Origin of the sequence: Rothia nasisuis (assembly GCF_928381405.1) — a bacterium.
GTDB lineage: Bacteria > Actinomycetota > Actinomycetes > Actinomycetales > Micrococcaceae > Rothia > Rothia nasisuis.
The window spans coordinates 57672-148642 of sequence record NZ_CAKMSB010000007.1 but is presented as its reverse complement, the minus strand read 5'-3'; the positions used below and the strand labels follow the sequence as shown (position 1 = coordinate 148642).

Here is a 90971-nt window from a genome sequence, read left to right as displayed (position 1 = left end):
AGCAAGCGCGCCCTGATTAGCCTCACGATAAGCAGCCAAATCAGCATCCGTAGCAGGCCGCAACCCCCACGGATCACTCATCATCACCGGGTTATTCCCAGCAAACGAATACGGATTAGAACCCCAAATGGCACCAACCACCAAGACTAGAGAGGGGATAATTCCTAGCTAGGCCTCAGAACCGAAAGGCCGCCAACAGCTACAGACCAACCACAGCTAAACTTTACAACGCCAAACTAACAAAACACGCAGGCACACTATCGACCAACCACACCTTCGAACTACTAGGAAAAAAGCTAACACCCGCCTGGCTAGCTGCAGCCGCATCAATTTTCAATAAAACCACTTCAGAACTATGCCTACGACCTACAGCTATCGCATCAGCTTTATTTTCTGTGAGGTGGACAGACTGCCGACTCATTGGCTTCAGTCCTTCTTGCCGGATGCACTCCCAATTAGCTTTACTGGTACCGTGATACAAGGTCACAGGGGGAGTCCCTGGGGCTCGCTCAATCATCTTTATCGATTCTGCGGAGTGCCCGTAGAAAGCCCGAATTTTCTGGCCTTGAATCTGGTGCCGTTTTTTTGTGGGCAGTTTCCACCATTTGATGGAGATCCTCAATAGTGACATTGGAGTAATCTGCCGAATAATTTTTTATGCCCCTTACAAGGTCATCTAGGTCTAACCATCCCTGGGAGTCAGGCGTTAGATTGAACTCTTCAGGGCGATGACGTAATGCGTATGAGACAAGCTTGCTGAGGTTATTAGTAATCATCAGCTTCTTCATCACCCCATAATAAGAAGTCTTCAAAAGCATCTCTGAGCCACTGATGAAAAGTAGAGTAGGTTTTCTTATTGTGTTGCTCCCATCCAGCTGAAGCGTAATCATGAATGATACAAATTATGTTGTCGGCATTGAGATCAAAGCAGGCTACGTCATCATAATCTTGCCGCGCAGCGATAGGAACTAAAGAGCGGTGCGGATACCTGTTTTTTAGTCCTTGATATTTTTCACGAAGTCTCTCCCCGGTGAGAATCGTCCAAGGCTGAAATTCTAAAGCTTCTATTTCCGCTAATCGCTTGAGCTGCCCTGGGTAGCTAAACCCCTGTGGGAGCTCATCACTGGTTAACAGTCTGTGTTGCATGAGCGTTGGTCTTTCAGTTTTATGAATAAGCCTTATTATAAATTTAAAATTTAAAGCGAAGCTTCAACATATTCTACGCACAGTCGGTGCAACTCACTTCTCAAATTATCTAGGTCTAAATTTTCCTGCCTGTAGAAGTTGCCTGGGGATGATAGAACCAAATCATTGAAACTGCCAGCCCCTCGGTAAATTTTTAGAATACTCTCAACTATCGAATTCATATCCTCTCCATTATTAATTCTCTGGAGGATAGATTCGAAGTATGATGAATGGGGCTCATAAGCTAAAGGTTTTAGAATGCCCCCTATCTCTTCGACACACTTAGTGATTCGATGTTTTAATGAAGATTCCAATGGCCAACCTCTTTCACGCCTTCAATATTCCATGGTTTTTCAATCAATATTTGTTGTGTTCCACCCATGTATAAACCTCCCTGGTTAGCAACCTCACCAACATGGACTGTGGTACCGGGCGGAAATTGTATAGCCCACCCAGTTGTCAATGGAGCTGGGGTTCCATCAGACCATACTGGAGGTATTGCTTTATCAATTCTAGTCTGGACTACTCCTACAGGGCGCGCTGCTGAAAAGAACTGTCCCAGTGGCCGTTCCTCTGTCCCAGCTCTGTAAAAAGTGGATGTTTCTTGTAGAACATGAGTATCATACTTACGCCCACTGAAAGTTTCAGCCAGATTAGGAGCAAGTGGGCCATGCAGTGTGGTGGGGCTAGGGCTAGGAGACAGGTTCTGTAATTTCTGCCCAGCAGGCATCAACTCCGGCAAAGTCCCATACACCCCAGGCCCAATCGCCCGCTGACCCACCGAAACAACAGCACCAGAAGGCGGTAGAACCTCACCTTCCAAAACCCTGCCATTCAGAGCCCGAGTAGCACTCCTACCCCCGGAATCAGCAGCTGCATCAGCAATACCACCCACCACACGCCGACCACCACACGCCGACCACCACCCGACGGCCCCGGTCATCATAGGCATGAACAGTCACAGACCCATCACGCTCGGTGACTGAGACCAGGTTGCCGTGCTGGTCATAGGCCATAGACTGACGCTGATTATGAGCATCAATCACCCCAATCAATCGGCCTCGCTAAAACACCCGGGATCTTTGGTCATCGACGGGACTCTGATACCTGCCTGGAACTGGCGCTCACTAGGTAAAACAAACTTTTCTGGCAAGCACAAGAAAGCTGGTTTTAATCACCAGGTCATGTGCACCTTGGATGGGAAACTGCTAGTCATCACTAACCCGGTACCTGGTGCTAGGCATGATGCCTATGCTTTCAAGCATCATGGATTAGATTAACTGCTGGATTCATCCACCTTGGCTGATAAGGGCTATGTAGGGCTGGGACTGGCCACCCCAGTACGGCGCAACAAAGCCCGCAAGACACCTAGGGATGTGATGGTGGTGAACAGGTTCATTAATTCACGCAGGGCTGTGGTGGAGCGGGTGATTGCTGGTGTGAAGAGGTGGCGGGTTTTGCATTCTGGGTTTCGACGGCCGCTTGGGGTTGTATTCGAGGGTGTTTGCGGTGGTTCGGGGGTTGGTGTTTTATGCTGCTGGTGGGACTTTTGAATAAGCCTCAAGGTGGCTTACTCAAAAGTACAGGGCGAAGCAGGCATGTAGCGCAACTGCTGGCTTGGCGGCTGGCGTGAATCGGCTTGTGAGCATTAGCGAACCAGAGGAGAGGGTGGCACAAGCGCGGGTCTACGCAACCCCTTGTGAATAAGCCTCAAGATCGCACTGGTGAAGGCTGGCTGTATTTGTGTGTAGTCCGTGATAGCCGTTCCCGCCGGGTTATGGGCTGGGCTATGAATATCCATCAAGACCTCTCAGCACGGGACGCAGCAGAGGGCGGGCCCACTGGCAGCTACCAGATTCAAGACCGGGCTCCCTCCGGTAAACCTCCGGTAGAGTGGGTTCCCATGAAGCTCAACTTCTCCCTGGCCCATAAAATCGCAGGCACCCTGGCCCCAGCAGGCCCTCACGCCGAGGTAGCCACCAAACGCAAAGCGGTTGAAGAGATGCGCTACGCCGCCACGGCCGCTGTTGATCACGTGCACACCATCACCCGCCTAGACGCAGCCGAAAACCTACACGACTCCGAACTGCTCATCGTCGATCGTGCCACCTGGGTCAAAGCCAACACCCAGTCCTTTGACGTGATGCTCGGGCCCATCGCCGAGCAGGTGCTGGGTGACCGCCTAGCTAAACTATCTGACACCGAAAAAGCGGTCACCGAGGCTGGCGGAGCCGCAGAAATCGGCGCCGTACTCGCCTTTCTCTCTACCCGCGTCCTCGGTCAATACGACCCCTACGCCGCACTGGCAGGCCACGGGGCACCCGGCGGCCGCCTCCTCATCGTGGCCCCCAACCTGCTCAAGCTCGAAAAAGAACTTACCCTAGATCCGGCTGACTTCCGCCTCTGGGTGGCCCTGCACGAGCAGACCCACCGGGTACAGTTCGCTGCCGCGCCCTGGTTACGCGACTACCTGCTAGACCTCATGCACGAGCTGGGCAAAGAACTGGGAGAGACCACCGATAACCTGCCCGAACGCATCGCCTCGGCAGCTACCGGCGCGATTAAAGCCATGAAAAAGCAAGAAGCCCCCGGCGAAAGAGCCGAAGGCAGCACCAGCTTACCCAGCCCCACCGGAGCTACTTTACTGCTGACCGACCGTGGCCGGGAGCTCATGGACGCCGTCACCGGTGTAATGAGCCTGCTTGAAGGCCATGCCAACGTGGTCATGGATGCCGTGGACTCATCCATCGTGCCCTCTGTGAAAACCATCCGCCGCCGCTTTGACCGACGCTCCCGTACCCAAGGCTTCTTCCCCCGCTTCATGAGTAAGTTGCTGGGCATGGAGGCCAAAATGGCCCAGTACAAGAACGGCCAGGTTTTTGTGCAGACCATTGTTGATGAGGTAGGCATGGAACGCTTCAACCGCATCTGGGAGGCCCCGGAGAACCTGCCCTCCACCGTTGAAATTTACGAGCCGCACCGCTGGATTGAGCGTGTACTGGGTGCGAGTGCACTAACCGAAGAGGGCCCAAAGAATGCAGAACCAGCGTAAGAGCCGCCTCAACCCCGTGGTGGGGGCAGCCCGGCGGGCTGTTGCTGACGTGCTCAATCAGGGTTTTGGGGTTGGAACGGTCGCACCCACTGGCAGACGGGTCAGAGAACAGGCGGCAGCTGATAGGCAAGGACGGCCCGGTGCAGCCGCCCCCGGTGCCGCGGGTGAGACGCCGGGGGAGAGGCCCCTGCTGCTAGCGGCTGTCTCTGGCGGGCCGGACTCGCTGGCCCTAGCGTCCTTGCTGGCTCACTTTAACCGGCGCGGGGACCTGCGCGTGGGGGCGGTGGTGGTGGATCACCAGCTTCAGAAAGAATCAGCTCGGGTTGCCAAGACAACCGCACAGACACTGAGAGAGCTGGGCCTTGCCCCCGTCCTGGTTAAGAAGGTGACCGTCAGCGCGGGCACAGAGGGCCCCGAAATGGCCGCCCGCACCGCCCGCTACGGGGCCTTTGCACGGGCAGCCGCAGAGACCGGGGCTGCCGCTATCGCCCTGGGGCACACCCTCGATGACCAGGCAGAAACAGTGCTCCTGGGTCTGGCCCGTGGCTCGGGCACCCGTTCGCTGGCCGGTATGCCGGTTGACCGCACTGAGAACCACCCGGCAGGCCCGGTGCGAGTCATCCGCCCCCTGCTCACCCTGCGCCGGTCAGACATCGAAGACATCTGTGCCGATGCAGGCCTTACCCCCTGGCAGGACCCCACTAACACCGATCAGGCCCTCATGCGCGCTAGGGTGCGCCACAGCGTCCTGCCCCACCTCGAAGAGAACCTGGGTGGGGGAGTCGCCGTCTCTCTGGCCCGCACCGCAACCATCGCGGGCGCGGACGCCGACTACCTTGACACGGAAGCTCGAACGGCCCTGGGCACAGTCCTGGTAGGTGCGGACGAGCTGGGGCCCGATACCGGTGGCCTGGTAGCTCTCCTGGAGGCAGCGCCCTCTAAGAGCATGGTTCTACTCAACCGCGCCACCCTCACCGGCCTGCACCCGGCCCTGCGCACCCGCGTCCTTGCCCTTGCCCTGGAACGGGTAGGCGGCATCGCCCCCGGCTTCGAACGACTGGCTGCCCTTGATGCCTTTGTCAGTGAACACTCCGTTGCTGGCCCCCTGCAACTACCCGGTCACATCTCGGCCTACCGCCGCCGCCCCGGGGTCACGCTCACCAGCGAGGGGCAGAGTACAAACCTTAAGAAAACCGGCCTCATCGTTTTACTCAAGACCGCCCCATCAACCATACTTAACAGTGAGCAGGCGCTGTGACCCCCGCCCGGTCAGGGCGCTCACCCCTTGTCAACCAGTAGAAAGCAATCAGCCGTGGACGCACTCGACGTACAGAACGACATCAAGCACGTTCTCTTCAGCAAAGAAGAGATTGACGCTAAAATCAAGGAACTAGCAGCCCAAATCGACCGGGACTACAAAGGCCGCGACGTGTTGCTGGTCGGCGTGCTCAAGGGCGCCATCATGGTCGTCGCTGATCTCTCCCGCGCGCTTAAGGCCCACTACACCATGGACTGGATGGCGGTCTCTTCCTATGGCTCCGGCACCAAGTCATCGGGCGTCGTCCGCATTCTTAAAGATCTAGACACCGACCTGACCGGCCGCGATGTTCTCATTGTGGAAGACATTATCGACTCCGGGCTGACCCTCAAATGGCTCCAGCAGAACCTGGTCTCCCGGGGCGCGGCCTCCGTAGAAATCTGCACCCTGCTCCGCAAGCCCAAGAGCGTCAAAACCGATGTGGACGTTAAATACGTTGGCTGGGACATCGACCCTGAATTCGTGGTCGGGTACGGCCTAGACTTCGCCGAACGCTACCGCAACCTGGACTGCATCGTCACCTTGGCCCCGCACGTCTACTCCTAAGAGAGTTAGCCCTGAGGTGAAAACTCCAGGCCATGGAGCAAGCACCCAGAATCTTTAGGTACATTAGATAGGTCTAGGCCCGGTTGCACCCGTTTTAGGGTGCTGGGGCTCTACCTGTATGCGGGGCGCACCCGGCGCCCCGCCCCGTTATTTTTGTGGAAGGCGCGGCTGTGCAGAAAACGGACAACACCCCTGACCCCAAACAGAAGGGGTTCTTCGGCAAGCTCATTTCAGGGCCCTGGTTCTGGGTCCTGCTGGCTGTTCTGATTGCCGTGCCCATGCTCTTTGCCAACTCCCTGGCGGCTTCAACCCGAGTTGACACCAACGTGGGCATCAGCCTGCTCAACGACGAAAAGGTTGTGAGCGCCAAAATCTATGATGGTGACCAGCGCGTTGACCTAGAACTCAAAGAAGACTACGTCAACTCTGCAGGCGACAACCAGGGCAAGAGCGTCAGCTTCTACTACGTAGCCCCCCGCGCCACCGACGTCGTTGCCGCCATGGACGGCGCCAACCTGGAGTCTTACACCGATCAGCCGGTGCAGACCAACTGGTTTACCTCCATGCTGTCCTTCCTGCTACCTTTCGTGATTCTCGTGGCCCTCTTCTGGTTCTTGATGAGTCGTATGGGTGGTGGCAGTTCACAGATTATGAACTTCTCCAAGTCACGCGCTAAGAAGTTTAACAAGGACAACCCCACCGTGCGTTTCGCCGACGTAGCCGGTGTTGATGAGGCCTTAGCAGAGCTCGAAGAGGTTCGCGAGTTCCTGGCTGAACCCGAGAAGTTCACCCGTCTGGGCGCTAAGATCCCCAAGGGTGTACTGCTTTACGGCCCTCCCGGTACCGGTAAGACCCTGCTGGCTAAGGCAGTTGCAGGTGAGGCGGGCGTACCCTTCTATTCCATCTCCGGCTCTGACTTCGTTGAGATGTTTGTGGGCGTGGGGGCCTCCCGCGTGCGAGACCTCTTCAAGGAGGCTAAATCCAACAAGGCCGCCATTATCTTTGTGGACGAGATTGACGCGGTCGGCCGCCAGCGCGGCATCGGTATGGGCGGCGGTAACGACGAACGCGAACAGACCCTCAACCAGCTACTGGTTGAGATGGACGGGTTCGACGGCACCTCCAACATCATTGTCATCGCGGCAACCAACCGCCCCGACGTGCTCGACCCAGCCCTGCTACGCCCTGGCCGCTTTGACCGCCAGGTCGGTGTGGACGCCCCCGACCTCAAGGGCCGTCAGCGCATTCTGGAGGTGCACGCAGCCGGTAAGCCCATTGACCGCCGTGTTGACCTGGCCTCCGTCGCCAAGCGTACCCCTGGCTTCACCGGTGCTGATTTGGCCAACGTCATGAACGAGGCGGCCCTGCTGACCGCCCGTGACGGCGGCAACGTCATCGACGAGCGCGCTATTGACGAGGCTATTGACCGAGTGATGGCTGGCCCCCAGCGTTCCTCCCGCATCATGAACGAGCACGAGCGCACCGTCACCGCCTACCACGAGGGCGGCCACGCCCTGGTTGCGGCCGCCCTGCGCAACTCCGCCCCGGTCACCAAGATTACGATTCTTCCGCGCGGCCGCGCCCTGGGTTACACCATGGTGATGCCGCAGGACGACAAGTATTCCACTACTCGCCACGAGCTACTTGACCAGATGGCCTACGCCATGGGTGGCCGTGCAGCCGAGGAGCTTATCTTCCACGACCCCTCTACCGGGGCGTCCAACGATATTCAGAAGGCCACCGACACCGCCCGCAAGATGGTCACCGAGTACGGTATGAGCTCCAAGGTGGGCTCTGTGCGCCTGGCAGCCAAGGAGTCTGACCCCTTCTTGGGCGGTGGCGCCGGTAGCAGCAACAACTACTCGGATGAGATGGCCTATCTGGTTGACCAAGAAGTCGCTGCCCTGCTGGAGCAGGCCCACGACGAGGCCTACGAGATTCTGCGCGATAACCGCGACGTTCTCGATACCCTCTCGCTGGCTCTCCTGGAGAAAGAAACCCTGCTCGAGAGCGAGCTGGCCGAGATTTTTGCCAATGTACGTAAGCGCCCAGAGCGCGGCTACTGGTACTCCAAGTCCAACCGTGAACCCTCTACTGTGCCCCCGGTGAAGGTGAGGCAGGCGGGCGCAGAAGAAGCTCCTGCCACCGAGGAGCCCACCACCGACGAAGTCATTGTTCAGCAACCAACCATTGATCCCATGGATTCGGGTGACCCGCACCCGGGCGCGGCGGGTCCGGGCGGCAACCCTGATGTTGATCCCCTGGGCGGGCAGCGGTAGTGGCTGTTGATCAGCCCCGCATTGAGGCGGCTGTGCGTGAGATTCTGCTGGCTATCGGTGAAGACCCCGACCGTGACGGCCTACTTGATACTCCGGCCCGTGTAGCCCGTGCCTACGATGAAATGTTTGCCGGTCTGCACCAGAGTGCCGGCGATATTCTGGGTACCACCTTCGACATCGACCACTCCGAGCTGGTTCTGGTCAAGGACATCCCCTTCTACTCGACCTGTGAGCACCACCTGGTGCCCTTCTACGGGCACGCCCACATTGGCTATATTCCCGGTGGTGAGGGTAGGGTGACGGGGCTGTCAAAGCTGGCTCGCCTGGTGGATGTCTACGCTAAGCGCCCCCAGGTGCAGGAGCGTCTGACCACCCAGGTGATTGAGGCTCTCGAAGAGCACTTGCAGCCCACAGGTGCGATTGTGGTGATTCAGGCTGAGCACATGTGCATGTCCATGCGCGGGGTCCGGAAGCCCGGAACTAAGACGGTGACCAGCGCCGTCCGCGGGGCCCTGCGCGATCCTGCCACCCGTGCCGAGGCAATGAGCCTGATTAACGCGTCCTAGCCCCCTTTCCGCTCTAGCCCCGCCCCAGTAGGTACCATCTAAGTCAGAAAAACCCACGAACTATGTGGGTTTTTCTGACTTAGATGGTACCTTTCGATGTATGACCCTTCCTCATGCTCACGGCTCCTTTACAAATCTGCCCACCGGCCGCACCCTGATTATGGGGATTCTGAACGTCACCCCCGACTCCTTCTCCGACGGTGGCTTGCACGCGGACGCCGCCACGGCAGTTGCACACGCCAAGGCCCTGGTTGCCCAGGGGGCAGACATCATCGACGTGGGCGGTGAATCAACCCGCCCCGGCGCCACCCGCGTGGACCTGGTCGAGGAACAGCGCCGCGTCCTGCCCGTAATCGAAGCTTTAGCAGCTGAAAAGATCGTCATGTCGGTTGATACCCTCAACCCCGAAACCGCCCGAGCCGCCGTGGCGGCTGGCGCCCACATCATCAACGATGTTGCCGGTATGAGCCTGCGCGATGACATGATTGAGGCCGTCGCTGAGCTGGGCGTGCCCTACATTCTCATGCACTCGCGCGGCACCTCCATCACCATGGACTCCCAAGCCGTCTACACCGATGTTGCCGGGGAGGTCTTCAGCGAGCTCTTTACCCTGCGCGAGCGACTGCTCGCCGGGGGAGTGGCACCCGAGCAGATTATTCTTGACCCCGGCCCCGGCTTTGCCAAGCAGGGGGAGCAGAACTGGCAGATCCTAGCGGGCTTGCAAGCCCTGGTGGCTGAGGGGCACCGGGTGCTGGTGGCAGGTTCCCGCAAGCGCTTTATCGCGCGACTTTTGCAGGAGCAGGACGCCGTAGCCTCCGGCCTGCCCGCAGAACAGGTCGCAGAGCGAGCGGCAACCGAGCGGGACGTCGCCAGCGCGGCTCTTTCTGTCATGGCAGCTGAGGCGGGAGCCTGGGCCGTGCGCGTCCATAATGTGCAGGCGACCGCTGATGCCCTGGCTGTCCGCGCGGCCTGGCGGGCGGCAACCGTCCGCAACTCCTAGCACCTAAGGGCCTATTCCGCGCTCACCCGTAGTCTTGAGCGAAATAGAAGCGTCATAAAGGAAAGTGTCTCTGTGACTTTAAGCGCTTTGGGGGCGGGCCAGCCCACCGGGTATCACAGTCTAAAACCCTGTAAAAGAGCGGTTAAGCATAGCTTTAGGCATGTCTAAGGGCACACCTAAAGGTCACTAAATATTTGAACTGGAACGTGGATAATTACAACCAAGGTACCGGAGCTCACCCGCCCGGCGCACAAAATCGGTGAAAGGTGTCCATGAACGCTCCTAGCTCCTCACAGGCGCGGGCGGCTCGCGACTACTCCCGTGCTGACCGCATAACGCTCACGGGTGTGGGCAGTGTGGGCTACCACGGTGTGCTTGATTCTGAGAAGCAGACCGGTCAGCCTTTCTTCGTGGACATCGTCATGTTCACCGATTTCGCCCGAGCAACTACCACCGACGAGGTGGCGCACACCGTTGACTATGCCGAGGTAGCTGAGGTTATCCGCGAAATAATTACCGGTGAATCTTTCGACCTGATTGAAACTCTAGCCGAGCGTATCGCCGCAGCGGTGCTCACCAACTTTCCACTACTGGCTGTAGAACTGACCGTCCACAAGCCCAAGGCACCTATCGAAGTGACTTTCGCTGATGTGTCAGTAACGATATTTAGGGAGAACCATGCCGGTTAAAGCCATTCTCGCTCTGGGATCTAACCTGGGCAACAGCCAAGACACTCTGATTAAGGCAATCGGTGATATCTGCTCGCACGAGAAGATTGAGGTCACCAAGATTTCTCCTATCGCAATTACCGCTCCGGTGGGGGGCCCCGCGAATCAGCCTGATTATGCCAATATGGTGGTCGAAATTGAGACCTCACTACGGCCTTTCATGCTGCTGGAGTATACCCAGCAGATAGAGCACAAGCACCACCGTACCCGTGATGTGCGCTGGGGCCCGCGTACTCTTGATATTGACATTATTGATATCGCCTCTCTTGAGATGGACGACCCTGATCTTACTCTGCCGCATCCGCGCGCAGCCGAACGGGCTTTTGTGCTTGAGCCATGGGCCAGAATGGACCCCTCGGCTCTGCTGTTGGGTTCCTCGGTGCGTCAGCTGGCCGATGACGCTGCAGACGCAGAAGGAATCCGCGAGTTTCACCCCGCCCCGGTGGTCTGCGCGTGAAACTACGCAACCGGGCTCTGGCTTTTCTGGCAGGTGCCGGCGTGGCTGCCGGCGCTGTGCTGAACCTGCTGAGTGTACAGGGCGGTGGGCCCGAGCTTTCTCTGCCTGCGCTGACTCTGTTGGCCGCGCTGATTCTGGGCGGCGTAGCTCTCTTCTACGCCCGTCAGGTACTCAAATATAGCCGGGTTGAGACCCGCAAAGATGCCGGTTCTATGAATCCTCTTCTGGCTGCCCGTGTGGCGGTTTTTGCTCAGGCTCTAGCTCTTACCGGTGCTCTGGTGGGAGGGTGGCAGGTAGCGATTGTGGTCTATCAGCTGGGCCTGGCAGGTAGCCGCTCCTCGGCCCTACTCCTGGTGGAAAGCTTGGCTGCGCTGACTGCTGGCCTGGTCATGCTCGTGTGCGGCCTGGTTGCCGAGAGCTGGTGCAAGGTCCCTCCGGGAGATGAGGACGCTGATGGTGGGGTTGGCGAGGTCAGCCCGCAGACAGGTCCTCTGGCTAGGAATAAGCCGGACGCTTCCTCCTAGTGGGTAACGTTCCTAGCGGTGGGCTGGATTCGATGAGTGTGCTGCGCCTTCGTTTCGCTTAAGATGATTTGCAACAGTTTCTTTTGTTTATGAGCGGGAACTGTTGCCCATCTGTTTACTGCTCCGAGTCAGTAGCTTCGCTACCAGCCCGGGGCACTTCTACCCTTATGAATAAGCCTTATACGTAATGAGAAGACACTATGAACGAGCCGCAGCGCGCACCATCTGTTCCTCCGCACAACTTTTCTGCCGGACTCGCGCAGCAAGCCGCGCCCTGGCGTCCTAGTACCGCTGAGGGCTCACCAGAATCTGTAGCTCACGCACCCCGCTTTACCCCCGCCCTGCCCCCACTCGACCTTGATGGCCTGGGCAAACAAACAGTTGACCTGCCTGAGGTGGAGTGGAAGCGGGTTTCGCCCAAGTATGTGCGGGTCAAGCTCATTACTTCTCTCATCTGGTCTTTCATTCTGCTGGGGCTTGCCTCCCTGCCCCTGATCATGACCCTCCTGGTCAAGAGCTGGAACTGGGCCCCGTGGGCCTACTGGTGCCTGTGTGGTCTGGTGCTTATCTGGCGGCTGTGGGCCCTGGTGCTGGTCAAGCGCCGGGTGCAGGCAATTGGTTACAGCGAACGCGCCGACCACCTGCTCAAGCGCTCTGGCCTGCTCTTCCGCTCGGTCACCGCCGTACCCTATGGTCGTATCCAGTATGTTGATGTTTCCTCCGGCCCCCTCGAAAACGCGCTCTCACTGGCCAGCGTCGAGGTGAAAACCGCGGCTAACAGCATCACCATTCCCGGCCTGACCAAGGGCGATGCCGACCAGCTGCGTGAGGTACTGACCGACCTGTCAGATGCAAGGTTGGCGGGCCTCTAAATGAGCGAGCAGGTACCCACTTCAGAGACACCTGCGGTCTCCACTGCCATCACCGCTCGCGAAGAAGCTGCCCTGACCTGGCGCCGGGCTCACCCGCTCTCGCCTCTGGTGCGGGCCTGGCTGATTATCGTCGTTTTTATGTACACCATAGCGAACAACCTGGTCAACGATCTCTTCACCGGCGAAGAGCCCTTTGACCTGCGCGAACTTGGCCAGAGCGGCCCGCCCGATACCGTCTTTCTCTCCTGGACCGGTATTTTTGGTGGCTTCTGGTTCCTGGGTGTGCTGGCGGTATTCTTCCTGCTCCTTTTGCTCCCCTTTCTCTCCACCTGGTTCTTCTACCGCTTTGCCGTGGACGACCGCAACGTCTACGTCAAGAGCGGTATGCTCTTCAAGACCGAGCGCAAAGCCCGGCTGGATCGTGTGCAGTCTATCGACGTGAACCGCCCGCTCATGGCTCGCCTACTGGGTTTGGCCGAGCTTAAATTCGATGTGGCAGATGGTGATTCGTCTGCCTTGCGCGTGCAGTTTCTGGGCTACCGCGCTGCCCGCGAGCTCCGTGAACAGTTGCTGATCCGGGTGCGTACCCTCAAGGCTGAAAAAGTGGAGGCCTCACCCGGGCAGAAAGCTACCCACGGTGCCGTTGCCGGGGCGGGGGAGCGAGAGCTGGCGTCTGCCTCTGTGCGTGAAGAGCGCCGAGACCTCACCGACCGCCTGGCTGACCACATCAGCGAGAACTTCTTGGGGGTTAAGGACGCCGGTGAGCGGCTCATCGTCAAGGTGCCGGTTGCGCGGCTGTTAGGGTCGATGGTGCTGAGCCTGGGCTGGGTCGTGGGTCTTCTCCTCCTGCTGAGCTTGGGCGGCCTTATGCTCTGGGCAGAGATGTCCCTGGGCGCTATATTTGCCTCGAATGCAGCGGTTATTCTGGCTATCGTGTCTAGCACCTGGAAGCGCTTTAACACCGGCTTCAACTTCTCGCTCTCTACCAGCCCGGACGGCCTGAAAACCCGGTTTGGTTTTACCGATACCACCACTCAGACCCTGCCAGAGGGGCGCGTTCAGCGTATCTCGGTGGAGCAGCCCCTACTCTGGCGTATAACCGGCTGGTACAGGGTCAAGGTGACCCTGTTGGGCAAGACCGGCGACCAGGGTGAGTTCGCCGGGGAGCTGCTACCGGTGGGCACCCTTGCTGACGTGATGCGGGTGCTCCCCCTGGTGGTTCCGGCTCAGCAGGACGGCGGTGTTTCGCCTGCCCAGCTCATGGCCGGTTTGGCAGGTAACGGGGCAGAGCAGGACTTTACGGTCTCCCCGGTATCCGCCCGCTGGTTTGACCCGCTGACCTACCGCCGCAACGGCTTTGCGGTAACGCCCCTGCTCCTGCTGGTGAGGTCTGGCCGTTGGGTGCGTCGCCTTTCCTTGGTTCCGTACAGCAAGGTGCAGAGCTTTGAACTGAGCCAGGGGCCCCTGCAGAAGCGGGCCGGGCTGGCCCACCTATCGCTGCGAATCGCCGGGGGAACCCTGTCTACAGCGGTTCATAACGCGGACGCCGAGGTCGCCCGCGCCCTGACCATCCGCCTGGCTCAGCTGGGGGTTGCACCTGCGCCGGTGCCGACATCTGCGGATGCCGGGAAAGCCTCCGATAGGTCTTCGCAGCTCCCGCCCTATGAGCTACTACCTCTGCCCGGTACTGAGATAGGAAACTGATGGGTTTACCTACAAAGGTTCCTGCACTTCAACTAAATCAGGGGGCCAAAGCCTTTGACGAGAATGTTATTTTCTCTGGTGCTTCTGTCACGCTGGAGCCAGGAGTGTATTACACTTTGACTGGCCCTAACGGTTCCGGTAAGTCGACCCTCATGAGCTGTCTTCTTTTGCATCAGGATTTAACCGAAGGGCAGGTGCTCATTGATGGGGCACCGGTGACCTCTGCGTCTGAGGCCTTCCGTTTACAGGTTTTTGGGCTCAACGACGCTCTGGGGTGGCTTCCCGGCCTAACCGTAGGGCAGCATCTTGAAATACTGGCCGATGAAGGCCCTAAAATCGCTCAAAAGCTGGGAATGGCTTCTTCTCAGCGTATGAGCGTGCGTCAGGCGCTAGAAGAACTTGGAGTACCCCAGGCTTATGACAGAGAACCACACACCCTGAGCTCTGGCCAGGAGCAACGCTCCCGCCTTGCGTCCTTGTTGCTCCGTCCTGCCCGTTACTACTTTTTGGACGAGCCAGAAAAGCGTCTTGATACTGCTGGAGTGCAGTGGATTGCTCAGTGGGCGGAGTCTACAGTCTCTGCTGGGGCAGCGGTTTGTATAGCCACACATGACCCGGAGCTTAACGCGTTGCCAAGAACTAAAAATTTGGTGTTTCCGTTGGAGACTGATGGGCTGGGTCTGGGGGCCGAGAACGCATGGTAGCGCTCAGGACGCTGGGGTATCGGCTCGGTGCGGTCTATAAGGTATTTTTCTACCTGGTTTTCTGGCTTGCTCTTGCAGGGTCATTCAGCGTCTCCCTGCGTCAGGTTCGAGGGTCCTACCTATATTTCACATTAGAAGATTTCCAAGCGCCCGGTTTCTTTATGGGCGGTCTGCTGATTGCAGGAGCTGGGCTAGTCTGGCTCTTTTATCAGTTGGGACCGCTGGCTTACTCGCCGGCTGAACTCTTTTGGCGTTACTCTGGACTTTCATATCCCAGCCGTAATCCCTGGCATTTTCGGGCTATATGGGTTGCTTTAGGCACGTGGGCCCTGCTCTCCGTAATGCTAGCGACTATTTTTGCGCCCCTCTCGGTGACTTGGTTGGTGGGAACGGCACTGGGCGCTGTCGCGTTTGGGGTGCTTATGCTGCACAGTATGGCTGCGGCGCAGCTACTGGGACGGCTAAAGTTTCTTTTGGCTTGGGCAGGTCTGGCAGCGGTTACGGGTCTTCTATTGCTCATCGCTACGACCACCGATTCAGTCATAAGCGCAAACGTTGCTTTAATCTACTGTCTTGGAGTGCTTGTTCTGTTCCTCGGAATACTTGGAACGCTTGTGCTCGTTATTTCAGCTCAGAATAGTCCTCTGGAACGGGTTGCTGCTACTCAGGGGTTTGGGAGAAGTACGCTACTTCTATACGCCGTCCGTAATCTCAGCGGAGCACAGGGTTACCGCTACTATGGTGGGCAGAGAGGTACCTTCCGCAGAAAACTTGTGAACTCCCGTTCTTACCTTCTATCGATGGCCGCTTTAGCTGATAGCCTGGCCCCGCTCGTTCTTATTACCTTACTGAGTATCCCCCTGGGGATCTTTGTGGGGGTCGGGTTCGGAGCGTCTGGCATCGGTATCGTAACGATTGTAGGTGTCTGGTTGATTGCCTTCTTCTACCGTTGGCTACCTCGGGAATGGTCAGCCCAGCTGCCTCTTCGGCAGTGGCTTACAGCTCCTTATTTTTCAACCTTGTTGGGGTTTATCGTGGGCGCTGGCGTTGCTACGGTAATCTATGCCGTGGCAATGACCATCATCTTTCAGCTTCCGGGCATTATTACGGGCGCTGCTCTCTTTTTCGGGATTGCCGTGGCGCTAGGAGAGACTGACCCTCTACAGGAATACGACTACAGCCTTGTCGTTGCCCTGCCGTCGGGATTAGTGGTTCCGGTTCAGCCTCTGGTAGCTGCGAGTACCGTTGCTTTTCAGATTGGGGTGGTTGCGCTGGCCGTTTTTAGTGGCACTATTCAAGGGCTACTTATTCCCCTAGCCTTCTGCCTGTGGCGTCTTGGGCAGCACTACAGTAAAGGCCGTACCCGGTAAGAGACTGCCCCCGGTAAACTAAGCAGGCAGGACGCAGACAGAAAGGGCCCCATGCAGAGCACCAACCACCTTAAGCCCGCCCGTCTGGGCATCGGCGTGATATCAGCAGGCAAGGTGGGGGCCGTGCTCGGCGCAGCCCTACGCGCCGCTGGGCACCTGATCACCGGCGTCCATGCCGTCTCAGAGGCCTCCCGCACCCGGGCCGAGGCCCTGCTTCCCGGCGTCCCCATCTCCACCATCCCAGAGATTATTACCACCAGTGAAGTGGTAGTCCTTGCCGTACCCGATGACGCCCTGCCCGACCTGGTCAAAGGCATCGCCGAAACCGACGGCTGGCGCCCCGGGCAAATCCTCATCCATACCTCAGGACGGCACGGCGTTGGTGTACTAGCCCCCGCCACCGCCCAGGGAGCCATCGGCCTAGCCATCCACCCGGCCATGACCTTCACCGGCCTCTCTCTCGACCTGCCCCGCCTAGCCAACACCAGCTTCGGCGTCACCGGTCCAGCCCCCTTCACCCCCATCGCTCAGGCCCTGGTCGTTGAAATGGGGGGAGAGCCCGTCCTCATCGCCGAAGGCGACCGCCCCCTCTACCACGCCGCCCTTGCCCACGGCTCCAACCACCTGGTCACCATCACCGGCCAGGCCCTGCAAATTCTGGCCTCCATCGGCATCGAGAACCCAGCCCGCTACATCGCACCCCTCCTCAGAGCCTCCCTCGACAATGCCCTGGCCAACGGCGATAGCGCCCTCACCGGCCCTGTCGCCCGAGGGGACGCCCACACCGTTGCCGCTCACGCCCAAACCCTGGCCAGCTACGCACTCGAAGAAAACGCCGACGACGTCAACGCCGCCTACCTGGCCCTGGCCCGCGCCACCGCCGAACGGGCTCACAGCCGCGGCGCCCTCACCGATGAGAGCTACCAGGCTGTGCTTAAAGCGCTCGCCGGGTAAACTAGGAGGGCGCAAAACACGAAAGGACCTCCCACCACCGTGACGAGCCAAATCCCCACAGCACACACCATCACTGAGCTAGGTAAAGAAATACTGCTGGCCCTCTCAAACGTTGACCACAGCACCGATATAAAAACCTCCGATACAGACCCCAAGCCCCTCACCGTCGGCTACGTAGCCACCATGGGTGCCCTCCACAACGGGCACGCCACCCTGATTCGCCGTGCCCGCGAACAGAACGACGTGGTCGTACTCTCTATCTTTGTTAACCCGCTCCAGTTTGGCCCCAACGAAGACTTCGACCGTTACCCCCGCACCCTTGAGGCGGACGCGGAGCTGGCGGCAGAAGCGGGCGTAGATGTTATCTTTGCCCCGACCGTCGAAGATATGTACCCCGGCGGCGACCCTAAAATTACCGTTGTCTCAGGTAAGCTGGGCACCCTCTTTGAGGGCAAGACTCGCCCCGGCCATTTCGACGGTGTGCTCACGGTGGTCAACAAGTTCTTCAACATTCTCAAACCCCTGATTGGTGAGGCGACCCTCAACGCCTACTTCGGCCAAAAGGACGCCCAGCAGCTGGCCCTGGTTCAGCGCATGGTCAAGGACTTCAATCACGACGTCACCATTAAGCCCGTGCCCATCGTGCGCGACGACGACGGCCTAGCGCTCTCCTCCCGCAACCACTACCTGAGCGCTGAAGAACGTGAGGCGGCCCTGGTGCTCTCCCGCACCCTGGCCACTCTGCGCGAAAAGTACATCACCGGTAGCTTCAACAAGGACGACGTGCAGGCGGCCCGTGAGGCGATTGAAGCGACCGAAGGCGTGCGACTGGACTATCTTGAAGTGGTAGACGCTGATACCTTCGAACCCCCTACGAGTGAGCAGGCACGTGTTCTAGCGCTCGCGGCGGCTTACGTGGGCTCTACCCGACTCATCGATAACATGGAAATCAACTAAGACCTCTACACCCAACCTAAGAACAGGTACATCATTGACTGAACAGGGCACCACCCCAGCTGAAACCGCCGCTATCGATCGCGGTGTCTCGGAGCAGATGCAGATTCGTCTGGAGAAGCGCGCTAAGCTCCTCGAATCAGGCCGTGAAGCCTACCCCGTGGGCGTCCCCGTCACCCACACCATCACCCAAATCCGTGAGAGGTACGACGGCAAACTCGAAGTCGACCAGACCACGGGCGATATTGTGGGTGTGGCCGGGCGTGTAGTATTTGTGCGCAACACCGGCAAGCTCTGCTTTGCCTCCCTGCAGCAGGGTAACGGTACCCGTATTCAGGCCATGATTTCGCTGGCTTCTGTGGGCGAGGAGGCCCTGGCTGACTGGAAGGCCCTGGTTGATTTGGGTGACCACGTCTTTGTGAAGGGCGAGGTGATTTCTTCTCGCCGTGGGGAGCTTTCCATTATGGCCGATGAGTGGGCTATGGCTTCTAAGGCCCTGCGCCCCATGCCTAACCTGCACTCTGACCTGAACGAAGAAACCCGGGTGCGCCAGCGCTACCTGGATCTGATGGTGCGTGAGGAGGCCCGTGACTTGGTCATCAAGCGTGCCAAAATCACTCAGACCGTGCGCAAGGTGCTGAATGACCACGGCTACATTGAGCTTGAGACCCCCATTCTTCAGCTGATTCACGGTGGTGCTTCTGCCCGCCCCTTTGAGACCCACCTGAACGCTTTTGATCAGCCTATGACCCTGCGCATTGCCACCGAGCTCTTTTTGAAACGCGCAGAGGTGGGCGGCCTGGAACGTGTCTACGAAATTGGCCGTGTCTTCCGTAACGAGGGTGTGGATTCCACCCATAGCCCCGAGTTCACAACCCTGGAATGCTACGAGGCCTACGCCGACCAGTTCGTCATGGCTAAGCGTATGCAGGAAATCATTATGGCCTGCGCCGATGCTCTAGGGGTGCACCAGATTGAGACCGAAGCAGGCACCATTGACCTGAGCGGCGAATGGGCGTGGCTGGGCGTCTACCCCGGTCTTTCTGAGGCGGTGGGCGTTGAGATTACCCCTGCCACCACCGCAGAAGAACTGCGCGCTATCGCTGAGAAGCACGGGGTGCCGGTGGATCCCAAGTGGAACGCCGAGAAGCTGGTTGTTGAGCTCTTTGGAGAAATCGTGGAGCCCACCCTGCTTAACCCCACCTTTGTCTACAATTATCCGCCGAGTGCTCAGCCTCTAGCCCGCCAGCACCGCTCTGATGCCAACCTGATTGAGGCTTGGGATCTGATTATTGGCGGTATGGAACGTGGCACAGCTTTTTCTGAGTTGATTGACCCTGTTATCCAGCGTGAGCGCCTGACTGAGCAGTCCAAGCTGGCAGCAGGTGGCGATGACGAGGCCATGCAGCTGGACGAGGATTTTCTGCGTGCCCTTGAACACGGCGCGCCCCCTATGGGCGGTCTAGGTTTGGGCATTGACCGTTTAATCATGCTCTTTACCGGAGTGGGTATTCGAGAGACTATTCTCTTCCCGCTGATGAAGCCTGAGGCAGAGTAAAGGGAGGGGGCGTAGCCGTGGAGTTTCTTATTGGTTTGGTGCCTTCAATCGGGGCTGGCGTGGCGCTTTTCTTTTTGTTGCGCTGGATGAACCGGGCTGATCGTACCGAGCGAGCTGCCCGCCGCGATATAGAAAAGGACGCTGAGGCCTGGTACCGTTCAGTCAGAAATTCGGAGGGTTCTCGGGATCCTTTTGGTACTTCTGATTCTGACTAAAAACAGAAAGTTCCCCGTATAGGAGTTTTCCTATTTCCTTTTGCTGAAAATAATATGTATTATTTGTTTAAGTCATCGAGGGTAACTAGCCCATCTATACCTCAAAGTAGGGTGTTTTAGAGCTATCTCTTGATGTCCCCATAATGGTTACGGTACATATTTGCTTTACCAATCTGATTACAACGACTACAAGGAGATAGATAATGGCTCAGAAGGTCAAGATTATTCTTGAGGACGACCTCGACGGCGGCCCCGCAGACGAGACCGTACGATTCGGCCTTGACGGCGGCTCATTTGAAATTGATTTGTCCAGCGCTAATGCCGCCCGCTTGCGCGATGCTATCCGCCCGTTTGCAGCTAAGGCTCGCCGTGTGCAGGGTGCCCAGCGCTCGGCGGGGCGTCCCGCTGGCTCACGCGGTACCGCCAGCAAGCGTAACCCTGAGATTGCTGCTATTCGTAAGTGGGCTCAGGAAAACGGCCACAAGGTTTCAGAGCGCGGCCGTATTCAGCAGGAAGTTCAGGACGCTTACTACAAGGCAATGGGTAAAGAAGCTAAATAATCATTTCTTACCCCCTTACCAGTGGGCGGTGTGCCGTGTATGGCACACCGCCCACTGGTGTATCAGAGAATATAACCTGACTGGGCAGGTTATTAACTCTCGGTGGGGGAGAGAATATGTCACCATAAATAGTGATACTTATAGAGTTGCTTTATGTGGTGTTTTCTGTAGGTGGGCATATTGAGGCTTATTCAAAAGTAAACAGGCGACCCAGGCTTGAGTTGGGTGGAGCTCTTGAACCGGGCTGGTCAGGCCGGGTACGGGCCTTCTTTTCTCTCGCAGGCGAACACCATTCATTCCGTGGCGAACAGGCGCCCACACACCCAAAAACGCGCGTAACCTTTTGGGTAATAGTAAGTTCCCAAGGAGTGTTCAATGTTTGAACGGTTTACTGACCGCGCCCGCCGCGTCATCGTGCTTGCTCAAGAAGAGGCACGCATGCTGAACCACAACTACATCGGCACTGAGCACATTCTGCTCGGTCTGATTCACGAGGGCGAGGGTATCGCCGCCCGTGCCCTCGAATCGCTCGGCGTTAACCTCACCGCCGTGCGTGACCAGGTGCAAGACATTATCGGTTCTGGCCCCCAGGCCTCTAGCGGCCACATCCCCTTTACCCCCCGAGCTAAGAAGGTTCTTGAGCTGTCGATGCGTGAAGCCATCCAGCTGAACCACGGCTACATTGGTACCGAACATATTCTGCTGGGTATGGTCCGCGCTAATGAGGGTGTCGGTAACCAGATTCTGACCAAGCTGGGCGCTGAACCCGCTAAGGTGCGCCAGACCGTCATGGACCTGATTTCTGGCTACCCCGGCAACAACGCTGAGGGCGGCAAAGAAACTGCCGGAGTGGGTGCAGGTAATTCCCGTGAGGGTACCCCTGCCGGTTCGGCTATCCTTGACCAGTTCGGGCGAAACCTTACGGCTGCAGCTCGCGAGGGCAAGCTTGACCCTGTGATTGGGCGCCATCAGGAGATGGAGCGCGTTATGCAGGTGCTCTCTCGCCGTACCAAAAACAACCCAGTGCTGATTGGTGAGCCCGGTGTGGGCAAGACCGCTGTGGCTGAGGGGCTGGCTCAGGCCATCGTCCACGGTGATGTGCCTGAGACCCTGAAAGATAAACAGCTCTACACCCTCGATTTGGGATCTATGGTTGCTGGCTCCCGCTACCGCGGCGACTTTGAAGAGCGCATGAAGAAGGTGCTCAAAGAGATTCGCAACCGTGGCGATATTATTCTCTTCATTGACGAGATTCACACCCTGGTGGGCGCAGGCGCCGCTGAGGGCGCTATTGATGCCGCTTCTATTCTCAAGCCTATGCTGGCCCGCGGTGAGCTACAGACCATCGGTGCAACCACCCTCGATGAGTACCGTAAGCACATCGAGAAGGATCCCGCTTTGGAGCGCCGCTTCCAGCCCATCCAGGTAGATGAGCCCAGCCCCGAATTGGCGGTTGAGATTCTCAAGGGCCTGCGCGATAAGTACGAGGCTCACCACCGCGTCACCATCTCTGATGAGGCTATCGAAACCGCTGTTAACCTGGCCCACCGCTACATCTCTGACCGCTTCTTGCCAGATAAGGCTGTTGACCTGATTGACGAGGCCGGTGCCCGCCTGCGCATCAAGCGTATGACCGCCCCGCCCGAAATCAAGGTGCTCGAAGAGCGCATTGCCAAGCTCAAGGGCGAGAAGGAAGAAGCGATCGCGGCTAACGAGTTTGAGAAGGCCGCTGACCTGCGTGACCAGGAGCAGAAGCTGACTGCTGAGAAGGACGAGGCCGAGAAGGAGTGGCGCAACGCGGGCGACGCCTTCGGTGAGGTCACCCCCGAGGTAATTGCGGACGTCCTGGCCTCAGCCACCGGTGTTCCCGTCTACAAAATCACTGAGGAGGAGTCTGGCCGACTGCTCAAGATGGAAGAAGAGCTGCACAAGCGCGTGATTGGTCAGGAGAACGCCATTAAGGCGCTCTCCCGTTCGATTCGCCGTACCCGTGCGGGCCTCAAGGATCCCAAGCGCCCTGGTGGATCTTTCATCTTCGCTGGCCCGACCGGTGTGGGTAAAACCGAGCTGGCTAAAGCTCTGGCTGAATTCCTCTTTGGGGACGAGGACGCCCTGATTACCCTGGATATGTCGGAGTACCAGGAGAAGCACACCGTCTCCCGTCTCTTTGGTGCCCCTCCCGGCTACGTCGGCTACGAGGAGGGTGGCCAGTTGACCGAGAAGGTGCGCCGCAAGCCCTTCTCTGTGGTGCTCTTTGACGAGGTTGAAAAGGCTCACACCGACCTCTTCAACTCCCTGCTACAGATTTTGGAAGACGGCCGTCTGACCGACTCCCAGGGCCGCGTGGTGGACTTTAAGAACACCGTCATTATCATGACCACCAACCTGGGCTCCCGCGAGATGGCCCGCCGCGTGCCCGTGGGCTTCCAGCAGGTGGGTGACGATCAGGGTTCTTACGAGCGTATGCAGGCTCGGGTGATGGAGTCTCTCAAGGAGCACTTCCGCCCCGAGTTCCTCAACCGTGTGGACGACATTATCGTCTTCCCCCAGCTCTCTGAGTCTGAGATTCTGCAGATTGTTGACCTCTTTGTTGCCCGTCTGGCTGAGCGCCTGCGCGACCAGGACATGTCGATTGAGCTGACCGATAAGGCCAAGTCTCTCATGGCAGCCAAGGGCTACGACCCCTCAATGGGCGCCCGCCCGCTGCGCCGCGAGATGCAGCGCAATCTTGAGGACCCGCTGTCTGAGAAGATTCTGTTTGGTGACATCAAGCCCGGTGAGAAGATTACCGTGGACGCTGAGGGCGAGGGTGACCTGGCCAAGTTCACCTTCTCTTCTGCCCCCATGGGCGAGCTCGACAGCGAGAGCTTCAACCGTGCCTTCAGCGACTCTGAAGATGACGAAATCCCTGCCATTCCGGAGGCTCCGGTGGTGAATGAAACCGCCGAGCAGCGTGTGGTAGCGGAGGAGGCCCGCGGGGCCGACGACCGCTAGCCTTGCTACGGGATTGAAGCCGCCTGCTGGCGTTCTGAACACAAGGACGCCGGTAGGCGGCTTGTTCGTACCCCAGCGGCCTTCGTACCCTAGCGGCCAGCTGCTAAGGGAGGGGCCGTGTGGATATAACCATCCTTATGACGGTCGTGGCGAAACGTAACCAAAGCTTGACTAACCTTTCAGGCTTTGCCCAGCTCTTTTAAACTTCGGCTCAAGGCAGGCTTGCCATACTTGAGTCATACGGTTCGACAGAACCCCTGAGGTTACAGGCCCTTGTGTGTAGGGTTTCTCAGGACAAGAAGACTCTTGTGTGTATGTGTGTGTAATGATGTAAATCAGCCCCCGCGCCGAAAGGCGAAACGGGGGCTGATTTATTTTCTGTACAGGCGTGTGGGCAGTAGCCTGGGAACATGAACCAACTACAGGTGCGCCCAGCCACCGTTCACGATGTTCCCGCCATTCAAGCTCTGGTACGCCCTCTCGCCCTGGAGGGAATTCTGCTTGATAAAGAGACCGTGGCCTACTACGAGGCCGTCCAAGAGTTCCTGCTCGTTGAGGACACCGCCGGGCAGGTACTCGGCTGCGGCGCACTACACGTCATGTGGGAGAACATCGCAGAGATTCGCACCCTGGCCGCATCGCCCGGCGCTCGCGGCAGGGGAGTGGGGCACACCCTGGTTACTGCCCTGCTCGGTAGAGCCCGAGCCCTGGGAGTGAGCAGCGTTTTCTGCCTGACCTTTGAGGTGGACTTTTTTAAACGTCAGGGGTTTAGGGTCATGGAAAACCAGGAGCAGCTAGAGGCCAAAACCTATATGGAGCTACTCCGCTCCCATGACGAAGGTGTGGCTGAGTTTCTCAACCTGGCTCGTGTAAAGCCAAATACGCTAGGCAATACCCGCATGATTATAGAAATCTAGGGCTTGGCTCGGTGGTCTGCCCGCCCCAGGCTTATACAGGCTTCTCACCCAATGGCAACCCGTGAACAGGGCAACTTACAGGGTGACCCGATCCACCCCTACCCGGCGGGCCAGGCCGTCCGCCAAGAGCCCCGAGAAGCAGCGCTCAACCTGCTCGGGTGGGGGAGTGAGTGCCCGTAGCTTAGCCACAGCAGGCACAAGGCCCTCTGGTAAGACAATATCGGCTCGCCCCACACTGGTCAGTAGCTCAACCGGTACCGGCTCCTGGGCGGCACGTAGCACGCCCATCATGGCACCCCGTAGCTGGCGGTCGGTGCCGGCCCAGGCCTGCCCCCTGGGCACATAGTCGGGCTCGGGGCGTCCGGCCGCAACCCAGGCGCAGGAGGACGCTACCGGGCAGGCTCCACAGGCAGGCGACTTCGCTGTGCAGACGAGAGCGCCAAGCTCCATGACCGAGACATTCCACAGGCAGGACGCCGCTAGATCAGCTGGCATCAGTTCGTTAGCTAAGCGGGTCTCGGCTACCGTCAGCGACTTGCTAGGCAGCGCCTTACCTGAAATCAGGCGGGCGTGCACCCGCCGGATATTGGTATCAATCACGGTGGCTCTACGGCCAAAGGCAAACACAGCAATAGCCGCCGCAGTGTACGAGCCCACCCCGGGCAGAGCCAGAAGCTCCTCATAGGTTGAGGGCACCTGACCACCGTGCTGCTCCGTTACAGCAACCGCAGCCGCATGAAGCCGTAGCGCCCGCCGGGGGTAGCCCAAACGGCCCCAGGCGCGCACGGCCTCACCCGGCTCTTCTCCCGCCAAATCAGCGGGGGTAGGCCACCGCTCCAGCCAGATTTCCCACACCGGGAGCACCCGCTTGACCGGAGTCTGCTGCAACATAAATTCACTGACCAGCACCTCCCAGGGCGTATTCTCGCCGGTGCGCCAGGGCAAATCACGGCGGTTCTCAAGGTACCAGCGGTTAATGCGGGTGTGTAGATCATCAACCTGTTCAGCAGTCAGGTTACTCAAAGGGTAAGTAGAAGACACCCCAACACTCTAAAACATCCGCAATGACCAGCGTGCATTCTCCACAAAAGTTCCGCACAAGGCATAGAAAACGGTAGGCTAGATGGTATGTCTGAAAACCTCGATTCACAGGTAGAAGAAGTTTCCCCCGAAGTCTACCGCCGCCGCCGCATCATGGCTCTGCTCGTACTAGTTTTAGCTTTGCTTCTCATCATCGGCCTGATTAGCTGGCTAGCAGGCCGAGGCGAGAGCGACTCCGCAAGCCCCGCGGCCACCACGTCCAGCAGTGCTGAAGCCTTCAGCGACTTTAGCCAACGTGCCACCGATTCTGCAAGCCCCTCAGAGAGCGCCTCAGCATCTGAATCAACGGGCCCCACCGAGTCAGCGTCCGAGGCCCCCTCAGCCACCGAATCCGCTGAGCCGACCGAATCCGTGCCCGCCAGCACCGAGCCCACTGAAACTGCTGAACCTACCCCCTCAGAGCCAACCACACCCGTAGCGGCCGTAGCCTGCACCGCAGCGGACCTACAGGTCAACCTCACAGCCGATAGCACCTCCTACGCTGCTGGCCAGAACCCCGCGCTCGCGGTCACCTACACCAACACCTCAGGTGCCCCTTGCACGGTCACTGGCGGCGCTAACAACGTAGATGTCAATATCACCTCAGGCCCCGCCCAGGTCTTCAACTACGCCAAGTGCCATGCCAACCCAGCAGAAGATGCAGAAGTTGCAGCCGGTGCCACCAACACTACCCCGCTCACCTGGAACCGTTCGCTCAACGTCCTAGGCTGCGACACCACCGAGACTATCAAGCCTGGTTACTATTGGGCTACGGCGACCGTCAACGGCGTCAGCTCGCAGCCCGTCCGCATCATCGTCACCGGCTAACACCGAATCATCCCCCTTCCCCCACCTCAGACCGGCCGCCCCGGCTCGCAGATAGCGGGCCGGGGCGATTCTGTGCCCTGACCGGCCCCGCGGGTGCACTACACTGGGTTGGGTGCAAACGATGTTTAGTGAGTCCCTGCTCAAAATAATTGCCCAAATCGCCCCCGGTACCGAGCTTCGGGAGGGCCTAGAACGTATTCTGCGCAGCCGCACCGGCGCTCTGATTGTGCTGGGAAATGACAGGACTGTGGCGCACATGTCGTCCGGCGGGTTCGCCATCAACACCGAATTTTCAGCCACCCGTGTGCGGGAGCTAGCCAAGATGGACGGCGCTATCATCTGCGATAAGGACGCCTCTACCCTGCTCGCTGCGGGGGTGCAGCTGTTGCCTGATCCGGCAATCGAAACTAACGAATCGGGTACCCGTCACCGTACCGCCGAACGAGTTGCCAAACAAACCGGCTTTCCCGTCATTGCGGTCAGCGCGTCTATGTCGATGATTTCTGTTTACGCCGAGGGAATCCGCTACACGGTCGAAGATACCCAGTCACTGATGAATCGGGCCAATCAGGCCATACGCACCCTCGATAGCTACACCGAACGGCTAGAGCAGGTACTCCAGCAGCTCTCTTCCCTTGAGATTGAAGCTAGCGTGACCTTGCGCGATGTGGTTTTGACTTTACAGCGAATGGAGATGGTTCGCCGTATCACTGTAGAAGCTGGGCACTATGTGGTTGAGCTTGGCAATGTGGGGCGTCTGGTCGCCTTGCAGCTGGAAGAGCTCACCAGCCACAATCTGCCTGAGAGCTGGCTGGTGCTACGCGACTACCTGCCTGTAGCTGCTACCCCCGAGGAGGTTCAGGCGGCTGTGAGGGCTTTGGCCAGCCTTGATGACAAAGAAATTGTGGACCCGCTCACCATCGCTCGGACTGCCGGGCTGGGTGAAGAGCTTGAGTCGACTCTGCACCCCCACGGTCACCGCCTGCTCGCCAGCATCAAATCTATGCCCGGTGCCGTTGCCGACCGCCTGGTTGAACGTTTTGATGGTTTGCAGTCGCTCATGGCTGCCAGCCTCGATGACCTGCGCGCTGTTGAAGGTATCGGTGAACAGCGTGCCCGCGTGATTCGAGAGTCACTTTCCCGTATGGCTGAGAGCTCACTCCTGGAACGGTTTATGTAGGGGCAGGCGCGCCGCCTCTCCGCCTCTCTGTCTCGGCGCGTGAGAAAACTACCCGTGGCAGAATGGGCGCGCCAAAGGTAACTGCTCATGTCAAGACTTGGCAGATCTTTCACTCTGGGTTCAGACGGCTGCTTAGTGGTGTAGGGGTGGTGTTGCCGGTGGTGCGAGGGTTGGTGTTTTTGGCGGCGGGAGGGACTTTTGAAGAATCCTCTATCTTTTTGAGATAAGTCTCCTTGTCACACGAACTTGGCTCTGATATTCTAGCGACAAATGGATGATTGAGTGTATAACGGAATTGTTGCTCACATCCGGGTACCCAAGAGAGAGGGGACCTCGTGAAAGACAAGCGTTTACTATTTTGTCTCGCCCATGCTGGTGCTTCTGCGAGCAAGTATCATCGCTGGTCTCGGGAACTTCCTGGTGTGTCTGTTGTTCCTTTGGAGCTTAATGGACGTGGTACGCGCATTAATTCTGTGCCCCATAAGCGTTTCAAGGATGCTGTCGCTCAGCTGACTGAGCAGGTAATTAGTTCTTTGCGCACCTGTACAACTCCGTACTGCATATTTGGGCACAGTATAGGCGCTGTGCTCGGTCTAGCTGTCGAGCGCAATCTTGAGTTGCATGGACACCAAGCATTGGGGCTTGTTTTGGCGGGTCGCGGAACCCCATATTATTCAAGAGTTTTAGATAGACCCATTGCGCATTTGAGCGATGATGAGTTAATCGTTCAGTTAGGAGTTTTTGGTGGTTTGCCGGATGCAATGATCACCAACCAAGAGATTCGTGAGCTGTTTCTGCCAATAATTCGGGCTGATTTTGCGTTGCTTGAAGATGCTCGGGAGCTCGATTTAGACCGTTCTGTAAACTGTCCTGTCCATATACTCAATGGCCTAGATGATACTACTTGTGGTAATCCCCAAGCCATAGTAAACGCATGGGCTTCTGTTACTACAGAACGTTCCACTTTTCATACTTTCGATGGAGGCCACTTCTTTGTTGATTCTAATTTACCTAGAATTTGGGCGATTATTAACAATGTACTATCCGAGACTGGTAGGGTGAATGAGTCTTGACTAATCAAAGTGCGAATATCTCGCTACTAACTGGCGGCACTATTGCTAATCTTCCAGGCTGGTCAGGAGCCGCTGAAGCTCTTTTTCGCGCCGCACGGGAAGCCCCAGAGGTAGCGTTACATTTTTACGATGTAACAGGTCGCCACACATGTACAACCTATGCAGCATTACTGGATGATGCGCGGCGTGCAGCGGCTTGGCTTGAAGATGCAGGTCTGCGAAGCGGAGATTATCTAGTTATCCAGTGTTCTGACCAACATGAGATGATTCGATTCTTCTGGGCGTGCCTCATTACAGGTATAGTGGCTGTACCTGTTGGTAAGACTGAAGGTGTAGCTAAGCAAGCGCTAGAAATGCTCGGTGACGGGCAACTACTTATTGGTCATCGGGATGTTGCTAACTTTGAGAGCTCGACACCTACCTTCAAAGATTGGCCAAAACAGGTTTTATATGCTCCACCGAGTATAGAATTTTTTCCATCAGCTCGTTGGCATGAACCTCCTGGTTGTGATGCGATTGCGACTGTGTTTCTCACGTCGGGTAGTACAGGCACCCCCAAGGGGGTCGTTCAGACTCACGATGCGATTATTTGCAGAGAAGCAGGTGTCGCAGAACTGTGCAAGTTTGGCTCGGATATTCAACTTAACTGGATGCCACTTGATCACGCTGCTGGCATTCTCATGGCACACTTTAGAGGTGTCTACTTATTAAGCGAACAGGTTCAGGTTGCTACAGAATATATCTTAGAAGAACCCTTGAGGTGGCTTGATTTAATTGATGCTCACCGTGTCACATATACCTGGGCACCTCAGTTTGCTTACACATTGCTCCGTGATCTTACTGCGAGCATCGAACCACATTGGGATTTAAGTTGTGTCCGCTACTTTATAAACGCTGGTGAAATGGTCAATCGTGAAGTGCTTATGCGTCTTTCCCGTCAACTTGAACCATGTGGTCTAGCAACTGATGTATTCCTGCCAGCCTGGGGCATGGCCGAAACCTGCTCCGGGGTGGTTTATCACACAACTTTTCTTGCAGAGGAGAGCGCGAATTCTACTGTACCTCTAGGGGTTCCTATCCCAGGAGTTGAAATTGCTGTAATGGACGATGCCTGGAATCCTCTAGGCGTTGGAGAGTCAGGGCACTTAGTTATACGCGGACGGGCTGTATTGAACTCATATCATCGGAATGACACAGCCAATGCCGAAACAATTGGTCCCGACGGTTGGTTCCGCACGGGGGATATTGCACATATCGCTGGTGATATGGTTGTTATGACCGGGCGAAATAAACAAGTGTTAATTGTTAACGGCCTTAATCTTGATCCATCTGAGGTCGAATCTGTAATAGAGGAACTGGCTTACGTTGAGCCCGCCCATTCGGTGGTATGGGCTGAATCTCAAGCAGGGGCGGATGACGAGATTATCGTATGTTACACACCACGGAGTGAAACATACCACCCCGCGCAAATTGAAATGATGCAAAATCACCTTGGACGCCGTTTGGCCCTACGTCCCAGTCGGATTATTCCAGTTCGACGATTGGGAATTCCGCGTACAAATCTTGGAAAAAAGCAACGCACCCGGTTGGCCCAAAATCTTAAAGATGGAACGCTCGAAAACTACCGTCTCGATGCGGCGACCGGGGAGCAGTTATCTGAGCGAGTACGAACCACACTTCTTGAACAATTCAGCGGGTTTCCTATCACAGTGCGGCCTTATACGCCTGGGAGTCGAGAGAAGCGACTAGATGAGGAATCTGTGCCCCTAGGCATGGTTGCAGGGACGTGGAAGCCAAATGCCGATCTTGAAATGAAACTCAATAGTACACTCGGTGTCCGGGAGACACGAGTCTGGACTAGCACTGATTTACCTGCTGGCCTTGGTGGGGTAGTAGTTGCGGTTGAGCCAAAGCCAGGCTGGGAAAGCATCATTTGAAGTTGTTCATGAACGCGTTGCGCAAGTACTTCGGCCCTATAATTTTGCTATAAACGACGTTCAAATAGTTTCAGAAATTGCTACGTGCGATAGTAGATGGCTATCCTCTGTGCTTGCTAGCACTTTAGGTACTGCCAGCTCGCGCCGATCCGGGAACCCGACAAGAGTTATTCACGTAGATGCGCTTCTGCCTTATCCGGAATCTGATCTCGATTCAGTTTCCGAGGTTGAGGTCCCGTGGATTGTCTTCACTGACAATGGGCAGACAGCCCTCGCTTTATGTAAAGACGCACCTGCGTCGGTGACGGTAGTTCGCTCTTGCCCTGAGGACGACGAAACAGCAATTTTGCGTGCTTCAGGTATTCGAGTAGTTCATGTCAATCTATACTCACCAGATCCCTTCTCAGAAGTCATCGCAGAAATGAATCAAGCCGTTACACTTATCAATCTCTGGACAGCTGAAGAGAGCCCACATGATGTTATAAGGAATGAAGGTCTTATCTGGGGCAATCTGATGCGAGGGGTCGCTGGACTTGGTGAGGCATTGCGAACTTTCGCACAGCAAGCCATCAAGATGAACCGTGCTCTCGTCGTTACACGTAATGCGTCAGACGTCGGAGCTCAAAGTTCAGCTACCTTACACGCTGGAATGTCAGCATTTGTACGAGCAGCGAGAGCTGAAGGGCATCCCATCAACCATCTAGATTTAGTAGAGGGAGCTGACCTGATACAAGCAGTCCAGGATGAGCTCCGGCTTCAGCCCGAAACGGACCGCATAGTTACTGGTGCTGGGCAGCGTTATGTTCGTGCACTTCGCAGAGCTGAACTTACGGCACCGACCGAAGTCACGACACGAAGGCTGTCATCTGGGGTAGTGGTCGTTGTTGGCGGTACCGGCGGGGTAGGGCAGTGGCTTGTTACAGTGTTGTTAGCTCGATATGAGGCTGATGTCCTTGTATTAGGGCGGCGTCCGTATCATCAAGTCAGTAGCATTCTTGATGATGTGCGCAATCGCTCAGGCAATCGTGGGCGCTTGCGATATATGGAGATGGACTTAAATGAATCAACTGATATAAGCCTAGCGATAACCAGTGAGTTAGATGGGAAGGCACTTGCTGGAATATTCTATCTCGCTGGAGCAATTGATGAGGTCCTTATTACTGACTCCACACTAAGTCGGACGCGAGAAAATTATGGGGCTAGCATTATATCGATTCATCGTATCGGCGAATTAGTTAAGCAAAACGCCGGTGCCTTTCTAGCCGTTTTCGGTAGTGCTCGTAGCCTTTCTCCTGGCGTGACTGTGTCAGACTATGTCGCAGCTACTGAACATGCCGTTCGATACGCAGCCTACCTCCAAAAGCTTGGAGTGCATGCTGTTGGGGTGTCGTGGAGCGTGTGGAATGAGACTGGGATGAGTAGAAATTTGAGCGTTAAAAAGGCACTCGCTCATCGAGGTCTAACCGCATTCGATGTCCTCGAGGGAGTAAATGCATTACTTGGTGCGCTTGAAAGCAATTTAGGACTTATCTACTATGGCATCGAAGACCGAGATTTGGATTTTCCGAAGGTTTCAGAATTGCAGCCACCTGCAATCCAGATAGTGACGGATGCACCCACTGCAAGTATTCTTGTGGACCGAGCTAATGAGATTGATGCCATTGTTGCTGAGGCAGGCGGAAGCGAGTATATCGTTGATGTCCTTGATTCATTACCGCGAGACCGCTTTGGGGCTATCGATGACATTCTCATAGACGCTCGCGCTGATATTCTGCGTGGTACCGTTCAGATTGAGCCCCCTGCAGATGAATCCGAGGCTCGTGTGTTGGATGTCTGCACATCGGTGTTAGGTATACCATCAATTGGTGTAACCGAAAACTTATTCAATCTCGGAGCAGATTCAATCACTGTTATTCGGCTTCTTGGCAGTATCCGTAATCAGTTGGGTCTGGATGTAAGTCATGAAGGGTTCTATAGATGTCCAACTGTACGGGGCTTAGCATCAAACCTGAAACAATTGAAGATTATAGGTTCGGTACATATTGATGAAGCGGAAAACCAGTTTCCGCTTAGTCCCCAACAGCGCCGTCAGTGGGTTCTCTATAACCTTAACCCTTCCAGCGGGTACTACAACAACACAATTACTGTCACCGTCACAGGAACCATTGTGGAGCCATGCCTCAAGGCGGCACTAGTTTCCCTTATAGAAAGACACGAAATACTACGTACCCGCTACGTGATTGTTGAGGATATCCCATTACAGCAAGTTCTGCCTATATCTGGTATAGACATTGACATTCCAGTATTAGATATGCGTCATCTATCAGAGTTTTCACAGAATCAACAACTCAAACAGTTGATTGACACTTCCGGGGCACGTCCACTTAACATCAGTAGTGGATTACCTTTGCGGTTGGCAATCGCGCGCACTGGGCAAGATGAAGCAGTACTGGTAATTACTATCCACCATATTGCTTCTGACGGATGGTCCATGCGGGTCATTCTTGAGGAACTCCAGCAGCTGTATGACGATATCCTTGCTCATGGTGCATCTCGCTTGCCTGCTCTAAAGTCCCAATATCGCCACCATGTCGCTGATATTCTTGCTCAAGAGAACACGGACAATTATCGTCGGCAGCTCGACTATTGGATTACCGAAATGGCTGGGCAAAGTTCAGCTCCCCCTCTATCTGCTGCATCTTACAACTCTAGTTCAAACAAAGAGAGCTCAGCACAAAATCAAAATGCTGGCGGACATTTCACTCTCTCACTCGACGGTGAACTTACAGCTAATCTAAAAAGACTCGCCCATGAACTTGACTCATCGATGTATGTCGTAACCCTCGCTGCATATGCTGTTTTACATGCGAGGCTTACCACAGATAATCATGTCCGGATTGGCACACTGATTGCTGGCAGACACAGGCCTGAGACTGAACTATTGGTTGGGTTTTTTGTTAACACCCTCCCAGTTGACTTCACAGTTGCAGATGATATGACTGTTCGTGAACTTGTCAAACTAGCTAAAGCCAAGACAATCACGATGCAAGATAACCAAGATGTTCAGTTTGATGCACTCGTAGAAGCTATGCAACCTGAGAGAATTAGTGATAGTAACCCCTTGTTCCAAGTGCTATTTGTTCTACAGAATGCCCAACTAGAGTGTGCCCATGGCCGAGAGGCTGAATGGAATCTTAAAATCCACGAAAATGATACAGCAAAGTTTGATTTTTCTGTACAGGTTTTCGAACGACCGAGAGCAATGGATATTGTTTTTGAGTACCGTCGTGATTTGCTTGATGCAGAAACAGTCGCCCGGTGGGGACGTGCATATTCACGGGTGCTTGAAAGATTCTGTGCCGAGCCTGATACTCGCGTATCTGATATCGATATAGTTGGAAAGGAAACTGGCTCTTTACTATTTGCGGAACCAGCAAAATCGCTGCTACCATCTTCGCTCGGGGTTGCTCTTGCAAAAACTGTGCGTGACTTTGGTGAGCGAATCGCACTAAGTAAGGGCGGCGTTGCCCTCCAATACAACGAATTATGGGAGCGAGCGGGGCGTTACGCTGGTTTTCTTGCAGAGAATGGTGTCAGTGAGGGAAGCAGAGTCGCTGTCGTAGCCAGGCGAACGCCTGAGGTAATCATTGCATTGATTGCACTCATACGGCTCGGGGCCGTATATGTGCCGCTCCGCCCCAACGACCCTGACATGAGGCACGCCGCAATTATGGCGGATTCAGGTGCGACTGTTTTGCTTGACAGCACTGAAGAAACCCGTGCAGGAGTAGCTCCTCTTCCGCTCGATGAGTATTCGCGTGACATACCTGTTGAACCTGAGGTAACGCTAGATAATCCTATATATATTATGTACACTTCAGGAAGCACTGGCACCCCAAAGGGAGTCGTAGTAACTCATGAAAATGTACTTAGTCTTGCCTACCAGCCGAAGTTTATTAAGTTAAGCTGTAGCGACACAACTCTGCAGACTGGCTCTCTGACCTTCGACGCTTCAACGTTCGAGGTATGGGGAACACTTCTGGCTGGCGCTCACTTGCGTCTTATTGACGATGCAACCATTCTGGATACCCACGCTCTTAGCGAGGAGATTTCACGTAATTCCGCAACAATCATGTGGTTAAGCGCTCCTTTATTTCACCAAATTATTGACTCTAATCCGAAAGCACTTACAGGTATTCGTGACCTTCTAGTTGGTGGAGACGTTGTATCGCCGCGGCACGTCCGTGCCGCGCTTGATGCTTCCCCCGGTCTCAATGTTATTAACGGCTACGGACCTACAGAGAATACAACGTTTTCAACCACTTATCGTGTTCCGGCATCTTTCCCGCTTGATTGCCCGTTGCCAATTGGAATGCCAGTTCAGCGTTCCACTGCTTACATACTTGGCCCCGGGCATACGCCTCAGCTCGATGGCGTGGTTGGAGAACTGTATGTGGGTGGTCAGGGAGTGTCACAGGGATACCTCGGACATGATGAGTTAACCGCTGAACGCTTCTTGCCGGATCCTTTTGTGGGTGACGGTGGACGTATGTACCGAACCGGTGATCTCGCAAGGGTTAATGCCGAAGGTGAAATTGAATTTATTGGACGGCAGGATCACCAGGTCAAGATTAGGGGGTTTCGCGTCGAGCTCGCTGAGGTTGAGCTTGCTCTCCGAACGATAGATGGCATACAGGATGCTGTAGTCATTGCTCTGCCCGCCTCTGATGGGCGGATGCAGCTCGTTGCTTATCATTGTGGTCCGCGGACGGAGGGAGTTCGTGCGGAACTTGAGGTAAGCCTACCTGATTACGCTATCCCGTACAGGTTTATTCATCTAAATTACTTACCGCTTGATCCCAATGGAAAAGTTGATCGGACGCTTCTCCCGTCACCAAGTAGCCTCGAAGAAGGGCCGTCAGAAGTAGCATCGACAGTTTCAGGGGAAAACGACATAATATCGATAGTTCGTGACATATGGAAGTCTTTACTTGACCAGACGAATTTCACGAATAACGAAAGCTTCTTCTCCCTCGGTGGTGACTCGATTCAAGTCATTCAGATGACCAATAAGTTACGACAGAAAGGACTTGTAGTTTCTGCACGTGATGTATTCGTTCATCAGACTGTCGAAGCTCTTGCAAAAGTTCTTCGACCAGCTGAGAAACAATCACTTATTACGCCCGTGACCTCACGCGCAACGACCGCCCAACTTACTCCAGCTCAACATTGGCTACTCACAGATGCGGATGCTGATAGTGGGTGGCTGTCGCACTGGAATCTACCGGTGGCCATACTTGTTAACTCGAGAACAACGTATGAAGCTGTATGTGGAGCAGTTGACCAGATTATCGCAAAACACCGGTTGCTTAGTGCTCGTTTCATTCACGACGGGAAACGGTGGCATATGTTTTTGCCTGAGAATCCAGTTCAAGCTCCAGCAGTGATGGATATAACTGTAGAAGAAATCAATGAAGCGACTCAAACTCTCACTCTTCTCCAGAGCAGCCTTGATTTGGAGGCTGGGCGTCTGCTCGCAGTTGCTATCGTACGTTCAAGTGACGGTACTTACGTTCTCTTGGCACCTCACCACCTCGTTTCCGATGGGGTAACACTGCGAATTCTTTCAGATGAATTATTAAGCTCACTCGAAGGTCGAAATGAACAAGAGGATTCAAAAAACAACAGTATCGAGGCCTGGATTAGGGCCTTAGATGACCGTGCAAAATGTGTAGCAGAGATTGAAAAGCAAAGGTTGTATTGGGCAGATGTTGTTAGGTCTGCGCGTAGTCAGACTTTGCCAGTCAAAGCTTCTACTTTCGGAAATACTATAGATATTATGCGTTCACTTGATTCAGAGCTGACGGCGCAACTTAATAGAGTGGGAAGTCTGATTCATGGTGCGGAAGTGCAACATGTTCTTCTCGCTTCATTGGTTATGGCTTGGACTGAAACATTCGGTGGAGATTATTTACCGGTACTACTAGAAGGGCATGGTCGAACGCACGCAAAAATTGATGTAGATATTTCGGGGGAAGTTGGATGGTTTACCTCCATATATCCCGCTATTATTTCGGCTCCAGCCAATCGAGATTTGTTAAAGGCTGTGTTGGATGTACGAGACCATGCGCGCGCCCTGCCAAACGGAGGAATTGATTTTGGTGTACTGAGATATATGATGGATGGTGGTGAACAATTTGCAATCAATCCACCTCTAGCCTTCAATTATCTGGGGGTTATCCCTCACGGTCTTCGATTTGCCGATCCAGAATTCGGTGAGTTTCGCTCGCCTGACTCGCCCAGGAGCGCGCCTATCGAGTTGAACGTGCTGCAAGAAGAAGGCTTGCTTCGAATTGTATGGACTGTGGAAAAGCAAGCCGGTGGTATTTCCCCGGAACTGGTTTCGTTGATTGAGAACTATGAGCTGACACTTATGATGCTCTGTTCTAAGCTGTCATCAGAACAAGGTCGCGTTTATTCTGCAGGTGACTTTGACCTAGTTACCCTTAATGAAAATTCATTAGACATGGTGCGAGACCGATTTGGTAGTAATGTCAGTGATATCTTGCCTCTTACACCGGGACAGGCAGGTTTATTCTATCACGGTCTAGTTACTGATAATGACGATTATTTCGGTCAGATTTCGACTACGTTCAAAGGTAACCTCGATTTCGATGCTTTTGCGCAGGCTTGGCGATTAGCTGTCAACAGGCACGACATTTTACGAACCGTTTATTTATGGGAACAAATGGAACACCCGATCCAAATTGTTCTAGATAACCTACCTTTTGAGGTCGAATATGAGGATTTCACAAGGTCAGCTACTGATGTAGACAAAGAAGTTCACGCAGTCCTATCTGCTGATATCACAGCTGGATTTGACCTGACTTCTGGACCGCTTCTGCGAGTAAAGGTTTGTTGTATAGGTGAGGATACATACCTATTTATGCTCAGCTTCCCACATCTGAGTTTGGACGGATGGAGCGTTTTTCACATTCTTTATGAAGTACTACAGGACTATGAGCGGGGTGTGAGTCAACCACGGAAGAGCATAACATCTGAATCAAGCATTGGCGAACCAGCACTATCGTGCCCAGGCTTCGGACAATACGTTCGTTGGCTCGCGCAACAGGACACCGAAGCTGACCGCCGCTACTGGCAAAACTACCTAACTGGGTTAAAGAAGACAGCAATATTGCCTGCAGAATCCCGTGGCGATAATGATATCGAGGGCGTATTTATCCAGTCACAGGTCAGTCTCACATCAGCTGAGACGCATGCACTCGAGGTTCTTGCCACAAAAATTGATTGCACTCTTGGTTCTTTGCTCCAGGTGGGGCTTGGGCTTACGCTGAGCCTTTACTCGACTCTAGACGAAGTAGTCCTGGGCGTGACGACCTCAGGCCGTACTGCTGACTTGCCAGGGGTTGAGGACATTGCAGGTATGCTGATTAGTACCGTTCCATTACGTATTCCTGTCAATCCTGAGCACCCTATAGATGAACTTGTCCGATGTGTACAAACAGATATGTTTGAAGCGGTAACCCACTCAACGCTCTCGACAACCGAAATTTCCGAGTGCGCAGACCTTCCTCCCGGACATAATCTGTTTGATGTCGCATTAATTATCGAGAACTACCCACTGGGCCCTGATGTGCTCAAGTCGACAACTCTTGAACTTGGTTCATTTTCCAGCCACGAACGTACTAATTTCCCCGTAACAGTTGTTGCGATTCCGGGTGAGGAACTCTTGTTACGGATTTCTGTGACAACGAATCAAATTAACACACGCTGGGCCACCTCATTTGGGGTAACTCTACGCAGAGTACTGCTCCAAATCTCCGAAGGAAGACGCACTGTAGCGGACATTGACGCTTCCACGGAGGCTCTTAGGAGGAGCCAGAGGACTCGGGTAAATTGCCTCTATGAGGACCAGCGCGCATTGTTTGAGGTATTTGATGGTCCCGTTTACGTTCTCAATGCAGAAGGCGGACTGTGCCCGCCTGGTGCGCGCGGGAGAGTATATTTGGCTGTCGATACACTAGATGGACTGCCCTTGGATGATGCAACGATTGCTTGGATGACCGAGCGCAGACGTTCCGGAGGCCCAGAGACCATGCCCCTTTATCCGACGGGTGACTTTGGTGTGGTAGAGTCAGATGAAAGCGTAACGCTGGTCGATTGACCTTGATGACAAGGATAGACGGTGAAAAAGACATGGCTTTACATAATGAGCGTCTAAACCTTGATCGGGTGCGATTTGAGGGGAAGCGCTACTCGGCGGGTGACATTGAGATTGACTTGCTCCGTATTCCTGTGGTGCAGGATGCAGCCGTTGTTCAATCGAGAAGTAGCGTAGGAAATGGACGTGTTGTCGCCTTCGTTGAGCTAGCTGAAGGCTCTCAAATTCCTCCTGATGCTGTCGAGAATTTACCTGTTCATGAGATTATCCCTGTTAGCGCCTTACCACTCGATAGAGATGGTGCGGTTGATTTCGAAAGGCTACGTGACATCTCTGTTATTGATTCAGGTCGGCGTGAGGAAATGTACGATAAATGGAGCTTATCGGCTGGACTCAGTGATTGGGCTTTTTCGTATCGCGAACATTACGACGTGGGAACACAGCTATCTCTCTCTGAGCATGGTAACAACTCAATAGTTTCGCATGGCGCAAAGCCCTATACGGCTAAAGCTCTTCCCGTTCTCGCTGAACCGGCTCATCTCGTCGGTGAGCATCTTCGTGGCCTGCGGGAAGTGTCAACACTTCCGGATGTGCTTCGTCGAACGGCTGAGCGACTCGGGGGCCGTGGTTGTCACTTCATCGATTACGATATGGAAGAGCGAGTACTAACTTATCGTGAGTTGCTCAATAAATCCGAGGCTATTGCTTCGGGGTTGCATGAGCTCGGTGTGCAAGTGGGGGATCGGGTAATGTTACTTGCCAGCTCCCACATGGATTTCGTAGTGGCGTTCTGGTCAGTACAGTTGGCCGGAGCAACCGCAGTTCCAGTAACATCGAGTGATTATGCAGCTCGCCCATCTGAGGCTGAAGCACTCCGTAGAATTTGGGCAACAGCTAAACGGCCAGTGGTATTAGTTTCCTCCGACCTTATGATTCAGGTAGGGGATGTGCTTGTAGATGCAGAGCTACATGACATAGACACTATTGAAAAAGAGAAGCCGGGTGCTATAGAAGCCAATATAAACCCAGATGCGCCAGCTGTAATTTTATTCACTTCAGGGAGTACAGGAATCCCGAAAGGTGTTGTTCAAACACACCATACAATCATTAGTAAGCAGCTTGCAGCAGTTCAACACAGTGCTTATGCCGACGACGATGTATTTTTCAACTGGTTAGCCATAGAACACGTCGTTGGACTTATTCATAGTCATATCCTTCCTATCTATCTAGGGGCGAACCAAGTACATGCAGTGACCCAAGCAGTATTAGCTGATCCTCGTCGTTGGCTAGACATAATTTCCCAATATCGCGTAAGCATCACTTGGGCGCCAAACTCAATGTTTGCTTTGCTTGCCGATGCAATTTCCCCCTCAGAGCGGGGAAAATGGGATCTTTCATGCCTAAAGCGGTGGATAAATGCAGGTGAGCAGGTGCATTTTGCGACGTGTCAACGTATCCTTAAACTACTGGAGCCTTCAGCGTTACCACGAGACGCCGTCCGGCCAGAATGGGGGATGTCGGAAACCTGTAATATGGTTGTAGCTTCAGACCGACTGTCTCGCGACAGCTATGGTGGTATCCATGCCGTATCAAAAATCGCAACAGACGGAACTGTTGTATTTACAACATTTCAGGATACAGAAGCAACACTCTATGTCGAGTGTGGGCAAGTGTACCCCGGCACTGAAGCACGAGTCGTAGATGACGCTGGATTTGTTCTGCTGAAGGGACAGGTTGGAAGATTTCAAGTAAGAGGCGTCACAAGGCTAGTTGAGTATTTCAACAATCCAGAAGCTAACATGTCAGCTTTCACATCAGACGGTTGGTTCGACACTGGTGATTTAGCTTTCTTTGTTGATGATGCTGTCGTCTTTGTCGGGCGTGATGTGGACCGAATTATCATTAACGGTGTTAATCTGCAAAATGTTGATATCGAGTCAGGTGTGGAGTCAGTGGAAGGGGTTGTCCCTTCTTATGTTGCAGCCTGCGCAGTGCGTGACCAGAAGGATGCTACTGATCAGCTTGCTGTGTTCTATGTCACATCATTTGTTGATGAGGCTAGTCTCCGTCACCAGTACGCCCAAATTCAAGGGTTACTTATGCGCCAGTTCGGCACGCATGCTCGATATTTACTTGCGCTAGAACGCGAACAAATCCCAAAGACAAGTATTGGAAAGATTCAACGCAGTAAGCTTGTCAGGGCGTTGCTTGCGGGGGACCTAGCAGAAGAGGTATCGGAAGCTCGTATGCTCGAAGGAAACGAGCCAGAAGCCTTGCCGCCCTGGTTCTATAGCGAGGAGTGGGTCCCGGCTAAAGTCCAGGTTATGTTTACTGACGTACAGGTGAAGATAGTAGGGGGAGGCCTGAGTGATATCTTTGCGAATGCAATCAAGGAGAATCTTGCAAAAGTCACCTCATCGCCTAATCGATCCAATAGTTCCTTAAGCGAAAATACTCCCCCGGCGCAGGTGCTTCCGAAGATCGAAACGGTTATCGATATGACGCTGACCCAGCGTAACTGGTCTACGAATGATGTGTCTAAAGTCATTGAGCGATTAGCTAGGTCGGTTCGTGGTCAGCACACACTTATTGTGACCGCCGCAGACCAAGCTCGCAACGCACAAGCATTGGCGCGTGCGGCGCAACTATATGGTCTAGTTCGCAGCTTTGACTCAGAAAGTACTATCACAGCAACGGTGTGCGACATTGACGAACAAAGCCAAGAAACAGCGGCCCTTCTTGTGCGTGAAGCGCTTGCGACGCACCGTCGCCCGCGCACGCGTATACGTAGGGGTATACGTGAGGTTACATCGCTGTCTCCAGTTACTCCGTCCGTACAAGCTTTGCCGGTTTCTGCGGAGGAGGGTGCAGCACTAATCACTGGCGGTCTTGGCGGAGTCGGGTCCTATGTTTCACGACACCTTGGCGGAAGATTTACAAGAGGTCTTATTCTCGTTGGGAAGACTCAAGAGTCTCAACTCTCAGATGAAGCTCGCGCGACACTTTCTGAGCTACGTAATCGAACAGAATGCCATTACTTGGACGTAGACTTAGGTGCCCCCAATGCAGAGTCTAAACTCGCTCAGCGGCTCGCTTCTCTTGGCGGGATACAGGTTGTTAGGGCATACCATCTAGCGGGGCTTGGGTCGTTTGGCAGTGTAGCCTCAGCCCCAAATGTCACCGGGGCACCACAACAATTATGGAACTCAGAAAGGTTAGCTCGTTTCACAGCTGTCAAGGCAGATGGGTTACTTGCTGTGGCCAATGTGGTGGGTCAAGGTGTCCCGATAATTGCGTTCTCGTCAATAAACGCCTATTTTGGCGGCGTTGGGCATGCGGAGTATGCCGCTGCGAACAGTGCCCTCAATGCAGTTGCCGAAATACTTCAAAAAACTGGACATACAGTAACAACCATAGGCTGGAGCGCATGGCGTGGCATCGGTATGTCTCGAAATGGTAGTTCCGAGACTTTACTGAAATCTCGTGGATTTGCCGCGCTGTCTCAGGAGCAGGCCTTGGACTGTTTGGATTTACTTACAAGAACTGACAAGAGTGGGTGCTCTCCAGTGTACGTTGGACTGGATGGAGCTCACACGGATATAGCCCGCGAGGTTCTTCGTAAGAAAAATTGGGCATTATGGCCGATTTGTGCATACGTAGCTGATCAGGAAATCATTGATCCCCAGCTATTACACCCTCAGCTGGAAGTAATTCGAACTGACCGCATACCTCGTGCGGCGAACGGGTTGCTGGACTTTGCACGACTTATTGCATCAAAGGCAGAAAAAGTCCAACCGGAGACAGACATGGAGCGTCGACTCGCATGTATTTGGGAGGAGGTACTAAACACTACAGGATTCAGTCGGTACGATGATTACTTCTTAGTGGGTGGAAACTCACTTAATGCTGCTAGGCTCGTAGTAGCGATTCAAGCTGAATTTTCCGTTTCATTTCCATTGCACTTGATTTATCGTTATTCGCGCCTGGACTCGATGGCAGCTCATATTCTCGATTATGCTAAGAGCAATGGGATTAAGCAGTCAGAAAAATCAACTGTTATCGACTCCTGTGAAGCAAAGGACAGACTATCGCATGCTCAGCAACAAATCTTCTTTGCCGAGACCGCAGATGATAGGGCATTATACAATATTGTCTCAGCTTGGCGATTGATTGGAGATGTTGAGACAACTTATTTAGAAAAGGCTCTTATTCACCTCACCCAACGTCACGAGTCGCTCCGCACTTCATTTAGCTTGATTGACGGGGTTCCAAAATACTCTATTGCCAACGAAGTTGCGGTTTTTGTGAAGCACCTCGATTTTACAGCCTTCAATTCCGAAGAATGCGCAATAGCTATTAATAATTTGTTGGAGCAGGAAGTCAGCCATAAGTTTGACTTATCTGTCGCGCCGCTTGCTAGATACTTTATTGTTCGGGCCTCACAAAACGAGGCCATTCTGGTGCTGTGTCATCACCATTCGATTTCTGATGGTTGGTCCCTCGGTGTCTTTCTACGTGAACTGAGTGTGCTCTATACCGCACTGCAAACCCAGAACATTCCAGATTTACCCCCGGTAAGTCAAGACATTGGTAGCATGATTGCCAAACTCGACGACAGCGCAATCAAGTCCTCTATTGCTGAAACGTACTGGCGTTCAACCCTTCTAGAGGAAATTGAGCCACTTAGGCTACCGCTTGATTATCCACGACCACTTGTTCGAAATTATGCTGGTGACACACTGTTTATAAGTATTGATTCAGCACTTGTTAATCTCCTGGATCGTGCTGCGCAGAAATGTGGCGTGACGCGCTCGGTTTTTCTAGCCGGTGTCTTTGCCGTATTCTTATCTAAGCTCTCAGGGCAGCCGCGTCTGGTCTTCGGATTGCCTGCGATGCGACGTGCAAAGCCTGAACTTATCAACATCGTAGGTATGCTTGTTAATACCCTTCCAATCGTTATTGATGTCCGGGAGGACACAACTATCGATGTATTTCTCGCAGGCCTACATGACCAAGTCAGCAGGGCACTTGAGAATCAAGATTTCCCGTTTGATCGCTTAGTGTCTCTATTTGCGCCAGAACGTCCCACTAATTTCCCTCCGCTCGTTCAAGCTGTGTTCAACTATGTGCCAAAAGAAGATTCACTAAATCTCACTGGAGTAGTTACCGAACCGATGCATATACGCCATCGGGTAGCAAAATTTGACCTGTCGGTGCATGTGTATGAGGATGGCGACTCCCTAACCCTTGCTTTTGAATACGCGAGTAGTCTGTTCAATTCAAATACAATTAAACGTTGGCAAGGTTGGTTCCTGTACCTGCTAAATTCGATTGCTACGAATTCAAGTCAGCGCATATCACTAGCGCGACTTGTTAGTCCAGAGGAGAGCAAGAATATTCTGGAGATGTGCACGAACAGACGAACAGCAGCGCTTCCAACATCTCTTGCCGCTGCGTTTAACTTAGTGGTCTCCAAACACGCCCATCGTCCTGCCGTGAGATATGGAGAAAAGTTACTCTCATACATTGATTTAGATCAACACAGCGCAACCCTTGCTGCACAACTTGAAGATGCTGGGGTGAAGGCAGGACACCGAGTTGGACTGATTGGTACGAAGAAGCCAGAGACTATAGTTGCAATTATTGCTATTGCCCGAATCGGTTGCTCCTATGTCCCACTCGATCCGGAAGCTTCATTCTCTGTTCGAGAGAATATACTTCATACCGGCGAAGTTACATGGGTTATCGGTTCTGAAGGGATAAAGGCTACAAATGAGTCGATGTTCCCAATTGCTCTAGATTTTTTTGGCACAGGACGCACCCCTATATCGGAACCATACAATGATCACGAAGCATATGTTATTTTCACGTCGGGGACAACTGGTCGACCTAAGGGTGTTGCGATTCGTTCCTCGAGTGTCCTTGGGCTGGTCACCGACCCCAATTGGATTCAGCTTGATGAGAATTGCCGCCTAGTTCAGACCGGGTCAATTGCATTTGATGCATCTACCTTCGAGATTTGGGGTCCTTTACTTGCCGGAGGTGAGATAATTCTTGTCGATAACGAGACATTGCTCGACCCGAGTAGATTCTCAGACGCACTTTCAAAGTACCGTCCGACAGTTATGTGGCTGAGCGCTCCGCTATTCCATCAACTTGCAGATGCTGACCCTAGCATGTTTACTTCGTGTGAAATTATAGTGGTTGGTGGCGACGTAGTTTCTCCTGAACATATTAAACGAGTCGCTCAATGTGCACCCGAGGTCAAATTTATCAATGGTTATGGGCCTACAGAGAACACAACATTCTCGACTACTCATCAAATAGAACCTGAGACATTAGGGCCAGTGCCCATCGGCAGGCCTGTGCGTGGATCGATAGCAGTCCCACTTGATGTATGGGGCCATGTTGTACCAGTGGGCGTTGAAGGGGAACTGTACGTAGGCGGTGAGGGGCTTTCAACAGGATACGTAGGGGGCGATACACCATCCGACAAATTTGTTGAGACAGTGTCATTGCCGGATATGCGGTTATATCGTACTGGTGATTTTGTGAGGCTTGGCGAAGACGGTTCCCTGCGCTTTTGCGGTCGGCGTGATGACCAAGTCAAAATCCGAGGGCATCGAGTTGAGTTGGCGTCGGTTCGCAATGCTTTACAGGCATTGGATAACGTCCGTGATGCTTTTGTTACAGTCTCTCACCACGGTAGCCGTGCAGTGCTTGTGGGGCACGTTGCAGGTGAAGAAAGTCTGGATGGCTTCGATTTTGTATCTGCGCTACGCAAAGAACTGCCACCAGAAGCTATTCCTGGAGCTTTCTATGTCTATGATGCGTTGCCACTACGTGCAAGCGGCAAAGTAGATACCAATCAACTGGTTACATCGACTACTCAAGAAACACCACACAATGAGATTAATCTCGAGAATCTTCTTGAGCCAGAACGTACGATACTTGAAGTCTTTCGACAGGTGCTCGATGTGCCACTTTTAGGCCTCAGGGACTCATTTTTTGACCATGGTGGGGATTCTCTCTTAACTATAAAACTTGTCTCGAGACTCACAGATAAGGGCCTTGCAGTAGATGCGAAACAGATCTTCCTAGCTCCAGATGTTGCTTCTTTAGCTTCCTTGCTTGAAAACCCACCTACCATGAGTTCTAGTAATCCGAAGGACAAGCTTATTGACCTTGGACTATCCCTGGAGTCTAGTCGTAAGCTAGTGTTTCTTCCTCCTGCCGGTGGAACTATCCTCGGGTACATTCAACTTGCGCGCTATCTGAGGGGTTTTGGGTCAGCATACGGTGTAGAGGCGCCAGGTCTTGGTAGAGGGGAAAGTCAATCATTACTTTCATTTGAAGAGATGGTAGATTTCTGCCAAGCTGCAGTTGCTGATGTGGTTGGGCCTGATACTTTGCTTGCGGGACACTCGCTTGGCGGACATATAGCTTTCCATCTGTGTAGTCGACTTGTTGCTTCCGGTAACCCTCCTAAAGGACTCATTATCCTTGACACGCCCCCAGACCTCGGCGCTATATCCACAGCTGATGCGGATTTTAGTGAGGAAGAGACAAAAGTATTCATTCTTGCCATGGGAATCGGAGGCTTTCTTGAAGCTGAGGCGGAACGGCTCCGTGAAATGCCTTATGAACAGGCAAAGAAATATCTGCTCCAGGTGGCACGGGATGATGCACGCGTAGCAACCCTACTGAATGAAGATTACCTCGAGAGGTTTCTAACCCTACAAATGCATCAATTGATGTATTCCCGTGAAGTTACGCTACCCCGAGAACGGCTTAATCTTCCAATTAGTGTATTACGTACCACTAAGCACACTGCTGATGTGTTAAATCTGTTCAGTGAATGGCAGGAATACACCACTCGACCTGTGACCTTCGCTGACATCCCCGGAGATCACACGTCAATGATGCGTTTTCCCCACGTACAAGAAGTTGCCCGCATAATCGACCTCGAGTGGGGAGAGACGGCCAATAGAAAGGAACAACCATGATTAAGGTTGAAGGACTGACCAAACAGTTCTCTTCCACAAAAGGGATATTCGGTCTTAACTTAACTGTCAATGAGGGGGAGGTGCTGGGATTCATCGGGCCAAACGGTGCCGGAAAATCGACAACAATTCGTCATCTACTTGGCTTCCTTCGGCCAGATGAGGGTCAGGCTACGATTGATAACTTCGACTGCTGGAGCGAGCCCATTGAGGCCAAGCGATCGCTAGGATTCGTCCCCGGAGAAATAGCTTTCCCCTCTGGGGTAGCGGCAGGAACCTTTCTGGATTTGCTCAGCGAAATCCGCAAGAACACAGTCCAGCCGTTGCGAGATGACCTCGTGCGGCGCTTCCAACTAGATTTGTCTACGCCCATCAAGGCTATGTCGAAAGGAACCAAACAGAAGCTGGCGCTGGTTGCAGCCTTCATGGGTGACCCGGCGGTGCTAATCCTTGATGAACCAAGTAGCGGGTTAGACCCGTTGATGCAGGACACCTTGATTTCATTACTTGAAGAAGAGAAGAAGAAGGGCAAGACCATACTGCTGTCCTCTCATATCTTCGAAGAAGTGGAAGCAGTGGCAGATTCCATCACAGTTATCCGCGAGGGCCATCTTGTGGCATCACAGTCTATGTCTACCCTAGAGAACGAATTAAGCAGAACACTCCGCGCCTGGTTTGACCACCCCGTGGACCCAGCCGCTTTTACGGTCGGAGCCACTGTAGTAAGCGCTACAGAACTCGATTTTCCGCTTGATGGTGATATCGCCCCCTTGCTGGGAGAACTTTCGCAGTCCGGAGTGAAAAAGATTGAAACCCGAAGGGTGGAGCTTCGCGAATATTTCAGAGATGCATATGGAGGAAAACAATCATGATAAGCGCCCCGGTATTGAAGTACGGTGTAAAAACAAACCTTTCGTTAGTCTCAATTTTTGCGGCTCTTGTTGGCAGCATGATTCTTTCGCTTGCCTGGCTTTTCCCCTCCTTATCAACGAACGCATCGTTCACCGGTATGGTTGGCGCTCTGCCGCCCGAACTCCGTGATGCGCTAGGGGTTGTCTCAGATCAAAGTGAATACTTCGGCTTTCTAAGCGCCAATTACTATAACTCTCTGCACATCATGTTTCTTATGGCCTTCGTGGTGTTGCTTGTCTACCGCCTGGCCTCTGTGCCCATTGATACCACGTCACTTGGCTACTTTCTCAGCGGGCGCACTTCGCGTGTGTCATATTTGATGACTCAGATACTGGTTTTTGTGGGTGCTCTCTTGGTCGTCACCGTCAGCTCGGTACTCTTCGCTGCACTCGGTCATCTTATGTTCGCTGAGGGGAACATTGAATGGGAGGGCATTCTCACCCTGAACCTGCTTCTGTTTGCAATCTTTACACCCCTAGGGGCCGTGTGCTTCCTTATACGTATGATGACGAAGACCGGTACTACGGCTTTGGCCTGGAGTGCTTCTCTGGTTGTTGTTGAGTACTTTATTCACATCGCTCGTAGCCTCGCGCCCGACGTCACTTGGTTGCGATATACTACGGTCTTTACCCTCTTCGACGTGGAAAAGTTTCGCGACGACCCCGGTGCTCTTACCTTAACGGTCATTGCGCTCGTTGCGGCGGCAATCGTCATTGCTTTATGTTCTCTACTGCTATTCCGGAAGAAAGATCTCAACCTGTGAGGCTTATTCATAAGGATAGGTGAAGCAGGCTCACAGCGAAGCTGCTGGCTCGGATGAAGTGAGCGGGGCGAGCGCTCGAGCGAGCATACAAGAGCGAACGGAATCCGCCGTCAGGCGGGGAGTGAATCGCCTGGATAAGCAAGGATTTTTCGTGCAGCGAAAAAGAAGTCGTTGCGCATCTGGCGAGCTTGCGAGCCAGGAGCGAACCAGGCGAGAGGGTCGGCAGCGAGCGTGAGCCTGCGGAACCCCTTATGAATAAGCTTCTTTGACAAAAGTTTCAGATGTGGATGGGCAATTGTCTACGTTTCTTCACGCCTCAGTAGTATTTGAATATATGGAAGCTGATGCGCCGCAAAGTGTCCTGTTGCCCGAGGAACGTGCCGCGATTATGGGCGCAGCACCTTTGCGGATTGCCGAATACGCGTCAGTCAGAGCTTGTGCTCGCCGCGCGCTTGGTCGGCTTGGATATCCAGCAGGCCCCATCGTTCCGGGTAAATACCGTGAACCTCAGTGGCCACAGGGCATAGTTGGGAGTCTGACCCATTGCGAAGGCTACCGTGCCGCAGCAGTAGCCCGTAAGTCTGAAGTTCTAGCTATCGGTATTGATGCAGAGCTGAACAAACCGTTGCCTGAAGGCGTTACTGAAATGGTTACTGTTGGGGCTGAATCTCAGATGCTTGCTCACCTCTTTGAGATAGAACCCACGATTGCATGGGACCGCTTATTATTCAGTGCTAAAGAGAGCATTTATAAGGCCTGGTTCCCGTTGTCCGGAATCTGGCTTGACTTCAAAGAATGCGAACTAACTATTCATGTCCCCTCCAGGACATTCATTGGCAAGGTTCTCATCCCGGGTGTTAAAACTGATGCGGGGATACTCGTAGGATTTAACGGGACTTGGACTATCTATCACCGATGGATTGTTACTGCCGTGTGGGATCCCATATTTCACGCACCTGCTCCGTAGCCTCTTGTAACACCTCATGAGACTGGTAGTGCAGCGCGAGTCTGCCATCATATGAATGCCTTCAAGGCAGAACAACAGCACAGATATTGGTGACGTATACAAACCTGTGACCGTTAGGCCGATTCGTTATCATATTCTGTTGGGGCCATCGCCCGGATATCGGTGTGGTTCAAACTATGGGTAGAAGTGAGTCAACCATATAACTATAATCCAAGGACATCAGATGGCTTGTGCGTGGGTTCTATGTCCATGTGGGAAGATAGACCGGAATGACTACTATGGTTACGACAAGACCCGGCTGATAAGACCGAAATTGATACGGTTGAGAAAAAGTTGCTTGCTAATCCTAAAATCGCGAAGCTAATTGATGAACATGCCGCGAGCAACGGATACCAGCGACCTTGTTCGCGGCATGTTGCAAGCCTCGATTATGAGGAGGTGTAAATTCTGAGATTTGGTATACATCAGTCGTCTGACTACTTTTGAATAATCTTTAAAGCAACCAACGGCAGCACTTCAAAACAAGCGGTCACTCGATTCTTAAAGTGTCAGCCACCGGCCTTATGCTGGGTGTATGGCAACCCGTAAAACACCCCGCTCGCGTTCCGCTAACGCCTACCGCTGCATCGAATGTGGCTGGACCACAGCCAAATGGGTAGGCCGCTGCGGCGAGTGCCAATCCTGGGGCACAGTCGAAGAAGCAGCCAGCGGCGCCGTCACCGCTAAAACCACCGTGGCCTCTAACGTGCAGGCCCCGGCCCAGCCTATCGGCACGGTAGACTCCACGGTTGCCCAGTACATGTCAACCTGCAACCCGGAATTCGACCGTGTACTCGGCGGCGGACTGGTACCCGGCGCGGTAATTCTCATGGCCGGTGAACCCGGCGTCGGCAAATCCACCCTGCTCCTTGATGTAGCCGCCACCTTTGCCCGCGGGCAGTCAACAGGCAAACCCCACAACGTTCTGTACGTGACGGGCGAAGAATCCGCAGCGCAGGTCAAGCTACGCGCAGACCGCATCGGGGCGCTAGCTGAGACCCTCTACCTAACCAGCGAGACCGACCTGGGCACAGCCCTCGCTCACATTGAGCAGGTCAACCCTGACCTGCTGATTGTCGATTCGGTGCAGACCCTGGCCTCCTCTGAAGTCGAAGGGAGCGCCGGCGGAGTGACCCAGGTGCGTGAGGTGGCGGCCTCCATCATTGCCTCAGCCAAGCGCCGCAACATGTGCACCCTGCTGGTGGGGCATGTGACCAAGGAAGGCACCATCGCGGGCCCCCGCCTGCTGGAACACCTGGTCGATGTGGTCTGCCAGTTTGAGGGTGACAAGCATACACCTATCCGCATGTTACGGGCCGTCAAGAACCGCTTTGGCCCCACCGATGAGGTGGGGTGCTTTGATATGCACGAGGACGGCATCGCCCCCGTCACCGACCCCTCGGGGCTCTTCGTCTCACGCACCCCGCACCCGGTATCGGGCACCTGCGTCACCGTGACCATGGAGGGCCGCCGCCCCCTGCTAGCGGAGGTACAGGCCCTTCTCGACCAGAGCGCTACCCCGGCACCCCGGCGCACCACCAGTGGCCTTGACTCCTCACGTATCTCTATGTTGCTAGCCGTACTGCAAAAACGCGCGGGCTTCAACGTGGGTAAGCTTGACTGCTACATCTCCACTGTGGGCGGCGTAAAAATTTCAGAACCATCAGCTGACTTAGCCTGCGTCATTGCCTTGGCCTCAGCCGCCCAAGATAAGCCTCTGCCACGTAAGCTGGCGGTCTTCGGTGAGGTTGGCTTAGCGGGTGAGGTGCGAGCCGTGCCAGGTATTCGCCAACGCATAGCCGAAGTGGGCAGGCTGGGCTTCACCCACGTCATTGTGCCCGCCTCCCCGGCCGGAGTGGGCGAGGTGCCCGCGGGAGTCTCAGTGCGTGAGGTTGCCTCTTTGACTGAAGCCCTTGCCCTCCTCTTTCCCCAGTAGATTCCCCAGCGACTCCCCAAGATTTTCTCCACGCGTCAGGAGCTTGATACATCCGGGGCATAGCAGTCGGAGTGTAAGAGTTAGCCGGTGCCCTTACCGCCCTTGAGCTGCTCCTCGATAATCTCAAGCTGCTGGGTATTCAGAGCCCGCTGCTTTTCAACGCGAGCTGCACTATCGCGCAGCTCAGAAACCGGTGAGGCCACCGACGGTAAAGATCTCGGATCCCGCACCGAGGCTTCGCGGATTTCGCGCAGAGGAGCGCGATCCTTGGCGCGTAAGACGGTGGTGAGCTGGCGGGTGTCGTCCCTGTGCTTCTGCTCAGCCCGCTGATACCGGGCCTCAGCGCTCCCGCGCTCCTGCCTGACCAGCTGGGCTGTAGTGGGCGCATGCTTGGTCATCGAATCACCCAGCGGGACCAACATATCAGCAGCCTGCTGGTGAGTCAGGCCAGAGGCCTCAAGCAGGTCAACCACCAGAGGCCGAAGCATGAGCACCAAAGCCTCGGCCTCCATAGTCTGCACGCCCATCATATGCGGCTCTAATCGCCCCGCCAGCTGCGAAAGGTCACGGCGGGCCTGCATCTTGCGCGCGGCTCGAACCTCGGCGCTGGCATCAGACATACCCTGCCCCAGCGTCTCAACCGAATCGCCGACGCTCTTCAGAGCTTCGGAAATGGAGGTCACGGCCTCGTGAGAAATCTCCACATTGTTAACGGTGGACGCCATACGCCGATTCAGCACGCGGGTGTTACGGATAGCGTAGTCAATCTTACTCAAGGTCTGGCTATAACGCTCCAGCTCCTCCATGTGCGCGCGGCCAGTCCAGGCCAGCTGGGCCATACCCTTAGAGGTAATAATGTCTTTCTCACAGGTGTTATAGAGCGGCTGTAAACGGCGGGCGGCAGCCAGCGCATGCCAGGCCTCCTTGCCGTCATAGTGCTCCATCGCTGTGCCCGCATCGTGGAAAACAGCAGCGAAAGCCCCCATCAGTGCGCGGGCGTTCTCACGCGGCGCGCGGCGGGGATCCTTAGGGAAGAGGAACATGAGCAAGAAAGCGCACAGCCCACCCACAATGCCGTCAAGACTGCGCGCAAAAGGCCCATCAACATTCGGTGGGAGCAAGACCACCAGGCAGGACTGCAAGCCCATCTGAATGGTGAAAAGTATGCCGTTATCTAAGAAACGGGCCAGCATAATCGACAGAAACATTACCAGCCCCGCCTGCCAGATGCCCCGGCCCAGAACCAGCATCATCATATCGCCGATGAGAATACCCAGAGTCACACCAAACGAAACCTCAAGAATACGGCGAGCATGGGTTGCCCCCGTAATATAGCCCAGCGACACAATCGCAGCTGTCGCCGCGAAAATCGGTTCGGTATGCCCGAGCACTTTCTCCGCAAAAAGATAGGCCCCGATACCCGAGACCACAATCTGAAGAGACTGAAAGAAACCGTCCTTCATGCGCACCCAGCCCTGCCGAGCCCGCTTATGCGCCCTACCCTTTAAACCCGCAACCTGCTGACCAAAACCCATACGCACCATTCTAGCCCGGCTGCCCGCGCACCGTCCGGGGCCTACCTCACCCTAACTGTGCGCCGCGAGTTAACCAACCGTTCACCCACTGCTAGCCAACCTGCTACCTAGCGCTCCTAAAGTCGAACCCGTTAGATACATTCCCACCCCTGTCCACTGTCTCCCACAGTTCAAGAATGAGACGCAACAGGGGCCTATCAACCAAAGGAATTCACACAGTGAAGGCTAAGTCACTTGCTCGTTGGGGCTCACTCGCAGCTGTAGGCGCACTCGCATTCACCGCATGCGGTTCAGATAACGCAACCGGCACCTCAAACACCGGTAATGGCGACTCCAACGCAGCCTCCCTGCCCTCTACCCCGCTGACCGGTGTAGGTGCCTCCTCACAGCAGGCAGCAATCACCGCCTGGGAGACCGGCTTTTCTAACCTCGGCGGCACCGTACAGTACTCACCTGACGGCTCAGGTGCGGGGCGTGACGCCCTCCTCGCAGGTGGCGCTAAATTTGCAGGTTCTGACCGCGCCCTGAAAACCGAAGAGTGGGAGCAGTCCAAGGAGGTCTGCGGTGATGGCGGCGCTATCAACATCCCCGTCTACATCTCTCCAGTAGCCGTGGCCTTCAACCTGCCCGGCGTTGACTCCCTGAACCTTGACGCCGAGACCATCGCCAAAATCTTCAAGGGCGAGATCACTACCTGGAACGATCAGGCCATCGCCTCCCAAAATGAGGGCGTCACCCTGCCTGACACCAAAATTACCGTGGTGCACCGCTCCGATGACTCCGGTACCACCGAAAACTTCACCGAATACCTGGCAGCAGCCTCCAACGGAGCCTGGGACGTAGAAGCAGACGGTAACTGGCCCTCACAATACTCGGGTGAGTCCAACAAGGGAACCTCCGGCGTTGTCTCCACGACCTCTTCAACCGAAGGTGCTATCACCTACGCCGACGCCTCAGCTATCGGCGACCTGGGCAAGGTCAAGGTCAAGGTTGGCGAGGAATACGTAGAACTCTCAGCAGATGCGGCAGCGAAGACCGTTGAGCTCTCAGAGCGCGTCGGCGGCATGCACGAAAACGACATGGCTATCGAGGTCAACCGCACCCCCGAGGATTCAACCGCCTACCCCGTGGTTCTGGTCTCCTACCACATCGTCTGCTCCGGCTACTCATCAGAAGATGACGTCACCCTGGTCAAGGCCTACGAAAACTATGTTGTTTCAGAGCAGGGTCAGCAGGACGCCGCTGATGCAGCTCACTCAGCCCCTCTGACCGCATCACTGACCGCCGATGCGCAGAAGGCTATCGAGTCCATCAGCACCAAGTAAAACTTGTTCAGTCCACGCAAGGTGCGGTCGGCACACCCGGCCGCACCTTGTTGGCTAGCGATACACGACAAAGGTACTCACATTCACCATGTCACCCACAGCAGCACCGCAGCAGGGCACCAGCAGCGCCCGCGCGAAACCTAAAGATCTTCCCGAGGTTGGAAACCCGGCAGCAGACAAAATCTTCTCGGGCGTCTCACTCGGCGCAGGCGTCCTGATTCTCGTTGTTCTGGCCGCCGTCGCCATCTTCCTGGTCGCCCAGGCCATGCCGGTTTTTACAGCAGACCCGGCAGACCTGACCAGCGGCAGCTTCATTCAGTACATCATCCCGCTAACCATAGGCACCCTGATTGCCTCAATCATCGCCCTGCTCCTTGCAACCCCGATTGGCATCGGCGTGGCCCTCTTCATCTCCCACTACGCCCCCCGTAAGCTGGCTAAGGGCATCGGCTACGTCATCGACCTGCTGGCAGCGATCCCCTCCGTTATCTTCGGCGCCTGGGGAGCCTCCGTCCTAGCGCCCCAGATAGTGCCCTTCTACGACTGGCTGGCCACCTACTTTGGGTTCATCCCCATCTTTGAAGGCCCCGCCTCGCAGACCGGTAAAACCATTCTGACCGCAGGTATTGTGCTGGGCATCATGATTTTGCCGATTATCACCTCCATGTGCCGCGAAATCTTCATCCAAACCCCCACCCTGCAAGAAGAAGCAGCCCTGGGCCTGGGGGCAACCCGTTGGGAGATGATCCGTATGACTGTCTTTCCCTTCGCCCGCACCGGCATCATCTCCTCCGTCATGCTGGCCCTAGGCCGTGCCCTGGGCGAAACCATGGCGGTGACCCTGGTGCTGGCCTCCGGCCCACTGACCGCCTCCCTCATCAAATCCGGCAACCAGACCTTTGCTTCTGAAATTGCCCTCAACTTTCCCGAGGCATACGGCCTGCGCATGTCAGAGCTCATCGCCGCCGGTCTGGTGCTCTTCGTCATCACCCTCATCGTCAATATCCTGGCCCGCATGATCGTGGCCCGCTACAAGGACTTCTCAGGAGCTAACTAATGTCTGTAGCTACCACCTCATCTCGTTTCACCAGCCGCCAGGCCCCCGCGTGGTTGCCTCTCGTTGTTGGTGCAGGTGCCCTGATTCTCGGTGCCGCGGCGAGCGCCCTCATCGGCTTCTCGATCGCAACCTTCGCCCTCTTTGCGGGTCTGTTTTTCGTGATAGCTGGCCCGCTGGCCGTAGGCTTCTACGAGGGGCGGCGCAAGGGCCAGGACGCCTTTGCCCGCTACCTGGTCTATGGCACCTTTCTGATAGCCCTCATCCCGCTTGTGTCGGTGCTCTACACCGTGCTGGCCAAGGGCATACCCGGCCTTTCAGGGAGTTTTCTGAGTACCTCCATGAAGGGGGTCACCGGTGTGCACGACAACGCTGCTGCGGCCGGTGAAGGGGCAGTGCTCGGCGGTATCTACCACGCCGTTGTTGGCACCCTCGAAATTACCTTGCTGGCCACCGTCATCTCTGTACCCATCGGGCTGCTGACCGCTATCTACCTGGTGGAATACGGCCAGGGAAAGTGGCTTTCTAAAGGCATCACCTTTTTCGTTGATGTCATGACCGGCATTCCCTCCATCGTGGCTGGTCTTTTTGCTGCCTCCTTCTTTGCGCTGGTCTCGGGCAATCCCATGAACCGCATGGGCCTGGTAGCTGCCGTAGCGCTGTCCGTCCTTATGATTCCGACCGTGGTGCGTAACGCCGAAGAGATGCTCCGCATCGTACCTAACGAGCTTCGCGAGGCCTCCTACGCCCTGGGCGTGCGCAAGTGGCGCACCATCATGAAGGTGGTCATCCCCACCGCAATCTCGGGCATCGCCTCGGGCGTGACCCTGGCTATTGCCCGCGTCATCGGTGAAACCGCTCCGATTCTGGTGACCGCAGGTTTTGTCACCTCCATCAATTGGAACGCCTTTAGCGGCTGGATGGCCACCCTGCCTACCTACATCTACTACCAGATTATGACGCCCACCAGCCCCACCGCCGCGTCCGTCTCTGAGACCCGCGCCTGGGCTGCCGCCCTCATCCTGATTATCATCGTGATGGTGCTGAACCTGATTGCCCGTGCCGTCGCCAAGATTTTCGCTCCCAAAACCGGCCGATAAGACAGGCAGAAGCGAGCGCGAGCCTGCACGAGCTATACCGAAGAGGGCCAGCGCGTGAGCGTAGCGATGCCCTTGGCCCACCGGCCCCTAAAATTTACGAGAAAGAACATAAAACACCATGTCAAAGCGTATTGATGTAGAAAACCTGAACGTCTACTACGGAGACTTTCTTGCGGTTGAAGATGTCACCATAGAAATTGAACCCCGTACTGTCACCGCCTTTATCGGCCCTTCCGGCTGTGGTAAGTCCACTTTCTTGCGCACCCTCAACCGCATGCACGAGGTTATCCCCGGTGCTCGTGTTGAAGGTAAGGTCATGCTCGATGGTGAGAACCTCTACGGTAAGGGTATTGACCCCGTGGTTGTCCGCTCCCAGGTGGGCATGGTCTTCCAGCGCCCTAACCCCTTTCCCACCATGTCGATCCGCGAAAACGTACTGGCAGGCGTGAAGCTCAACAACCGCAAGATTTCCAAGGCCGACGCTGATGAGCTGGTTGAAAGCTCCCTGCGCGGTGCCAACCTTTGGAACGAGGTCAAGGATCGCCTGGATAAGCCCGGCTCTGGCCTCTCCGGCGGTCAGCAGCAGCGTCTCTGCATAGCCCGATCTATCGCGGTCAAGCCCGATGTGATTCTCATGGACGAGCCCTGTTCCGCCCTTGATCCCATCTCAACCCTGGCCGTTGAAGACCTGATTAACGAGCTCAAAGAAAACTTCACCGTAGTCATCGTGACCCACAATATGCAGCAGGCGGCCCGCGTCTCAGACAAGACCGCCTTCTTCAACATCGCGGGCACCGGTAAACCCGGCAAACTCATCGAGTACGCCCCCACCCAAGAAATCTTCAATAACCCCAGCGAAAAGGCCACCGAAGACTACGTCTCAGGCCGCTTCGGCTAAACCAGCTCCCAGGCTGGCCGTCCGCCTGCTGGCGGATCCTTTCATTTCCCTTCCTCGTAGCTGTGCGGGGGAGGGGACACCATGGGAATGTGTGTTCTGCCCGGCTCCGCCCCCTTTCGCTGCTGGAAAGGGGGCGGGGCTGGGCGGCTTTTATTCTAGGCTCCGCGCATCTTACGGCGCATCCAACCGAGTAGGGTGGCGTTTTCTTCGGCCGCATGAAGAGAGTCGGCTAGCTCGGCGTTTTTGCGTTCAAGTTCGTCGGCGCGCGCCTGGGCGCGATCCCGCTGGAGCAGGCGCTGATAGTCCCAGGAGAGAGCGCGGTCGGTTTCGGCGCTGGCCTTGGCGGCGGCCAGTGAGATCGCGGCGATGTCGTCGCGCACCAGCAGGTTGGTGATATTCCAGTCGCCGGTGAAGACGGTTGAGGTGCTGCCAACCTCCGAGATAGCGGGTGGGGCTTGGCGGGTGCCGTTTAGGAGTACCTGCGAGGCAGCGTCCCACCAGCTAGCGGTGACCTCCTTAAGCTGCCCGGCACGTACCCGTAGGGTGGCAGAGAGCTCATCGCGGAGCTGAATAATTTCTTGCAGTGCTCCGCTCGGTGCGTCGGAGTTGAGAAGCGCCAGCGGCACGGCGTAGTTTTCGGTACCGTACTGCTCCATGAGTCCACGGATCCGCATGTCGGTGAAGGCATCTGGTAGCAGGGCCAGGCAGGGGACGCCTGCAGACAGCGAAAAGACTGCCGGGTGGTAGCGGGTAGAGAACGCGATGAAGGCGTTGCGGTGCACCTGAACCGCGTCGTCCGCGTGAACCATGGGTAGCTGTATCGGATTCGAGAACATATGCGAAGCGATTTCTGCATGCGTGGCGACATCGCCCCCGCCGGTGCTGGGTTCGCCTAGGTGTGGCAAAAAGACGGTGCGTAGGCCGTAGTCACGGTGCATATCGTCGAGGAGGTGGCCGATGACGTGGGCCTGGTTGGGGCTTAGCTCAGAAAAGGTGGCGCAGATGTAGCGTTCGGGAAGCTCAACGACAGGGCGCCCAGGCAGGAAACGGTGCTGGTGCTGGTAGAGGGCGGTGTCTTCCGCAAGCAGGTGGGCCTCAATACCGCGTTCAGCGGCCCAGGCGTAAGAGAAGCGTTCGCGTAGGCCAACCAGTTGCGCGCTCGACAGCAGGGCGGTGAGGGTGCTGGCGTCGGCATCGGTGAGGACGGGGCCCAGTGACTGGCCCGAGATAATCAAGGGAATATTGCGGGCTGCGGCAATCAGGGAGTAGGCGGCTCTCTCTGAGAGTAGGTGGCCGGTGGTGGAGTTCATGGCTCCGCCCCCGGCGATGACGATACCGTCAATATCGGCAACCTGCTGTACGAAGCTGGCGATGGCTGGGCTGGCAGCAGGCTCACCGCTGAGGTGCGCGCGAATGTGGTCGAGAAGGATTTCACGTTCGGCGGGGGCCTGGGGGAAGTCCAGGGCATGCACGTAGCTGATGCTGGTTCCTATGTAGTTTTGGGAGCGTTCGACGTTGCGGGTCGCGATGAGCACTTCGTAGCCGCGTCGGGTGAGTTCGTCGGCTGTTACGATGCCCGTGGCTTCGTTGCCAACGTGGTAAGCAGATTGCCCTAGGTCTGCAAGCACAAGTATGCGAGGCATAGCTAGCGGTTTTTCCTTTCACAAGACGGGCGGGCACACCGTGAAAGGGGTGCCCGCTCGATGCCTTCCGATACCGCTCTGAGGCGGTGCGAGAGAATGTTGTCTCTATAGTTTACGCACTGTTTGCCCCGGGGTTGTTACGTTGACGAACGGGTTTTGGGGGCGCTAGAGCAAGGGTGACAGCGCCAGAAAAAGTACCGCAGAGAGCAGGAAACAGAGGGGCATGGTAATGACCCAGGTGAGGACGATGCGGAGCACGATTTTGTGACGAACAGCGGCATAACGCTGGTTCATGCCGGCCCCCAACACCGCCGAAGCTGACAGGTGGGAGGATGAGACAGGTGTGTTCAAAAAGAACTGCAGTAGGACCAGCGCCAGGGCCGCGCAGCTTTGAGCGACTGCACCTCGGAAGGGGTCAAGGCGCACCATCTGGTGGGCGAACGTGTAACCAATGCGGGAGCTACCGCGAGCCGTGCCCAGGGCAAGCACCGTGGCTAGAAAAAGGGTGGCGATGGTGTAGGTGGTGTGATGGATCTCTAGCCCTGCTGAAAGGAGGAGCACCGCGTATATGACTACGGCTCTTTGGCCGGTTTGTATGCCGTGTATCAACGAGATGACCGAGTTGGAGAGCGAAAGAATGATGCGTGAGAAGCGGTTGACGGTAGCTGGGTACGTGCGCTGCAGAAGCTTGTAGAGGGGAAAGACAGCGGCGTAGGCTACGGCGAATAGGAGAATGGGGGCTAGGACGAGTGGCCCTAAGATAAAGGTGGTGAGCGGGTCTGAGAAGGGGCTGAAGTCCCCGAGGCCGGTGGTTCGAGCAGCCCAGGCAGCTCCAGCTAGCCCGCCGAGTAGAGCGTGGGTGGAGGAGGAAGGTATGCGGAACCACCAGGTGATGAGACCCCAGGCAATGACCGAAATCAGGGCGGCCAGAACGAGCCCCAGCCCGGTGTTGTCGTGCGGTACGGTGAGCCAGTGGTGGGTGAGCGGCCCGAGCACTATGCCGGTCAGGGCCATCCCGATGAAGTTGAAGAGGGCGCTGAGGCGGAGCGCAATTTTTGGGGTGAGGGCTCTTGCCTTGACGGGGATAGCGGTGGCGTTGGGCGCGTCTCGAAAGCCGGTGACGAAGGTGAACCCTATCAGCGCCAGGCAAGCAAGTGTAAAGAGGGCGAGAGTCACTAGGATTCCTGCACGATAATTCGTCCGATTTCGGTGGCGACTGTGTGCATAGCTGTTGTCGCCTCCGCTAGCTTGTGCACGAAGTGCGTGGTTTGCAGGTAGCGGCTCTGTTTATACCGTTCGAGGATGTCTGCGTCGTAGTCCTCAGCGATACGCACGGACTGCTTGGTGAGGCGGAGCATAGTAATCCAGTAGTCGTCGAGATCGCGCAGACTGCTGAGTTTGGGGATGATTTCTGTGGTGAGCACGGCTTGCCGCTGAATCAAATCAAGGAGGGTTGCGGCTTTGGGGGAGAAACGCACGATTTTGTAGAGCTGCAGAATGTGTGCGGCCGAGGTGAGTTTTTCGACGGCGGTGTTGAGCGAGACAGCCAGGGTGTAGATGTCTTCGCGGGGAATAGGGGTTGAGAAGGAACTGCGCACCGCGGTCATGGTGGTGAGGAGCATGTCGAGGGTGGCAGCTTCGTGAGTGAGTGCCTTTTCGAGTAGCTCGGGGTAGCGTTCTTCGGGGGAGCCCACCATCTCTGAGAGTAGCGCGGCTGACCCGGTAACCTGAGCTGAGAGCACGGCTAGCGCTGTGAGCGATGTGTTTTCCTGCGGGAACATACGCTGAAGCATGGGCCGTTTCTCCTGGCAGTGCGCTGATGTGTGTGGGTCTGTGCCCCATGGTACAGGCTGAAGGTTAACGGGGCGCACCTGAGATGGAGAGGTAGAGGACGCAGAAACCGGGCCCTTAGCCCCTGTGAAGTTAGGGGGTGGGAGCCCGGTAGGTGCGCTAAAAGTTTAGCGATGTCAGGCTGGGAGCGCCTCTCGGCGGAAGGCCGCTCGAAGCGGCTAAAGATTTGGAGCCCGGGGCTACCTATTAGCAGCCTGACATCTTGGTATCCATCATTCTCCTCCGGTGCCCTGCTGTCAACCCTGTAGAGTATTTTTGTGCAAGAATCTTGTCTGGTCAGGTTGTTTTCTGAGGCGCGGTCAGTCGAGAGTCTCGGCCCGCCAGCGCAGGGCAGCCTCCTCAAGTTCACGAGCCCTGCCGGTGAGCTTACGGGCGGCTGCGCGAAGACGCAGGGCCCGCGTAGCGGCCTCACCCCGCACCTCCGCTGAGGGGAGGTGCGCCGGGGAACCTCTCTCGCTGTCAATGCCGGAGGGGCTCAGGGCCTGCCCGTGCCTCAGTTCTAGGGCGATGTCGTCCTGGCCCAGTGCCAGCACCCGGCAGAAGGCCGCGAACCGGTTGAGGGCCACATCAAAGTCGCCGGTGTAGGCGCCGGCCAGAATCGCGTCCACGGTAGCCACTATCTCGTCGGCAGTTGGCGGTGAGGGTACACCTGCTAGAGCCTGCATTAGAAAAGACGAGTGCATGCCGCGCTCGTAGTAGTGGCTCATGAGCTGCGGGTTAGAGCGAATGACTCCGCGTAATGCATAGATACGCCACAGCGCCCCGGCCACCGTCACAGCCGGTGCACTCGCCCAGAGCTCGGCGACCGCGTCGATGCCGAATTCGTCGGTGTAGTGCACTAGGCGCTTAGTCACCGAGGGGTCTTCATTGGCCCGCCCCCGGGCCAGGAGCGCCCTCGCTGAGGCCTGGGCTGCTGCTGTCATATCTTCTGGGCTGGTTCCGCCGGTAAAGCGCTCAAACTTTTCGGTGGAGAAGCGGGCGGGGCGGTGGAACCTGGCGTTTGCTGGCATGTCTACCAGTGTAAACCCGTCCACCGATTTTGAACGGGACGGGTGCGCTACAGGGGTAATTGGCGGGTGCGCGTCACGATTGCGGTGAGGACGAGTGACGCAACCGTGCCGCCGAGTGCCTGCCCTGCCAGCACAGCTATCTGCAGCTGGGCAGCTAATAGGGGGGAGGCTCCGCCTATGAGGGCACCGATGAACGTGCCGGGGAGGGTCACCAGCCCGGTTGCCCGGGTTTGGTCTAGGCCCGGGGTGAGCGCCTCAACAATAGAGGCCTGTGCAATGTCTCTCAAAGCAATTGGGCTTGGGGCGCCGAGGGCCAACCAGCCTTCTATTTCGCCGGAGCGTGCAGCTGACAGGCTGACGAAGTTGCGGGCAGTGAGGGTTGTGATGGTCATGGTGCCGCCGATGATAATCCCAGCAACCGCCACGAGGTTCTGCGCCGAGAAAGGTACTAGGCCAAGCGCAAAAATGAGCCCAGTTGACAGGCCTGCACCTGAGGTGATGGCTAGAGCGGTGGCGGTGCGGCCCCGGTAGAGTTTCTTGGCGTGCCGGGCAGAGGCATGAGTTGCAGTGCCCACCATCAGCACAAGGAAGAGAGCAAGAGCCCAGGGGGCTGACATGATGCCGTGCAGGAGCAGGGCGATTACTGCCAGCTGTAGGCAGGCTCGGGCGATAGTGATGTAAGGCTGCCAGCGCAGGTCAATCTTGAAGTAGGCCAGCAAGGCAGTGGTAGCTCCGACAAAGAGGGTCAGAGCCACCACATAGTGAGCTACAGGGTGGGCTAGAAGGGCATTCATGGTAGCTATTAAACCTTCTGGCTCGGACGCTGGGCCCGACCGCCGCAGGAGGGGAGCACTGAAGATTGCTCGGCTGCCCCTGTATTTTGGTGCTTCTTGTTAGGCGGTGTATAGTTAGTTGAGCTGAGTTTTTTCAGCGGAGCGCCTTTAGCTCAGTTGGTAGAGCATCGGACTTTTAATCCGTGGGTCGTGGGTTCGAGCCCCACAGGGCGCACATCTTCATCAGTTTCACCCCGTTCCGGCGATACCGGAGCGGGGTTTTCTGTATCTTCAACGGTAAGAGATACATCAACTACAGGACCAAGAAGCTGTCCGAGGGTGATTCCCATATGTGCCGCAATCACACCTAAGTCGTTGATGGTGAACGCGCTTACTCCTCGAAGTCTCTTTGACAAAGCAGAGTGGGCCATGCCTATTTTGTCTGCCAGTTGACGGGCACTTAGTCCACGTCTTCCCATCCAGGCCTTTACCTCCCCTGCAACAGCTAGTTCAAATTCAGAAACAGGGCCACTTGTCCATGTCTTAGGCATCATGCCTCCCTACGGCGCGATGACCTCTACACCGACCATGGCCTCTCCGGCGCACTGGCCAAACGACCCGGCTTGGATAAAGCACTGACTGCACTGCATCCGGTGACACGCTCGTGATCACCACTTTGGACAGGCTCGAGCGCTCCACCCAGAAAATACTCGAACTCGCCGAGGAACTACGAGATCGCAATACCGGTTTGCGCGTGCTCAACCTGGGTGGTGGTGATGTGGATACTAAAACACCCATGGGCGCCATGGTCTTCACCGTCATGGCAGCCCTGGCCCAAGTGGAACTAGAGATTAAACGCGAACGCATCACCGACTCCGTCACCAAACGCCGCACCACCGGCGGCGACCTCGGTGGCCGACGCTCCACCTTCACTGAATCCCAAATCCGCACCGCATTCAAACTCATCCAAGCCGGCAAACCTGCAACCCAAGTTGCCAAGGATATGGGGATGTCCCGTGCGACGCTTTACCGAAGAATCAAAGACGCGGATTCTTCTTTATAGTCCTATCTCATTTGGACACGTTCGACATTGAAGTGCTCTGATCGCTCTCAGTCTTGTGCAGCCTGAGATTATGGCTGCCTCTATCCTTTGCGGGCCTCCAATTCCCGTCTCTTCTGATGTTTCTCAAGACCATGCGACGCCGTATCGGTAATACTTGAGATACCGCGCTCAATGCACTCGTCCTACATTGGCAGACACCGCTCCGAAATAGTCTACTCTCGCACGATATGTCCGGGAACATGATGCTGATTTCCGTCGAGCTTCGATTGTCATCAAAGATTCGGCAGGGCAACTGTTAGCAATTCAACTTTCCGGACAGAGCGATGACCGGCTGGAACTTCGGCTCGCTGAATCAACGTCCAAAGAGAGCATGAAACAAGTATTCCGCGAAGTCGGAGGAACTTACTAACATTTCCGAAGGAGTCATCCCGCAACGAGCGGTCCAAAAAGGTCCACCATAGGGTTTTGAGCTATAAGCTAACGAAACAGAGTTATGAGAAACCAGCACCAGTAAAATCGCGCCATTCGAGCATCCAGCTCGAATGGCGCGATTATTCATCCCCAAAACCATCAATTTTGGGCGCTGCAACTAGTACAGCAAATACTGTATAGTACATCGCATGATGAACATTGAGTCGCGGATCGATGCGATGAACCGGCTTGGCCGCGCCATGGCCGACCCCACCCGGTCACGCATCCTCCTGTCCTTGCTGCACGAACCCGGATACCCAGCGGAACTTGCCCAGGCCCTGGGACTGAGCCGCGCCAACGTTTCCAACCATCTGACCTGCCTGCGCGGGTGCGGAATTGTCGTGGCGAAAATGGAAGGCCGCAAAACCCGGTACGAAATCACCGATCCTCACCTCACCACCGCCCTGCGCGCCCTGGTTGAGGTGACGTTGGCCGTCGATGATCAAGTACCTTGCCTGGACTCTTCCTGCCCTGACTGCGCCACCAGCGCCGATCGAGAACACAAGGAGCAAGCATGAGTTCCGCCTGCGGTTGCGATTCACCGGAACCCACCGAAGAATTCGAAGAGGAACTGCCCTGGTGGCGGGATTGGCATGTGCTCGTCCCCATAGCCTCAGGTGTTTTCTTCCTCACTGGGCTTGTCCTTGAATGGAGCACCCACGACGAAAGCACCGCCATCGTGGCCTTGGTGCTGTTTTGGATCGGCCTGCTACTAGGCGCTTTTACCTTTGTGCCCGGCGCCCTGCGAAACCTGTTCACGAAACGGAAACTCGGCATTGGGCTGCTAATGACCATCAGCGCCACCGGTGCGGTCATCCTCGGCTATGTCGAGGAAGCCGCAGCCCTGGCGTTCCTGTATTCCATTGCCGAAGCCCTGGAAGACAAAGCCATGGACAGGGCACGCTCGGGCCTGCGCTCTTTGTTGAAGCTCGTCCCTGAAACGGCCACCGTTATCCGTGACGGCGCACCGGTCGCGGTCAGTGCAGCAGAGATCAAGATTGGCGATTCACTGCGCGTGAAGCCTGGTGAACGCTTGGCAACCGATGGCGTGGTCAGCCAAGGCTCAAGCAGCTTAGACACCTCCGCTATCACGGGGGAATCAATTCCCATGGGAGTAACCGTGGGTGACCAGGTTGCTGCTGGTTCCATCAATTTATCCGGCGCTCTAGTAGTCACTGCAACGGCGAACGGCACGGACAACTCCCTGACCACGTTGGTGAGCCTAGTCGAGCAAGCCCAGTCGGAACGTGGCGAACGGGCACGGCTCGCTGACCGCATTGCCCGCCCGCTGGTTCCCGGTGTCATCGTCCTGGCAGTACTGGTCGCTGTGCTTGGAGCGATCTTCGGCGATCCCGAAACATGGATCACACGCGCACTGATCGTGCTGGTCGCAGCCTCGCCTTGCGCGATGGCCATCGCCGTTCCTGTCACCGTTGTTTCCGCCATCGGAGCTGCCAGCAAATTCGGTGTCATCATCAAAAGCGGAGCAGCCTTCGAACGGCTTGGTTCCCTGCGCCGCATCGCGGTAGATAAAACTGGAACACTCACACGCAATCAGCCAGTGGTCACGCAAGTCCAGACTGTTGATGATGCGACCCGCGATGAGGTGCTCGCCGTTGCCGCCGCCCTGGAACAGCACAGCACCCACCCTCTAGCTACGGCCATCACCTCAGCAGTACCCGCGATCCCGGAGGCAACGGCGGTTAACGAAGAGCCAGGACACGGCATTACCGGCGTCCTGGATGGTGTTCAGGTCGGGGTCGGTAGTCCTCGATGGATTGCCCCAGGATCGCTTGCTTCCGCTGTTGAATCTATGGAAGCCTCCGGGCAAACCTGCGTCATGGTCACTCGTGCAGAGCAGGTCATTGGCGTGATCGGCGTGCGCGATGAACTACGCCCTGAAGCGGCCGAGGCAATTCGAGACCTGCATAACCAGGGAATCGACGTGGTGATGCTCACCGGCGATAACTCCCGTACTGCCCACGCGCTGGCTTCAATCGCCGGTATAGGCACCGTTCATGCCGAACTGCGACCTGAAGACAAGGCCCGTGAACTCGCTTCGTCGGTGCAGCAGGTTCCTACAGGGATGATCGGTGACGGGATCAACGATGCCCCTGCCTTGGCTAGCGCTACTGTGGGGATTGCGATGGGCGCTACCGGTGCCGATGCCGCCATAGAATCAGCCGACGTAGCCTTCACCGGCCATGATTTGAGACTGATTCCGCAAGCCTTGTCCCATGCCCGACGGGGCCGGGCGATCATGAATCAGAACATCGTCCTGTCAATGGCGATCATCGTTGTCCTGTTGCCCTTGGCTATTACCGGAGTGCTGGGATTGGCCGCGGTAGTGCTGGTTCACGAGGTCGCAGAAGTCATCGTGATTGCCAACGGACTTCGTATTTCCCGCGTCCACCGCAAGCAGCTCACACAGCAGCCTGGCAACGTCCTACATTAGCGCTGGTTTCGTTGCTGTTGAAGGTAACGGGCACTATTTCCACCAGGAAATTAGCACCCCGCCTTCAACCATTTAGAACTAAAGTGAATCGTGCTGTGCGATGCGCCATTTTTAACGGTGATGAACCGCCAATTGAAACTAACAGTCATATGCCGGGGATTCCCGGTTTTTGGTTGCTTGGTCAAGAACGGTCGTTTTTGACACATTGAGCGACGGTGCTTAAAAGTCTGTTTCAATACTAGATTGTCTCACAGCCTATAAGACGCGGGCGGATGAGGCTATGAGGAAAAGCCCGGCGGGACAACCCCCGGGCACATCTACTAGCCAGGACCATCACGATGGTCGCCGAGAAGAGCGGAAAAGGCCGCCTGGGAGTCAAAGCACGGCAGACACAACCAATCAATGTTGCCCTGCCGGCAGACCAGGGCGGCCGTGTGAGTATCGGACAATAATGCGTAGTCCTCCAAGGGTCTGGACACAGGAGCTTACCCCTTTCCTCAGTGGTGCGACCAGAGGGAGAAGAAACATCCACCCCGGTGCACCTGCTGCGGTGACAACGACCCATCGCCCGCAACAGGTGGCAATCGTCACGGTTATCCCTCTTTTTCAGATTCCTGTCCTCGGGATCAGAAAAAGACGGGCACCTGTCATAGGCCAGTGAGCATCTGCTTCATCTGGGCGATCTCGGCCTCCTGGTCGCTGATAACCTGTTCGGCCAGGGTGATCGCATGGGGATTCTGGCCGTCAGCAACCTCGTCACGGGCCATGTCGACCGCACCTTCGTGGTGGGTGGTCATCTGCTCCAGGTAGAGGCGAGCAGCCTCGGTGCCTTGGGCTTCCTCAAGGGCTGTCATGTCCTCCTGGCTCATCATCCCGCTCATGCCACCCATCTCGCCGTGATCCATGCCACTCATCTTGCCATGATCCATGCCACCAGAGTCGGTGACCGGCTGCTGGTCCCAGGCCTCGAGCATGGCGTTCATCCGGTCAATCTCCGGTCCCTGGGCGTCAATAACCCCCTGGGCAAACTCCACGACCTGGGCGGGGATACCCTCCTTGGCCAGGAGCATCTCACTCATCTCCACGGCCTGCTGGTGATGGGGGATCATCATCTGGGCAAACATGATGTCCGCGTCGTTGTGATCGGCGGAGATCTCCCCGTCCGCCTCAGTCGTCGCCGTGGTGGTCTCGGTTGTCTCAGGTGTAGTCGTTGTAGTGCTGGTGGCAGAGGTGGTGGCGTCGGTGGTGGCGTCGGTGGCCTCACCGCAGGCGGCCAGCGCCAGGGTGGAGGCCACGGCGAGAGTGGAAAGAACAAGGGTGCGCTTCATGGTGGAGCCTTTCAGTGTCATATGGGGCAGTGGAGAGAAATGGTGAATCAGTGGACGGCAGTGGATGCCGGAGTAGGCGTGGTGTGTTCCTCCTTCGGACTGGTGGGAGCCAGGTGGGCCGGGTCCAGATCAATCCGGCGCAACAGCTGGGCGTTCAGGGCCACCACGATGGTCGAGGCAGACATCAAGATCGCGCCCACGGCCGGGGACAGCACGAACCCGATCGAGGCGAGCACTCCGGCGGCCAGCGGCACGGCGAGGATGTTGTAGCCAGAGGCCCAGATCAGGTTCTGGATCATCTTGCGGTAGCTGGCCCGCGAGAGCTCAATCATTGACAACACTGCCCGGGGATCGTCACTGGCCAGGACCACTCCGGCGGATTCCATCGCCACATCCGTGCCGGCCCCGATGGCGATGCCGACCTCGGCGCGGGCCAGGGCCGGGGCGTCGTTGACACCGTCGCCGACCATGGCCACGCTCAGGCCACGCTCCTGTAACTGGGTGACCTTGGTGTCCTTGTCCTGGGGCAGGACCTCGGCGAAGACCTCATCGATCCCCAGGTCCTGGCCAACTGCCTGGGCCACCTGCTGCGCGTCACCGGTGATCATTGCGACCTTCACCCCGCGGTCCTGCAGGGCTTGCACGGCGGCGCGGGATTCGGGGCGGATCTTGTCCTCGACGGCCACCGCGCCGATGATCTGACCGTCGCGGACAATATGGAGCACACCGGCCCCGCGCCCGGTCCAGGCGCTGGTGGTGTCGGTGAGTTCGGCCGGGGCGGTGAGGTTGAACTCGCGCAGCATGTTCGGCCCGCCCACGCGAATCTCAGCGCCATCGACAGTGGCTCGGACCCCCCGGCCGGAGGCGGCGCTGAAACCAGTTGCACGGATTTGCCGACGGGAGGCCTCGGGATGGGTGGCTGCGGCCGCCACGATGGCGCGGGCCACGGGGTGCTCGCTGTCGGCCTCCGCGGCGGCGGCCAGGGCCAGCAGCTCGCCCTCGGTGACGCCGACAGCTGCCGCGACACCGGTGACCGCGTGCGCACCCTCGGTCAGGGTGCCGGTTTTGTCGAAGAGCACCACGTCGATGGTGCGCATCCGCTCGAGCGCCATCCGGTCCTTGATGAGCACCCCGGATTTCGCGGCCCGCTCGCTGGAGATCGCAATGACCAGCGGAATCGCCAGGCCCAGGGCGTGCGGACAGGCGATGACCAGCACCGTGACTGTGCGCACCACGGCATCGTCCGGGCTGCCGATGATGGTCCACACCACCGCGGTGATCAGAGCGGAGATCAGCGCGAACCAGAACAACAACGCCGCCGCCCGATCCGCCAGGGCCTGGGCCCGGGAGGAGGACTCCTGGGCGTCGGCAACCATGCGTTGGATCCCGGCCAGGGTGGTGTCCCCGCCGGTAGCCTCCACACGGATGCGGACGGTGTTGTCGGTGGCCACGGTACCGGCGACCACCTTGTCACCGGTGTCGCGGAAGACGGGGCGGGATTCGCCGGTGATCATCGCCTCATCGAATTCGGCGGCTCCGTCGAGGATGGTTCCGTCGGCCGGCACCCGGGCACCAGCCCTCACCAGCACGACGTCGTCGACGACCAGCTCGGAGATGGCTACGGTGCGGGTGGTCCCGTCGATGACTTTCTCGGCCTCATCCGGCAGCAGGGCAGCCAGCGCGTCAAGCGCGGAGGACGCGGCCCCGAGAGCGCGCATCTCCAGCCAGTGGCCCAGCAGCATGATGGTCACCAGCAGGGCCAGCTCCCACCAGAAGTCCATGTCAAAACCGCCCAGCCCCAGAGTGGTGACCCAGGAGGCGACAAACGCCACGGTGATGGCCATGGCAATCAGGAGCATCATCCCGGGTTGGCGGGATTTCAGTTCCGTCCATCCGCCCTTGAGGAAAGGCGTCCCGCCGTAGACGAAGATAATCGTGCCCAGTACCGGGGGGATCCAGGTGGATCCGGGGAATGCCGGGAGGTGGTAGCCGAGCAGGTGGGCGACCATGGGGCTGAAAATAACGACGGGAATGGACAGAATCAGTGACCACCAGAAGCGGTCCCGAAACATTGCGGTGCTGTGCCCGGCGTGTTCGCCGTGACCATGAACGTGGTGGTCTTCGTCCAGGACGGAGTGCGGGTGATCGTGGGGCGTCGCCTGGCCATGGGTGTCAGCATCTGCGTGGTGCTCGTGGCTGGCATAATCCGGGTGGTGGGTGTGGTCTGTTTCCGGAGCGGGGTGATCACCATGGTGATTACCGGAATGGTGGGGAGTGCTCATTAGGTTCCTTCCGCTCAACCCGGTCGGGGTTGAGGTGATTGGTAAAACTGATCAGGATAAGACGGCGTAGCCGGCCTCCTCGATGGCCCGGCGAACCATCTCCGGAGGTACGACACCGGTGACCGTGACGGTGGAAACACCACCAGTAGCGAGATCAACCTGGACGTCGTCGACCTGGGGAAGGGCCTGAAGGGCCTGGATCACGCTTTTCGCGCAGTGCCCGCAGGTCAGGCCGGTGACCTGGTAGCTAGGGGAGGACCCTCCTGCTGACGAGTCGCTGGCGGCAGGGATGGAGGTGGTGTCGGTACGTGAGGCAGGCCCGCAACAGCTGCAGCCGTGGGAGGCCATCGGCAAGAGGCGGGGCGGGGAGGTGGTCATGGGAAAGCTCCTACGGGTTGGCGGGATGCGGCGATGCTACTCTCTAGCATATACCCCAGGGGGGTATATTTGGAAGGGGTGGAGGGTACGGCCCTCACGCGGGGCAGGGTACGGTCACCGAGCAGCCTCCTCACTGCCGGGAGGGGACAGCGGGAGGCGGAGGGTAAACACCGCTCCGCGACCGGGTCCGGGGGAGATGGCGGTGAGAGTGCCGCCGTGGGCCTCGATCAATGCCTTGGAGATGGTCAGACCGATACCGGCCCCGCCGTTGTCCCGGCTACGGGCGGCATCCCCCCGGTAGAAGCGTTCGAAGATGTGTCCGAGCTGGCCAGGTGGGATGCCCTCGCCGTCATCGGCGACGTGGATGAGCGCGGTGGATGCCCCCTGTCGGTGGACGCTGATCCGGACCTGCCCGCCGGCCGGGGTGTGCCGTAGCGCGTTCGACAGGAGATTGCTCATCACCTGGCCGAAGCGTTGCCGGTCCACGAGCACCCGGGCGGTGTCCGTAATGGTCTCGACCTGTAAATCGACGCCTTTGTCAGCATAAGCTTCCCCCGCGGCAGCAGCGGCGGTATGGAGCAGATCCCCGAGCCCTTCCTCCGCCAGGTCCAAATCGATCCGGTGTTCCTGGGCCCGGGAGACATCGTCGATGTCTTCCATCAACCGGGTCAGGCGGGCGAGTTGATCAGCCATAATCGTGTGGGTGGCATTATTCCAGTCCACAACCCCGTCCTGGAGGCCATCGAGGTAGACCGTGAGCACCGATAAGGGGGTGCCCATTTCGTGGGCTAGATCAGAGAGCATCTGGCGGCGGACCTGTTCGGTGTGTTCCAGCCGGTCGGCCATGGTGTTGAAGGCATGCGCCAGGGTGGTGACCTCGGGGCCTGCTTCTCCGGCGGGCACGTGGATACGGTAGTTGCCGGCCGTCAGGCTGGTAGCGGCGCGGGTGAGATTCTGCAGGGGGGTGCGCAGGCGACGCGACAACCACAGGCTGGCCAGCAGGGCGCTGATCAAGGCGGTGGGCAGGGCGACGGCCAGGGTGATCAGGCTGGCGTCCCGGTAGGCCTGCTCGGCATGGAGCAGCTCCAGCGAGGGGTCCTCCTGGTCGGTCATCAACATATGATCATGGAACAGGGTCGGGCCCACCATCGTGGCCACGGCCGCAGCCACCAGCAGGCTAATCACCACGACCAACACCTGGGCGGCCAGGAAGCGGAAGGTCAGGCCGGGTCCGTGATTCATGGCTGCCCCACCCGGTAGCCCACGCCACGCACGGTGTCGATAAACCCCCGGCCCCGGGTGTCGGTGCCGAGCTTGCGACGCAAGTTGCCGATGTGGACATCGACGATGCGTTCATCACCGACCCAGGTGGTGTCCCAGACCTCGGTGACCAGGTCGTGGCGGGTCAGCACCTGGCCGGGGCGCAGAGCCAGGGCAACCAGCAGCTCGAACTCCGTGCGGGTGAGCTCCACGGTCGTCTCCCCCACCCGCACCTGATGGGCGACGGGGTCAAGGATGAGGTCACCAACGATCAAGGGGGTGGTCACCTGCGGTGGGGTGGTGCTGGTGCGCGGGCGGCGCAGCACCGCATGCACCCGGGTCACCAGTTCCCGGATGCTAAAAGGTTTGGTGATGTAGTCATCCGCCCCCAGGGTCAAACCGCTGATCTTGTCGTCCTCGCTGCCACGCGCGGTGAGCATGAGGATGTAGCAGTCCGAGAAGGTGCGAATCCGTCGGCACACCTCCAGGCCGTCGAGTTCGGGTAGCCCCAGATCCAGCACCACAACATCGGGGGAAAAGCGACGGGCCTCGTCCACGGCCTGGGTGCCGGTGTGAGCCTGGCGGGTATCGAAGCCGGCCCGGATGAGGTAGGAGGCCACCATCTGAGCCAGGGGTTGTTCATCATCGACGACCAGCACCCGCCCCGGGGGCGTGGCGGTGGTCGGTGTGTAGTCAGCCATAGACCCCAGTATCGCTCCGGCCAGGGGGGAATACCACCCTCGCTCAGTGCCCGGCGGGGAAATCTTCATCAAATCTTCAAACATCACCCTTCGACCGCCGTCACCCCTGTGCCCCACCCCGGGCCGGCGGCATCGCCTCCACTGGTAGGTTCAGCAGGCGCCACCAGGGATTTCACTGCCTGCACCGCATACCCGGGGCGGGTAGAAGGACATCGCCCACGGCTGTGGGGTGGTGACCCAGCCCACCGAATTCACCCCCTTTTCGCCCTGTCATAGTGCTGTGAGCAGGGTTTTTGATTTCTAGTCCGTCAGGCGCCCGTGTTAGACATAAGGTATGGCATCGACCTTGAGACGGTGTCTTCTCACGGTCTTACCACGATCCAAGGAGATTGACGTGAAACGAGCAACGATCGCAGCCGCCGCCCTTGCCCTCGCCCTCACGGGGTGTTCGGCCGCCGACCCGGAACCCACCGCCGACGGGACAGTGTCCCAGGATACATTCCTGACTACCCATGGCCTGGCCGACATGGACGCGGTGGAGATCATTGATCACCTCGACCGGCAGAAGGTCACTGAGCGTCCCACGGATCTGATTGCCTCAGTGCGTGCCGATGAACTGCTGCTCTCGAGCGATGACCAGGAAGTCGTGGTCGATCTTCCCGACAATCAGACGTATGTCTCGATCGCACCCTATCTCACCTCCACCCACGACTGCTTCTACCACAGCCTCACAACCTGCCTGGGGGAGCTCGACAATGAGGATATCCAGGTCACGATCACCGATGAGGCGACCGGTGAGGTGCTGGTGGATGAGGCGACCACCACCTTCGATAATGGGTTTATTGGCTTCTGGCTTCCTGATGATACCACCGGCCTGATTGAGGTCAGCTACCAGGGGCGTACCGGCACCACGGAGTTTTCCACCACCGACGACGGTGCCACCTGTGTCACAGACCTGCGCCTGACGTGATGGCTCAGCAGGGTCCTCACCTGCGCCTATCTCCCGTATCACTGAAATCTTGCACCAAGAAAGGTTAAATCATGACAAACGCGTCTTCCCGACGACAGTTTCTGCTCGGGGGGCTCGTCCTCGCCGGCACCGGGGCCCTGACCGCCTGCACCAGCGCCCCTGGACCCGCTGCCTCGGGATCAGGTCCCTCCCTTCGCCCCACTCCCACCCCCACTGCGCTCGGTGAGCCGACGGTGCGCCGGACACTGACCGCCCGGCCCCTCTCCCTGGATATCGGCGGCATCGAAGCCAAGACGTGGGGGTACGTCTCTGACACCGGGAATGCGGCCATTGAGGCCACCGCCGGCGACGTCCTCCAGGTCGATATCACCAATGAACTGCCTGAGAGCACCTCCATCCACTGGCATGGCATCGCACTCCACAATGCAGCTGACGGTGTGCCCGGCATGACCCAGAACCCCATTGAACCTGGCGAGTCTTTCTCCTATGTCTTTGAAGTCCCCCACGGTGGCACCTACTTCTACCATTCCCACACCGGCCTGCAGCTTGATCGCGGCCTCCACGCCCCACTGATTATCCGTGACCCGCAAGACGCTGAGGACCAGGACGTCGAGTGGACCATCGTGCTCGACGACTGGGTCGATGGCATTCAGGGCACTCCCGACGATGAGCTCGACAAGCTCACCGGAATGGGTTCGGGCGACCATAACGGGGGAATGGGAATGGGAATGGGAGGTCACGACCAGATGATGCACGGCACCCCGGATCAGGTACTTGGCGGGGATGCCGGCGATGTGATGTATCCGCACTACCTCATCAACGGACGTATCCCCCGTGCTCACCGGACCTTCAAGGCTCGCCCGGGCGACAAGGCCCGTCTGCGGTTTATCAACTCCGGCGGTGACACCATCTTCAAGGTGGCCCTCGGTGGTCACCGCATGACCGTCACCCACACCGACGGCTTCCCTGTCCAGCCCTGGGAGACCGAATCGATCTACCTGTCCATGGGCGAGCGTGTCGACGTCGAGGTCATCCTCGGCGACGGTGTCTTCCCGCTCACGGCTTTGGCGGTGGGTAAGGACGACCGCGCCTTCGCTGTCATCCGCACCGCCGGCGGTCAGGCCCCCCGCCCCGATGTCGACTTCCCCGAGTTGTCGTCCACCGGACTGCTTCTGTCCTCCCTGAAGCCAGCAGACCGTGCACTCCTGCCCGAGGGCACACCAGACCGAGAAGTCAGCATCGACCTGGGCGGGCAGATGATGCCGTATGAATGGAGCATTCTCACCGACGGCCAATCCTCCTCCGCGACCGTGCAGGAGGGCCAGCGCCTGCGGATGGTCATGCGCAACAGGACCATGATGCCCCATCCCATGCACATCCACGGCCACACGTGGGCGCTGCCCGGCAGCGGCGGGCTACGCAAGGACACCGTCCTTCTCCGCCCGGGTGAAACCATGATCGCCGACCTGATCGCTGAGAACCCCGGTGAGTGGGCATTTCACTGCCATAACGCCTATCATATGGAAGCCGGGATGGTCAGCTCGCTTCGCTACGAGTAACCCCCACAGCAGGGTTGAGGGCCCAGGTGGGCAGAGTCGCTGCAGACCGCCCACCGGGCAGCACGATGACCTTCCTCGGTGTTGTGGTCTTCCGGGACAACCAGAACACCGTCTTCTTCTCCACCGGGTTACTGATGATCGGCATCCTGGCTGCGGCAGCTGCAGGTCTGATTGTTAGGGTCTTTGTAGGTGTTGTCTAGGCTTCTTTGGATTAGGAAGGTTACTAGGGCTGCCTGGCTGTAGATTGGAACTTTTAATCCGTGGGTCGTGGGTTCGAGCCCCACAGGGCGCACATCGTATAGCCCCGTTGGTTCCCTTTGTTTGCAAGAAACTAGCGGGGTTTTATTTTTCCTGAAGCCATCGTTTGACAAGAATTTGGGGTTATAGGCAGAAAAGCAGGTTCTAAAACATGCTGGGTGTATATCCAGGTGTACAAATTTGCAGAGTGGCCATTTTTATACCGTTTTTCTCTGATTTTCGGTACAAAAGTGGCCACTCGGGGAAACTCGGTGATGAGTAGGTACAAGCTTATTCTTGTCGGGGTTCCTAACGTACAAGTGAGGTCCCCAGGTACAAGATACTACTTGTACCTGGGGACCTCACTTGTACCTTTCACAGACTGGTTTCTGTTTTAGCGGCAACTATTGCGCCATGAGGGCGAACATTCAGATCAGCTCGATGCTCTTGATAAAGGATATGGAACCCTACCTGTTTAAGAATCTCGGTAATAAAACTATCCGGCCAGTACCAGGCTGGGGCAATTGCGTGGTTAAAGGCTTCCAGGGAGCTTCCCCGAAAATATCCAAGCAGAAGGGTACTGCCTTCAGAAAGAGCTGACCAAATACCTTTAAGTTCCTGTAGGAGTTCGTCAGGGGAACAATGTATGAGCGAGTACCAAGCAAGAATGCCGCCGTATTCATTTCCCCTCTCATCTGCAATTGTTCCTACCTCAAACTGCTCATGGGGAAACTTTGCAGAGGCAATTTCAATGAAACGGGGAGTAGGATCAATTCCTTTTACGCTCTTGCCCAACGAAGCGATATAGTTTGTCCAGTGCCCAGGCCCGCACCCAAGGTCAAGTATGCTTCCTGCTACGGAGCTGGACCAAGAACTAATCAGCTTGCGGTCAGGCTCCTTCGTAACTTTGAGATGCCCTAAGACCGTGGAGTACTCTTGCGCCTGCTCAGAGTAGGCAGAGATAGCTTGTGCGTGGCTTTCATGAGTTGGCATCTGGATGCTTCCTTACCCCTTCATTGACGGATGAGTTCTGCTCAATCCATAGAGCAGCACGGTCTGAGATGAGCGATGCTAAGAAATAGATAGAAGTTCGTAAGCTCTGTACGTATGCCACATCTTCCTCGTGGCTTCCCTTGATGACTGGCTCATGGTGGGAAAAACGATTGCGGTTGATATACACAAAGTTGAGATGGCGCTCAAACTCGACTCTGCTAACCTTTCTCGAAAGGCGAGCAACAAACTTTGGCCAGACCGTTGCTTGGTAGTACTTGGAGAACAGGTATCTCCAGAAATCAAAGGGTAGCTCTGCAATGACCCGACCAGCCTCTAGGGGCTTGGTGCCACGTCTCGTAGCGCGTTCTACTGCCTTGTCTACGCTTTTCTTGGCTTGAGTACTCAGCGGTAGAGCAGGGTTTTGAAACCAGTGTTTGCCGTATCTTTCATGGTGGTTGAGGGCTCTATCTACTGCATTCCTCAGGAGAATCTCAAAGTGGCCGATATCAACAAGGAGTTCCTTAGTGATGTGAGCGTTCCACTGGTAGGCCTGTTCAGGGCTCCGGTACATCCTGTATTTATGAAGTCGAGGCTCAGAGAACCATACCTCTAAGTCTATTATTGATACCTGCTTGTCTCCCATGGTTCCTAGTATTACACTGAAGAGTGAAAACCCCGGAACGATCCCTGCTCTTGCACATCGCCGGGGTTACTGTTTTATCAAAGTAACCAGCATGCGCAGTGAATCCTTGTTCAGGTTTCTGGAGGCAACCAAGGCGAAAACTTTTAATCCGTGGGTCGTGGGTTCGAGCCCCACAGGGCGCACATATTACCCCTCACCTGGCAGGGCAGGTGAGGGGCTTTTCTTTACTCTGCTTCTTCACTCTGGGCAGGTCACTTTCAAGGTTGCTTAAGTGATTCCTTGCAAGGATTCAATAAAACCGACTACAAGAAACAGAATAAGGATACTTGTGATACCTAGAAGAAAAACTGCGATAGCGGTTTTATTCATCCGCCCTAGGGCGAATAAGAGGGCAGATAGCAAAAAGAGGCTGGTAATACCAACTACTGTGATGAGAGTTGTCTGTGGCGAATTGGTTCCAATGAAGAAAACCGCAATGTACCAACCTAGCGTAGGAATGAATATTGCTATAGCCAGTTTCTGATAGGTGCCCTCCTGCAATTTCATGACTGACTCCTGGTTAGCTCTCGTAGCTTCTTATGAAAAGGGGTTGCATATCGGATGCATAAAAGCAAGCTTTACGGCAGCTGCCATGGCCCTTTCTTTGCTTCCCATCCTGTGGGAAAAACGGTCGATTTCTGCCTTGAGTTGAGCATCGCAATAGCAACTGAGATAGCCGCGTTGTGCGTAGCACTTGTCATGGCGCATGCAAAGTGTATCAAGTGTATCTACGGGGGTGCCGGGACCACTATGCCCAGGGCCACACCAATTACCCCAAACTGGAATCTTAATACCTTGCGGTTGTGCATAGTGTTCAGAACTGTAAGAGTTGCTTGCGTGAGCTGGTTGCGGTGAGGAATCGTGACTCTGGGCTTGCTGGATGCGATTAAAATTCTGTCCAGCCTCGATAATTTGGTTGTGTTCACCAGCAGCTAGGGCTGCCTCTGTATCGAATGCTACACCTGAACTGGTTGGGACTAAATGTCTTTCGACACCTGAGGTTAACTCACCGAGTTCAAGATTGGTGGTCGACGCTGACTGATCAGCAATAGGTGATGGGAAAGCGAAAGCAACCTGATGAGAGATGGCAACATGGGCAAGCGCTATACAGGTAATAGCGAGTGCTTTGCGTAGCTTCTGAGCAATCATGACTTCTCCAAATAGCTGGGCTACGGTGCCCCTGAAGTATATCTAGATAGCAGCACATTATAGTGATTTGCATCATATATTATTCTTTTGGTCTATGCGCTTGAGCCTGTCGATGGGGGAGTGGGAGACTCAACGGTTCTCGTCTCTGACTCCAGATACTGAGTTTCACGGTAACGAGATGATGAATGGGCACGGGTGGCCCGTGGAAGAGGGTGGGTGCTCGTGCGAAACTTGCTATGTTTCGGAAGATATTCACTGCAATTCATGAGGCTGTAGATTGGAATTTTTAATCCGTGGGTCGTGGGTTCTAGCCCCACAAGGCGCACATAACAGCCCCTCGCTTGGTGAAACAGGTGAGGGGTTTTTATGGGCCAAGTGGGCATATTTTGGGCTTCTGGTGGAGGATGTTACTGCGCTGGAAGGTGTCGCGGGGAGGGCGGGTGTGCCTGTGGGGTCGGTGGCATTCTGTGTTCGATGGTGCCCGACACACTTCTTAATATTTTCCTTGTAAAGTTTCCCTTTTGGGATAAGTGGACGTAGCATTTATTACATCAATGAAATACAACTTCGAAGGAAAAGATGACCATGTCACGCGAATTCAAGACCGTAGCTGTTCTGGGCACCGGCGTCCTGGGCTCACAAATCATCATGCAGGCAGCCTGGCACGGCAAGAAGGTCTTTGCCTACGATGCCTTCCCCGAAGCCCTCGAAAAACTAACCGACCGCTGGACCTGGATCCGTCAGGGCTACGAACAGGACCTTCCCGACTACACCCCCGAAAAGTTCGACGAAGCCATCGCCCGCATCGTCCCCACCAGTGACCTCAAAGAAGCGGTCGGCGACGTTGATATCGTCATCGAGGCTGTGCCTGAAAACCTCGACCTCAAGCGCGAAACCTGGGCTAAGGTAGGGGAGCTGGCTGACGAGCGCACTCTGCTTGCCACCAACACCTCGTCCCTGCTGCCCTCTGACTTTGCAGACGCCAGCGGCCACACCGACCGCTTCCTGGCTATCCACTACGCCAACCGCGTCTGGATCCGCAACACCGCAGAGATTATGGGCACCGCCAAGACCGATGAAGAGAACATCAAGGACGCCATCCGCTACGCCGAAGAAACCGGCATGGTTCCCGTCTACGTCCGCAAGGAACAGCCCGGCTACCTGCTGAACTCCCTGCTCATTCCCTGGCTCGATGCCGGTGCAAAGCTCTACGTCAATGGCGTAGGCACCCCCGAGGAAATCGATAAGGCATGGACTATCGCCACCGGTACCAAGTCCGGCCCCTTCGCCGCCTATGACACTGTGGGCTTCAACGTCGCCTCCCATATTGCCTCAGCGAGTGACGACGAGACCGTGCGCGAGTTCGGTGCCAAGCTCAAGGAAGCTCTCGAAGCTGGCTTCAGCGGTGTTGCCGACCGCAAGGGTTTCTACCTCTACGACGAGGACGGCAACATCACCGGCGCCAACAACTACTGGACCGAAAACTTCGGTCAGTAACCTCAAACCCCTCTCCTCTGCACAAACTGCCCGGGAGGTCCTGACAGAGGACCTCCCGGGCAGCTTTTAGCGCTGGACTCAGTTGACCATGCGGTTAGCGTTCAACCGGACGCAGCCCGGCAGGGTCCTCTGCACCCCACTCAGCCCAGGATCCGTCGTAGACAGCGAGCTCGGTATAGCCAGAAACGTAGGCGGCCAGGGCATCGATGCAGGCAGTGACGCCAGAACCACAGGAGAAAATGAGGGTTTCGGCATCCCCGGCAACGGCGTCAACGGTAGCCTTGACCTCTTCGGGGGCGCGTGCCTTCCGGGGTACCCTTGAGCCAATCGCTCAGACTTACCTCATCGACCAGTCCTTCTTCAGGCACCAAGTCACCACCTGCAATAGCCTTACCCAAATAGGGGAGCTGAAATACAAACCGGGGGTTCAGTCCAGCGATCTCTCCCTTGATACTGAGCCAACTCTCCACCGCGGTCTTAATATCCAGTACTTCGGGGCCTCGAATAGTAATTCTGTTCTGGCCCTCAGAGCGCTCCTCCACCTGGTCTGCAACCAAAGAAGCAACCCGTTCTGCGGCAACAGGGGCTATTCTCATCGACGCTAATAAGCAAATCCCAGCCATAGTCGTTTTGCTGACTATCACAGGAAGAAGCTCAAACCACTGTGCTGATTCAATGATGGTCACCGGAACTGCACCAGCCTGATAGGCCGCTTCCTGAGCGGCCTTTCCGGCATAATAGCCGTAACCCCGCGCTACCGCCTGCTTGTTCACCCCATAAATTGATAGGCAGATTATCCGCCCAACACCTGCCTCCTGCGCGGCAGCTGCTATGCGTGAAGCGGTGCCTTCGAAGAAAGCAAGGGCCTTCTTGGTGCTCAGGGTGTCGATATTGAGGCAGTCAATCACTAGGTCAGCTTGCTCAACTGCTCGTTGTACATGGGCCTCCTGCGTCAAATCGTAGCCAAGCGACCGGCTAACGCGCCTAACGTCGTGGCCTTTCTGCTCCAATTTTTTGCTGACGAGGGAGCCTATTGTTCCGGTAGCTCCAAGAACTGAAATTCTCATACTTACATCCTATAGGGGTTGTAAGAAAAGTGTGCGAGCTGCTCCGGAGAATACTGCGCAGACTCTTGTTTGGTAGGGAAGCGGGCCTTAGAGTGCGCTGGGAGACTTTGAAGCCTATTCAAAAGTTATTCAAAAGTCCCTTCATTGCAGCTCCCCAGGCTCGCGCTTGCTACCGAGCCTGGGTCGCCCGATTACTTTTTGAATAAGACTTCAGTAGATTTGGCACGCGCTGGATGCCCTGGACGCCAGCAGACACAAAGTGGGTGCTGATTTGACTCGCCTCTAGCGCTCGACCGGGCGGACGCCGGTGGCGTCGGGCGCGCCCCATTCGGCCCAGGAGCCGTCATAGACAGCGAGCTCGGTGTAGCCCGAAACATAGGCGGCCAGGGCATCGATACAGGCGGTGACGCCAGAACCACAGGAGAAAATGAGGGTTTCGGCATCCCCCGCCACCGCGTCCACGGCGGCCTTGACCTCTTCGGGGGCGCGGAAGCGTCCTTGCTCATCCAGCAGGGACGTAAAGGGCAGGTTGACTGAACCGGGAATATGCCCGGCGCGCAGGCCCGGGCGGGGCTCAGGCGCAGTGCCGGCAAAACGCTCGGCGCTACGGGCATCAATAACAGCGGCATCTTGACGCTCAGCGAAGGCCTTGGTGGTCAGAGCGTCAACGAAGACCCCGCGATCCTCAGCCACAAAAGAACCGGGGGTAAAGGGGCCCTCATTGAGGGGGAGCTGGCTGAAACCGGCTGCCTCCCAGGCGGGCAAGCCCCCGTCAAGGACGGCCACGTTATCGTGCCCCATGGCCACGAACATAAACCAGCCACGGGCGGCAGAGAACATGCCCTGGCGGTCATAGACCACAATTGCTGAATCTTCACCTATGCCCAGGGCACGCACCTTGGCCTCAAAGTCCTGGGCCTCTAGCATGGTGTGCACGCCCTCGGGCGCGCTGAACTCACCGTCAACATCAAAACGGCGGGCACCGGGAATGCCCGTGCTGGCTCCGGCGAACTCGCCGACCGAAGCGTCCAAAACAATCAGGTTAGGTGCAGCGATATTGGCTGCCAGCCACTGGGCCCCAACAATGGGGAAGCTGAGGGTGATAGCCGCTCCCGAAACGGTCATAGTGTTCTCCTTCGCAAACAGGTTCTCTCATCATGCTAATGCCTCCTCAACCACACCGAACCAAAGCGCCAGGCTAAGGCACCCGCAATCATCGCTCCACTACACTTAAAAGGCCCTTAAAACTCACCCCAAGGAAGCCATGCCCATCAATAACGCAGAAACCGTCACCATCCTGACCACCGGCGGCACCTTTGACAAGGTCTACTCCGTAGCCGGTGAACTCGAAATCGGCGAACCCTCGGTGCCCGAGCTACTCAGCTACGTGCTCACCGACACCGCCTTCGATGTGCGAAGCGTGCTCAAGCTCGACAGCCTCGATATAGTCGACGCCGACCGCGCTACCCTGGTGCAAGCCCTGGACGCTGTAGAGAATGACCGTGTCATCATCACCCACGGTACCGACACCATGCCCGAGACCGCCCGCTACATCGAGGCAAACGCCGAGCTGGGCCACAAGGTTGTGGTACTCACCGGGGCCATGCAGCCCGCGTCCATGCGCAAGTCCGATGCCAGCTTCAACCTGGGTGCAACCGTAGCCGCCCTCAACCTACTTGAACCCGGAGTCTATATCTCCATGAGCGGTCGTATTTTTCCCGCGTCCTCGGTAAAGAAAAACCGCGCTCGCGGCATCTTTGAAGGGGCTTGAATACCGCTCATATCGGGCAGCTAACCCTGGCCTGGGGCGCGATACCCATCTCAGCTCTGGCAGAGATGCTAACGACACACGCGAGAAGTTCACCTATGGGGAGCATAAACTCTGGTTGATTTTGCCGCTGGCCGGTAGGGTTAAAGGGTAGACAGCCCGTACAGCCCCAGAAAGAGGCCTCATCCCCATGACCGAGCCCACTGGCAACTACCAGCAGCCCTCGCCGAACCAGCCACCGGCTTACCCCAACTACAACGCACCCCAGCAGTACGGTGCCCCCCAAGGCCAATACACCAACCAGGAGAGCTATGCTACCTTCGCCCAGGCCTACGGCCAGGGTCTCCCTGCCCACATGGAGGAGCCGGTAGCTCCAAAGCCGCTTAAGACTGCTACCATGATGATGTACATAATCATCGCTCTGGGCTTGTTGGGCTCGGTGCTTCAGATTTTCTACTACGAAGAGATTCAGCGGGGGACCGCCAATGGGCTTCTGTCACTTTTATCAGGGGGTACCTCAGCCGGAGAACAGGCCACGCTGGAATCTGAAATAACTCTGCAAGCTAATCCGCCCGCAACATCTATCGTCTTTGTCATAGGTCTTATCTTTAGCCTTATCTGGTCGGCCCTTCTGGTCATGTTTACGGTGTTTATGGCCAAGGGGCGTAACTGGGCGCGTATCGTGCTGACCATCATCGCAGCCATTCAAATCCTTAGCTTGCTTGGGGTCGTGAGCTTCTTCCTCTACTTCCACTGGACCTTGTTGCTCGACCCCATCGTCGGTGCGCTGTCAATTGTCTTTTTGGTTTTCGCCTGGAAACGCCCGGTTTCCCACTACATGCAGCAGGTCAGAAGCTACCGGCAATGGAAGCTGCAGAGCGCTTACATGGGTACCGCTACAGGCGGCGGGCAGAATCCACAGGGCTACCGAGGCTAGTACAGGTTCGTGGTAGAAAGCCCCGCCCCCCGGTCTTTGCTGACCGAAGCCGCCGAACTGCTACACCGCCTCACGGGCAACCCGACAGCTGACTTTCACCCCGGCCAATACGAGGCCATCGAAGCGCTCGTGAAGCACCGCCGACGGGCGCTGGTCATTCAGCGCACCGGCTGGGGTAAGTCAGCCGTCTACTTTATCTCAGCCCTACTCCTGCGGCGCGCTGGAAGCGGGCCCGCGCTGATTGTTTCACCTCTGCTGGCGCTCATGCGCGACCAGGTGCAGGCAGCCGCCCGGGCAGGCGTAAAGGCAGCCATGGTCAACTCCTCAAACATGACCGAATGGGATTCTATTCGGGCACAACTGGCCGCCGGTGAACTTGACCTGCTCCTGGTCGGCCCGGAACGCTTCAACAATCCGGTCTTTCGCCGCGACTGGATGCCCGAGCTCATGCAAACCTGCGGCCTGCTCGTCATCGACGAGGCCCACTGCATCTCTGACTGGGGCCATGACTTTCGCCCCGACTACCGCCGCATTCGTGACCTGATTGCTGGGTTGACGGCCTCCGTCCCGGTGCTGGCGACCACGGCAACAGCCAACCAGCGTGTGGTGCAGGACGTCGCCGAACAGCTAGGAGCGCACGGAGGCAGGAATGCGGCGCAGGGGGGCGAGGGCGTCTTCATTCTGCGCGGGCCGCTCTCACGCAACTCGCTACGGCTGGGTGTGCTCCACCTGCCTTCAGCCACCGACCGGCTGGGCTGGTTGGCCACCCATCTTAGCTCCCTGCCGGGTTCGGGTATTATCTACACACTTTCTGTCTCGGCGGCGGACGACACCGCTGCCTACTTGCGTGCTGCAGGCTACGAGGTGCTAGCCTACAGCGGCAAAACCGACCCGGACGAACGCCGCGAAGCCGAAATCTCCCTCAAAGAAAACAGGGTGAAAGCTCTGGTCGCTACGAGCGCTCTGGGCATGGGCTTTGACAAACCCGACCTGGGGTTCGTGGTGCACCTGGGGGCACCGCCCAGCGCCGTTGCCTACTATCAGCAGGTGGGCAGAGCCGGGCGCGGCGCTATCAAGGCCGACGTGCTCCTGCTGCCCGGCAATGAAGATCAGGAAATCTGGGAGTACTTTGCCACCGCTTCGATGCCTACCGAAGAAAATACTGGCGCGGTGCTGGCGGCCCTGACCGAGGCAACCGCAGCCGGGCAAGAGCTGAGCGTACCTGCTCTCGAAGCGCGTGTGGATGTGCGCCGCTCCTCCCTGGAATTGCTCCTCAAGGTGCTGGCCGTTGAGGGGGCAGCTGAGCGCGGCTCCCGCGGCTGGGTAGCAACGGGTGCGCCTTGGCATTATGATGCCCCGCGCTACGCCCGCGTGCGCCAGGCCCGTCAACGCGAACAGCAATCCATGCTGGCCTATCAGCAGACCGATACCTGCCGCATGGTCTTTTTAGTTCATGAGCTGGACGACACAACCGCAGCGCCTTGCGGTATCTGTGACGTGTGTGCTGGGCCCTGGTACCCCACCGACTATGACCGCTCGCTGACCGAACGTGCTGGTGCAACCTTGGCGCGCGCCGGGGTACCTGTTGAGCCGCGCGGTATGTGGCCCTCCGGCCTAGGGCAGCTGGTGCCCGGTGCAGCCCATGAGGTTACGGGCAAACCTCTGCGCGGCAAAATAGCTGAAGCGGAACGGGCTGAAGAGGGCCGTGCACTGGCCCGCCTCACTGACCTAGGCTGGGGCAACCGTCTGCGCGAAATCTTTGCCCCCGGCCCAGACGGCAACCCCGTGGACGGCCCCGTCCCTGCTGACCTGGGTCAGGCCAGCCTGGGGGTGCTCCGCGATTGGGGCTGGAAACAGCGCCCCACGGCGGTGATTGGCCTGCCCTCTCCGGTGCGCCCGCAACTAGCCTCAACGCTGGCCCGCGGTATCGCCGCCGCAGGGCAGCTGGTTGACCTGGGAGACTTTGAGATGGTGGGTGCTCCCGCTCATTTTGGCGGTAACAGTGTTTTTCGCTGCGCCGGCGTGTTGAGTGCCTATCGCCTGCCTGTGTCAGCGGCAGACTACCTGGCAGCCAGCCCCGGGCCTGTTCTGCTGGTCACCGATAGAATAGACTCACGCTGGTCAACCACCGTCACTGCCCGCGCCCTGCGCGCAGCAGGTGCTACCGGCGTCCTGCCCTACGCACTTGCCGTAACCCACTAGCTGGCTCCGTTCAAGGAGTCAGCTGTGAGTGACCTGACTCATCACACTCTCGACGAAAGAACCATGCCCCGCCCAGCCTTCACCAACCGCCCCCGAAACTCAGCCCATGAGGCCCTCATGTATCAGGCCATAGACCAGGCTAAACTGGCCCTGATTCATGCCGATGTACCCATCGGGGCGATTGTGGTAGATGCCAGCGGGCAGGTGATTGGGCGGGGGCATAACCGGCGCGAAGTTGACGCAGACCCCACCGCCCACGCGGAGGTGCTGGCCATCCGCCAGGCCGCAGAGCACCTGGGAACCTGGCGGCTTGACGGTTGCACCCTGGTGGTCACGCTCGAACCCTGTCTTATGTGTGCCGGGGCGATTTTGCTGGCCCGCCTACCCACAGTCATCATGGGTGCATGGGAGGAAAAGACAGGGGCTTCAGGGAGCGTCTATGATGTGTTGCGTGACCGCAAGGTCAACCACTGGGTTGAGGTCTATCCTGGGGTGCTTGAAGCTGACTGTGCGCAGCTCCTGACCGATTTCTTTAGTGGGCACCGCTAGGGGCGACACTCTTTCAGCCCCGGGTGCTGGCCCGTAAAATCATGTATCTTTGAAAAAGTAATATGATTTTTTCAAATAAATAGGGGGTAGGGGTGGTTGATCGCCAGGCTGACGCTGTTGTTTACGCTCACCAGACTCCGGTGGTTGGTGCATCCACTCGCCGCCCCGGGCGCACCAACAAAACTCAGCTCAAGCTCTTTGAAGCTGCTATGGAGATTATGAGTGAGGGCGGCCCCACCGCCACTACCGTTGAAGATATTGCTGAACGGGCAGGTGTTTCAAAGGGCACGGTCTACTACAACTTCGGGTCCAAGAGGACCATGATTGATCAGTTGCTTCAGTACGGTGCCAAGCTACTACTGGCAGAGATGACTTTAGCCAGTATCAAGGACGACCCTCGTGAGGCACTACGCGCTGCGCTTTTGGCCGCTGTCGTCTACCTGAGTGCTCACCCAGGTTTCGCTCGCCTTTGGGTGTCCGAACTCTGGCGGGCTGAGGCTGAATGGTCCCCGACGACCGACATGATTCGCGCTGATATCATGAGGTTTCTGCGCGATTTGATTGATGGGCTTTCCCGCCGCTACGAGGTGCACCCTGACCGCTCAGCTGAGGGGGTGGCGCTGATGATTTTCGGCGCTGTTTTCATGCTGTCTATGGACGAGACCCGCCACGGTGCCGAACGTACCCCTGACGAGGCTGCCGAACTGGTCATGCTGACCATAGACGGGTACATTGTGGGTTCCTGCTGACCGTGGAGTGGATGGCTGCGGGTGCCATGCCTGCGTTTGTGCAGGTCCCTGGCGTGCCAGGGCACTTACCGGTAATCAGCTTTGATTTGAGGCGTTGAAGTAACTAGGGTAAAATTTCTGGGGTTTGGTGACGTGTCCGAGCGGCCGAAGGTGCAACACTCGAAATGTTGTGTACGGTAACCCCGTACCGAGGGTTCAAATCCCTCCGTCACCGCCACAGATAAAAACCCGTTTACCCTAGTAAGAGCTAGGTGAGACGGGTTTTTTCGTGCCCGAAAAAGGCCCCGCCACGTAAATACCACGTAAATTTGTTGAGCAACGTACCGGCGCGGGTGGCTAGTTTGCGTGGCTGCTGCTGACTCCCAGATGTGAGCCTTGATAGAGGCTAGAGCGTCTAGGGCGGTGCGGGCAGCTGCGGCGCGGTAGGCAGGGTGGGCGCTAGCGGTGTAGCTGTTCAGGGCGTGGGCGAGTTGGGTTAGTTCGGTGTCGGTGAGAGCTGGGGCCGGTGGGGTTTGGTGTTGGCTGGTGGTGCTCATGGTTCCCAGATTAACAGGGGGCAGCAAGAGGGGCGCAGACGGTGGGGGCTAGGTGGCTCTACTGGTCGGCAAGGATAGCGTTTACCCCGGCCAGCTCTTCAAGGACTTTCTCTAAGGCGGCGTTAAATTCCGGGTCTGTGCTGCTGGTGGGTGTGGTGTCCATACGGTTCCCCTCTGCGGTGCTGGTGCTTGGTGTCAGTCTAACCCCGGGGGCGCTGGTGGCGTGTCTGCGAGCGCTTGATTAACCTGTGCGGGTTCTGTATCGTTGCAGTTACAACGGGCTGGTTACCAGAACGTTGCCAGCATAGGCCCCCGCTTTTGGGGGCCTATTTATTTGCCCTAGGGTTCCCACGTCCAAGCATGAACGGTCATATCTTTGAGTAGGGCTTGCAGCTGCTCACGGGCTTTCTGCGCTTTGGGGTGACCTTCATAGGGCACCGCTTGAAAACGCCTGTAGAGGTAAACGCCTATGTCTATTGCTTGAAGCCCTGGCGCTAGGCGTGAGTCGAGGAACTGGATATGCGGCGCTAGGTGTTCCAGATGGCTGGGCCTGTACCCGCCCGTTGAGTGCTGCTGATAACCCGCGAATTGGGCTTGCAGCTCAGTTTTGGTGTCTACTACATCGGCATAGAGCAAGACGGGTTCTCTTTGCCCTGTTCGTTTTGCGTGCTCATTGACGCGTTCTAGGGCGTGTTGAAGCGCTAGAGCGTGGGGCGGGTCTGGGTATTTGTAACGTGCGTTTAGGCGGTTTACGTCTATGCCCCGGAAGATAAATTTAACGTTCTCTTCATGCAGGATAGTTAGAACCTGTTTGATGATGTAGTTAGCTTCCCTGTGCTTTCCTCTGAGAGGTTTCCATTTACCGGCCCCGCCTAGTATTTCGTGGGCGTGCAGTTCGGCGTTGGCGGGCAGGTTGTGGTATTCGATTTGGCTGTCTAGGAACTGGATTAGTCTTTGGTCTACTCGTTCCCAGCTATGTTCTTCTGCTACCGCGCACCCGAGGAAAAAGAGTTCTTGGGTGTAGGACTCGTCAATGTAGGTAACTAGGGGCATGGGATAAGACTAGTGTTAAAGTGTGGCGAGTTTGGGCGGGGGGTGTGGCTGGGTGCTGGTGGTGTTTGCTGCTGGCTGAGTGGATTCGGGTTCATGATTCTAGCCTTCCCCGAAAACTACGAGGATGTAACGATGGTAGATGCCTGAGATACTTACTTTCCCTCAGCTGATAGCTTTTAACTATGCGTATTAAAGTTCTGAACCACCCCCTAGTGGATCACAAAATCACTGTTCTGCGAGATAAAGATACCCCCTCACCGGTTTTCCGCCAGCTTGTTGATGAGCTGGTGACCCTGCTGGCCTACGAGGCAACTCGCGAAATCCGTGTGGAGCCCCACAGCGTGGAGACTCCCGTGGCGCAAACTACGGGTTCACGCATTGCCAGCCCCCGCCCACTCATCGTCCCTATTTTGCGTGCTGGGCTGGGCATGCTAGAGGGGATGACCCGCCTTATCCCCACAGCCGAAGTCGGTTTCTTGGGCATGGCCCGCAACGAAGAAACCCTTGACATTGTCACCTATGCCGAGCGTCTGCCTGAGGATCTGACCGGCCGCCAGGTTTATGTGCTTGACCCCATGCTGGCCACCGGCGGCACCCTTATTGAAGCCATCAAATTCCTGCGTGCCCGAGGCGCTGACCGTATTACCTGCATCTGTGTGCTGGGCGCACCTGAAGGGATGGCCGCCCTAGAGAGCGGAGTGGAGGGCATGGACGGTATCGACCTCTTCCTAGCCGCTCAAGACGAGCGTCTTAACGAGAAGGCCTATATTGTTCCAGGCCTGGGCGATGCTGGTGACCGCCTTTACGGTGTAGCTGAGTAGCGTTCAGCTGTGACTGTGGGCGCGGTAGATCCAGGGGGCGGGGCAGCTGCCATCGCGTAGCTGAGAAAAGAGGCTTACAGTATTGCATGATGAGATTGAGGGGAAGTTGGGTATTGACAAGTGCCCTGTGGGCCTATCTAGCTACCCACCCTGCTATGCAGGTGAAAATATGCAGAAAACAGAAACTCTAGCCTTGCCGTTTGGGTATATGAGTGTAAAAGTATTCTAAAGACCGCAAGAGTTCTCACCTCTTTAAGTCTTGCGAGAGGTGTAAACTCGGATTGGTTGAAAAAATACGCGATTGTTACTTGCTTTAACAACAAATTGCGACAACGATTAAAAGTAGACAGCAGAGCCGCACTCACATCGGTTGTGTAGTCTTGCGGAACCACACACTCATGTAGCCAAATCAGGGAGAAGGTAGACAAATGTCAGGTGCACCGGGATACGTTCACATCTCGCAGCGCAACCGTTCTGCCGCTCAGCGCCAACCCGGCGTTGCGGGTCATGGTCGTGGTATTGCAAAGCAGCAACCCGCAAATCTTCGCCCTATGACGTATAAGCCAGAACCGCAGCGAGCAGCTGCCCCAGAAAACGAAGCCCGAGGTTTCGTTATCTACGTAGGTCTCAGCGAAGAGGCTGCGACCCAGCAAGGCACCTCTTTGGTGCGCATTGTTCAAGATACCCGTGCCTATGTGCAGAACCTCGTCAGCGGCGCCGAATCGTATGCGGCAGTCGCTTTGGCCCCCTCAGATGCGCAGGGTAGTGACCTCGAAGTGGTACGCAACGCACTAGGGGATCCTACCGCGGTGCATTACCAGCCCGAGGCCAGCGCCCCGTCGCACCATACGGTCTCGGAGGAGTCCAAGCCCAGTCACTCTGTGGGTGTGCTGATTGACCTTTCACGCCGAGAGGTTTACCTTGACGGCGAGATGCTCAATCTGACCTATAAGGAGTTTGAGCTACTCAACTACCTGGTGGAGAACGGCCAGCGCACGGTTGCTCGCGAGGAGCTGTTGACCAGTCTCTGGCGAGATGCCGAAGAGGTTCCCAACGAGCGAACCATTGACGTACATATTCGCCGTCTGCGTTCTAAGCTGGGCCGCCTATCGAATACCGTGCGCACGGTGCGTGGCCAGGGTTACCGCTTCTACGAGCACCCCGAAGTCGTTGTCTGGGCCGCTCCCGAATATTCCATCTAGGATTAGGCGACCCCCAACCGTGCCGACGCCCTGCCCTGCCTCACCGAGGTGGTGCAGGGCGTCCTTGTGTTGAGCCGCCCGCCCAGAACACTGGGTGTCGGGGCGAGGAGAGCACGGTAGTAGAGTAGAGGGCATGACGTCACCCGCTCTCAAAACATCAATCGTTGGTTCTGGCCCCCGCAAAACCGTGTTTTTGCACGGCCTGCTGGGCAGGGGCAAAAATTTTACCCGCATCGCTAAGGGACTGGGGGACGTAGCGCAGACCCTGCTCGTTGATTTACCCAACCACGGGGGGAGCTACTGGACCGAGACGTTTGACTACCGAGCGATGGCTGATATAGCCGCTGAGACTGTCACAGAATATGCCGCCGGCGAGCGGGTGGCGGTCATAGGCCACTCTATGGGCGGCAAGATTGCCATGCTACTGGCGCTTCGGCACCCACATCTCGTGAGTAAGCTGGTGGTGCTCGATATCGCCCCGGGGGAGTCTAAAGGAAGCTTTGAGGTGCTCATGGA

73 protein-coding genes, 2 tRNA genes and 3 pseudogenes (1 of these 78 only partly in view) are annotated in these 90971 nt (G+C 56.5%); 52 read left to right on the top strand and 26 right to left on the bottom strand.

Features of this window, described 5'->3' with window-relative positions; all coding sequences use genetic code 11:
• Window positions 1-223 precede the first annotated feature (223 nt).
• The 4 genes from L6966_RS12235 to L6966_RS12225 are packed head-to-tail and all read right to left on the bottom strand — an operon-like array spanning window position 224 to window position 1499.
• Complete coding sequence (locus L6966_RS12235; RefSeq protein ID WP_369127121.1) at window positions 224-622, bottom strand: RNA 2'-phosphotransferase; 399 nt, start codon at window positions 620-622, stop codon at window positions 224-226.
• Window positions 510-776, bottom strand: a complete 267-nt coding sequence (locus tag L6966_RS12230; protein WP_237233888.1) for an RNA 2'-phosphotransferase — start codon at window positions 774-776, stop codon at window positions 510-512. Before L6966_RS12230 ends, L6966_RS12235 begins: the two co-directional genes overlap by 113 nt.
• A complete protein-coding gene (locus L6966_RS07645) occupies window positions 766-1146 on the bottom strand; it encodes a hypothetical protein (protein WP_083092209.1) in 381 nt (126 codons plus the stop codon). Before L6966_RS07645 ends, L6966_RS12230 begins: the two co-directional genes overlap by 11 nt.
• A gap of 50 nt (window positions 1147-1196) precedes the next feature.
• Window positions 1197-1499: a DUF6966 domain-containing protein gene (locus tag L6966_RS12225; RefSeq protein WP_372237704.1), complete on the bottom strand. Its 303-nt coding sequence runs from the start codon at window positions 1497-1499 to the stop codon at window positions 1197-1199.
• 717 nt (window positions 1500-2216) lie between these two features.
• On the opposite strand from L6966_RS12225, the pseudogene L6966_RS12220 reads away from it, so the two are divergent.
• The 21 genes and pseudogenes from L6966_RS12220 (at window position 2217) to L6966_RS07545 (ending at window position 24457) form a co-directional block, all read left to right on the top strand.
• Window positions 2217-2738 (top strand): annotated as a pseudogene (locus L6966_RS12220) (transposase family protein).
• A 236-nt stretch (window positions 2739-2974) separates the two neighbouring features.
• Window positions 2975-4237 carry a zinc-dependent metalloprotease gene (locus L6966_RS07640; protein WP_237224272.1) on the top strand — a complete coding sequence of 421 codons (1263 nt, stop codon included), beginning with the start codon at window positions 2975-2977 and terminating at the stop codon, window positions 4235-4237.
• Window positions 4221-5495: a tRNA lysidine(34) synthetase TilS gene (gene tilS, locus L6966_RS07635; RefSeq protein ID WP_237224273.1), complete on the top strand. Its 1275-nt coding sequence runs from the start codon at window positions 4221-4223 to the stop codon at window positions 5493-5495. Before L6966_RS07640 ends, tilS begins: the two co-directional genes overlap by 17 nt.
• Before the next feature lie 54 nt (window positions 5496-5549).
• Entirely contained in the window at window positions 5550-6101 is a 552-nt protein-coding gene (hpt, locus tag L6966_RS07630) for a hypoxanthine phosphoribosyltransferase (protein ID WP_237224274.1), read from the top strand.
• Window positions 6102-6379: 278 nt separating this feature from the next.
• Window positions 6380-8380 carry an ATP-dependent zinc metalloprotease FtsH gene (gene ftsH, locus L6966_RS07625; RefSeq protein ID WP_237224334.1) on the top strand — a complete coding sequence of 667 codons (2001 nt, stop codon included), beginning with the start codon at window positions 6380-6382 and terminating at the stop codon, window positions 8378-8380.
• Window positions 8380-8946: a GTP cyclohydrolase I FolE gene (gene folE / locus L6966_RS07620; protein ID WP_237224275.1), complete on the top strand. Its 567-nt coding sequence runs from the start codon at window positions 8380-8382 to the stop codon at window positions 8944-8946. The genes ftsH and folE overlap by 1 nt, the downstream gene beginning before the upstream one ends.
• Window positions 8947-9046: 100 nt before the next feature.
• Window positions 9047-9946 carry a dihydropteroate synthase gene (gene folP, locus L6966_RS07615; protein WP_083092197.1) on the top strand — a complete coding sequence of 300 codons (900 nt, stop codon included), beginning with the start codon at window positions 9047-9049 and terminating at the stop codon, window positions 9944-9946.
• 272 nt (window positions 9947-10218) lie between these two features.
• Window positions 10219-10635 carry a dihydroneopterin aldolase gene (folB, locus tag L6966_RS07610; protein WP_083092195.1) on the top strand — a complete coding sequence of 139 codons (417 nt, stop codon included), beginning with the start codon at window positions 10219-10221 and terminating at the stop codon, window positions 10633-10635.
• Entirely contained in the window at window positions 10625-11131 is a 507-nt protein-coding gene (gene folK, locus L6966_RS07605) for a 2-amino-4-hydroxy-6-hydroxymethyldihydropteridine diphosphokinase (RefSeq protein ID WP_083092192.1), read from the top strand. Before folB ends, folK begins: the two co-directional genes overlap by 11 nt.
• Window positions 11128-11655, top strand: a complete 528-nt coding sequence (locus L6966_RS07600) for a DUF3180 domain-containing protein (protein ID WP_180377869.1) — start codon at window positions 11128-11130, stop codon at window positions 11653-11655. The genes folK and L6966_RS07600 overlap by 4 nt, the downstream gene beginning before the upstream one ends.
• 200 nt (window positions 11656-11855) lie before the next feature.
• Window positions 11856-12527, top strand: a complete 672-nt coding sequence (locus tag L6966_RS07595) for a PH domain-containing protein (protein ID WP_237233154.1) — start codon at window positions 11856-11858, stop codon at window positions 12525-12527.
• Window positions 12528-14231, top strand: a complete 1704-nt coding sequence (locus L6966_RS07590) for a PH domain-containing protein (RefSeq protein ID WP_237233153.1) — start codon at window positions 12528-12530, stop codon at window positions 14229-14231.
• Window positions 14231-14935: an ABC transporter ATP-binding protein gene (locus L6966_RS07585; protein WP_083092183.1), complete on the top strand. Its 705-nt coding sequence runs from the start codon at window positions 14231-14233 to the stop codon at window positions 14933-14935. Before L6966_RS07590 ends, L6966_RS07585 begins: the two co-directional genes overlap by 1 nt.
• A gap of 773 nt (window positions 14936-15708) precedes the next feature.
• A complete protein-coding gene (locus L6966_RS07580; protein ID WP_237224280.1) occupies window positions 15709-16305 on the top strand; it encodes a hypothetical protein in 597 nt (198 codons plus the stop codon).
• 51 nt (window positions 16306-16356) lie between these two features.
• Complete coding sequence (locus L6966_RS07575) at window positions 16357-17259, top strand: Rossmann-like and DUF2520 domain-containing protein (protein WP_237224281.1); 903 nt, start codon at window positions 16357-16359, stop codon at window positions 17257-17259.
• Between the two features lie 129 nt (window positions 17260-17388).
• The gene (gene panC / locus L6966_RS07570; protein WP_237224335.1) at window positions 17389-18216 is read left to right on the top strand and encodes a pantoate--beta-alanine ligase; all 828 of its coding nucleotides are present in this window, start codon (window positions 17389-17391) and stop codon (window positions 18214-18216) included.
• Between the two features lie 97 nt (window positions 18217-18313).
• Window positions 18314-19771, top strand: coding sequence for a lysine--tRNA ligase (gene lysS / locus L6966_RS07565; RefSeq protein WP_083092264.1), 1458 nt, complete (start codon window positions 18314-18316; stop codon window positions 19769-19771).
• Window positions 19772-19788: 17 nt separating this feature from the next.
• Window positions 19789-19986, top strand: coding sequence for a hypothetical protein (locus L6966_RS07560; protein WP_083092176.1), 198 nt, complete (start codon window positions 19789-19791; stop codon window positions 19984-19986).
• A 203-nt stretch (window positions 19987-20189) separates the two neighbouring features.
• Window positions 20190-20546, top strand: a complete 357-nt coding sequence (locus L6966_RS07555) for a histone-like nucleoid-structuring protein Lsr2 (protein ID WP_083092173.1) — start codon at window positions 20190-20192, stop codon at window positions 20544-20546.
• Window positions 20547-20921: 375 nt separating this feature from the next.
• On the top strand, window positions 20922-23540 hold the full coding sequence (locus L6966_RS07550) for an ATP-dependent Clp protease ATP-binding subunit (RefSeq protein ID WP_083092170.1): 2619 nt from the start codon (window positions 20922-20924) through the stop codon (window positions 23538-23540).
• Between the two features lie 410 nt (window positions 23541-23950).
• Window positions 23951-24457 carry an amino-acid N-acetyltransferase gene (locus tag L6966_RS07545; protein WP_083092167.1) on the top strand — a complete coding sequence of 169 codons (507 nt, stop codon included), beginning with the start codon at window positions 23951-23953 and terminating at the stop codon, window positions 24455-24457.
• Window positions 24458-24532: 75 nt separating this feature from the next.
• Here L6966_RS07545 and L6966_RS07540 read toward each other — a convergent pair whose 3' ends face one another.
• Window positions 24533-25498 (bottom strand): HhH-GPD family protein, encoded by a 966-nt coding sequence (locus L6966_RS07540; RefSeq protein WP_143539167.1) that lies wholly within the window; start codon window positions 25496-25498, stop codon window positions 24533-24535.
• An 87-nt stretch (window positions 25499-25585) separates the two neighbouring features.
• Between L6966_RS07540 and L6966_RS07535 the strand changes: the two genes are divergently transcribed.
• From L6966_RS07535 to radA, 10 genes are all read left to right on the top strand, one after another.
• The gene (locus tag L6966_RS07535) at window positions 25586-26365 is read left to right on the top strand and encodes a RodZ family helix-turn-helix domain-containing protein (protein ID WP_237224283.1); all 780 of its coding nucleotides are present in this window, start codon (window positions 25586-25588) and stop codon (window positions 26363-26365) included.
• A gap of 121 nt (window positions 26366-26486) precedes the next feature.
• Window positions 26487-27545: a DNA integrity scanning diadenylate cyclase DisA gene (disA, locus tag L6966_RS07530; protein WP_083092162.1), complete on the top strand. Its 1059-nt coding sequence runs from the start codon at window positions 26487-26489 to the stop codon at window positions 27543-27545.
• A gap of 335 nt (window positions 27546-27880) precedes the next feature.
• Window positions 27881-28618, top strand: a complete 738-nt coding sequence (locus L6966_RS07525) for a thioesterase II family protein (protein ID WP_083092159.1) — start codon at window positions 27881-27883, stop codon at window positions 28616-28618.
• Complete coding sequence (locus tag L6966_RS07520; RefSeq protein ID WP_237233152.1) at window positions 28615-30555, top strand: AMP-binding protein; 1941 nt, start codon at window positions 28615-28617, stop codon at window positions 30553-30555. The genes L6966_RS07525 and L6966_RS07520 overlap by 4 nt, the downstream gene beginning before the upstream one ends.
• 109 nt (window positions 30556-30664) lie before the next feature.
• On the top strand, window positions 30665-38740 hold the full coding sequence (locus L6966_RS07515) for a non-ribosomal peptide synthetase (RefSeq protein WP_237233151.1): 8076 nt from the start codon (window positions 30665-30667) through the stop codon (window positions 38738-38740).
• A 32-nt stretch (window positions 38741-38772) separates the two neighbouring features.
• Complete coding sequence (locus L6966_RS07510; RefSeq protein ID WP_180377868.1) at window positions 38773-46743, top strand: non-ribosomal peptide synthetase; 7971 nt, start codon at window positions 38773-38775, stop codon at window positions 46741-46743.
• Window positions 46740-47612 (top strand): ABC transporter ATP-binding protein, encoded by an 873-nt coding sequence (locus L6966_RS07505; RefSeq protein ID WP_083092151.1) that lies wholly within the window; start codon window positions 46740-46742, stop codon window positions 47610-47612. The genes L6966_RS07510 and L6966_RS07505 overlap by 4 nt, the downstream gene beginning before the upstream one ends.
• Window positions 47609-48415 (top strand): hypothetical protein, encoded by an 807-nt coding sequence (locus L6966_RS07500; RefSeq protein WP_083092149.1) that lies wholly within the window; start codon window positions 47609-47611, stop codon window positions 48413-48415. The genes L6966_RS07505 and L6966_RS07500 overlap by 4 nt, the downstream gene beginning before the upstream one ends.
• A 265-nt stretch (window positions 48416-48680) precedes the next feature.
• Window positions 48681-49382 carry a 4'-phosphopantetheinyl transferase family protein gene (locus tag L6966_RS07495; protein ID WP_143539166.1) on the top strand — a complete coding sequence of 234 codons (702 nt, stop codon included), beginning with the start codon at window positions 48681-48683 and terminating at the stop codon, window positions 49380-49382.
• A gap of 574 nt (window positions 49383-49956) precedes the next feature.
• Entirely contained in the window at window positions 49957-51357 is a 1401-nt protein-coding gene (radA, locus tag L6966_RS07490) for a DNA repair protein RadA (RefSeq protein WP_083092148.1), read from the top strand.
• A gap of 80 nt (window positions 51358-51437) precedes the next feature.
• Here the strand turns inward: radA and L6966_RS07485 are convergent, their stop codons facing one another.
• Entirely contained in the window at window positions 51438-52892 is a 1455-nt protein-coding gene (locus L6966_RS07485) for an FUSC family protein (RefSeq protein WP_237233150.1), read from the bottom strand.
• 218 nt (window positions 52893-53110) lie between these two features.
• Between L6966_RS07485 and L6966_RS07480 the strand changes: the two genes are divergently transcribed.
• The 4 genes from L6966_RS07480 (at window position 53111) to pstB (ending at window position 57269) form a co-directional block, all read left to right on the top strand.
• Window positions 53111-54217: a phosphate ABC transporter substrate-binding protein PstS gene (locus L6966_RS07480; protein WP_083092147.1), complete on the top strand. Its 1107-nt coding sequence runs from the start codon at window positions 53111-53113 to the stop codon at window positions 54215-54217.
• An 88-nt stretch (window positions 54218-54305) separates the two neighbouring features.
• Complete coding sequence (pstC, locus tag L6966_RS07475; RefSeq protein WP_083092146.1) at window positions 54306-55274, top strand: phosphate ABC transporter permease subunit PstC; 969 nt, start codon at window positions 54306-54308, stop codon at window positions 55272-55274.
• Window positions 55274-56371, top strand: a complete 1098-nt coding sequence (pstA, locus tag L6966_RS07470; RefSeq protein ID WP_237233149.1) for a phosphate ABC transporter permease PstA — start codon at window positions 55274-55276, stop codon at window positions 56369-56371. Before pstC ends, pstA begins: the two co-directional genes overlap by 1 nt.
• A gap of 118 nt (window positions 56372-56489) precedes the next feature.
• A complete protein-coding gene (gene pstB, locus L6966_RS07465; RefSeq protein WP_237233148.1) occupies window positions 56490-57269 on the top strand; it encodes a phosphate ABC transporter ATP-binding protein PstB in 780 nt (259 codons plus the stop codon).
• 155 nt (window positions 57270-57424) lie between these two features.
• Here the strand turns inward: pstB and L6966_RS07460 are convergent, their stop codons facing one another.
• From L6966_RS07460 to L6966_RS07440, 5 genes are all read right to left on the bottom strand, one after another.
• Window positions 57425-58912, bottom strand: a complete 1488-nt coding sequence (locus tag L6966_RS07460; protein ID WP_237233147.1) for a polysaccharide pyruvyl transferase family protein — start codon at window positions 58910-58912, stop codon at window positions 57425-57427.
• Window positions 58913-59077: 165 nt separating this feature from the next.
• A complete protein-coding gene (locus L6966_RS07455) occupies window positions 59078-60088 on the bottom strand; it encodes an inorganic phosphate transporter (protein ID WP_237233146.1) in 1011 nt (336 codons plus the stop codon).
• Entirely contained in the window at window positions 60088-60705 is a 618-nt protein-coding gene (locus L6966_RS07450) for a DUF47 domain-containing protein (RefSeq protein WP_083092141.1), read from the bottom strand. Before L6966_RS07450 ends, L6966_RS07455 begins: the two co-directional genes overlap by 1 nt.
• Window positions 60706-61062: 357 nt before the next feature.
• Entirely contained in the window at window positions 61063-61773 is a 711-nt protein-coding gene (locus L6966_RS07445) for a histone acetyltransferase (protein ID WP_237224285.1), read from the bottom strand.
• Between the two features lie 47 nt (window positions 61774-61820).
• Window positions 61821-62567 (bottom strand): ABC transporter permease, encoded by a 747-nt coding sequence (locus L6966_RS07440; protein WP_237233145.1) that lies wholly within the window; start codon window positions 62565-62567, stop codon window positions 61821-61823.
• A gap of 141 nt (window positions 62568-62708) precedes the next feature.
• On the opposite strand from L6966_RS07440, the gene L6966_RS07435 reads away from it, so the two are divergent.
• A tRNA-Lys gene (locus tag L6966_RS07435) sits at window positions 62709-62781 on the top strand.
• Between the two features lie 106 nt (window positions 62782-62887).
• Here L6966_RS07435 and L6966_RS12215 read toward each other — a convergent pair.
• Window positions 62888-63025 (bottom strand): annotated as a pseudogene (locus L6966_RS12215) (helix-turn-helix domain-containing protein); the annotation flags it as partial.
• A 75-nt stretch (window positions 63026-63100) separates the two neighbouring features.
• Between L6966_RS12215 and L6966_RS07430 the strand changes: the two are divergent.
• The 3 genes and pseudogenes from L6966_RS07430 to L6966_RS07420 form a co-directional block, all read left to right on the top strand.
• Window positions 63101-63609, top strand: a pseudogene (locus L6966_RS07430) (recombinase family protein); the annotation flags it as partial.
• 620 nt (window positions 63610-64229) lie between these two features.
• The gene (gene cmtR, locus L6966_RS07425) at window positions 64230-64598 is read left to right on the top strand and encodes a Cd(II)/Pb(II)-sensing metalloregulatory transcriptional regulator CmtR (RefSeq protein ID WP_237224287.1); all 369 of its coding nucleotides are present in this window, start codon (window positions 64230-64232) and stop codon (window positions 64596-64598) included.
• Window positions 64595-66535: a heavy metal translocating P-type ATPase gene (locus L6966_RS07420; RefSeq protein WP_237233144.1), complete on the top strand. Its 1941-nt coding sequence runs from the start codon at window positions 64595-64597 to the stop codon at window positions 66533-66535. Before cmtR ends, L6966_RS07420 begins: the two co-directional genes overlap by 4 nt.
• Before the next feature lie 320 nt (window positions 66536-66855).
• On the opposite strand, the gene L6966_RS07415 is transcribed toward L6966_RS07420, so the two are convergent.
• From L6966_RS07415 to L6966_RS07390, 6 genes are all read right to left on the bottom strand, one after another.
• Complete coding sequence (locus L6966_RS07415; protein WP_219336360.1) at window positions 66856-67014, bottom strand: trehalase-like domain-containing protein; 159 nt, start codon at window positions 67012-67014, stop codon at window positions 66856-66858.
• Between the two features lie 168 nt (window positions 67015-67182).
• Window positions 67183-67863 carry a DUF305 domain-containing protein gene (locus tag L6966_RS07410; RefSeq protein ID WP_237233143.1) on the bottom strand — a complete coding sequence of 227 codons (681 nt, stop codon included), beginning with the start codon at window positions 67861-67863 and terminating at the stop codon, window positions 67183-67185.
• Window positions 67864-67910: 47 nt separating this feature from the next.
• A complete protein-coding gene (locus L6966_RS07405) occupies window positions 67911-70145 on the bottom strand; it encodes a copper-translocating P-type ATPase (RefSeq protein ID WP_419721886.1) in 2235 nt (744 codons plus the stop codon).
• Window positions 70146-70196: 51 nt separating this feature from the next.
• Window positions 70197-70523 (bottom strand): heavy-metal-associated domain-containing protein, encoded by a 327-nt coding sequence (locus L6966_RS07400; protein WP_237199742.1) that lies wholly within the window; start codon window positions 70521-70523, stop codon window positions 70197-70199.
• Window positions 70524-70637: 114 nt separating this feature from the next.
• Complete coding sequence (locus tag L6966_RS07395) at window positions 70638-71765, bottom strand: sensor histidine kinase (RefSeq protein ID WP_237233142.1); 1128 nt, start codon at window positions 71763-71765, stop codon at window positions 70638-70640.
• Window positions 71762-72484 (bottom strand): response regulator transcription factor, encoded by a 723-nt coding sequence (locus L6966_RS07390; RefSeq protein WP_143539176.1) that lies wholly within the window; start codon window positions 72482-72484, stop codon window positions 71762-71764. Before L6966_RS07390 ends, L6966_RS07395 begins: the two co-directional genes overlap by 4 nt.
• Window positions 72485-72878: 394 nt before the next feature.
• Here L6966_RS07390 and L6966_RS07385 point away from each other — a divergent pair, with 394 nt between their 5' ends.
• From L6966_RS07385 to L6966_RS07375, 3 genes are all read left to right on the top strand, one after another.
• On the top strand, window positions 72879-73454 hold the full coding sequence (locus L6966_RS07385) for a CueP family metal-binding protein (protein ID WP_083092130.1): 576 nt from the start codon (window positions 72879-72881) through the stop codon (window positions 73452-73454).
• 71 nt (window positions 73455-73525) lie between these two features.
• Window positions 73526-75013 carry a multicopper oxidase family protein gene (locus L6966_RS07380; RefSeq protein WP_237224290.1) on the top strand — a complete coding sequence of 496 codons (1488 nt, stop codon included), beginning with the start codon at window positions 73526-73528 and terminating at the stop codon, window positions 75011-75013.
• 26 nt (window positions 75014-75039) lie between these two features.
• On the top strand, window positions 75040-75213 hold the full coding sequence (locus tag L6966_RS07375; protein ID WP_237224291.1) for a hypothetical protein: 174 nt from the start codon (window positions 75040-75042) through the stop codon (window positions 75211-75213).
• 412 nt (window positions 75214-75625) lie between these two features.
• Here the strand turns inward: L6966_RS07375 and L6966_RS07370 are convergent, their stop codons facing one another.
• The 4 genes from L6966_RS07370 to L6966_RS07355 all read right to left on the bottom strand — a co-directional run bounded on the left by L6966_RS07370 (window position 75626) and on the right by L6966_RS07355 (window position 78074).
• Window positions 75626-76243, bottom strand: coding sequence for a class I SAM-dependent methyltransferase (locus L6966_RS07370; protein WP_237224292.1), 618 nt, complete (start codon window positions 76241-76243; stop codon window positions 75626-75628).
• Window positions 76230-76886: a hypothetical protein gene (locus tag L6966_RS07365; protein WP_237224293.1), complete on the bottom strand. Its 657-nt coding sequence runs from the start codon at window positions 76884-76886 to the stop codon at window positions 76230-76232. The genes L6966_RS07370 and L6966_RS07365 overlap by 14 nt, the downstream gene beginning before the upstream one ends.
• A gap of 267 nt (window positions 76887-77153) precedes the next feature.
• Window positions 77154-77432 (bottom strand): hypothetical protein, encoded by a 279-nt coding sequence (locus L6966_RS07360; protein WP_237224294.1) that lies wholly within the window; start codon window positions 77430-77432, stop codon window positions 77154-77156.
• 30 nt (window positions 77433-77462) lie between these two features.
• Entirely contained in the window at window positions 77463-78074 is a 612-nt protein-coding gene (locus tag L6966_RS07355) for a phospholipase A2 family protein (RefSeq protein WP_237224295.1), read from the bottom strand.
• Window positions 78075-78659: 585 nt separating this feature from the next.
• On the opposite strand from L6966_RS07355, the gene L6966_RS07350 reads away from it, so the two are divergent.
• Entirely contained in the window at window positions 78660-79571 is a 912-nt protein-coding gene (locus tag L6966_RS07350) for a 3-hydroxyacyl-CoA dehydrogenase NAD-binding domain-containing protein (RefSeq protein WP_237224296.1), read from the top strand.
• A gap of 94 nt (window positions 79572-79665) precedes the next feature.
• On the opposite strand, the gene L6966_RS12325 is transcribed toward L6966_RS07350, so the two are convergent.
• The 3 genes from L6966_RS12325 to L6966_RS07340 all read right to left on the bottom strand — a co-directional run bounded on the left by L6966_RS12325 (window position 79666) and on the right by L6966_RS07340 (window position 81763).
• Window positions 79666-79899, bottom strand: a complete 234-nt coding sequence (locus L6966_RS12325) for a rhodanese-like domain-containing protein (RefSeq protein WP_369127124.1) — start codon at window positions 79897-79899, stop codon at window positions 79666-79668.
• Window positions 79841-80638, bottom strand: a complete 798-nt coding sequence (locus tag L6966_RS07345) for an SDR family oxidoreductase (protein ID WP_237224297.1) — start codon at window positions 80636-80638, stop codon at window positions 79841-79843. Before L6966_RS07345 ends, L6966_RS12325 begins: the two co-directional genes overlap by 59 nt.
• A 282-nt stretch (window positions 80639-80920) precedes the next feature.
• The gene (locus L6966_RS07340; RefSeq protein ID WP_237224298.1) at window positions 80921-81763 is read right to left on the bottom strand and encodes a sulfurtransferase; all 843 of its coding nucleotides are present in this window, start codon (window positions 81761-81763) and stop codon (window positions 80921-80923) included.
• A 139-nt stretch (window positions 81764-81902) separates the two neighbouring features.
• Here L6966_RS07340 and L6966_RS07335 point away from each other — a divergent pair, with 139 nt between their 5' ends.
• The 6 genes from L6966_RS07335 to L6966_RS07310 all read left to right on the top strand — a co-directional run bounded on the left by L6966_RS07335 (window position 81903) and on the right by L6966_RS07310 (window position 87060).
• Window positions 81903-82409 (top strand): asparaginase domain-containing protein, encoded by a 507-nt coding sequence (locus L6966_RS07335; RefSeq protein ID WP_237224299.1) that lies wholly within the window; start codon window positions 81903-81905, stop codon window positions 82407-82409.
• A gap of 187 nt (window positions 82410-82596) precedes the next feature.
• On the top strand, window positions 82597-83343 hold the full coding sequence (locus L6966_RS07330; protein WP_237224300.1) for a hypothetical protein: 747 nt from the start codon (window positions 82597-82599) through the stop codon (window positions 83341-83343).
• A 9-nt stretch (window positions 83344-83352) separates the two neighbouring features.
• Complete coding sequence (locus L6966_RS07325) at window positions 83353-85545, top strand: RecQ family ATP-dependent DNA helicase (protein WP_237233141.1); 2193 nt, start codon at window positions 83353-83355, stop codon at window positions 85543-85545.
• A gap of 63 nt (window positions 85546-85608) precedes the next feature.
• Entirely contained in the window at window positions 85609-86094 is a 486-nt protein-coding gene (gene tadA, locus L6966_RS07320; RefSeq protein WP_419721887.1) for a tRNA adenosine(34) deaminase TadA, read from the top strand.
• A 92-nt stretch (window positions 86095-86186) separates the two neighbouring features.
• Window positions 86187-86843, top strand: a complete 657-nt coding sequence (locus L6966_RS07315; RefSeq protein WP_237233140.1) for a TetR/AcrR family transcriptional regulator — start codon at window positions 86187-86189, stop codon at window positions 86841-86843.
• A 126-nt stretch (window positions 86844-86969) separates the two neighbouring features.
• A tRNA-Ser gene (locus tag L6966_RS07310) sits at window positions 86970-87060 on the top strand.
• A 658-nt stretch (window positions 87061-87718) separates the two neighbouring features.
• Here the strand turns inward: L6966_RS07310 and L6966_RS07305 are convergent.
• Entirely contained in the window at window positions 87719-88432 is a 714-nt protein-coding gene (locus L6966_RS07305; RefSeq protein WP_237233139.1) for a DUF3800 domain-containing protein, read from the bottom strand.
• A gap of 182 nt (window positions 88433-88614) precedes the next feature.
• On the opposite strand from L6966_RS07305, the gene upp reads away from it, so the two are divergent.
• The 3 genes from upp to L6966_RS07290 all read left to right on the top strand — a co-directional run.
• On the top strand, window positions 88615-89253 hold the full coding sequence (gene upp, locus L6966_RS07300) for a uracil phosphoribosyltransferase (protein ID WP_083092118.1): 639 nt from the start codon (window positions 88615-88617) through the stop codon (window positions 89251-89253).
• A gap of 428 nt (window positions 89254-89681) precedes the next feature.
• Window positions 89682-90455, top strand: a complete 774-nt coding sequence (locus L6966_RS07295) for a winged helix-turn-helix domain-containing protein (RefSeq protein WP_083092117.1) — start codon at window positions 89682-89684, stop codon at window positions 90453-90455.
• 133 nt (window positions 90456-90588) lie between these two features.
• Window positions 90589-90971, top strand: partial view of an alpha/beta fold hydrolase gene (locus tag L6966_RS07290; protein ID WP_083092116.1) — the 5' portion only. It continues 397 nt past the right edge of the window; the window shows 383 of its 780 coding nt (coding positions 1-383); it begins with the start codon at window positions 90589-90591; its stop codon lies off the right edge, out of view.

Excerpts from the sequence above, each read along its gene's own strand:
- L6966_RS12230 (WP_237233888.1), bottom strand. The coding sequence starts at position 776 with ATGATTACTAATAACCTCAGCAAGCTTGTCTCATACGCATTACGTCAT.
- L6966_RS07645 (WP_083092209.1), bottom strand. The coding sequence starts at position 1,146 with ATGCAACACAGACTGTTAACCAGTGATGAGCTCCCACAGGGGTTTAGC.
- L6966_RS07640 (WP_237224272.1), top strand. The coding sequence starts at position 2,975 with ATGAATATCCATCAAGACCTCTCAGCACGGGACGCAGCAGAGGGCGGG.
- tilS (WP_237224273.1), top strand. The coding sequence starts at position 4,221 with ATGCAGAACCAGCGTAAGAGCCGCCTCAACCCCGTGGTGGGGGCAGCC.
- ftsH (WP_237224334.1), top strand. The coding sequence starts at position 6,380 with ATGCTCTTTGCCAACTCCCTGGCGGCTTCAACCCGAGTTGACACCAAC.
- folP (WP_083092197.1), top strand. The coding sequence starts at position 9,047 with ATGACCCTTCCTCATGCTCACGGCTCCTTTACAAATCTGCCCACCGGC.
- folB (WP_083092195.1), top strand. The coding sequence starts at position 10,219 with ATGAACGCTCCTAGCTCCTCACAGGCGCGGGCGGCTCGCGACTACTCC.
- folK (WP_083092192.1), top strand. The coding sequence starts at position 10,625 with ATGCCGGTTAAAGCCATTCTCGCTCTGGGATCTAACCTGGGCAACAGC.
- L6966_RS07595 (WP_237233154.1), top strand. The coding sequence starts at position 11,856 with ATGAACGAGCCGCAGCGCGCACCATCTGTTCCTCCGCACAACTTTTCT.
- L6966_RS07590 (WP_237233153.1), top strand. The coding sequence starts at position 12,528 with ATGAGCGAGCAGGTACCCACTTCAGAGACACCTGCGGTCTCCACTGCC.
- L6966_RS07585 (WP_083092183.1), top strand. The coding sequence starts at position 14,231 with ATGGGTTTACCTACAAAGGTTCCTGCACTTCAACTAAATCAGGGGGCC.
- L6966_RS07575 (WP_237224281.1), top strand. The coding sequence starts at position 16,357 with ATGCAGAGCACCAACCACCTTAAGCCCGCCCGTCTGGGCATCGGCGTG.
- lysS (WP_083092264.1), top strand. The coding sequence starts at position 18,314 with ATGCAGATTCGTCTGGAGAAGCGCGCTAAGCTCCTCGAATCAGGCCGT.
- L6966_RS07555 (WP_083092173.1), top strand. The coding sequence starts at position 20,190 with ATGGCTCAGAAGGTCAAGATTATTCTTGAGGACGACCTCGACGGCGGC.
- L6966_RS07550 (WP_083092170.1), top strand. The coding sequence starts at position 20,922 with ATGTTTGAACGGTTTACTGACCGCGCCCGCCGCGTCATCGTGCTTGCT.
- L6966_RS07545 (WP_083092167.1), top strand. The coding sequence starts at position 23,951 with ATGAACCAACTACAGGTGCGCCCAGCCACCGTTCACGATGTTCCCGCC.
- L6966_RS07535 (WP_237224283.1), top strand. The coding sequence starts at position 25,586 with ATGTCTGAAAACCTCGATTCACAGGTAGAAGAAGTTTCCCCCGAAGTC.
- disA (WP_083092162.1), top strand. The coding sequence starts at position 26,487 with ATGTTTAGTGAGTCCCTGCTCAAAATAATTGCCCAAATCGCCCCCGGT.
- L6966_RS07510 (WP_180377868.1), top strand. The coding sequence starts at position 38,773 with ATGGCTTTACATAATGAGCGTCTAAACCTTGATCGGGTGCGATTTGAG.
- L6966_RS07505 (WP_083092151.1), top strand. The coding sequence starts at position 46,740 with ATGATTAAGGTTGAAGGACTGACCAAACAGTTCTCTTCCACAAAAGGG.
- L6966_RS07500 (WP_083092149.1), top strand. The coding sequence starts at position 47,609 with ATGATAAGCGCCCCGGTATTGAAGTACGGTGTAAAAACAAACCTTTCG.
- radA (WP_083092148.1), top strand. The coding sequence starts at position 49,957 with ATGGCAACCCGTAAAACACCCCGCTCGCGTTCCGCTAACGCCTACCGC.
- L6966_RS07485 (WP_237233150.1), bottom strand. The coding sequence starts at position 52,892 with ATGGGTTTTGGTCAGCAGGTTGCGGGTTTAAAGGGTAGGGCGCATAAG.
- pstC (WP_083092146.1), top strand. The coding sequence starts at position 54,306 with ATGTCACCCACAGCAGCACCGCAGCAGGGCACCAGCAGCGCCCGCGCG.
- pstA (WP_237233149.1), top strand. The coding sequence starts at position 55,274 with ATGTCTGTAGCTACCACCTCATCTCGTTTCACCAGCCGCCAGGCCCCC.
- pstB (WP_237233148.1), top strand. The coding sequence starts at position 56,490 with ATGTCAAAGCGTATTGATGTAGAAAACCTGAACGTCTACTACGGAGAC.
- L6966_RS07460 (WP_237233147.1), bottom strand. The coding sequence starts at position 58,912 with ATGCCTCGCATACTTGTGCTTGCAGACCTAGGGCAATCTGCTTACCAC.
- L6966_RS07450 (WP_083092141.1), bottom strand. The coding sequence starts at position 60,705 with ATGCTTCAGCGTATGTTCCCGCAGGAAAACACATCGCTCACAGCGCTA.
- L6966_RS07445 (WP_237224285.1), bottom strand. The coding sequence starts at position 61,773 with ATGCCAGCAAACGCCAGGTTCCACCGCCCCGCCCGCTTCTCCACCGAA.
- L6966_RS07440 (WP_237233145.1), bottom strand. The coding sequence starts at position 62,567 with ATGAATGCCCTTCTAGCCCACCCTGTAGCTCACTATGTGGTGGCTCTG.
- cmtR (WP_237224287.1), top strand. The coding sequence starts at position 64,230 with ATGATGAACATTGAGTCGCGGATCGATGCGATGAACCGGCTTGGCCGC.
- L6966_RS07420 (WP_237233144.1), top strand. The coding sequence starts at position 64,595 with ATGAGTTCCGCCTGCGGTTGCGATTCACCGGAACCCACCGAAGAATTC.
- L6966_RS07410 (WP_237233143.1), bottom strand. The coding sequence starts at position 67,863 with ATGAAGCGCACCCTTGTTCTTTCCACTCTCGCCGTGGCCTCCACCCTG.
- L6966_RS07405 (WP_419721886.1), bottom strand. The coding sequence starts at position 70,145 with ATGAGCACTCCCCACCATTCCGGTAATCACCATGGTGATCACCCCGCT.
- L6966_RS07400 (WP_237199742.1), bottom strand. The coding sequence starts at position 70,523 with ATGACCACCTCCCCGCCCCGCCTCTTGCCGATGGCCTCCCACGGCTGC.
- L6966_RS07395 (WP_237233142.1), bottom strand. The coding sequence starts at position 71,765 with ATGAATCACGGACCCGGCCTGACCTTCCGCTTCCTGGCCGCCCAGGTG.
- L6966_RS07390 (WP_143539176.1), bottom strand. The coding sequence starts at position 72,484 with ATGGCTGACTACACACCGACCACCGCCACGCCCCCGGGGCGGGTGCTG.
- L6966_RS07380 (WP_237224290.1), top strand. The coding sequence starts at position 73,526 with ATGACAAACGCGTCTTCCCGACGACAGTTTCTGCTCGGGGGGCTCGTC.
- L6966_RS07370 (WP_237224292.1), bottom strand. The coding sequence starts at position 76,243 with ATGCCAACTCATGAAAGCCACGCACAAGCTATCTCTGCCTACTCTGAG.
- L6966_RS07365 (WP_237224293.1), bottom strand. The coding sequence starts at position 76,886 with ATGGGAGACAAGCAGGTATCAATAATAGACTTAGAGGTATGGTTCTCT.
- L6966_RS07360 (WP_237224294.1), bottom strand. The coding sequence starts at position 77,432 with ATGAAATTGCAGGAGGGCACCTATCAGAAACTGGCTATAGCAATATTC.
- L6966_RS07355 (WP_237224295.1), bottom strand. The coding sequence starts at position 78,074 with ATGATTGCTCAGAAGCTACGCAAAGCACTCGCTATTACCTGTATAGCG.
- L6966_RS07350 (WP_237224296.1), top strand. The coding sequence starts at position 78,660 with ATGTCACGCGAATTCAAGACCGTAGCTGTTCTGGGCACCGGCGTCCTG.
- L6966_RS07345 (WP_237224297.1), bottom strand. The coding sequence starts at position 80,638 with ATGAGAATTTCAGTTCTTGGAGCTACCGGAACAATAGGCTCCCTCGTC.
- L6966_RS07340 (WP_237224298.1), bottom strand. The coding sequence starts at position 81,763 with ATGACCGTTTCGGGAGCGGCTATCACCCTCAGCTTCCCCATTGTTGGG.
- L6966_RS07335 (WP_237224299.1), top strand. The coding sequence starts at position 81,903 with ATGCCCATCAATAACGCAGAAACCGTCACCATCCTGACCACCGGCGGC.
- L6966_RS07330 (WP_237224300.1), top strand. The coding sequence starts at position 82,597 with ATGACCGAGCCCACTGGCAACTACCAGCAGCCCTCGCCGAACCAGCCA.
- tadA (WP_419721887.1), top strand. The coding sequence starts at position 85,609 with ATGCCCCGCCCAGCCTTCACCAACCGCCCCCGAAACTCAGCCCATGAG.
- L6966_RS07305 (WP_237233139.1), bottom strand. The coding sequence starts at position 88,432 with ATGCCCCTAGTTACCTACATTGACGAGTCCTACACCCAAGAACTCTTT.
- upp (WP_083092118.1), top strand. The coding sequence starts at position 88,615 with ATGCGTATTAAAGTTCTGAACCACCCCCTAGTGGATCACAAAATCACT.
- L6966_RS07295 (WP_083092117.1), top strand. The coding sequence starts at position 89,682 with ATGTCAGGTGCACCGGGATACGTTCACATCTCGCAGCGCAACCGTTCT.